The sequence below is a fragment of the Gammaproteobacteria bacterium genome, from assembly GCA_016199745.1.
Lineage (GTDB): Bacteria > Pseudomonadota > Gammaproteobacteria > Acidiferrobacterales > Sulfurifustaceae > JACQFZ01.
In genome coordinates this window covers 114,763-230,105 of sequence record JACQFZ010000022.1, presented here as the reverse complement: position 1 = coordinate 230,105, position 115,343 = coordinate 114,763, and the positions used below count along the sequence as shown (strand labels likewise).

The window sequence follows — 115,343 nt, the reverse complement described above, 5'->3', positions numbered from 1 at the left end:
ACCAACGACTCGAGCTTGGCGCGCGAGAGCTTGATGTTGAGATGCTTCGGACCGCTGGCGTCGGCGGTAATGTACGGCAGGTTTACCTCGGTCTGCTGGGTCGACGATAGCTCGATCTTGGCCTTCTCGGCCGCGTCCTTCAGACGCTGCAGCGCCAACGGATCGCGATTTAGATCGACACCGTTGTCTTTCTTAAATTCTTCGGCAAGGTAATCGATGATGCGTTTGTCGAAGTCTTCACCGCCGAGGAAGGTGTCACCATTGGTCGACAGCACTTCGAACTGATGCTCGCCGTCGACTTCGGCGATCTCGATGATGGAGATGTCGAAGGTGCCGCCGCCCAAGTCATAGACCGCGATCTTGGAGTCGCCCGGTTTCTTGTCCATACCGAACGCCAACGCCGCGGCGGTCGGCTCATTGATGATGCGCTTCACTTCCAAACCGGCGATGCGGCCGGCGTCTTTGGTCGCCTGGCGTTGCGAGTCGTTGAAGTACGCCGGCACGGTGATGACGGCTTCAGTGACTTCATGGCCGAGATAATCTTCGGCCGTCTTCTTCATCTTCTGCAGCACGCGCGCCGACACTTCCGGCGCCGCCATCTGCTTGCCGCGCGCCTCGACCCAGGCGTCGCCGTTCTTCGCCCGGACGATCTTGTACGGGACCATCTTGATGTCCCGCTGCACTATTTCCTCTTCGTATTTGCGGCCGATGAGGCGCTTCACGGCATAGAGGGTGTTTTGCGGATTAGTGATGGCCTGACGTTTGGCGGCCTGACCGACGATGACCTCGCCGTCTTCCGCGAACGCGACCACTGACGGCGTGGTGCGATCACCCTCGCTGTTTTCGATGACGCGAACCTTGCTGCCTTCCATGACGGAGACGCAGGAGTTCGTCGTACCGAGATCGATGCCGATTATTTTCGCCATTGCTGTGTCCTCAAAAAATTCCGAAATGTGTATTGGGGTGCCTTATGGGGCTAGGGCCCGCGTTTTCAAGAGGCCCTATCACCGTGTCGTTTGTTTGAGCGGGATCTACCAATCTATACCGGCTTCGCTCCGCCGCCTCACCTCCCCCGCGAGGGGAGAGGGGAAGTCGATTCGCTAACGCTCATTCAGTCGGCTGGGTCGCTGGTGCCCGCGCCACGACCACCATCGCCGGCCGGATAACCCGGTCATGCAGTAAGTACCCCTTCTGCATAACGGCGGCCACGTGATTCGGCGGGACTTCGTTGCTCTCTACCATACTAATGGCCTGATGCTTGGCGGGGTCGAATTTCTCGCCCTTGGGGTCGACGATAGTGACGGAAAACTTGCGCAACACGTCGTCCATCAGCTTTAACGTCAGATCTAGCCCCTGATGCATCTTTTGCAGGGCCGTGTCGCTCTCCTGACGAATATCGACGGTGCGTGCTAGCTCTAAACTATCCCGTACCGCGACCAGCTCGCTGGCGAAGCGCTCGATAGCATATTTATGAGCATTACTAACATCGATTTCGGCGCGCCGGCGGATATTTTCCATATCGGCCCGCGCCCGCAGGAATTTCTCAGAATTCTGTACAGCCTCTGCTTTCATCGTCTGCAGCTGTTGCTGCAAATCGGTTAGCTGTGGATCGGCTCCTGCTACGCCACCGTCGGTAACGGCAGATCCCTGGGCCGGCTGCGCTCGCCCCTGTTCTTCAGACATAACAACCCCTCATACGCTTTTTAGATGATGGACTGCCTAATGGGGTTAGGACCCCGAGCTTTCAAGGCGTGGCCCGGACGGTCCCGAGGTGCCGCTAAGGGCGGCGCTCAACAACCGGGCGGTAATATCGACAATCGGAATGATGTGCTCATACGACATACGCGTCGGGCCGATCACCCCGAGCGTACCGACGACCTGCTGATCGACCGTGTACGACGCGGTCACAACGCTGCAATCTTCCAACACTTCGTAACCGGATTCCGCACCGATAAATATTTTGACGCCGCTCACCCGCATACTCTGATCGAGTAGATGCAACAAATCGCGCTTCGCCTCGAAAGCGTCAAACAACTTACGTAACTTTTTGACGTCACCAAGGTCCGGAATATCCATCAAATTGGATTCGCCGCTAACAACTAGCTCATCGACCTCACTTTTCTCGCCCGCAAAGGCCTTTCCGGCCATTTCCATCGCCAAATTCATGAATCGCTGCATGTCGGTCGACGCCTGCTGCATCTCTTTCAGCAACGCCTGCTTTACGTCGGTCAGCAACATGCCGGCATAGCTCGCGTTGAAATAATTAGCGGCTTCGACCAATTCCGAGGGGGTGTAATCGCGGTCGGTGTTGATGAGACGGTTGTCGACGTGCCCATCCTGGGTGACCAGGATCACTAATAAACGCCGCCCGGACAGACCGACGAAATCGATATGCCGAAATGCCGGTTGCTCCTCGCGCCGCGGCATTAACACTAAACCGGCGAGCTTGCTGACTTCAGATAATAAGTGTGAGGCGTGCTCGATTAGCTGTTGCGGATCCTGTGTGGACGACAGCTCGCCCTTCAACTTACGCACCTCGCTAGCATCGAGCGGCTGCACCTTGAGCAAACTATCGACGAAGATCCGGTATCCACGCTGGGTAGGAACGCGCCCCGCCGAAGTATGCGGCGAGCGCACCAGGCCCATTTCTTCGAGGTCGGCGACGACGTTGCGAATGGTCGCTGGGCTCAGATCCAAGCCACCATGGCGGGCGAGCGAACGCGACCCCACCGGCTGGCCATCAGCGATGTAGCGCTCGATGAGCGTCTTTAATAGAAGTTCAGCGCGCGGATTGAGTGTCATAGAGAGGGTAAATTACAAAGCGCCTGTATACCCAGGGAATTTAGCACTCGAATGGACCGAGTGCCAAGCGATCGCACCCTATAAATGATTTTTCGATGCGGCTGGTCGCCCGCGCGCCGCGCGTGCTAGCTTATCGCGCTCCTATTTTGGGCATTAGCATGAAGCGCGCCTTCCAAACCGTTGGTTTGTTCGGTAAATACCAGGACGACGATGTGGTCGGCCCGCTGCTGCAGCTGGGTCGATTTCTGAAAACCCGCGGTCTACAGGTGCTTATCGACGAAAGTGCCGCGCGCAGGATGCCTGAGCCCATCGGCCAGGCCCTGCCCTTCGAGCGCCTCGGCCCGGCGATCGATCTCGCCATCGTCATCGGCGGCGACGGCACGCTACTGCACGTCGCCCGCCACCTGTCGGACTACGAAGTCCCGATCATAGGTGTCAACCAAGGCCGGCTCGGTTTCCTTACCGATATCGCCCTCGCCGACATGGAGCAGGAAGTCGGTCGCATCCTCGACGGCAAGAGCCAGATCGAACCGCGACTGCTATTGCACGCCGAGATCGAACGCAACGGCGAAATCCTCCATACGGCGCGTGCGTTCAACGATGTCATCATCAGCAAGGGCGAGCTCGCGCGTCTGATCGAGTACGAAACGTACATCGGCGACGAGTTCGTCAACAGCGCCCGTGGCGATGGCGTCATCGTCGCCAGCCCGACCGGCTCGACCGCTTATGCCATGTCCGCCGGCGGCCCGATCCTGCAGCCGACGTTGCCAGTATTGGCGCTGGTGCCGATCTGTCCGCACACGCTCAGCAATCGGCCGATTATGGTATCGGCTGACTCGCTCATTCAAATCGTCATTTTGGAATTATCGAGCAGTCATGCGCACGTCACCTTCGACGGCCAATCCAACTTTATGTTGGCGGCCGGCGATCGCGTCAATGTGCGGCGGGCGAAACGTTCGGTCAAACTGCTGCGGCCGATCGGTCGCAACCACTATGATGTGCTGCGTGAAAAATTGCATTGGGGTACGAAATACTGATGCCAACCGAAATGATCGCATTAGCGAACCCACTCGCCCTCTCCCGTAGATGCAGGAGAGGGCTAGCACAGTGAATCCAACTCACGTCATGACGGGCTGCAGACTCTAATGTTGACTTCGCTTTACGTCCGTGATTTCGCCATCGTTAAGAGCCTCACGCTCGAATTCTCGTCGGGGCTGACCGTGCTCACCGGCGAAACCGGTGCCGGCAAATCCATCTTGATCGATGCGCTGGCGCTCGTGCTCGGCGACCGCGCCGATGCCGGTGTCGTACGCCACGGTGTCGAGCGGGCCGATGTCTCTGCCGGCTTTACGCTCAAATCGACGGCGCCGGCGACGCGCTGGCTCAAAGAAAACGACCTCGACGCCGACGGCGAGTGCGTGCTGCGACGCGTGATCGAACGCGAACGCGGTTCGAAAGGTTTCATCAATGGCCGGCCGGTACCGATTCAGATGCTGCGCGAGCTCGGTGAGCACTTGGTCGATATTCACGGCCAACACGAGCACCAGTCGCTGTTGAAGCGCGACGCGCAACGCGACATCGTCGACGACTACGCCGGACACACGAACGCCGTCGCCGATGTCACTCGCCTCTACCAAGAGTTGCACACGCTCGAAAGCCGCATCGACGCCTTGCGTACACAGACAGCCGATCGCAGCGCCCGCTTGGAACTGCTGCAACATCAAGTGAAGGAGCTCGACGCGCTCAATCTCAAAGCCGAAGAGATCGCCGGCCTCGAGGACGAGTACGCGCGCCTCGCCAACGGCGCCGAACTGCTCGACGGTGCCCAAACCGCGGTACAAGCGTTGTACGACGACGATGAAACATCGGCCTCGCAGTTGCTCGCCCGCGTTGCCACCAAACTCGAAGGGTTGGCGCATCACGATCCGCAGTTGAGTGAAGTGACAGCGCTGGTCAGTGAAGCCGTCATTCATGTCGATGAAGCGGCCAACCGCTTGCATCGTTATCTCGACGGCTTGGATCTCGATCCCGAACGCCTGCAATGGCTCGAAGCACGCTTAGGCGCGATTCACGGCTTGGCACGCAAGTATCGCCTGCGCCCGGAAGAGCTGCCGGCGTTGCTCGAGCGGTTACGCGCCGAGCTCGGCGACATCGAGCATTTCGACGACAACCTCACGCGCTTGCTGGAAGATGCAACGCGCATTCGCGCGTCGTACCTCGAAGCGGCGCAAGCGGTCTCGCGCAAACGTCGCGACGCCGCTAAAAAGCTGAATCGCATCGTCAGCGAACGCATGCAAGAACTCGGCATGGCCGGCGGCCGCTTCGAGGTCGAAGTCACGCCGTTAGCCGATGGCGAAATCAGCGCGTATGGCCTCGATCGTATCGAGTTGCTCGTGACGGCCAACGCCGGCCAGCCGGCACGGCCATTGGCCAAGGTGGCATCCGGTGGCGAGCTGTCGCGTATCAGCTTGGCGCTGCAAGTCGTGACCGCAAAGATCGGTCGCGTGCCGACATTAATCTTCGACGAAGTCGACGTCGGTGTCGGCGGCCGTGTCGCCGAAATCGTCGGCCAGCAACTGCGCGAACTCGGTCAGTCGCGGCAAGTACTGTGCATCACTCACTTGCCGCAAGTCGCCGCTCAAGGCGAGCATCATTTGCAGGTGGCGAAACAGACAAAAGAAACTGCTACAGTCGTTGACGTGCGCCCGTTGACCGACGCCGATCGCGTACTCGAAATCGCCCGCATGCTGGGCGGTGTCGAGATCAACAAGAAAACGATTGCGCACGCCGAGGATATGCTCAGCCGTGCAACCGCCTAACGCAAAATCGAAAATGCCGTCGCCCATCGTGCGCCCCGCCGCCATCGGCGACGTTCCCGACATTCATCACCTGATCGAAGGCTACGCCACGCAAGGTAATTTGCTGCCGCGACCGATGAGCGAGATCTATCGACACCTGCGCGATTTCTTCGTCGTTGAAATCGACGGCAAGGTTGCCGGTTGCAGTGCGCTCGAGATCTTCACCGAAGACCTCGGTGAAGTCCGTTCGCTGGTGGTGGCCGACAATTACAAAGGCCGCGGCTACGGCCACTTATTGGTGGAACGTGTGATCGATGAAGCACGCCTCATCGGCCTGCGCCGATTGATGGCGCTGACGTATGTGCCGCCGTTCTTTCACAAGCTCGGTTTCACGACCGTGCCGAAAGAAACGCTGCCGGAAAAAGTCTGGGGTGTGTGCATCAAGTGTTATAAGTTCAACAACTGCGACGAGATCGCGGTGTTGAAAGAGCTGCACTGAAAGAATCTTCCGAAACCTGCACGAGAACGTTCGCTGGAACCAGCTAGCGTTCTACGGTAGTCAGTCACATCAACAAAAACTTAACAAATGTGATGGCGTGTTAACGATCGTCACGCGGTGCGACTAACTTGCGAAGCATCTAACGTGGCGCTAGTCTGCTCTCTCCTTAAGTTATCGACGCGTCATCGCTTCGCTCAACACTAATGGCCAAAACGAAAACCATCGGCCGATCGATCCTTCGCCGTGCACGAGCGCTCGTGCCGCTGCTGGCGGTGATGTTCGTCGCTGTGCAATTGGCGGCGTTGGTGCATGAATACGAGCATGTATTTCATCATCACGAAGGGCCGTGCGCGCAGCACTTCATGGCCGATAACTTGGCGAAGGCACCGGCACCGCCGTTGCTGCTGATGGTCGCGTCGGCCAGCGTCAGCGAAAACATTTCTCCGTCTCTATTGGTGCTGCTATCGCGCACCGTGCCCAGCGCCGTCGCGCGCGGCCCTCCCCGATTGCTAGCGATTGTTTGAAATCGCCCAGCGGCGCTATCCGTCGCTGGTAGTAACATTCGATTGAAATCGCACTCCGAAAAATTTATTCCCGGAGCTGCTGCTTTAGGAGAAAAACCATGCATAAGTTTTCTTTACTATTTCTCGTCACTGCAATTGCCGCGGCCCCGGCATTCGCTGCCACAAGTACCAGCAAGAGCACCGATAAAGAGGCCGGATTCGAGCAACACGCCGGCCACACCCACGGCATCGGTCAATTGCAAGTCACACTGGAAGGTAACGAGCTCGGCATCGGCCTCGATAGCCCCACCGACAGCTTCCTCGGCTTCGAACATGCCGCCAACACCGCGGCGCAGAAGAAGAAGGTGCAAGAGACCGAGCAACTGTTAAAACAGCCGGAAAAATTGTTTGAGCTGCCGGCGGCGGCGCAGTGCCAAGCGCAACCATCGACGGTAGACATCAAGCTGCCAACCGCGGGCAGCAAAGAAAAACATTCCGATCTCGAAACCCAATGGCGCTGGCAGTGCAAGACGCCGGCTGAGCTGAAGCAAATCGACGTGCGCATGTTCAAGGCGTTTCCCAAGCTCAAGCAGCTGAAGGTGCAAATGGTGACGCCGAACGGTCAAAACGAGAAAGTATTAAAGGCCGATAACACCCGACTCGCGTTGACGCCGTGACCGTGCCGGTCATCGATATCAACGATCTGGAATTCAGCTGGGCGAAGGACCGCCCACTGATTCAGATTGAGCGGTTGGCGATCAACGCCGGTGAGCGCGTGTTCGTGCACGGGCCGAGTGGCAGTGGTAAAAGCAGCCTACTCAGCTTGCTCGCCGGCGTCGTCGTACCGCAACAGGGCCGGATGAAAGTTTTGGATACCGAGCTAGCGAAATTGCCGGCGGCGGCGCGTGATCGCTTTCGCGCCGATCACATCGGCGTCATCTTTCAGATGTTCAATCTAGTGCCGTACTTATCCATCGTCGAGAACATTACGCTACCCTGCCGATTCTCGTCGCGCCGACGCGAGCGCGTAACGGCGCGCGGTGGCGCCGATGACGAGGCGCGGCGTTTGCTCGAGCATCTGGATCTTGCCGAAGCGGCGTCGTCGGAACGCGCGGTGACACGCTTGAGCGTCGGCCAGCAACAACGGGTGGCCGCCGCGCGCGCGTTGATCGGTGGGCCGGAAATTGTGCTGGCCGATGAACCGACGTCGGCGCTCGACAGCGACCGACGCGAGGCGTTTCTGAAATTGCTGTTCCGCGAATGCGGTGAGCAACGCACGACGCTACTGTTCGTCAGCCACGACATCAACTTGCAGCGATTATTCGACCGCACCGTCGCGCTGCACGACATCAACCGTGCGGCAGTGCAACGGGAGGACACGAATGATTAAGGCAGCTTTCTTCTCCGTCAGACCATCTTCATCGAATAACTCAGCGCTCCCCTCTCCCCCCTTGCGGGAGAGGGGAAGGGGGAGAGGGGTGATAATAAACCCCCTCTCTCCTGTCCTCTCCCCCGCGAGGGGGGAGAGGGACCCTGCGATTCGAACGAGTCACTGACATGGTTCTAACACTGGCATTCAAGAGTTTGCTCAACCGGCGCGTGACGGCGTTCTTGATGGTGCTGTCGATCGCGCTCAGCGTAACGTTACTGCTCGGTGTCGAACGCTTGCGCACGCAGGCACGCACCGGCTTCGCCAACACCATCTCCGGCACCGACCTGGTCGTCGGCGCCCGCACCGGCACCACCGCCCTGCTACTGCAATCAGTGTTCCGCATCGGCTACGCCAGTAACAACATGTCGTGGCGCAGTTACCTCGACGTTGCGCACCACCCGCGCGTCGCCTGGACCGTACCGATCTCGCTCGGCGATTCGCACCGCGGCTTCGTCGTGCTCGGCACGACCGCGGATTACTTCACGCACTATCATTTCGCGCGCAACCGCCGTCTCGAATTCGCCGAAGGTAAACCGTTCGCCGACGTGTACGATGCCGTGCTCGGCGCCGACGTCGCCCGCGAGCTCGGTTATCGCCTAAACCAGTCAATCGTTATCGCCCACGGCGCGGTCGAGAGCGAAGGCGCCATGCACGACGACAAACCGTTTCGTGTGGTCGGCATCCTGCAGCGCACCGGCACACCGGTGGATCGTACCGTGCACGTCGGTCTCGACGGCCTCGAAGCGATTCACGTCGATTGGCAAAGCGGCATGCGCGTGCCCGGCGCCAAGATCTCGGCCAAGGATGCACGCAAACAAGATCTCACGCCGCAAACCATCACCGCCGCTCTTGTCGGCCTCGACTCGCGCACCGCGGTCTTCCACGTGCAGCGCTTCGTCAACGAATACCGCCGCGAACCGCTGTTGGCGATATTGCCGGGCGTGGTGCTGCAAGAACTGTGGGACACGATCGGCATCGTCGAAAAAGTGCTGCTAGCGGTATCGTCGCTGGTCGCATTGGTCGGCTTATGCGGCATGGTCACGGCACTGCTCACCGGCTTAAACGAACGCCGGCGGGAAATGGCGGTCCTACGTTCTGTCGGCGCACGACCACGGCATATTTTGACGCTGATCGTCGGTGAAGCGACGGCGCTGACCGCGATCGGTGTCGTTCTCGGCGTGGTATTGTTGTACCTCGCGCTATTCTTCGTGCGGCCGCTGATCCAAAGTTATTTCGGTATTTATCTCGACATTGGTCTGCCGACGACCTATGAGCTTGGCTTGCTGGCCGCCGTGCTGCTGGCCGGCATGCTCGCCGGTCTTCTACCGGCGCTACGTGCCTATCGCCAATCGTTGGCAGACGGCATGATGATCCATATTTAGTTAGACGAAGGTATCTCTATGAACATCGCTCGCGCTTTTCTGATGACGGTCGGTCTTGCGATCGGCCTGTTCGCCGGCCCCGCCGCGCAGGCACTGCAGCCCACACCGGCGAAGCCGGCGACCAAAGCCGCACCGCAGAATGCCGGTGCGATAAAAGCGATCAGTTGGGAAGACCTCGTCCCGACGAGTTTCCGCCCGGACGAAATGATGCGACGCTACAGCAAGAAGATGGCCAAGCTGAGCGACAGCGATCCGCGCGCGCAGCAGTACGCCGACGAGCTGCGCGCCGCCTGGGAGAACGCACCGGTGGTCGACGCACTGAACAACAAGCAGGTGAAGCTGTCCGGCTTCCTGGTAACGCTCGAAGGCGACGGCAAGGCGGTCTCGGAATTTCTGCTGGTACCCTACTTCGGCGCCTGTATCCATGTGCCGCCGCCGCCGTCCAATCAAATCGTTCTCGTGCGCACCGGTACCAAACCTTTCAAGGTGCAACAAGTGTTCGACAAGGTGTCGGTCGTCGGCCGCCTGAAAACCGAGCACGCCCACAACGAGCTCGCGAACGCGAGCTATGTCATCGAGGCGAGCGACGTCGAACTCATGAACAGTCCGTAAAAATAAAACCAAACCTCGCATGAGCCCCCACCTCAAACGTATCGTGGCGCGCCACTACCGAAGCCAGCCAGCCTACTGACCTCGACGGACATTGTCAGCAACGAGGGACCAATCTCGTGCCCATGTACGTTCACGGTAAAACATATCCACGGCAACAACAGGCGGCATAGCGATATGAGCTATTGATTCATTGCGTGCTCGCTCAAAATGAAAAGCCGCCGACCCTAAACCGATTTGGGAGACCACATAGTCACGAGAGTTGTCAGAACCGCCTGGGCTATAATGCAACTGAGTTGCTCAAGCAATTTGATTGCATTATCCTAGCGCGCATGCCGAAACGGGAACCAATGGTGAACCGGGCCGACGCGATTACCGAACGTATTCGCAACGCGGGTGTCCGCGCGACACCCGCGCGGGTCGAGGTGTTGCGACTACTGTCCACGGCCGGGCACGCCTTGAGCCATCAAGAGGTCGAGGCACACTTTGGCGGGCGTGCGGATCGGGTAACGCTGTATCGCGTGCTCGATTCGTTGGTGCAAGCTGGGCTTGCGCACAAGCTGACCGACGACGCGCGCGTATTTCGCTTCAGCGCAACCGCCGCAGCGCACGTGCCGCATACCGAGCACGGCCATTTTCGCTGCGACGACTGCGGGCGCGTCTATTGCCTAGAGGCATTGCCGTCGGCGAAACCGCGTGTTCCGCAAGGATTCCGCGTTGCCCATGTGGATCTGAAAATTCGCGGCCGCTGTGCACAGTGCGTACGGGTTCGATAATCACTAATACTGATTGTGGCGGTGAATCTCATCATGAATAAGCTCGGATTTTCGCTGCTGCGCGTCAGCATATTCGTTCGCCTGACGATCGTTGCGGCGATATCAGCAGTTCTTTGGTTGGCGATCTTGTGGGCGCTCGCATGAACGTAGCACCCGTCCGACATCAAGCGAATTCTGCCGTCGTTTCGTTTGAAAACGTCACCTTCGGCTACGAGCAGCATCCAGCGGTGCATCATCTCTCCGGCGAAATCAAAACCGGCGACCTCCTCGGCTTGGTCGGGCCGAACGGCGCGGGTAAGTCGACGTTGCTCAAGGGCATCGCCGGACAACTGCGCCCGTTGGACGGCACGATGCGGCGCCATGGGCTGCGCGCCCGTGATATCGCTTATCTACCGCAGCAGGCTGAGCTCGATCGAAGTTTCCCAATCACTGTGTTCGATTGCGTGGCGATGGGCCTTTGGCCCCGCCTTGGAATTTGGCGCGGCATCAATGCTTATTGGAAAGGCACCGTTCTTGACGCGTTGGCGAAGGTCGGTCTCAAGGAATTTGAAACGCGCATGATCGGCACGCTTTCCGGCGGCCAATTCCAGCGCATGCTGTTCGCGCGTCTGTTGCTGCAGAACGCGCCCATCGTTCTGCTCGATGAACCGTTCCGGGCGGTCGATATCAAAACGGTCAGCGATCTGGTCGAGCTCGTTTTAACCTGGCACACCGAAGGTCGCACCATCATCGCCGCGCTGCATGACCTCGAGCAGGTGCGCGCCCATTTCCCGCGGACCTTGGTCCTTGCACGCGAGCTCGTCGCCTGGGGCGAAACCAACGCTGTCCTCACCCCCGACAATCTTTTCAAAGCCCGACAACTGTGCGAAGCGTGGGACGAGAACGCAGAGATTTGCGAACGCGGCACGCACGAAGCGCAACGGAAGACCGCATGATCGACGTTCTCACCCAGCCGTTTGTCGAATTTTCCTTCATGCGCCGAGCGCTCGTCGGTTGTTTGGCGCTATCGCTTGGCGCCCCGCCCATCGGGGTTTTCTTGATGCTGCGCCGCATGAGTCTGATGGGCGACGCAATGGCGCACGCGATTTTGCCCGGTGCCGCCATCGGCTATTTGATTGCCGGCCTATCGTTATTCGCAATGACGGTCGGCGGTCTGGTCGTTGGCATTACGGTCGTTTTACTCGCGGGCGTCGTCGCGCGCTCAACCGTACTGCGCGAAGACTCGAGCCTGGCGGCGTTTTACTTGATATCGCTCGCCTCAGGCGTGCTGATCATTTCGATGCGCGGCAGTAGTATCGATCTGCTGCACGTGCTCTTCGGCACGGTGCTCGCACTGGACAACAACGCCCTCATCCTCATCGGCGCTATCGCGACGGTGACGATGGCGGCGTTGGCGGTCATCTACCGGCCGCTGGTGCTGGAGTGCCTGGACCCGATGTTTCTTCGCTCAGTGAGTCGGGCAAGCTCGCCGACGCACTTCTTCTTCCTTGGGCTAGTCGTCCTCAATCTGGTCGCCGGGTTCCATGCCCTCGGAACCTTGCTGGCGGTCGGGCTCATGCTGTTGCCGGCGGTGACCGCACGGTTTTGGGTCGAAGACATCTCGAAACTTATTGTCGTCGCGGTGGCATCAGCACTGGGTGCCAGCGCCATCGGTTTACTGTTGTCCTATTACGGCAACCTGCCATCGGGTCCGGCGATCATTCTCGCCAGCGGCGTCTTTTACATCGTCTCGCTTCTCTTCGGCCCGCGAGGCAGCCTCATCGGGCGACTATTCCCGCACAAGCATCTCCAGGGTTAATTAACTAAAGGTAGAGAAACATGAACAAACGTTTGTTGCTGCGAGCGATCGCCCTTATCGCGCCGTTACTCGTTCTATCGAACAGTGTGCATGCTGCCAACAAGCTCAAGGTTGTCGCGTCGTTCAGTATTCTCGGCGACATGGCGCGCCAAGTGGGTGGCGACCGCGTTGAGGTCAGCACGCTGGTCGGAGCCAATGGTGATACCCATGTCTTTCAGCCTGCACCCGGCCACGTCAAAATCGTTGCTGCCGCTAATGTTCTCATCATCAATGGTCTTGGATTCGAGGGCTGGATCAGCCGGCTCGAAAAATCAGCCGGCTTCAAAGGCGCGGTGGTCGTAGCGACGACCGGCATTGCGCCGCATCAAATGGAGGAAGAAGAAAATGGCAAGCAACAGAAGGTCATCGATCCACACGCCTGGCAGAGCCTTGCCAACGGAAAAATCTACGTCCGCAATATTCGCGACGCATTGATCGCAGCCGATCCGTTCGGGAAAGCGACTTATGAAGCCAACGCCAACAAGTTCCTATCTGACATCGATCGGCTCGACGCGGAAGTAAAGGCCAACGTCGCCAAGCTACCGTCGGATCGACGCCGCGTCATTACCTCACACGATGCCTTTGGCTATTTTGCGACCAGCTATGGATTGGAGTTTATCGCCCCGCAAGGAGTGAATACTGAAAGCGAAGCGTCGGCAAAAGACGTTGCCAGCATCATTCGCCAGATCAAGACGCAGAAAATTCCGGCGATATTCTTAGAGAACATTTCGGACCACCGCCTGCTCGATCAGATCGCCCGAGAAACCAGCGCCAAGGTGGGCGGTACGCTGTATTCCGACGCATTGTCGGATTCGAGCGGACCGGCCGCTACCTACCTCGATATGTTCCGGCACAACACGCGAACGTTGATGGCAGCGCTGTCGTCCTAGCGCTGCCCCCGAACTATCGCAGACTACGCTACCGCTGACATGGACGGCGTTACTTCTTCGAACACTTGCCGTTTCGCTTCATCCCTTCGCATACGCCGAACAGGTAGAGCGCGTGATCGTCGATGGTAAAGCCAGCCTGCTCGGCAACGTGGCGCTGCCGTTCTTCGATGGCCTTGTCGTAGAACTCGAACACCTGACCGCAAGCGACGCATACCATGTGGTCGTGATGTCCACCCTGATTGATCTCGAACACCGACCGGCCGCCCTCGAAGTTGTGGCGAATGACGAGGCCGGCCTCTTGGAACTGAGTGAGCACGCGATAGACCGTGGCCAGGCCGACATCTTCGCCGCCTTGGTGCAGGCGCTGATAGACCTCCTCCGCCGTCAGGTGCGGATGCTCGGCTGATTCGAGGATTTCGAGAATCTTCCGGCGCGGGGTGGTGGCTTTCAGGCCGGCCTTCTTAAGATCGGCGTCGGTGTCTGGCATGGCAGGCGTATACCCAATTGCGGGGTTGCGGTTATGATGCAGGCAGTTTAAATGTACTTGCGGAGCAACGCCAAAAATTATGCGCGCCTATCGCCTCGGGATCTTATTCACCGCGCTCTTATTATTATCGAGCTGCTTGCATCCCTATAGCCCGGAAGTTCAACAGGGCAACATCGTCACACAAGAAATGCTCGATAAGCTCAAGCCAGGCATGACAAAAAATCAAGTGCGGTACGTGCTCGGTACACCGCTGATCAACGATCCGTTCCATCAAAACCGCTGGGACTACGTTTACCGGTTTCAAAAAGAAATGGGCGCGCCCGCCGAGCAACGCCGTCTGGCCGCCATCTTCGAGAACGACGCGCTATTACGCTGGGAAGGCGAGGCACTCAAGCCGGCCGATATCGCCGGCTCGGCGGAATCGTCGAATACGCAACAGCCGTCGTTATAAACGCGAACGGGCGCGACGGCGCCGTTGCTCCTTCGGGTCAATCAATAACGGTCGATAAATCTCGACCCGATCGCCGTCAGCCACCGAATCGCTCAGCTTCGCCCGCGTACCGTAAATCCCCACCGCTGCTTGCGTAAGATCGATCTCCGGGAAACGAGCGACTAATCCGGAGGCAATGATCGCTTGCTCGACGGTGGCGCCAGTGGGCAACTGCACCGTTGCAACCGCTTGTACGTCAGCGCGCGCGTAAGCGACTTCGATCCGCATCGCCGCGTTCACCGCTGTCCGTACAGCGTCTTCGCGCGCGCATGAAACGCCTCGACCATCTGACCGGCGATGGTGCTGAACACCGGTGTCAGCACGGCGCTGAGTAGTCGATTAGCGACTTCGAATTCGAGATCGAGCGCAATCTTGCTCGACGTTGCATCGAGCGCGGCGAAACGCCAAAAACCTTGCAGATAACGGAACGGTCCTTCCAGCAACCGAATTTCCATCATCTTGTCTTTCTGCAGCAGATTGCGCGTGACGAAAGTCTTGTGCACACCGTGATAGGCGATAGTGATAGCGGCTTCGACAATGTCTTCGCTTTGTTTGAGGACGCGCGTGTCACCGCACCACGGCAGAAATTTCGGATACGACAGAATGTCGGCAACCAGCTCGTACATCTCGTGATCGCTATAAGGCACCAACGCCGAACGATGGATGGCGGTCACGCGTAGATGATCGATAGGCTGACGAACAACAGCAGCAATAACGGCGGCACGACGAGGCGCAACAACCACAGCCAAGCATCAAACGCGCACGACGAGCGCAACGCTAAATCAGCACGGGCATTGTCGACCGGCAGAAACCAGCCGGCGAATAGCGCCAGCGCTAAACCGGCCAGCGGCAACATGCCTTGAGCGGTGAGGATTTGCAGCACGTCGAACGCGCCGATCTGTTTTTCCATGCCGAAAAATTTAAACGAGAACGCCCAATAGTTGAATGAAAATAGCGACACCAGCCCGAGCAACCAGGCGCACAAGCCAACCACGATCGCCGCGCGCCGGCGGGCGATACCAAACCGCTCGGTCATCCAGGCGATCACCGGCTCGATCAGCGCGATCGCCGTCGCCAACGCAATCATGACGATTAGCGCGAAGAACAAGCTGCCGAACCATCTGCCGTACGGCAAATGGTCGAACGCCAACGGCAACGCCTGGAACACCAAACTAGGGCCGGAAGTCGGCGCTACGCCGCCGCCCAACAAAACGGCAAAGACAATGACACTGCCGAACACCGCGATCAATGCATCCAGCCCGACGACCGTCAACGCCGCGCGCGCGATCGATGCCTCCCGATCGAGATAGGCGCCGTACATCATCGCCATACCCGTGCCGAGACCGAGACTGAAAAATACCTGCGCCAACGCCGCCAGCCAGGCGACCGGCGACAGCTTGGCGAAATCGGGCGTAAACAAAAACGTTGCGGCGTCGCGAAAATTACCGACGCTGAGCGCATAACCGGCGAGCGTCAGCAGCGCCACTAACAGTAACGGTACCAATACCCGAATCGTCGGCTCGAGCCGCCGGCGCAGGCCACCGGCGGTAATCGTCAGTGTCGTCGTAATGAACAGGCTGTACCAGAAAATCTGTTTTTCCGGATCGCGCACGAAGCCGGTGAACACGCTGGCGATACCGTCGGCGGTAAGCCCGGTCATCACGCCGAATACCGTGCGCACGAAGTAGCCGATGGCCCAACCGGCGACCACGCTTAAATAAGAGAAAACGATAAACCCACCGAGTACCGTCAACCACCCCAGCAGCGCCCAATGTCGACCGCCACGCGCGCCCCGGCCTAAATCGGCAAGCGCCGTGATCGGTGACGCATGTGCGCGCCGCCCCAGCATCACTTCCGCAATCAACAACGGCGCACCGACGAGAAATGCCAGCAACAAATAAATCAAGATGAACGCACCACCGCCGTTCTCGCTCACGAGATAGGGAAACTGCCAGAGGGTCTTGAAGGTAATGGCGGCGCCGGTCAATGCCAGCACGAACGTGAAGGTGTCGGACCAACGCTTGGAACCGACGGAACCAGCGATATCGGCGGAATGGGCAACGGGGGCAGCTGCGCTCTTGCGACTGCGACGACTCAACCCCGGCATGCGTTTACCCCCTAACGAATAGTTCTATATTTAAGAATAATAGCCGCTGCTTCCCGGGACACGGGCGGCGCAGAATCTGGCACGCGCTGGACCGCCTGTCCATAGGCCGAGCGAGAGTTTTCGATCACAATTTAAGAAACAAGGACACGGGGGCAGGCACACCTATAATATGGCGCCCGCGTTGATCTGATGTTGCACCCATGAGCCAAAAGAAAGAAAAGACCCCCGCCTCGATCGCCCAGAATCGCAAGGCGCGGCATGACTACTTTATCGAGCAGAAATACGAGGCCGGCCTGGTGCTGCAAGGCTGGGAGGTCAAGAGCCTGCGCGCCGGTCGCGCACAATTGAAGGAAGGCTACGTCACCGTCGAAGGCAGCGAGGTCTTTCTGATTGGCGCACACTTCTCGCCGTTAACGTCGGCCTCGACCCACATCCATCCGAACCCGACCCGCGCGCGCAAGTTGCTATTGCACCGCGAAGAGATCAGCAAGCTCATCGGTGCGGTCGAACGTCGCGGCTATACCATGGTACCTCTATCGTTGTATTGGAAACGCGGTCGCGCAAAGATCGAGGTCGGTCTTGCCCGCGGTAAACAACAGCACGACAAACGCGCCGACCTCAAGAGCCGTGAGGCGGAACGCGAAGTGGCGCGCGCCCTGAAGTCGCGTTGACGCTCGATAACCGGGTAATTGCCAGCATTAGCTAATTTCTTTGTATGAAGTGGCGAGCCAAATCAAACAAAATGCATCGAACCCACGTCCGCTGCTGGTCGCCGTCACCGGCTATGGCCATGCCAACGATGTGCAACAGGTGCAGCAGGCCGGGTTTGACCATCATTTGTTAAAGCCGGTGCGCTTGGAAGAATTGATCGACGTGCTGAAACAAGCAATGTCAGTTACCAAACCTCGTCGATAACACGACTACCCTAAGCCACTCGTTGTCATCGAGCGGCGGCAAGCGCTGTTTATCCGACGCCGGGAACGCCGCCGCCATTCCCCGGTCTATATACCTTGTATTACCGGGGGCCAGTCCCTAATATCCGTTCACAGGGGGTGACACGGCTTCGACGTGGGTTACGAAACCTCTGGAGCATGCCGAGGTGCAGATCTCCTCGTAAATCCAGCTGCAAACACATAGTTGCCAACGACGACAACTACGCTCTAGCGGCTTAATCCCCGCTAGCCTCTCGCCCGGTTTCTCCTATGGGTTGGGGTCGAGGGGTCAAATACATGGGATCGCGGTGGCTCGTGCCTGTTGAGTCAACGTTAAATCCAAGCAGGCTAAGCGCATCGACTACCCTGTCTGTCGGGGAGCGGTGTGTTAAATTCTAGACAGACTACGCATGTAGAACTGGCGATGTAGGACTTGCGGACGCGGGTTCAATTCCCGCCACCTCCACCAAGTAAAAATCCCCGATCGATGTTGGTCGGGGATTTTTTTTGGGCGGAGGCCGTACACCAGTTTGTAGCGCGGATGGAGGCGCGAAGCGCCTCCATCCGGGAAACGCAGCCCCGGATTGCGCTTCGCTTCGGGCTACGGTTTGATGTTAATCATCCAAAGAACTGAAACTTCGCTCCCGCCACTTCGATCACATCGCCTTTCTCCAGCAACTGACCGCCCGGCGGCACCGGTCTGTCATTTAATCGCGGCTCGCCCGGCCCAATTCCCGCTTGCAACACGTAACCTTCGGAGGTGCGAATGATGCGTGCCGGACCTTTACCCGGGTTGTCGATCACAACTTCTTCTTTGACCAGCGGCAAACGTTTACCCTTGTCCTTGCCGTCGATCACCAACAACTGACCGAACGACATCATGACCGTAGTTTTTTCCTGCGGCGCCGGCGGCGGTACAGCGGGCGCCGGTTGCTTGCCGAGCACCGGTACGTCGAGATTCAGGTCGTCGCGATATATTAAGGTGTGTCCGCCGATGATGACCGACTCGCCGTGCTTGAGCTCGTGCTGCTGCACACGTTTGTTCTCGATGAAGGTACCGTTGGTGCTGCCGAGATCCTGAATCGAGGATTTCATGCCCACCGTTTTGACCACGGCATGCTCGCCGCTGATGGCGTTGTCGTTGAGGACGATATCGCAGCCAACTTTGCGACCGATTTTCGTATCGCCCAGTTTCAGGTTCACTTCGCCGATCAACTTGCCTTGGAATTTGATGACTAGCTTACCCATACGTCGGTGCCCTTCCGTACCTGTCGGTTCATCTCTTAACTATAGGATTGCAACGTAGCTCCGGCGAGTACGTGTTTTTTGCGGCGATTTCCGCCGCTAACCCAGGCTCACCCCCGCCCTTTTCCTGCCAATACGTTCGAATATGCGGTTTAAAGACGGCTGGCAGAAGAAGTTGCCGCAAGCGAGCACGCCGTACACCTCCACCATCGTCTTCCTGGTGCGCAAGGGCAACCCGAAGGGCATCAAGGACTGGACTGATCTCGCGAAGCCCGGCATCGACGTCATCACACCGAACCCGAAGACGTCCGGCGGCGCGCGCTGGAACTATCTCGCCGCTTGGGATTATGCGTTAAAACAGCCTGGCGGTAACGAGACTAAGGCGCGTGATTTCGTTACGCAGGTCTACAAGAACGTGAAGGTGCTCGACTCCGGCGCGCGCGGCGCGACCACAACTTTCGTCGAGCGTGGCATCGGCGACGTGTTGATCGCTTGGGAAAACGAGGCTTACTTGTCGGTTAAGGAACTCGGCCCGGATAAGTTCGACATCATCACGCCGTCGCTGTCGATTCTGGCGGAACCGCCGGTGGCAATCGTTGATAAGGTTGTCGACAAGCGCGGCAAGCAATTCGTGCCGGTGAAGCTGTTCACGATCGACGAGGTTTTCGGCGGTTGGACCAAAGCGCAGAAGACGCACTTCGACGACAACGGCATCTTCGACCAAATCAGTACGCAACTCGGTAAGTCGTAATCGCCAGGAATCGCTAAGGAAAGCCGTCATGACGCCGCTACTCATCGATAGTCCAACCCAACCGCAATCTGCGAGCTTGCTCGAAGTTATCGGTGAGCGGCGGCGGTACGTTAGTCCCTCAACCGCTTCCGCCGTTGCCAAGATCGATTTGCTCTCACGAGCACGATGTTGCCCATCATCTAAATAAAGATTTTCACCGACTTCCCCTCCCCCTCAGGGGGAGGGAATGGTTCTGTTCGGCTATCTGCAATTAATTAAATAAGGAGTCCCACCATGAATCGTTCGAATACAGAGTTGCGCCAATGGACGCAACCGGTTGCCAGAGCCGTTGTCGCACTCGGCTTGATCCTTGCGCGCAGCGTCCAAGCCGCATGAGCAACTGCACATCGGCTATCAAAAATTCGGCACGCTAGTGCTGCTCAAGGCGCGCGGCACACTCGAGCAACGACTGGCGGCGCTTAACGTCGACGTTAAATGGACCGAGTTCCCGGCCGGTCCGCAACTCCTCGAAGGCCTCAACGTCGGCACAATCGACTTCGGCCTCGTCGGCGAAGCGCCGCCGATCTTCGCGCAAGCCGCCGGTGCCGATCTCGTGTACGTCGGTAACGTACCGCCGGCACCGACCAGCGAAGCGATCATCGTGCCGAAGGATTCAGCGCTCAAATCGGTCGCCGATCTCAAAGGCAAGCGGGTCGTGCTGAACAAAGGCTCGAATGTGCACTACCTGTTAGTGAAGGCGCTGGAGCAAGTCGGCATCGCTTACAACGACGTACAGGTTTCGTATCTCGCGCCGGCCGACGCACGTGCGGCGTTCGAACGTGGCGCGGTAGATGCGTGGGTCATCTGGGATCCGTTCCTCGCCGCGGCCCAGAAGCAACTCGGTGCGCGCGTGCTCGCTGACGGTACCGGCGTCGTATCGAACCACGTGTTCTTCCTAGCGGCGCGTCCATATGCCGATCGCCGACCGGACATCATCGCGGCGACGCTCGATAAGCTTGCCAAGCTCGATAAATGGGCAGCGGTGCATCCGCAAGAAGCGACCGATCTCCTGGTCGGTCAGACCGGATTGAACGCCGACATCATCGGCCTCGCCGTCTCGCGCCTGAGCTACGGCACCAAACCGGTAAGCCCAGTGGTGTTGGCTGAGCAACAGAAAATTGCCGAAAATTTTTTACGTGCCGATACGGCTAGAACTTTGCGAAGGGGCGCGCGAGGTCAACTATGACTACGTGAAACAGATCGCCGTCGCTGCCGACACGCTCGGCTACGACGGCGTGCTATTGCCGACCGGACGCTCGTGCGAAGACCCGTGGGTGGTCGCCTCCAGTCTGACCGGCGTTACGCGCCAGTTTAAATTTTTAGTGGCAGTACGCCCGGGCCTGACGCAGCCGAGCTTAGCGGCGCGCACGACCTTAAGATCATCTTCGCCGTATCCGGCATCGTGCTAGCGACGATCTTCGTCACCTTTCCATTCATCGCTCGCGAGCTGATTCCGTTGATGGAAGCGCAGGGATGGGAAGAGGAAGAAGCGGCGATGGTGCTGAGCGCGCCGGGCTTTAGCATCTTCTGGCACGTGACATTGCCGAATATTGCTCGATGCCAAAAATATTAAGCGCATCGCCGAGCAATTCTCACAGCGCGACCAAGGTCACTTGAGCATCGCCACAACACACACAAGCGCGCTATGCCCTGCCAAAGATAGTCAAAGCTTTCAAGACGCAATTTCCACGCGTGCATTTGGTGCTGCACCAAGCGAGTCCCAACGAAATCGTTTCGATGCTACTCAGTGGCGATGCCGATGTCATTAAAACCTACGTCGAGCTAGGACTCGGCATTGGCATCATCGCGTCAATGGCATTCGATCCCGCCCGCGATACTAATCTTCGCTTGCTCGACGGTGCCGATAATTTTCCGCAAAACACGACAAAAATCGCGGTGCGTAAAAATCACTATCTGCGCGACTTCGCCTACCGTTTTATTGAACGGTGCTCATCACAACTGTCCGAATCCCACATACGCAGCGCTGTTGCACCACTGGCCAAGGGGCCACTCGAATAGAAAAGCAGTACTACCGTTGAGCCTGCGGGAAGTGCCGTTTGTCGGACAAAAGGCAAACCGTCGTCTGAAGTTGGGGGAAACCCCTATGGTGGTTCCCTGATCGCTCGCATATTAAGATCATGATTTTCCCTTAGGATCCAGGGAATGACCTAGTTTGCTTTCTCTTTCCGGGGACATAGACATGAGACTGGAACACCGATGGGCCACCCGCCGATCAATCGACGGCGACGTAACGATTACCTGTCATCCAGGCGGTCTTTTCAGTGGACACTTATTGAATATCAGTAGTGGCGGTGCGCTCGTGCAGTGTCAGTGTTCTCTTAATGCAGACACTCCGGTCGAACTTATTCTGCAGATAAAAGATGGGGATACAACGAGATTACATCGTCTGACCGCCATCGTGATGCGAACTCAAGAGGCGCACATCGGTTTGAGATTCAAAAATGTCGAGGCGGCGACCCTCGCCGCGCTGTCGCGAAAGTTTGCCCACACGACTGCCCGTGACACGGTGCCGCGCATGCACACCATTAACCACCAACCGTCCTCCGCGCGCCGGCGCTCAAAGGAAGAAGCGCACGACCTCTAATGGCGCATACTGCGGAGCGCAACATCATCCTGCCGGGCGGAAACGCCATGCGTTGTTTCAGTAAACGTCTACTCATCACCCTTGGTCTGTGGCTCGTCACTTTCAGCGGCGCGTTTACCGATCACGATGTCGAGATAGGCGTACTGTCGACCGAAAACGACGCTGCGGCGATGCAGGCACAGTGGTCGGCTACCGCCGACTATCTCAATCGACTGATACCCGAGCATCACTTTGCCATCGTTACGCTCAACGAGGATCAGTTATATGCCGCCATGGAAGAGCAGAAACTTGATTTCGCGTTGACCGATCCAGGCCACTTTATCGATCTTGAGAGCTTGTTCGACGCCAGCGCAGTTGTCACTCGCGTTGTTCGCCATCAAGACGGTGCCTACGCCGACTTCGGCGCGACCATTTTAGTGCGCGCCGATCGCACGGATATCAATACGCTTTCCGACCTGAAACAAAAATCTTTCATGTCGACCAGTGAACCATTCAGCACGTATCACTTAGTCCGGCATGAATTGCGGGCGCAAGGTATCGTTCCGTCGCGCCACTTCTTTCAGGTCATACGCGAACGCGAGCCCGAGCAAATTGTTTTCGCCGTGCGCGACGGTCAAGTCGATGCCGGCGCCGTCCCGACCGGCACGCTCGAGCAGATGGTGAGCGAAGGACGCATCCAACGTTCGATGTTCCGCGTGCTCAACGAACAGCACTCGTTCCATTTTCCGCTGGTACATAGCACCGAGCTCTATCCTGAATGGCCGTTGGCCGCCGCCGAGCATACGCCCGAACATCTGGTACGCCGGGTCGCTAGCGCATTGCTTAAGATGTCAGACAACGACCCCGCCGCGCGTGTCGGCGGTTATGTCGGCTGGACCGTCGCCCGCTCTTATCGGCCGATGGAGACGCTGTACCAAGAACTGCAGCTCGGCCGCTACGAGCACCAACGACGAACCAACTTCAGCGCCTTTGCCAACGACAATCAGCTGACAGTGCTGATCGGACTGGTGGCGCTGGCAGCAATGCTGGCCGGCACGGTTTATGTGTCCTGGCTAAATCGTAAGCTGGCGCAGGAAATCAACTGGCGCCGGCAGACACAAGAAGAAATGCAGATGTTCTCGAGTGCCGTTCAGCAGACGGCGGACGCCGTCATGATTCTCGACCAGAACGGTCGAGTGGAGTATGTGAACCCCGCGTTCAGCCGCATCACCGGCTACGCGGCCACCGACATGCGTGAACAAACACCGGCAATGTTGCGCTGCGACGGTCACGACCTCAACCTCTATCAGCGGCTGTGGGAAACCGTGCAGCGCGGCGAGTCATTTCGCGACGAGGTTGTCAGCCGCCGCAAAGATGGGGCGCAGTTTCATGCCGAAATCGCCGTGGCGCCGCTAACCGACGCCAGCGGGCACATTACCCACTTCGTCGCCACTGGCCGCGACATCACTGAAAAGAAACGCGCCGAAGAAGAACTGCAATTACATAAAGAGCAGCTGGCGCATACGGCAAGGGTCAGCATCATCGGCGAAATGGTGTCGAGCTTAGCGCATGAAATCAGCCAACCATTGACCGCGATCGTCAACTACGCCAACGGTTGCGTGCGCCGCGTTCGTACCGCTGAAGTCGCACAACCAGCCCTGTTAGAATCGCTGCAACAGATCGTCGCGCAAGCGCAGCGGACAGCCGATGTGTTGCTGCATCTACGTCGTTTCCTGGCACGACGCGACGCCACACGCGTGACAACCAACATTAACGAGCTCGTTACTCAGGCAGCGGCGCTCGCTATCGGCGAGACACGCACGCGCGGCATCGCCATTGCCTTCGATCTATCGCGCGAGTTGCCGCCGGCATGCGTCGATAGTATCCAAATCGAACAAGTGATCCTAAATTTATTGCGCAATGGCGCCGAGGCCTTGGCCGATGCCGATGGCCCGGCGCGCGAACTCAAATTGCGTACCGCACTCGACCACGAAGGAGCCATTGAGGTATCTGTCAGCGATACCGGTCCTGGCCTACCGCCGCGATTACGCGCCAAGCTGTTCGAACCGTTCTTCACCACCAAACCGGATGGAATCGGTCTGGGGTTGGCGGTTAGCCGCAGTATTATTGAGACACACGGTGGCCGGCTGTGGGTCACGGCTAATCCCGACCGTGGAGTGACATTCCGTTTTACGGTCCCCACCGAGATGCCTGCACATGGATGATGAGATAACTGTTTACGTCGTTGACGACGACGCCGCCGTCCGCGATTCGTTGCGTTGGATGATTGAAGGCGCGGGCTTGCGGGTGGAAACATTCGCCAGTGCCGAGGACTTCTTGACGGCTTACGACTCTGGCCGCGGCGGATGTCTGGTGCTCGATATCCGCATGCCGGGCATGAACGGAATGGCCCTGCAAAAACAGCTAATTAGCCGCCGAATTCCCATTGGGATTATTTTCATCACGGCGCATGGCACGGTTCAAAACGCGGTCAGTGCCATGCGTTCCGGCGCGGTCGACTTTCTGACCAAACCGTTCAGTGAAGAAGCCCTGCTTGATCGGATCAATCAGTGCATCGGCGAAGCCCGGCGCCAAAAAGCCCACAACGCCGAGCGAGCTAATTTGGCCGCCCGCTTCGCCCTACTCACCCCGCGTGAGCAGGAGATTCTGCGCGACGTTATTTCAGGTAAGTCCAATAAGGTCATTGCCGCCGAACGCCATATCAGCCAAAAGACCGTTGAAGCACACCGGGCGAATATGATGCAAAAACTGCAGGCCCGGAGCCTTGCTGAACTTATGCGCATGGTGCTTCCTCGAGAAGACCTTAGGGGGAAACCCTGAATTCTCATGGTATATCTCCCAATGTCGGGGGCATTAGCCTTCGCGTATAAAACCCGCATTGTTACGTAACTTTAGGAACCCCTTCTAAGCCGTACGTGTAAGAAGCGCCTGGGGTGCTTCGGGGGAAATCATTTTTCAGGGTGACAAACACAGATTCATCCTGAGCCATTGGAGGGTCACATGGGAATGGAACGCCGTTGGGGCACTCGCAAGCCCGTTGAAGTCAATGTGGTCATCGACAATCAGCCGATGTCTCTTTTACCTGGACAAATAGGTGACGTCAGCATTGGCGGCCTATTCGTGAAGACCGAGGCAACTGCGCTGCGGATGAATGCGCCAGTCGAGCTGGTGTTATTGCTCGACACCGAAGGTAATACGCGGGTCTATCGTCTTCCTGCAATTGTGGTACGCCTGACCGGCGATGGTGCCGGACTCATGTTCGATCAATACGACGTCACTGCCTTTCGCACGCTCGTCATGTTGTTGCTGTCGCGGCAGAACACCGAACAGAAGGCGCATGAGATCGATGGGCGACCCCAATTATTTTCCGTTCGAACCGATTTTACCGAGGATGAGGCGCCACGCCTTGCCTCGCTCATGGAGGGTGCATAGCGCCGGCTTGTGAAAGCGAACGCTTATCGTGCCCATGTTGTAAACCATCGCCACTAGGCGATTTACCAATTAGAAAGGTGCCTTTATGAGAATGTCGACTAAAGCTCAGTCTGCAGTTACTGCCACGTTGAGTCTCGCACTGCATTATAAGGATGGTCCGTTGAACGTGGCTGATCTTTCCGAAGAACAAGGAATTTCCGTTTCGTATCTCGAACAACTCTTCGCTTACCTGCGTCGTGGCGGTCTCGTGCAAGGCGTGCGTGGACCGGGTGGCGGCTATATCCTGACTCGTCCGGCAAGCGACATCAGCCTCGCCGATATCGTTGAAGCCGTGGACGGTGCCGATGAAGCTGCGCCGCGCCGGAGCCTAGGCCAAGATCACAGCCCGACGGCCGAAATGTGGGGAGACCTAAGCAAAGTATTCCACGGTTTTCTGAAAGGCATCACCTTAGAAGATGTCGTTCGCCGCAGTAAGGGTGAAGACGGCGCCGCCAACGCTATCACTGCGACGATAAACGATGCGCGCAGCACCACCGACAATATGCGCCGTGACTAAGTACAGAGATAAAGCTCGCATGGATGATTAGGCAGCCAGGGACGGGCGACGGGAGTAGCTGCCGTCGCCCGGTTCGTTTGGCCCTATTTACGATAAATCAGACCGACTACGCCACCCGTGATGGTGGTGATAACAAGCCCACCGACAAACCAATAAATCACTAGCTCGCACGGTACCGGCAGCGAAAAATAGTGTCCGAGACTCTGCAAGCTCGCTATAAACAGGCCCATCAAAAAACCAAACCGCAGACCCTGACCTAAGCCGCTTTTGCCCGGCTCGTAGCCTTTGGTATAGATAAAAGCGAACGCCAGCGACGCAATTAAATACGACAGCCACAACACCCACATCAACCGCTGCATCTCCGTCTCGCTGCGCCAGACCGATGCGGTTTGCTGGTAGAGATCGCTCAACAGCATTCCATGTAATACCGTCTGCAATACGACATACATGACAAAAGCCCCTAAAGCGGCAAGCAGCCAACGTTTCATATTCGTTTTTGTGCTCATTTAAGTATCTCCCAGTTGTCACGCATCATGATGTGATCGGTACTCGAACTACGCTAACGCCGGCTCAGTGTATTCATTTGCCCGGTTGAAACCACCCTTACGATTGACGGCCGTTCCCCCACGCGTTAGCGTTGCGCCGCCCAATCTGCCGAAAACTCATGGCCAAAAAATCCCCCACGCCGCCGGCGCCCGACTTCGAGGCCGCGCTTGCCGAGCTCGAACGCATCGTCCACAAAATGGAATCGGGCGAGCAAACGCTGGAAGAGTCGCTGGCCGCGTTCCAGCGTGGCGTTGAGCTGACGCGCGCCTGCCAGCAAGGTCTCAAAGACGCCGAACAACGCGTCGAGAAGCTGATACGCGAAGGCGGCGAGCTGAAAGCGGAACCGCTGGTGGGCAATGACGAAACCCCTAGCTAAGTCCACCGAGCCGCGCTTGTCGCCATTGCACGATACTCTGAAACGCCTGCAACTGCGTGCCGAGCAGGCGTTAGCAATGCGCTTGCCGGCGGCCGAGCCGCCGGCGGCGCGCTTGTTGCAAGCGATGAGCTACGCCACGCTGAACGGCGGCAAACGTATCCGCGCCTGCTTGATTTACGTCACTGGTGAAGCGCTCGGCGCCGACAGCACGACGCTGGACGATGCCGCCTGTGCCGTCGAAATGATTCACAGTTATTCGCTGATTCACGACGATCTGCCGTGCATGGACAACGACGATCTACGCCGCGGTAAACCAACTTGTCATCGCGCCTTCGACGAAGCAACGGCACTGCTCGCCGGCGACGCGCTGCAGGGCCTGGCGTTCGAGATTTTGGCCGAGCGCGACGATCCGCGGCGATTGGTCATGACCCGATTGCTCGCACGCGCGATCGGCGCCCAAGGAATGGCCGGCGGCCAAGCCATCGACCTCGGTGCCGTCGGCCGCGTGCTTACGCCGACCGAACTTGAAGACATGCATCGCCGCAAGACCGGCGCGCTCATTCATGCCGCCGTTATGCTCGGCGCCTGGGCAGCAACGCCGGTCGAACCCGCCGTGTTGGCGGCACTCGATCGCTACGGCTGGGCCGTGGGCCTGGCATTTCAGATTGTCGATGATGTGCTCGACGAAGAAGAAGAAACCGCCACTTTAGGCAAAACCGCCGGCGCCGACCGCGCCCGCGGCAAACCGACCTACCCATCGGTTCTCGGCTTACCGGCGGCAAAAGCGCGGGCGCAGGAGCTTTTAACGCTCGCCCTCGAAAGCCTAAAGCCTTTGGGCGATAATGCGCGCTTATTGAGCGATCTTGCCCGCTATATTGTCGAACGCCGCCAATGACTAACGCGCCTAACCTAAACTACCCCCTACTCGAAGGCATCGATACGCCGAGCGAGCTGCGCAATCTCGACGAGGCGGATCTCGTCACGCTTGCCGACGAATTAAGGCGCTTCTTAATAGAGACGGTCTCGAAGACCGGCGGCCATCTGGCGGCGGGTCTTGGCACGGTCGAGCTGACGATCGCGCTGCACTACGTCTATAACACGCCGCACGATCGCCTGGTTTGGGACGTCGGCCATCAGGCCTACCCGCATAAAGTATTAACCGGTCGCCGCCAGCGCATGGGCACACTGCGACAAAAAGACGGTCTGTCCGGATTCTTGCGGCGCGATGAAAGTATTTACGACACCTTCGGCGCCGGCCATTCAAGCACCTCGATTAGCGCCGCTCTTGGTATGGCAGTCGCCGCCGCGCGTCAGGGGCTCGATCAACACGCCGTCGCTATCATCGGCGACGGTGCGTTGTCCGCCGGCATGGCCTACGAGGCGTTGAACAATGCCGGTGATATGGACGCCGATGTATTGGTCGTCCTAAACGACAATGACATGTCGATCTCGCCGAACGTCGGCGCCATGTCGAACTATCTCGCCCGTATTCTTTCCGGTCGTTTTTTTAGCAGCGTGCGCGAAGGCTCGAAGAGCGTGTTGTCGTCGGTGCCGCCGGTGCTCGAATTCGCCAAGCGCGCCGAGGAACACATGAAAGGCATGCTTATGCCGAGCACGCTGTTCGAAGAGCTGGGCTTCCACTACTTCGGGCCGATCGACGGCCACGACCTGCATACGCTCGTTACGACCCTACGGAATCTGCGCAAGTTGAAAGGCCCGCGTTTCCTGCATGTCGTTACGCGTAAAGGCAAAGGCTACGAACCGGCCGAGGCCGACCCGTGCCTCTACCACGGGATCACACCGTTCGACCCAGAAACTGGCAAGATCGAGAAGAAACCGTCCGGTAAAACTTATACGCAAGTCTTCAGCGACTGGCTGTGCGACATGGCCGCTCAGGATCAGCAGCTCGTCGGCGTCACACCGGCGATGTGCGAAGGCTCGGGCCTAGTGGAATTTTCTAAACGCTTTCCCGGGCGCTACTTCGACGTTGGCATTGCCGAGCAACATGCGCTGACATTTGCCGCCGGCCTCGCTTGTGACGGATTAAAACCGGTCGTCGCGATTTACTCGACGTTCCTACAACGCGCCTATGACCAACTGATCCACGACATCGCACTGCAAAATCTGCCGGTGCTGCTCGCTATCGACCGTGCCGGTCTCGTCGGCGCCGACGGTGCGACCCATGCCGGCGCGTTCGATTTATCGTTCCTGCGCTGCATCCCGAACATGGTCATCATGACGCCGGCCGATGAAGAAGAATGCCGGGCGATGCTAACCACCGGCTACCAATACAACGGCCCGACCGCGGTCCGTTATCCGCGCGGCACCGGCCCAGGCGTTAAACCGAGCCGCGCACTGACCACCCTACCGATCGGTCAGGCCGAGGTGCGACGCGAAGGGCGCGAGGTCGCCATTCTGGCCTTTGGCAGCCTAGTCCCAGCAGCGCTCGCTGTCGGCGAATTGCTCAACGCCACCGTGATCAATATGCGGTTTGTTAAGCCACTCGACGAAAAATTGATCGTCGAGGTCGCGCGCACGCATAAGCTCATCGTAACGGTCGAGGAGAATGTCATTGCCGGTGGGGCTGGCAGCGGCGTCAACGAATGTATCGCCGCCGCCGGTCTACAGCCGGAGCTGCTCAATCTCGGCCTGCCGGACACGTTCATTGAACACGGCGACCACAAGCAATTGCTGGCGGAATGCGGTCTGGATGCCGAGGGTATTCGCCGACAAATCCTGCGACGCCGACCGCGCGGTGTTGCCGGTATTGTCGAATCGGCCTAAACTTGACTGCGTAACTCAACTTTTCTAGCCGCGGTCGATCGTCCCCTATGAAGCTCAAAAGCCAAACCCAACCGGTTTCCATTGCCGACGTACAGAACAGCCCGGACACGCGCCGGCTGCAAATCGATCAGGTCGGCATTAAGGACATCCGTCACCCGGTGCGGGTCAAGGACAAGAGCCAGGGCGAGCAGCACACCATCGCCACCTTCAACATGTACGTCGAGCTGCCCCATAACTTCAAGGGCACGCACATGTCGCGCTTTGTCGAGATCCTGAACAACCACGACATGGAAATCTCCGTGGCGTCGTTCAAGGACATGCTGCGCGAAATGACCGAACGGCTCGATACCCAGGTCGGCCATATCGAGATGACGTTCCCCTACTTCATCAACAAGGCGGCGCCGATTTCCGGCGTGAAGAGCCTGATGGACTATCAGGTCACGTTCCTCGGTGAGATCCGCGACGGCAAGCATTGCACAACCACCAAAGTGGTCGTGCCGGTCACAAGCCTGTGCCCATGCTCGAAAGAAATTTCCGATCGCGGTGCGCACAACCAGCGCTCGCACGTCACCGTTACCGTGCGGGCGCCGGCGTTCGTCTGGATCGAAGAAATTATCGAGCTGGTCGAAAAGCAGGCGAGCTGCGAGCTTTACGGTCTACTGAAGCGCCCGGACGAAAAGTACGTCACCGAACGCGCCTACGACAATCCGAAGTTCGTTGAGGACATGGTGCGCGACGTCGCGGCGATGTTGAACGCCGACGAGCGTATTGAAGCTTACCGGGTCGAGTCGGAAAATTTCGAATCGATCCATAACCACTCGGCCTACGCCATGATTCACCGCGACAAGAGCACGGAGAAGAAGCCGTAACCGTCAGCGTTGCGTCAGTTCCATCTGGTTGCCGTCGCGCTTCATGCTAAGGCGGCTCAGAAACGACATCCCGAGCAGTATCTCCCGCGGAAAATTGCCCTCGACGACGCCGGCATCGACGTTGTAGAGGGTAATCGGACCCACCTGTACCGACTCCAGTGTTAAGCGATACGTTTTAACGACCCCGCCGGCAGTATTGGCGTAACCGCCGCTGCCGAACCGTTGGTAATCGATTCCCAAGCGCTTCGCGTCGGTGCCGCTCATCGCGATTGAGGTCGCACCGGTATCGACCATCATTTTGACTGGACGGCCGTTAATCATACCGTCGGCATAAAAATGACCGCTCGGCTCGGCCCACAACGTCACACTCGCCGCCGTTGTCGGGCTGAACCCGCCCATCACCATACCGAGCTTCACCACTTCATGGCGACCGTTGATGTCAATCTCCGCCTGCTCGGCAGCGGTATCGGTCGATAACAAACGCACCCCTTCCGGGCTGGCGTCACCGCCACGCGTCAACATACGGCGCGCACCGTCGATGACGAATATCGCCTTATCCTTGAACAATGCATGTAATGACACGGATTCAACCGCTGCCGCAGAGGCGGCGGCCAAACACAGCCATACCAACACAACGACACGCTTCATGAGTTAAAATTCCGGCATGCATCCGATCGTAATTTTCCGCCACGCCGCGCATGAAGGTCCCGGCTACTTTGCCGAGTTCTTGGACAGCCGACGCATTCCTTATCGGCTCGTGCGGGTGGATCGCAACGACCCCGTACCTGAAAGTCTAGCCGGGATTTCCGGCCTCGCTTTTATGGGCGGGTCGATGAGCGTGAACGATCCGCTACCGTGGATTGCTAAATCGATTCGTTTGATTCAACACGCCATCGCCGCCGATGTACCCGTGCTCGGCCATTGCCTCGGCGGTCAATTGTTGGCGAAGGCACTCGGCGCAAAGGTTGTGCGCAACCGCGTGCCAGAGATCGGCTGGTTACCGGTCGACCGCGTCGACTCGCCGACAGCCAACGCTTGGCTCAACGGTCTGCCGCCGCGCTTTGAGGTGTTTCACTGGCACGGCGAAACTTTCGAGATCCCGACAGGCGCAACACCGATTCTGCGAAGCCGCGCCTGCCAGCAGCAAGCATTCGTCATCGGCAAGCACCTCGGCTTCCAATGCCACATCGAAATGACGCCGGCACTCGTACGTTCCTGGACGCGTACCGGCGCAGCGGAAATTGCTAAAACGTCGGCCACGGTTCACAGCACCAGACGTATTCATTCCAACTTAGTAAGACGTGCGGCGAAATTGAACCGGGTGGCCGATCGGTTTTACGAGCGGTGGATACGGGGGTTGCGTTGAACAAGCAACGCTGGCGACTCCGCTCATCACCCTCTCCCCTTACCCGCTCCCGCTATCGCGAGAGCGGGGGAGTTGGTAAAAATTCATGCTAAGGCTTGGCATCGACCTCGGCGGCACTAAAACCGAAGGCGTCGTCATGGACCCCACCGGCCGAATACTGCAGCGCGAACGTCGATCGACACCCGCGGTTGAAGGTTACGACGCCATTCTCGCCAACATCGCCGCGCTGGTAATGCGGCTCGAGACCGAGGTCAAAACGAGTTGTAGCGTCGGCATCGGCACACCCGGCGCGATGTCGACACGCACCGGTCGTCTCAAAAATTCCAATACCGTTTGCTTGAACGACCAACCGATACATGCGGACCTCGAACGTTTGCTGGCACGTCCGATCCGTATCGCTAACGACGCCAACTGCTTCGCCTTAGCGGAGGCGCAAGACGGCGCCGGCCGCGGCCAGGCAGTCGTGTTCGGCGTCATCATGGGTACCGGCGTCGGCGGCGGTATCGTCGTCAACGGCCAACTGCTCGCGGGCCATCAACATATCGCCGGCGAATGGGGCCACAACCCGCTCGAGCCGAACGGTCCGCCGTGTTATTGCGGCCGACGCGGCTGCGTGGAAACATTGCTGTCAGGACCGGGGCTGGCGCGCGATTACCTGGCGCACGGCGGTGATGCCGGACTCACGGTGCCGATGATCGTCGACCGTGCCGCCAGCGGCGATGCGCTCGCCGAGGCAACGATGCAGCGCTTTGTCGCCCACTTCGGCCGTGCGCTCGCCGGCGTGATCAACATTCTCGATCCAGACGCCATCGTACTCGGCGGCGGTATGTCCCACATCGACCGACTGTATGTCGACGGTAAAGCCGCCGTTGCCGCGCACGTCTTCAACGACGAGCTACGCACCCCCATTCTGCGCAACGTGCACGGCGATTCCGCCGGCGTTCGCGGCGCCGCTCAGCTCTGGCCAGCGATCATGTGAAGCGTCGTTTAATGGGACGCCCGCCTCGCTTATACTGCACGGGCTTTTTCACCTGGAAATCCCATGCGTACGTCAAAATTACTCCTCGCCACCGTCAAAGAAACACCAGCCGACGCTGAAGTCATCTCGCATAAACTGATGCTGCGCGCCGGCATGATCCGCAAGCTCGCCGCCGGGTTGTACACCTGGCTGCCGCTGGGCCTGCGGGTGCTGCATAAAGTCGAGAACATCGTGCGCGAAGAAATGAACCGTGCCGGCGCGCAGGAAGTGCTGATGCCGGCGGTGCAGCCGGCCGAGCTGTGGCAGGAATCCGGTCGCTGGGAGAAGTACGGTCCCGAGCTATTGCGGCTGCAAGATCGTCATCATCGCGATTTTTGCTTCGGCCCGACGCATGAAGAAGTTATCACCGATCTCGCGCGCAACGAGTTGCGCAGCTATCGCCAATTACCGGCGAACTTCTACCAGATCCAAATGAAATTCCGCGACGAAATCCGGCCGCGTTTCGGCGTCATGCGCGCGCGCGAATTTCTGATGAAGGATGCGTACTCGTTTCATATCGACATGACGTCGCTACGCGAAACCTACGAGCTGATGTACCAGACCTACACGCGTACCTTCACCCGTCTAGGCTTACAGTTCCGCCCAGTCGAAGCCGACACCGGCTCGATCGGTGGCCGCGCCTCGCACGAATTTCATGTGCTCGCCGACTCCGGCGAAGACGCTATCGCGTTGTGCGACCGCTGCCACTACGCCGCCAACATCGAGCTCGCACAAGCGTTACCGCCGCTCGGTAAGCGCGCCGCGCCGAACGGAGCGCTGACGACGGTCGATACCCCCGGTTGTCACACGATCGATGCGCTCAGCCGTTTCTTAAAAATGAAACCGAGCCAAACGGTGAAGACGCTATTGGTACGCGGTACCGGCGGCGTGGTCGCGCTGATTCTGCGCGGCGATCACGAGCTCAACCCGATCAAAGCGGCCAAGCTGCCGCAAGTGGCGAAGCCGATCGAATTCGTCACGCCCGGTGAGGTGCAAGCCGCCACCGGTTGCGACCCGGGTTCGATCGGTCCGGTCGGCCTGACAATTCCGGTGATCGTCGACGAGAGCGCGGCGCGTCTCGCCGATTTCGTCTGCGGTGCCAACGTCAACGACAAGCACTCGATCAATGTGAATTGGGGTCGCGACCTGCCCGAGCCCGTCATCGCCGATCTGCGCAACGTAGTCGCCGGCGATCCCTGCCCGACGTCGAACAACGGCGGCTGCGAAGGCCAGCTGTCGATCCGCCGCGGCATCGAGGTCGGCCATATCTTTCAGCTCGACAAGCAATACAGCGAGACGCTGAATGCGACCGTGCTCGACGAAAGTGGTCAAGCGACAGTGATGGCCATGGGCTGTTACGGCATCGGCGTATCGCGCGTCGTCGCCGCCGCTATCGAACAGAACAACGACGACAAAGGCATCGTCTGGCCGGACACGATCGCGCCATTCCACGTTGCCCTGGTGCCGATCGGTTATCAGAAATCCGAACGCGTGAAAGCAGCGGTCGATCAGCTCTACAACGAGCTCACCGTTGCCGGCTACGACGTCCTGCTCGACGATCGCAACGAACGTCCGGGCGTGATGTTCGCCGACATCGACCTGATCGGAATTCCGCATCGCCTGGTGATCGGCGAAAAAGGATTGGATAAAGGCACCATTGAATACAAGCACCGACGCGATGCGGCGGCCCGCGAATTACCGGCGGAACGCGCCATCGACGAGCTGAAAACGCTGATCAAACGATAACACCCAGGACAGCCGACGCGCCGAATTGCCGATACGGACGAGAGTTGCCGTAGCGTATCGGCGAAACCGCGGCGGCCGCCCGCTACTGCCGCAATGACGTTGATCGCTTGCGAACGTTCGTCGGTTGGTCGATAGCGTTTGACCGAAGAATCCGCCAGAGCGCTTCAATCATCGGTCCCATTGCCTATAATTCGCGCCGCTGTAATTAGGCCGCCATGTAGTCCTGTCATGCTTCATGAAGAAGCAGACAACAACAACTCCTCACAAAAACCATCGACGATCTGGCATGGAGGCCAGTCAATGATTCGCAATTCCAGCGCACTAAAAAAACTGCAACCACCGTCGCTCGAACAAACCTGTCGCCGCTATCTCGAGATCGTGCGTCCGCTAGTCTCCGAAAACGCCTTTCTGCAAACCGAGCGACTGGTTCAAGATTTTCTCGCGCACGACGGTCCGCTGCTGCAGCAACAACTCGCTCAGCCAACGAGCGACACCACCGACAACTACGTCGCTAAATTTTGGCGGGATATGTATTTGCAGGCGCGCGAACCGCTTTCGCCCTATCACAACCCGGCATTGCTATGCCGGCTGCCCACTGCGATCAGCACACGCCGCTTTTCGCGGCGCGCCGCCGTCATCGCCGCAAGCGCGCTGGAGCTGGCACGGCAAATACAGAGCAAGTCCTTCGGCAGCGATTCCGAGCGTGGCAACCCGCTGTGCGACGCGCAGTACGAGTTTATGTTCGGATCCATTCGTCTTCCGGGGGAACGCCGCGATCGTATCGTCCGAACCAGCGGCAATAAACATTTTGTCGTCGCCCATGGCGGAAATCTTTTTAAAATTGCCGCGCCCGATAACGGTAGACATAGCGTCGGTGAAATCGAAACAGCGATCGCAGAAATTTTGCGCACGCCGTCGACCGAGTTAGGCCTCGGAATTCTGACAACGTTGCCACGCACCGAATGGGCCACGCTACGCCGCCGCCTGCGGCGCGCGCCATCGACGAGAGATACGCTCCGAACCATCGACACCGCCGCCTTCGTTCTTTGCTTGGAACCGGATACATCCGCCAACCCGGCGATATTGGCGAATCGGATCTTGCACGAGCACGCATCGAACCGTTGGTACGACAAGGTGCTTCAGCTCGTCGTGTTCGAGCAACCATTTTTCGGCATCAACATGGAGCACAGCGCCGTCGATGGACATGCCTGCGCGTTGCTCGCGCAAAAAATCTGCGATCGGCTGCCGTATATGGATTTGCTCACGCCGTCACCGCTGCCAAGGCTTATGCCGATAGCACCACTCGCTTGGGACCGCGAGGCCTGCGCGATCGACCTGCGCCGCGCGCAAACGGCGCGTGCAACATGCTGTCGTGGTCTACGCACCGTCGTCGTGAAGTGGCAATCGCCGGCCGATCTTTCCACACTGGATCATGCGATTCAGTTGGCCATTCAGCTCAGCTATCTAAAACTGACGGGGACGATCACCAGCGTATATAAGCCAGTCCATATGCGCCGATTCGTCGACGGACGAACCGAGGCGGTTCATCCGGTCACACCAAGCTCGCTGGCGTTTTGCCGGCGATTGTTAGCCGGCGCCGCAACCTCGGAGCTCAGCGGCCTCGCTTATCGAGCGATGGAAGAAATGACCACGCGCGCCGCGCACTCGCGCAAAGGCGAAGGAATTAACCGGCACTTGTTCGCGCTCCAACGTGTCGCCCAACAACTAGGTCGGATGCCGGCGCTATTTGCCGATGCCACCTACCAGGCAGTGCTCGGGCCGACGGTACTGTGCAGCTCGTCCGTGCGCGTCCATCCGCAAACCAACGGCGATATTCCCAATTTAGAGCTGCTGGCATTCGCACCGGTACGAGCCGACGGTTTTGGCATCGGCTACATACCGCAACGCGGTCATACGCTGGTGGCTATTACCGGCTATCGCGACGACACCGCGCACTTTGCCGCCCTGCTCGAAGAATCCATCGGTGTGGTTTTTGAAACGCTGATGCAACCCACCGACGCCGTGACACCGACGTTGACACGATCGGCCGACCGCCACGTTCGGCAAGGCCGCTGATCTAGTTATTATTTTTCAGACGAGGTTTTGGTAATGACTAAAAACAACAACGGCGCGCATTCGGATGCGCACGCCAGTCACCGCATGGGATTGTTGCTCGTCACCATTTCCGCGGTCGCCTGGAGCACCGCCGGTTTATTCACGCGCCTGATTCCGCTCGATGCCTGGACCACATTGTTTTGGCGCGGCGTGTTTGGCGGGCTGTTCGTCGCCGGCTATATCGTCTGGCACTATCGTCGCGGCACCTGGGCCGCGATCCGCTCCATCGGTTGGCCGGGCTGGATCGTCACACTGTTGTCGGCCTTGGGAATGACTGCCTTTATCTCGTCGCTCAAGCTGACGACGGTCGCCGATGTCGCCGTCATTTATGCCACGTTGCCGTTCTTGACAGCGCTGCTCGCCTGGCTCTGGTTACGCGAGCGGACATCGCTCAGCACATGGATGGCGAGCGTCTTAGCGTTCGCCGGCGTCGCCGTCATGCTCAACAGCGCCGGTCTGAATGGAAATATGCTCGGTAATTTATTGGCGCTGATCATGACATTGGCAACAGCCGCGATCACGGTCATGGTCCGACGTTATCGAACCATCGCCATGCTGCCGACGGCATGCTTATCGAATCTCGTCGTCGCAATCATCACGCTGCCGCTGGCGACGCCGCTCGCGGCCGCGCCGGTCGACATGATTTATTTGGTGCTGTTCGGCTTCGTGCAGATGACCATCGGCCTCACGTTCTTCATCATCGGCTCGCGCCTGATTCCCGCCGCGCAAACCGCCTTGATCGGCGCGCTCGATACGCCGTTGTCGCCGTTCTGGGTATGGCTGGTGTTTCTCGAAATACCGTCGACCAATACGGTCATCGGCGGTACCGTCGTCATGATCGCCGTCATTGGCGACATCGTCGTAAAAAATTATGCACGATTGCGACGACCGCGAGCCATCAGACCGACGCTGAAAAAGGCGAGCGCCTCATCTTAACCACGACTGCCGTTTATTGCACTTTCCGCCGAACTTCCATCACGTTCGGGATTCGATCGAGCAACGCCAGCACCCGCGCAAGCGCGTCGATATCAGGAACTTCCAACGTAAAGGTCATGTGCGCGACGTGCTGCGCCTTGTCGGTCAACGTGTTCACGGCAATCACATTGATAGGCTCGTTGGCCAACAGCGCGGTGATGTCGCGCAGTAGGCCGGAACGCTCGTAGGCGATGATTTCGATGTCGACCGGAAACGTGCGGCCGGCCTGCGCACCCCAGCTCACTTCGATCAGGCGTTCGTCGTGCTCGTCACGGTGACGCAACGTATTCTGGCAATCGCGGCGATGCACCGTGATACCGCGACCGCGAGTAATGAATCCCAAAATCGGATCGCCCGGCACCGGATTGCAACAACGGCCCATGCGCGTCAACAGATTACCGATCCCTTGGATCGTCAAACCGGTTGGCGCATTGGTGCGTGTCGGCGACGATGGAATCGACGCCGGCTTGGTCTCCTTCGGCCGCGGCTCGATGAGCTCTTGCACCGCCGTCATGATCTGCGACGGCTTTACATCGCCACGACCGATGGCGGCGAGAAAATCGTCGACCTTGGGAAAGCCGAAGTGGTTCGTCAGACGTTCGTAGTTGACGTCGGCAATGCCTAAACGGTGGAACTCGCGCTCGAGCAGTGCGCGGCCGTCGGTAACGCTGACGTCGTAGTTTTGTAACCGAAACCAGTGCTGCACCTTCGAGCGCGCACGCGACGAATGCAGATAACCGAGGTGCGGATTGAGCCAATCGCGCGATGGGCCGCCCTCTTTCACCGTCAGTACCTCGACGCGTTCGCCGGTCTTAACCGAATACGTCAGCGGCACGATGCGGCCGTTGACCTTGGCGCCGCGGCAGCGGTGACCGATATCGGTATGCACGTGATAGGCGAAGTCGAGCGGCGTCGCGCCCGCCGGCAGATCGATGATCTTGCCCTTCGGTGTAAACACGTACACGCGTTCGCTGAACACCTCCGATTTGAATTGATCGACGAACTCGGTCGCCTCGGCGACTTCGTCTTTCCACTCGAGCAGCGTGCGCAGCCAAGCGATCTTCTTGTCGAAGCTCTCGTCGGAGCGCGCACCTTCCTTGTAGCGCCAGTGCGCGGCGACGCCGAGCTCGGACTGCTGATGCATTTCGTGCGTGCGGATCTGCACTTCGACGGTCTTGCCTTCGGGGCCGATGATCGCGGTGTGAATCGAACGATAGTTGTTCTCTTTCGGCGTGGCGATGTAGTCGTCGAACTCGCCGGGAATGTGCTGCCACAACATGTGCACGACGCCGAGCGTGGCATAGCAATCGCGCACATTATCGACCAACATGCGCACCGCGCGCACGTCAGAGATCTGCCCGAAGTCTTTACCCTTGCGCCGCATCTTGCGCCAGATGCCGTAGATATGTTTGGGCCGGCCGTTGATATCGGCTTTGACGCTGGCCTTCTGTAGCTCTTGCCCGAGCCAATCGACGAAGCGTTCGATGTAATGCTCGCGATCGACGCGTTTCTCGGCCAACAGGCCGGCGATCTGCTTGTAGGCGATCGGTTCGAGATAACGGAACGCCAAATCTTCCAGCTCCCACTTGAGCTGCCAGATGCCGAGGCGATTGGCCAGCGGCGCGAAGATGTCCATGGTTTCGCGGGCGATGCGCTTTTGCTTCTCTTCGGTAAACGGCCCGAGCGTGCGCATGTTGTGCAGCCGATCGGCCAGCTTGATCAACACCACGCCGACGTCTTCCGCCATCGCCAGCAACATCTTGCGCAGGCTCTCCGCCTGGGCATGCTCGCGCCGGCCGATCGCGCTCAAGCCTTTGTATTCGTGGATCACGTCCATCTTGGTGACGCCGTCGACCAACGCCGCCACCCGCGGGCCGAACTGCTGCGATAGGTCGGCCAGGGTCGTGTCGGTGTCCTCGACGACGTCATGTAGAATCGCGGCAGCGATGGTCTCGTGATCGAGCCGCAGATCGGCGAGGATGCAGGCGACGGCGAACGCGTGTTGAAAGTACGGCTCGCCGGTCGCGCGCGTCTGGCCCTGATGGGCACGCTCGGCGAAGCGGCAGGCACGCGCAATGAGGTCGATTTCAGTAGGGCTGCGATCGGCTGCCAGCGCCTCGAGCCAGGCGTCGGGGCTGGCGGTGTTGATGGCCGAATAAGCGATAGAACGAGTGACAGTAACCATGGGCGCAATTATGGGGCGGATAGCAATTTGGCGCAAAAATTGCGCATCTTGTCGGCGATCTACCGCCCTCCAAACCGCCAAGGCTGGCACCGGCGGCGGTGAGCGCTATGCTTCCTCCTAAAACAAAGTCCATTTTTCGAATGCCGTCGCTATTTCGCCTTCCGGTCCTCGCTGGCCTCTATTTCATCGGCAACATCGCGTTAGCCGCGCCGCCGCGCGCCGCGGTCGACCCCGAGTTGCGGGCGACGCTGATACGCGCGGTCAACGAATCGGCGTCGTTTCCCGATCGGTTCGAAGCCGAGGTATGGCTCATGGATATGTCGCGGCGCTTGGAACCGAAGCTGCCGCAAACGCAATACCGCATCGATTTCTTGAAGCAGGTGCACCACGAAGCGACCCGCGCCGGTTTGAGCCCAGAGCTGGTGCTGGCAGTGATCGAGGTGGAAAGCAACTTCAATCCATTCGCCATCTCCAACGTCGGCGCGCGTGGGCTGATGCAGGTGATGCCATTCTGGCTGAAGGAAATCGGTAAACCGGGCGACAGTCTGTTCCGCACCCAAACCAACCTGCGCTATGGCTGCACCATCCTTAAATATTATTTGAACAAAGAGAACGGCAATCTGGCGAACGCGCTGGCACGTTATAACGGCAGCCGCGGGCGCTACACCTATCCGGCGTTGGTGAATCGTGCGTTAAAGACGCGCTGGTACCGACAGTAGCGAGTTACGATTCGCCCTAGGAATTTATTCTGGCGTCTCCCTCTCCCCTTGCGGGAGAGGGGTGGTAATAGGCCCCCTCTCTCCTGTCCTCTCTCCCGCAAGGGGAGAGAGGAACGCTGCGATTAAGCGGTATGGAAACCCCTGCTAACGAATTTCAAAATCGTCGAACAATATTGGCGCTGCTTCCGAAATCGCCACTTGTTCCACCCGCGCCGCCGACGGTCCCTTCCACAACCAGCGTTCGAATTCGGCCAACGTCGAGGCGTCACCACAGGCGAGCGCCTCGACGCGACCATCGTCCAAATTGCGCACCCAGCCGGTGAGCCCGAGTCGACGCGCCTCATCACAGGCACTAGCGCGGTAATAAACACCCTGCACACGTCCGGAAACATAGTAATGTCGACACACCGTCATCGCCGAATTCCCCGTAACGCATCGAGCAACTGCTCGATGCCCTTTTGATCCATCGCCCCTATGCGGATCGCCCTGAACGCGCCATTCGGCGCGAAGAAATAATAAGTCGGCGTGGCAATAAAGGGGCGACCGCTCAATCGCATCGGATCGCGCGTATCGCCGATGAGAATAGGAAAGTTGAGGGAATGCACGGCGATAAAATCTTCGACCCGCTGCCGCTGCCAATGACCGTCGATCGATAGACCGAGAACGCGCAGGCCGTCATGCTTGTGCGCCTCGTAAAAAGACGTCATATGATGGATCTCACGCTGACAAACCAGGCAATCCACCGACCACACCATTACCACCGTCCACCGTCCGTGACCGATAAATTCGCGGGCATCGCGGCGCTTGCCGTTCGGCTCTTGCAATACCAGCAACGACCCGGCGGCGCTCAGTAGCGGAATCAGTAACAATATCGTCAGCCACCAGCGACGACGTCCGACATGTTTCAATGCAGTCAACGGAGCACGACCTTATAATCCAAACCGATTGGAGCTTCCCATGACCCAAGCGACGCGTACCGAAAAAGACACGCTCGGCGAATTTCCGGTTCCAGCCGATGCGTGGTACGGCATCCAGACGGCGCGCGCCGTCGCCAACTTCCCTATCTCCGGCCGTTGCGCCGATCGCGATTTCATTATCGCCCATGCGCGCATCAAGCGCGCCGCTGCCGTCGCCAATCAGACGGCCGGCTGGCTGGAGCCGCGCCTAAGCAGCGTCATTGTCACGGCCGCCGATCAAATCGTCGACGGACAACATCACGATCAGTTCGTGGTCGATCGGTTCCAGGCCGGCGCCGGCACCAGTCACAACATGAACACCAACGAAGTGATCGCCAACCTGGCGAACGTTGCGCTCGGCGGCAAGCGCGGTCAGTACCAGCCGGTGCATCCGAACGACCACGTCAACATGAGTCAGAGCACCAACGACACGATCCCGACGGCGATCCGGTTGGCAGCACTGGCAAAGTTGCCGCGGCTGCTAGTGGCAATCGAAGCGATGGCGACCGAGTACGAACGCTTGGGCGCGCGCGAGGCGGCGACTGTTAAGAGCGGGCGCACGCACTTACAAGACGCCGTGCCGACGACGGTCGGGCGCGTGTTCGGTGCTTACGCGTGGACCTTGCGCCGTTGCGCCAGCGAGTTGGCCGCTAATCGGCCAACGCTCGCCGAGATCGGTCTCGGCGGTTCAGCGGTCGGCACCGGGCTCAATACAGCGCCGAATTACAGCGATCGGGCCGCTCAGGAACTGGCGCGCCTGACCCACGAGCCGATCAAACCGGCGGCGAATCTCACGGCGCAGATGCAATCGATGATGGACGTGCAGCGGCTATCGAACGGCGTGCGGCTGCTCGCCCTCGAGCTCACGCGTATCAGCAACGATATGCGGCTGCTCGCCTCCGGCCCGCGCACCGGTCTGGCCGAAATCGAATTGCCGCCGGTACAACCAGGCTCGTCGATCATGCCCGGCAAGGTCAACCCGGTCATGTTCGAGATGCTGAACCAGGTGTGTTATCAGGTGCTCGGCCAAGACGCCGCGGTCGCGTACATGACGCAGGCCGGTCAGCTCGAGCTTAACGTGCTGATGCCGGCGCTCGGCTCGGCGCTGTTCGACGCGCTCGATTGGCTGACGCATGCCATCGACGCCGCCACCGAGAAAGGTCTGAAAGGTCTAAAGGTCGACCGCGAACGTTGCCGATACTATGCTCACACCAGTGTCGGCTTGGCGACGTTGCTGAACACATCGATCGGCTATACCGCCGCGGCCGAAGTCGCCAAAGAATCGGCACGCACCGGCCGATCGGTGCGCGATATCGTCGCCGAAAGAGGGCTGATGACGACGGCCGAGTTCGAACGCTTGGTCGAACAAGCGGCACTCGCCGGGGTGGCGAAGTAGCCGCGATTCAGTTGCTGGCGCTGCTTTGGCCGCCAGACGAACACGGGGGCAGCATAATCTATGACGCTTCAACTCTCTGTTCCGAGCATCTCGACCCGGCTACTCACCGACGTCGAACAACGACCGGCCAAAGTCGAAAAATGGCTGGCGACGTTACCGTTACTGAACGTGACCGAGACCGGGCATAAGCTTCACTCCACGCTTAATACTTATAACCGAACCACGCTCGAACCGGCGTTGCGGCTAAAGCTGCTCGAGCTGTATCGCGCGCCGATCAAACAGATCGGGCTGGAATTGCAGAAACAATACGTCGGCTTGCCGCTGCCGCTGTCGGAGCGGCACAAGAGCATCGCCGAACAGAACCGCGAATTTCAGGTAGAGCTGGCGCACGGTTACAAACAAATCGTATTGGCGCATGCCAACGCGTTGACACCGAAAACCTTCAAGGAAGCGGTCGAATTAGCGCTGCCGGTACAACGAGCGATTCGTCATCTCACCGAGGTTGTGCTGACCTCGCATCTGTCGTACTCGCCGGTACCGCCGGGCGTCTGGCGCGAGATTCATCAGCTCTATCGTCACGCCGAGCAATTACATCTGACCATCGCGCAAATCGACGATCCGCTCAACGGCGCGCGCGGTAAAGGCACGATCGCCGACGCCTACAAGCATGCGTTGCTGATCGACCTCGGCGACCCGTATCACTTACCGTCGCGCATGATCGCCAAGATCGACCAGTATCTCGACAGTTACGCCGATCTGGCGGTGCTGCAAGCAGCGGCGGCACGACCGGAACCGAATTGCCAATTCCTGATCGATCTCGAAGACGACCGCGCCGGCATGATCGACAGCGCCGACATCGTGCTGCAGCAACCGGCGCGTTATCGCCTGCTCAATACGTTCGATCTCGCGCGCTCGATCCACGCGCAGATCACGCAGTTGCAAAGCGGGCGCACGCCGGAAGTCGCCGGACTGCCGGCGAATTATTTCAAAGACGGCGGGCAGGAAATGTTAGTCCGGCTCATCAACGTCTGGGGCATCAATCCGAAGCGCGCATTTCGCCGCAACGAACGCGGTGACGCCAAAGCCGATATCGCTATCGGCGTCGATGCGATTAATTTCTGGCTGCATGGTGGGCGCAAGCTCCTCCAAAGTTCGATCGATGTCGGACCGGTACGGGAACGCCATAGCGTCGGCACCTTCGGTGGACAAATCGGCGCCGGCACGGCGAACGTGCATGAATACTCCAACTGGGACGTCGACGACGAAAGCGCCGGCGGCATGTCGCTCAGCAAGGTGGGTACCATTCGCCGGCGCGTACGCGTCGGCGATGTCGTCGCTATTCGATTAGTCGGAACCGAAACCTGGACCATCGCCGTTGTACGCTGGTTGAAGAGCCCGAATCCGTCGAATGTGGAAATGGGCACGCAACGCTTAGCGCCGACCGCACGGCCGGTGTTGGTCAAAGCCGTCGCCGGCGAGAAAGAAGAATCGGATTTCCTGGCGGCACTGCTGCTGCCGGCAATTCCGGCACTGAAGGAGCCGGAGACGCTAGTGATCCCGCCGAATTTGTTTCGTCCCGACCGCGTAATTTTTTTGGACGACGGCGCCCTGCTCACTCGCATCGTCGCCAAGCAGGTGCTCGAATCGGCCAGCGGTTTCGACCGCGTCGCCTTCGCCACCGATTCCCCGTAAGATCGCGCCCGTGTCGGACATCCTCGTGCTGTACTACAGCCGCCATGGCGCCTTGCGCGACCTGGCCAATCACATCGCCCGCGGTATTGAACAAGAGGCGGTGACGGCGCGCGTGCGCACGGTACCGGAAGTGTCGCCGGTCAGCGAAGCGACCGCCGACGCAATTCCGGCCGATGGCCCGCCGTACGTCACGCTCGACGATCTGCGCGAATGCATCGGCCTCGCCCTCGGCAGCCCAACCCGCTTCGGCAACATGGCGGCGCCGCTCAAGCATTTTATCGATAGCACCAGCCCGATCTGGTTATCGGCAACATTGGTTGGCAAACCGGCGGCGGTGTTCACGTCGTCGACCAGCATGCACGGCGGCCAAGAATCGACGCTGCTGTCGATGATGCTGCCACTGTTGCATCACGGCATGGTGATTGTCGGCCTACCCTACTCCGAGCCGTCGCTCATGAGCACCCAGAGCGGCGGCACCCCCTACGGCGCCAGCCACGTCGCCGGCCGCGGCGATGCGCCGTTGACCGATGACGAGGCCCGCTTGTGCCGCGCGCTCGGCCGGCGGCTGGCACAAACCGCGCTCGCCCTGGCGACGGCGAAATCACAATGACACCGATGACCTTGCATCGGCGGCTGGCGTTCAGTAGCTATCTCGGATTGCTGGCGATCGTCATCGCCTGGGAATTATTGGCGGCGCCGGCGACGCCGCTGCCACGGCTGTTCTGGGTCGGCGTGAAGGCGCTGCCGCTGCTGTTGCCGCTTTATTGGCTGGCCCGCGCCAGCGCCTACGCGCACGTGTTGGCGGCGCTGCTGGTGCTGCTCTATTTCTGCGACGGAGTGGCGCTGCTGTACGGCGGGATAAAAGTGGGTGGTCCAGCGGCGCTCGGCTTCGGCGCCGCCGAAATCGCGGCGGCGCTGGCGTTCATCGCCAGCAGCAGCTTCTACGCCCGCTTCAGTCTGCGCGCTGCCGCTCGAGCTGCTGGATAAAGGGAATCGTCACACGCCGCTGGCTCGCGAGCGCCGCCCGGTCGACACGATCGAGCAACGCGAACAACGACGGCAAATCGCGCGGATGGCGGCTAAGGATATAGCGCGCGACATCCACTGGCATTTCCAATCCTTGGTTACGCGCGCGCAGGCGGAACGCCTCGATCTTGGCGTCGTCGTCCAACGGCTTGAGCTGATAGACCGGCCCCCAACCAAGGCGCGTTGCCAAATCCGGCAACTGCAATCCGAGGTGCGCCGGTCCGGCACTGGCGGCGGCAACGATGCGCGCACCGGTGCCGCGGGCGCGCTCGCATAACGCAAACAACGCCAACTCCCACGCGCGGTCGCCGCTGACGCGTTGCAGATCGTCGAGACAAACCAGATACGCGTGCTCCGCTTCTTCCAGTATCGCCGGCAATAAGCCCGGCACCGCCAACGGTAGATACAACGCCACTCTCGTCGCCGCTTGTACCTCGCGACAGGCAGCTTGCAACAAATGCGTCTTGCCGCTCGCGTTCTCTCCCCAGAGAAACAACAACCGCGGCCCGCTGACCGTCGGCGGATCAGCCAGCAACGCGCGCAGGCGCTCGACCACTTCGCGATTGTCACCGCCGCAGAAGTTGTCGAACGAGGCGCGGTCGTTGAGCCTGAGATTGAGCGATAGCTGCTGGTTTACCAAGTCGCGGGCACGCGTGAAAGACCGAGCTGCAGTATAAAAGTCGGCCCGCATGAAATCGACATCGGCGCTTATGCGCGCGCGGTCACGGCGAGCTGTTATTCAACCCCGCACCGCTATTGCCGACCAAGCCGGCCCCTGAATTGCCGACCAGCCCAGACGTCGTGCCGAGCTTCGCGCCCGAGAGATTCAACGGCGCCGTACCGGCCGCGGGGCGCATTGCCGCGACCGGATTGCCACCGGCGGTGTTCGACGCCCAGATCGGTTTGTTGCCTTCCTGGTAGATGACGAGATTACCGTCGTTTTGCATCACCAGCCGCGCCGGCTTGCCGCGATTGCTGCCGGATGACCATACCGGACGATTGCCGTCATAGATGACGAGGTTGCCGTCGCCTTGCATGACCAGCGTGTTACCGCGTTTGCCGTTGGTGCCGGATGCCCAAAGCGCCTGCTTCGGCCCATAGACGACGAAATTTCCGTCGCCTTGATATATCGCCCGGTACTGGCCGTCGCCGGAGACGAGCTGCTGATTCGGCGACAGCCGCGCATTGGTCGCGAGCGTATCGGCGGCGAATACCGCGCCGGTGACGATCGTGGACAGCAAACACATGACGCTGACAAATAGCTTACGCATAACGAAACCTCCTGGTTGAAGGCGCATCAACTCCCGCATGCTTGACAGAGCCACGTGACCACGTGGTGCCAACCGCGATAGTCGTACTCGAAACGGATCGAGCCATGCCCGAGGATCTTTCCTGGCCCCCACAACTTGGACTCGGACAGCACGAGCTTGCCGTCGGCAACGCGCCAGCGACCGCGGGTGGAAGAATATTGATAGCTGCCGTCGGCGTTCAGCGCAAGCCGCGGCATATTACGACACGAGCCGGCACCACCGGAGACGTTGTACGAGGCACAGCGATAAGTACCGGCCACGGCGGCCTCCGCCTCGAAGGCGGCGAAACCGACGACCGCGGCCAAAACGATTGCCGCCCGTTTCACCTTGCCCCGTCTCATTGGTTCCCGCAGCGCTGATTGGAATAAGTAAGTAAAAAATAGTCGCGGATTGCGCTTTCGCAAGAAGGTGTCGGAACACCGCGCGCGCGATGGCGGAACCGTGGGAACGACGGTCGCGGGTCAGCGCGTCTCGGCGTCGTTGCCGGCGCGGGTGCGCCTCGCACGCGGCGCTTTCGGCGGTGGCGCGATATAGCTGCGATGCAAATAGCCGAGCCACACCTTCAATGCCGCCGCTGCCGGCAATGCCAACAACACACCGAGAAAACCAAACAACTGACCGAAGGCCATCACGGAAAAGATCACAGCGACCGGATGCAGGCCGATGCGACTACCGACGAAGCGCGGCGTCAGCACGTAACCCTCGACCAGATGCGCGATAAAGAACACCAGGAATACCCAGAGCAACACCATCGGTTGCTGGAACTCGATATAAGCGGCGATGCCGGCGGAGAAAATGCCGACGGTGAAGCCCAAATACGGCACAAAGCTCACCAGCCCGGCGACGATGCCGATCGGTAATGCCAAGTCGAGACCGATGAACAACAAGCCAACCGAATACATGGCGGCGAGACCTAACATCACCAACAACTGCCCGCGCAAAAAACTGCCGAGCACTTCGTCGGTCTCGCGTGCCAAATGCGCGATCGTCGGCCGCGCCGACGGCGGAAACAATTCGAGCGCGAGTACCTGCAACCGTTCCCAATCGAGCAGCAAATAGAACGTCACGATCGGCACCAATGCCAAATTGACGAACCACAGCACGACGTGGAGACCGGAGGTCGTGAATTTGCTCAGCGCGAGCTTGAGAAAGTTGGCGATCTCCTGCCAATGCAACACCGCCATATCGCGCACATCATCGAAGTCCACCGGCATCGGTTGGCCGATCAAACTTTCTATGCGGGGAATCAGCGTGTCCTGCATCCAATCGAGGTGGTCCGGCAATTTCTGCGCGAACGCTGTCACTTGTCGCTGCAGCAACGGCACGATGAAGAACAGTAAGCCGGCGACGGCAACGATGAGCAATAAGAACACCAGCGCTACTGCTACACCACGCGGGATGCGCCGACGAGTTAAACGAAGCACCAATGGATTGGCGATGTAGGCGAACAACGCCGCCAGCAGAAACGGTGTCAGGATCGGCGCGAGCAAATACAGCAATACCCCGATGACGATGGCAAACACGAGCACAACGACCGCACGCGGACTATTCATGCATGTCAGGACTGCGATCTGACTCGATGTCTTTCATCACACCCCAGCGCCACAAATAATGCGCGCCACTGGCGACCGTCGATACGAGCACAGCAATCACCAACCATTGCATCGCTTGCGGATAGCTCTTGCCGGCAGCTTGTTCGGCCAACACGGCAACCACCAGCGTAATCTGCAACAACGTATTCACCTTACTCAACCAACTCGGCCGCATCTGCACCGGGCCGTACATCGACGTGTACAACAAATAACCACCGACGATCAGCAAATCGCGGAAGGCGACGACGATCACCAGCCACACCGGGAAGTGTCCGAGCACGGTCAACATCACATAGGCGCTGACCAGCAGGATCTTGTCGGCCGCCGGATCCAGGATCGCACCGAGCCGGCTGGCGTAGTGGAAACGTTTAGCGATAAACCCGTCGAGCCCATCGGACAGACCGGCGAGCGTGAATAGCAGCAAGGCGAAGGTATAGTTTCCGTCGTTCAGCAGCAGCACGAATGCCGGCGTGAGGGCGATACGCGACAGCGTGATGAGGTTCGGCAACTGCGACATGTTCATGCGGGAGTCCCCATGCTGCGACTTTCGGTGTTTTATGCGGCTGCCAGAGGAGACCGCACGCTAAAGGCGCTACCCCCTCCAAGTCAAGTTTGCGCCGCGCCGCGCTCGGCCCTACCATACGCACTCTCAAATTCCGGTCTTGCTCGCGTGAACCAGCCGCGCACTTCCCTGACTTATCGTGATGCCGGCGTCGATATCGATGCCGGTGATGCCCTCGTCGACGCTATCAAACCGATCGCCGCCCGCACCCAACGCCCTGGCGTTTTAGCGGGCATCGGCGGTTTCGGCGCGTTATTCCAGATTCCGCCGGGCACGTACCGCGAGCCGGTACTGGTGTCGAGCACCGATGGCGTCGGCACTAAGTTGAAACTGGCGATCGAGCTTAATCAACACGACACCATCGGCATCGATCTCGTCGCCATGTGTGTTAACGATGTCGTCGTCCAGGGCGGCGAGCCGCTGTTCTTCCTCGATTATTTCGCCACCGGCAAGCTCGACAACCGCGTCGCCAGCCGTGTTATCGCCGGTATCGGCGAAGGCTGCCGCCAGGCCGGTGCCGCACTGATTGGCGGCGAGACCGCAGAAATGCCGGGCATGTACACCGCTGCCGATTACGACCTGGCCGGCTTTTGTGTCGGTGTGGTCGAACGCGACAAGATCATCGACGGTTCGCTGGTAAAACCCGGCGACGTCATCATCGGTTTGGCCGCGACCGGCGCACATTCGAACGGCTATTCATTGGTGCGTCGCGTGGTCGAGCATTGCTATGCGCAGCTCGATCAACCGTTCGACGGCCGCACGCTCGGCGAAGCGCTGTTGACGCCGACACGCATCTACGTGAAGTCAGTGCTGGAATTGATCCGTGCAGTACCGGTACACGCTTGCGCCCACATCACCGGCGGCGGCATCCCAGGCAACCTGCCGCGCGTGTTGCCCAATGACACGCGCGCTGTTATCGATGCCCGTAATTGGCAACGACCGGCGATCTTCGATTGGCTGCAAAAAGGCGGCAACATCGACGACAACGAGATGTACCGCACGTTCAACTGCGGCCTCGGCATGATGATCGTGGTCGATGCCGCACACGCCGATATCGCCATCAAGGTGCTCACCAATGCCGGCGAAACGGTATTCCGTGTCGGCCACATCGAGCCCGGTACCGGCGAGCCTGAGGTCGTTATTCTCAAATAGCAGCATGGTCGGCACCCGCACACCACCCGCCTCCGCTCGCTGCCGGGTGGTGGTACTTATCTCTGGGCGCGGCAGTAATCTCGGTGCCATTGTCGACGCTGTCCAGCACGATGGCCTACCCATCGAGCTTTGCGCCGTCATCAGCAATCGTCCCGACGCCGGCGGCCTCGACATCGCACGGCAGGTTGGCATTACCGCCGAAGCACTCGACCACCGCCGTTATTCCGATCGCGACTCCTTCGACCGCGCGCTCATGGAACGCCTCGACAGTTATCGACCCGACCTGGTCGTGCTCGCTGGCTTCATGCGGGTCTTGGGTGCCGAATTCATCGACCACTACAGCGGCCGCCTGATCAATATTCACCCGTCGCTGTTGCCCGCCTTTCCCGGCCTACACACGCATCAACGCGCTCTTACCAGCGGGATGCAGCAACACGGGGCAACTGTGCACTTCGTCACACATGAGGTAGACAGTGGACCGATCATTGCGCAGGCGAGTGTGCCGATACTGGCCGACGATACCGCTGCCGAACTCGCGGCACGTGTACTGCAGGAAGAGCATCGACTTTACCCACTAGCGATTCGCTGGTTCGCCGAAGGTCGACTAAAAATTGCCGGCGACCATGTTTTACTCGACGGCCGCCGGCAGTCGATTCAAGGGTTGGTAACCTAAGATTCAAACCCGTAGCAGTGGCAACACACCATCGTGTCGGTAGGCCAAATAATCCGTGAGAATGGTGGCATGGTCGAATGCCAGCGGCGCCGGTAAATTCGTCGGATCGAATACGGCAACCGCGCGCGCATCATCCGCCGCCACTGGCTCCCCCTCTGCCTCGGCGATATAAACCAGCGACACTGTATGTCCGCGGGGGTCGCGCGTTGGATCCGAGTAACAACCGAGCAATCGAAGTAAACGAACTTGAAGACCGGTCTCTTCTTGAGCCTCACGAATCGCCGCGCGCTCGACTGTCTCACCGACATCAACAAAACCGCCCGGCAACGCCCAGCCATGAGGCGGATTGCGCCGTTCGATAAGGACAATCGGCCTGTTCGGGTGACCACTAAGCTCAATTACGATATCGGCAGTTAATCGCGGAGTAACCGGTGCGGCCATAATATTTCTCGGTAAAAAATGTAAGATACTGATCTTACAGCGGTTTAACAGGTGCCGTTTGACGCCTAAAAGATTTTCAGCAGCTAGGGCGACGGAAGTTTAGGTTATACTGTCCGAGACAGTCATCCTTCCTCTAAGGGCTCACAAATTCATGCTAGATGGACTCATTGATCTGCCGTGGTGGGGCTATATCGTCGTTGCTCTCGTTTCGACTCATATCACCATCTCTGCCGTCACTATCTTTCTTCATCGCCACCAGGCCCATCGGGCGCTGGATTTGCATCCGATAGTCAGCCATTTCTTTCGCTTTTGGCTCTGGCTCACTACCGGCATGGTGACGAAGGAATGGGCAGCGATTCACCGCAAACACCACGCAAAGGTCGAAACCCCGGAAGATCCCCATAGCCCGGTGACGCATGGCATTAAAAAGGTTCTGTGGGACGGCACCGCGCTTTACCGTCAGGAATCGAAGAATGCTGAAACCATGGCTAAATATGGCCATGGAACGCCGGATGATTGGGTGGAGCGGAACATCTATACCCGGCATAGCGCCCGCGGCATTGTCCTTTTAGTGATTATCGACCTCATTCTGTTTGGGCCAATAGGCCTTACGATCTGGGCGGTGCAGATGATCTGGATCCCGTTCTTCGCCGCCGGCGTTATTAACGGTATCGCTCACTACTGGGGTTATCGTAATTACGAGGTCCAGGATGCCAGCACAAACATCTCGCCCTGGGGCATCATCATTGGTGGTGAAGAGTTACACAACAATCACCATACCTTCCCGAGCTCGGCCAAACTGTCCTCCAAGTGGTGGGAGTTCGATATCGGCTGGTTTTATATCCGCACGATGGAAATTTTCGGCCTGGCGCGGGTCAAGAAGATTCCGCCGGAGCTACTCGTTGGCCAGGTGAAGCCACAAGTCGACCTCGAGACTGTGAAGGCCGTCATTGCCGGGCGCTTCCATCTCATGGCCGAATTTGCCCGTGAAGTCATGCACCGCGTACATCGCGAAGAGCTGAAAAAGGTCAGCCCCGCCGAGCGCACGCTGCTGAAACGCGCCAAACGGTTGTTGGTCCGCGAAGCCACCTTGCTCGACGAACCGAGCCGCACCGGTCTGAAAAAGGTGTTGGAAGCAAATACCCAACTCAACACGGTGTACTCGATGAAAGAGAAGCTCGCCGACATCTGGCAGCGCTCGGCAACGACGCAGGAGCATCTGCGCCACGCCATCGAGGAATGGTGCCGCCAAGCTGAGGCTACCGGCATTCAGTCGCTGCGCGACTTTTCCGTCAAGATTCGTGCATATCGGTTGGCATCGTCCCCTTCCAGCTGAAACAAGCGACATCTAGAACCAAAAAACCCGCCGATGGCGGGTTTTTTGTTATATCGCCCGAGGAATTAAATCAGCCGCGACAAGCGTTGATGCAGCGGACTCGTGTGCGGGAAGTGCGCCAGCAGAAACTCCATTTGATCTGCCAACACACGTTTTCCCTGCAGATAGATGTATTCCGCATGGGTCGGCACGAATGGCACTGCCAGGAGTTCCATGCCGGCCTGCTCCGGGGTCCGCCCCGCCTTACGATTGTTGCAACGCTTGCAGGCGGTGACCACGTTCTTCCAGGAGTCGTTGCCCCCCTTGCTGAGCGGATGGATGTGGTCGCGCGACAGGCCACGCGCTGAAAACTGCCCACCGCAATACATACACATGTGCGCATCACGCGCGAACAGCGCCTGGTTGTTGAGCGGTGGAATGTAGTGCGCGCGCGACCTTAGGGCCGCGTGGCTATCGCCATGCGTGGCAACGATCGAATTGACTTCGATGAGAGAGCGCTCGCCGGTGATGGCGTTGTAGCCGCCGTAAATCTGATAGAGCGGCACGCCCAGTGAAAAAACCACCTGGCCTAAATAATACGCCCGCACTGCCTCCTTAAAGTCGATCCATTCGAGCGGGATCCCGGAAGCATCGGTTCGAAGTACTTGTTGACTCAATGCGTACACAAGCCAACCCTTCTGAAGGGATAATGCTGCATTATTTATGTCAGAAAAATAGTAACTTGTATAGCCTTCGTGTTCGCTGACCTACGTTGAAGTTTAGCCCGCAAATGATGAAAAAGCGCGGATAAACGGCGGATGGCAACTCCCCAGGAGGAAATGACATCTGGAACTGCTATTTCTCGGGGTATTCGCGTTTCTCGCTGGGTTCGTTGACGCCGTCGTCGGCGGTGGCGGATTGATTCAAATCCCAGCGCTTTTTACCGCCTACCCTCAGGCAAGCCCGGGCACACTGTTCGGTACTAACAAAATGGCTAGCATCTGTGGGACGTCGGTAGCCACAGTTCGGTATGCCCGTGGCGTGAGATTCCGTTGGCCGATGCTACTTCCAGCGGCGCTCGGCGCTCTTATCTTTTCCTTCTTAGGGGCTCGTGCGGTCAGCCACCTGCCAGTAACGGCGGTTCGACCCTTGGTGCTCGCTCTGCTAGTTGTGGTAGCGGTTTATACCTTCAGAAAGAAAGATCTTGGCTCGATTCATGGACCCCGTCTCGAAGGAACGGCGGAGAAATGGGCCGGGCTAGCAACAGGCGCCGTGCTTGGCTTTTACGATGGCTTCTTCGGCCCAGGGACCGGTACTTTTTTAATCTTCGTGTTCGTGCGCTACTTTGGCTACGACTTTCTAAATGCTTCGGCAAGCGCCAAAGTTATCAACACAACGACAAATTTGGCGGCCCTCTTGTATTTCTTACCTACCGGCAACGTGCTGTGGCTAACCGTAGCAATCATGGCGGCCGCCAACATTACCGGATCGATCACCGGCAGCCATATGGCACTGACGCGCGGAACGCCCTTTATTCGTCGACTGTTCTTAGGCCTGCTGACGGTACTTACGCTGAAATTCGGCTACGACACCCTGGCCTTATTCACCCCCTAACCGTAAAAAAACAAAACCCGGCACACGGCCGGGTTTTGCGAGTAAACGACCGAGGGGCCGATTACTTGATCTTGGCTTCTTTGTACATAACGTGCTTACGAACCACCGGGTCGTACTTCTTGAGTTCAAGCTTGTCCGGCATCGTGCGCTTGTTCTTGGTGGTGGTGTAGAAATGTCCCGTATTGGCGCTCGAGACTAGCTTAATCTTTTCGCGAATTGCCTTGGCCATGATATGTGCTCCTTAAACCTTCACGCCTTGGGCGCGCATCTCGGCGAGCACGGCATCGATACCCTTCTTATCGATGGTCCGCAGTCCCTGGTGCGATAGCCGCAGGCTTACCCAACGCTTTTCGCTCTCCACCCAAAGACGGCGGTAATGCAGATTCGGCAGAAAGCGGCGTTTGGTTCTGTTGTTGGCGTGCGAGACATTGTTGCCAACGCGTACGCGCTTGCCGGTAACCTGACAGACTCTGGACATAACAAATGCTCCGGGTGCGGCCGAAAAAGGAGCGGTTTTATACCAGAATCCCGGAGCCGAGGATAGCCCCGGCGGGTATCTATAAGAGTCCGCGCTCACTGAAAGAGACCCACTCTCCATCCCCGACCACAATATGGTCCAGGACCCGCACGTCGATCAGGCCCAGGGCTTCGGTCAGGCGTTCGGTCAGGACCTCGTCCGCCCGGCTAGGCTCGGCCACCCCCGACGGGTGATTGTGGACCAGAATGGCAGCAGCGGCATTGAGCTTCAGTGCCCGCTGTACGACTTCGCGCGGATACACGGCGGTGCCGCTTAAGGATCCCCGGAACAGCTCTTCAAACGCCAGCACCCGATGACGGTTATCGAGAAATAGGCAGCAAAACACCTCGTAAGTCCGGTCACGCAAGCATGCCTGCAGAAAGTTGAGCGTCTCATTGGGCTGGGCGACTCCAACGCGGCGCCGCGGACCAATTTGGCTTCGAGGTGGCGCCGGCCGACTTCGAGCGCTGCCACCAGCTGCACATACTTCGCCTCCCCCAAGCCCACCGCTTCGCACAGGGACTCGCGGCTGGCGGTGAGAAGATTGCGCAATCCGCCGAAGCGCGTCAGCAGCTCACGCGCTAGGTCGACCGCGGTCTTGCCGCGCACGCCGGTGCGCAAAAAGATGGCGAGCAGCTCGGCGTCGGACAACGCCTCGGCGCCGCGCGCCAATAACTTTTCGCGCGGGCGCTCGGCCTCGGGCCAGTCGGTGATTGCCACGGTAATATCCTGTGCGTTTCTGGTTTTTATCCGTAAGATTGAGACTCTAGTCGATGCGCAATCTGCCCACAAACAGATCGGCACCTTCGGGCAACCGCTACACCGTTAGGTCTGCAAGCGCTTGGGCGATACTCGGGGTGGAATACGGAAACTAGGAAGTTAACCGAACGTGATACTTTTATGGGAGCGTATTACATGAGCAACTTCGGCGAACCTATTCTTAGAATTACACGGACAATCCATCCGACTTTCAAAACGGTGGATGCGAATGCTACGGCGCTCGTCGTAGACGATCACCCGCTATATCGCGACGCCCTTGTACAACTGCTGGAAGCGATTCTCGGCGATTCTGGCGCCGTCGCTGCCGACTCGGCCGAGCAAGGTCTGCGCATCGCGACGACGCTACCGGAATTACGTTTAGTAGTGCTTGATATCGGTCTACCCGGATTGAGCGGAACCGATGCCATCGTCGCGTTCCGGCGCGCCTGCCCGAAAACAGCGATGATGGTGATCTCCGCATCGGACGATCGCCGCGATGTCGACGCCGCCTTTAGCGCCGGCGCAAAAATTTTTGTCTCGAAGACGGTTCCAACGCAAGATTTGGCTGAAATCGTCTGCCGCGTGTTGACCAGCGAACCGGCGAACCCGGAATGGATCGTGTCGCCAGGCAAAACGGCTTTTTTGCGAAAGTCGTTGCCTGTGCTGACGGCACGACAACATGAAATTCTCAGTCTTCTGTCGAATGGTTATTCGAATAAAGAAATTGGATTGCGCGCCGGCCTCGCCGAAGTAACGGTAAAAATGCATGTCTCGTCGATCTTCCGCCTGCTCGGCGTCACTAACCGCACCCAAGCGGTGCTGGTAGCGCGCCGATTAGGGCTAGGTACGCAACAGCCGCTCACGAGTCACACCGAATAACGATTCCGCTGCTCTCGCTGACGACCTGGCGCTTGATCGAACTCGACAAGATCTGGATCAGTTCGGTTTGCTCAACCGGCTTGTGCAAAACGGGTAAGCCGCTTGCGGTAATCTCCTGAATACGCTCCGCCGCCGTATCACCCGTAATGAGCAACGCCGGAATGTCTTCGTTGAATTCCATCCGCAGTGCCGCGACCGCATCGACCCCACTTTCTTCACCTCGTAGTCGGTAATCGCAAATGAGCGCATCCGGCACGCGCGCGCTTGTCGCCAGCCGCGCGATCGCCGCCGCCGCGGACGCCGCGGTGACGACCTGGCAGCTCCATTGCTCGAGTAATGTACGCGTGGCGTCAAGAATCAGTTCTTCATCATCGATCACGACGATCAGCGCACCGGCTAGTCGATCGACGCCCAGCGTGCTCGTGATGCTCGGCTCTGTCGCTGGCTGTTCTTCCGGCGCTGCCCGCAACACGTCGACGGCGAACATCGATCCTCGTCCGGGTGACGATATCAGCGTAATCGGAGTGGCCAGCAATCTCGCCAGGCGCTGCACGATCGCAAGCCCAAGCCCCAAGCCTTTCGTGCGATCGCGCTCGGGATTGCCCAGCTGGTAGAACTCCTCGAACACCGCGTGCCGCTTGTCCGACGGAATACCCGGGCCGGTATCGTAGACTGCCAACCGCAGCAACGCGCCACGGCGACGGTAGCCGACGAGTATTCTCCCGTGCTCGGTATAACCCACGGCGTTGGCCACCAAGTTGCAAAGAATGCGCTCGACCATCGCCGCGTCGCAACGCACGAATGCCGAGCTCCGGGCAAAACGTAACTCAAGTCCCTTCGCTCGCGCTTGCGGTTCAAACTGGACCCGGAGATGTTCGAAGATCGGCGCAATGGGAAACACACGAATCTGCTGCTGCACGGCACTGGCATCGAGACGCGACATGTCGAGCAACGCCCGGAACATCTCGTCCATGGTTTGCGCGCACTGGTGGGTCTTGGCGAGCAACGCATGCGCCTTAGCAGATAGCTGGAATGCCGCGAGCGTGCCGAGATATAAGTTAATCGCGTGCATCGGTTGCCGCAGATCGTGACTGGCGGCGGCGAGGAAACGCGATTTCGCCAAATTGGCCCCCTCAGCGGCGTCCTTTTCCGTTCGCAGCTCGTTAATCAGATCGATGTTTTCGAAACGCAAACGCAGCGATTCGACAATGGTGCGATTGAAGCGCCGCGCCGCCAACAGGATCAAGATGACAAAAATCAAAAGTAAACCGGCATCGGCCGCCGGCAAGTTCACATGACCGACGGCGATCATGATAAGAACGGGAACGCACAGCGGTAGATACGCTGACAGGAACACCGGATAGTAGGCGCCGTAGCTGAACATCGCGACCACGCCGAACAGCGCAATGCCGAATCCGAGAAAGAGTTGCTGCAGCTGCTCGGGTCCACGCGACAGAATCACGAAAACCGCGGCGCCCCAAAGACCAGACGTGATCGCCGAACCCAACCACATGCGCCGCAACCAACGACGCGCGACGCCGGGCGTGAACTCTACGCCGCGAAACCGGCGCCACTCGTAAAAGCGGTAAAACGATTGCACCGACGCCAATCCCAGCCAGGCGATCAGGCGCTCGTGCGCGGCGCTCGGCCAATACACCAACACGGAGAAGCAGACGGCGGCGAAACTGCCGCCGACGCCGATGCGCAATCCCCGATGGAGATAGCGCGCCTGCTCCGCCATGACCGCTTCGTCGATATTCATCGATGGCCTTCTCTTGTCATGCGATCCGATAGTTTTCTTTCTCGCCAACGCTACGTCGTTCTACCCTCCACGAATCAATTTAAAATCTACGCCTGCGAGTTGGGATACGCTTTCGTATAGACGATTGCATACTTCTGTACAGATGTAACGCGATGGGCCTATGCACGACGATTACGACCGAATCATACCTTCCAAATGAAGGGTTTTATACTTCTATCCCCATCGTCATCTATGGAGACATCACCATGACCTATGCCGTCAAACCCAAGCAACGCGCAGCGCGCATGCCTCGCGCACTATTGACAAGCACCGCATTTACGTTCGCGACGCTTGCCTGTGCAACTGCCCTGGCCGACTTCCCGATCGCCACCGTCTACGGCACCGGCTCGTCCCTCAATGTGCGCGCATCGGCGTACAACAGCGCCACGCCCGGCACCACCGACATCATCGGCCAGCTCTACGACGGCGACAACGTGCTGATTTATTGCCAAACCGAAGGCCGCTGGATCTACGGCGCCTGGGGGTGGACGAACATATGGGACCACATGTCGTACGCGATCTACGACGCATCGTCTGGCATGTGGGCCGGCGTGCAAGCGCCGGCGGATCGCGGCGGCTGGAACAACGGTGATGTCACCGACGGTTATATCTACACCGGCAGCAACGGCTTCGTCGCCGGGCACTGCTGACTCGAGCGTCGAGCGAGGATTTAGAATGAAGCGTTACGCCTCCGCGGTTTTCTCTGTCATCACCCTCGCCGCCGGATTTGCCGCCGGCGTCGGGACCGTGCTATGGCGCGAGGGCGCGCAGTCCTCGCGCCGCGCCGATGCCGCGGTGACGATACCATCGGCGGCGACCGCGAACTGCAATGCGCGGCCGTCTTCCACAAGCTCTCTCTCGAGCGCCACCGCGACCAAATCGAAAGTTTCCGCCGCGGAGCTGCTCGAGCGGCTGACCGCGGCCTTGAATACCAACGCCATCGATGCCGCGACGTTTTTGCAGTTACACCGACTCGCGCAAACCGACCCGTCAGTGTTGCGCGAGCTCATGGGGCGCTACGAGTCGCAACCGGATAAGCGCAGCATACTCAAATCGCTGCTCGCTGGCGTCGCATCTCCGGAGCTGGTCGAATTCTCACTCAAGCTAGCAAGCTCTGCCGACACGGCGTCGCGCCAAAAAGGATTCGCGCTGCTGCGCAATTTGCCGATCGAGAACCGCGTGTCGGACCTGGTCGCCGCAGCGCTGCAAAGCGAAAAAGATCCTGCCGTGCTAAGCCAGGTGGTCGCAGCGCTCAAGCGCCCAGGCGAGGTCGAACCGGACCAGGCGCAAGCGGTCGTGACGCGACTCGCAGAATTGGCGCAAGCCGACGATCCAACGTTGCGCGGCGAAAGTCTGCGCGCGCTGGCCGCATGGGACCGCAGCGGCAACCTCGCCGAACAACGCCTGTACGAGGCGTTGTCGGACTCTGCCGGCGAAGTACGCAATGCGGCCTTCGCCGCCATCCATGAAACTTCGACCAGCTCGTCGCGGCTGAAAAGCGCGCTGCTTGGCATCGCCCGCAACGACAACGAGCCCCTCGAAACCAAGGCCGGTGCATTAGCGGCGCTGCAACGCTGCTCGCTCAGCCGCGAAGAATACACCGTGTACAGCAGGATAAGCGCCGACGTCGTCGGCCGACTGGAACGCTGAATGCGATCGGCGTTGACTACGCGTGCCCGATGGCAAACGCATTAGTGTCGGCGCAACCGTGATCGAGCGCGAACACCACGCACATGGATGAAACGCCGGAAATAAAAATCGGCGCGCTAGATGCCTTAAAACATTTCTCGCTCAACAAGGAAGAGCACGCGAGCTATAATCAAGCAAACGCACAGACCTCGAGTTTCCGACAAAAAACATCGAGATAGACCCCCTAACCGACATCGATAGCAATCTGTTAGCCGACCAACCGACCAGCGTCGACGAACGATCGCGCAAAGAAAGATGGTAATTTGCGGAGAAATCGCTACCCGCGCACTCGCATTGCGTACGGGTTGTCGACCTCTCGCACAACCGCCGCCGCGCCATTACACTCTGGCGCATGAGCAGGCTCATCAACAAACGCATCCTAGTCGGCGTCACCGGCGGCATCGCCGCTTACAAGAGCGCCGACCTGGTGCGGCGACTGCGCGGCGCCGGCGCCGAGGTGCGGGTGGTGATGACGTTGGCGGCCAACGAGTTCATCACGCCGCTGACGCTGCAAGCCGTCAGCGGCCACCCGGTTTACCAGAAGCTGCTCGACACCGATGCCGAGGCCGGCATGGGCCATATCGAGATCGCGCGCTGGGCCGACGCGGTCTTGATCGCGCCGGCGAGCGCGGATTTTTTGGCGCGGCTGGTGCACGGGCGCGCCGACGATTTGTTGAGCGCGATCTGCCTCGCCACCGCGGCACCGGTCGCGGTCGCGCCGGCGATGAATCAGCAGATGTGGAGCAACGCCGCGACCCAGGAGAACCTGAAGCAGCTGCGCGCGCGCAAGCTGCGCGTGTTCGGCCCAGCGGCCGGCGAGCAGGCGTGCGGCGAGATCGGTCTCGGGCGCATGCTCGAACCGGTGGACCTGGTCGAGCAGGTCGCCGACCTGTTCGCCACCGGCGAGCTCGACGGCCTCAAGGTCGTCGTCACCGCCGGCCCCACCTGGGAAGCGATCGATCCGGTACGCGCTATCACGAATAAGAGCTCGGGCAAGATGGGCTACGCCGTCGCTACCGCCGCCGCCGAGGCCGGCGCACAGGTGGTGCTGATCTCCGGCCCGACCAACCTGCCCGATCCAGCACGGGTGCAGACGGTGCGTGTAATCAGTGCTGAAGAGATGTACCAAGCAGTGCAGGCGCAGCTAAACGACGTTCAAGTTTTTATTGGCGTCGCTGCGGTCGCCGATTACCGTCCGGTCAAGACCACCGCCCATAAAATCAAGAAAACTTCCGAACAGCTGACGATCGAGCTCGTACGCAACCCAGACATCTTAGCGGCCGTCGCCAAACACCAGCCGCGGATCTATACCGTCGGCTTCGCCGCCGAAACCGACGACCTTGAAACATACGCTCGTGCGAAACTGCAAACCAAAAATATCGACCTGGTCGCTGCCAACCTAGTCGGGGCCCAAGGTCTGGGCTTCGAGGCCGATGACAACGAGTTGCTGCTGGTTGATCGAACCGGCAGCACACCATTAACGCGCGCGCCCAAAGGCGCGCTCGCTCGCGCTCTCATCCACGAAATTGCCCTGAGGTACCATGCAGAAAGTAGAACTCAAGATTCTCGACAAGCGCGTCGGTAACGAATTCCCGCTGCCGCGATATGCCACCGATGGCGCCGCCGGCATGGATTTGTGCGCGTGTATCGACGAACACATTCATATCGCCCCGGGCGAGACGCATCTGATACCGACCGGTCTCGCTATCCATATTAAGGAAAAGCACATCGCCGCCGTGCTGCTACCGCGCTCAGGCCTCGGCCATAAGCACGGTATCGTACTTGGCAACTTAGTCGGCCTGATCGACGCCGACTATCAAGGGCAAGTTTTCGTGTCGCTGTGGAACCGCGGCGATCAACCGTTCACGCTCGAACCGGGCGATCGTATCGCGCAAATGGTGTTCGTCCCGGTGGTGCCGGTGCAGTTCGAGGTGGTCGACGAATTTGTGGCGACCCCCCGCGGTGCCGGCGGTTTCGGCCATACTGGCAAGAAATAGACACTTCCGACCAAGTATCCGCAAAGCTGCACCGTCGATACACCCCCCGCTGGCAGAGAGGTTCGGCCCTCTATACTGAGACGTAGAGAGTCAGGACGGCTTCTACGCCACAGGGGGCGGAACATGACGACCCAGTCGATCGGGCGACTATTTATAAAAGCGGGGGTACAGGTAGCGCTATGTCTCGCGCTCGCCGGTCTCACCGGCTACTTACTGATGATGGAACTAGCGGCAAACACCACACCGCTTTCCGCGCTCGCGCTATTTTATTCTGGACTCGCCGGTCTCACCGCCATCGGCATCGGCGTCGCTGTCTTCCGGCTCTATCGCGCGGTCCGCGCTGCCCTCGACAACGATATTCAATCGCTCGCGCGTATGTTTCAGGACGTGCGCGCTGAAGAAGTGCGCGAGCACTATCCCCTCGAGCTGCGCGAATTCAACGAAATTTTTCTATACCTGCGCGACTCCAGCAGTAAGCTGGTGCAAGAGAAAGCGGAACTCAAAGATCTCGGCCTCATCGATCATCTGTCGCAGCTCAGCAACCGTCGCCACTTCGAACGTCGTCTGCGTCGATTGTTCGATGCTAATAAATCACGCGGTACATCGTCGGTCCTGATTATCGACGTCGACTATTTCAAATCGGTAAACGACCAGCATGGGCACGACGCCGGCGATGCGTTGATCGTCAACTTTTCGAAAGCGCTACGTGCGTGCGTGCGCGAAAGCGATTTTCTCGCGCGGCTCGGCGGCGACGAGTTTTGCATCGTCTATCCCTACATGCCGGTGGAAAAGGCCGCGCAATTCGTGGAGCGACTGCGCCAACAATTGCCGCGCGAGGTCATGCTAACCCATGGCGTGGTTCATTCCCTGCGCTGGACCGGGGGCTTGAGCGCGATCTCGGATGACGACACGCAGTTCGACGAAGTTTTATGGCGCGCCGACAAAGCGTTGCTGTACGCGAAGGAAGCGGGTCGCAACAACACTAAGGTTTATCATCCTGCAAAAGGTTTGGAACGACACTCGCTGATGCTGGCGAGCTAACGCGCGGTAGCCGTCACCAGAGCCATTGTTTTACACTTGGACCTTGTATAAAAGAGAGGTCCAACATGTCCACCCCCGTTTCCACCGCGCGTCCGCAAGCAGTTTTACCGCCGCCCGAAATCTTCAAGGCTTATGACATCCGCGGTGTCGTCGGTCGCCAACTGACGGCGGAGATCGTCGAACGTATCGGCCATGCCATCGGCTCGGAAGCGCGCGCTCGCAACAGTCGTCGTTTTGCCGTCGGCCGCGACGGTCGTTTATCCGGACCAGAGCTCGTGCGCGCGCTCGCGCGCGGTTTGAACGCCGCCGGCTGCGACGTCGTCGACATCGGCCAAGTACCGACGCCGGTGCTCTACTTCGCCACGCATCATCTCGGCACCGGTTCCGGCATCAGCGTTACCGGTAGCCACAACCCGCCCGACTACAACGGCCTAAAAATCATGATCGCCGGCGAAACGTTGTCCGGCGATGCCATCCAAGCGTTACGCACGCGCCTCGAACACAACGACCTTACCCATGGCAGCGGCACAGTCAGCGCCATCGACGTGCGCAGCGCCTATCTCGAGCACATCGTCGATGACGTCAAACTCACCCGCAAGATGCGTATCGCTATCGATTGCGGCAATGGTGTCGCCGGCGCGGTCGCACCCGAGCTGTTTCGTCGACTCGGCTGTGAGCTGACAGAGCTTTATTGCGATGTCGATGGCAACTTCCCGAACCATCATCCCGATCCGAGCAAACCGGAAAATCTCGTCGATCTCATCAAGACCGTACGCCAAGGCGGCTACGACGTCGGTCTTGCATTCGACGGCGACGGTGATCGTCTCGGCGTCATCTCGCCGGACGGGAATATTATTTGGGCCGATCGGCAAATGATTTTGTATGCCCGCGACGTGCTCAAGCGCAATCCGGGCGGCAGCATTATTTTCGACGTCAAATGCTCGCGCACGCTCGCACAGGAAATTACTAAAGCCGGCGGCAAACCGCTGATGTGGAAAACCGGTCACTCGTTGATCAAAGCCAAGCTCAAGGAAACTGGCGCGCTACTCGCCGGCGAAATGAGCGGTCATATCTTTTTCAAAGAGCGCTGGTACGGCTTCGACGACGGCCTGTACGCCGGTGCCCGCCTGCTCGAGTTGTTGTCGCACGACCCGCGGCCGGTCGCGGAGATCTTCGCGTCGTTACCGAACACGGTGAACACACCTGAGCTCAATATCAAATTCGCCGAAGGCGAGCACCACGCTGCCATCAAGGAACTGGTCAAGCATGCCGATTTTGCCGATGCCCAGGTAACTACCATCGACGGCCTGCGTGTCGACTTCCCCGATGGCTTCGGTCTGGTACGCGCGTCGAACACAACGCCGATGCTGGTGTTGCGATTCGAAGGCGATACCGCAGAAGCCCTGAAACGCATTCAAGATCGCTTCCGCGATTTTCTTCGGCGCGTACGCCCCGACATTTCGTTGCCGTTTTAGCAGCCTACTAACGACGGTCGATTGACGATTGCTGCGCCCGTTCCCGGCGCAGCAATTGGAGGACTCCTACCAACCAATAGCGCCGATCAAATACCCATGCGCCTCTGAACCCTACATCCGCGCTATCTCGACACGCGCGGGCTAGTCGCCGCCTGGCGCGAAGCCCTGCTCGCGCGCGAGGTACTACGCGGCAACACTCGTGGTTATCGTCACCATCCGCAACTAGAGCGATTCCGCGCGCATCCGGCACCACGCTCCGCCATCAATGCCTACCTACGACAACGGCGAAACGTCGACGCTCGATCCCCAAAGCTGGGCGATAACACGGTTGGCGGTTGCGACCGACCCGCTCGTCCAAAACCGTTCACCGCCGTTGGCAACATCGGCCGACAACAAGTCGCTCAGTTGCAACCGCCGCCGTACCTCGCGCGCGACGGCGGAGCTCGGATCGAGGATCGCGATATCGGCGCCGACGATCTCACGCAATAGCGGCGCCAAAAACGGATAGTGCGTGCAACCCAGCACCATGGTATCGGCACCGCGCGCCAACAGCGGTGCCACATAACGCTGTAACAACGCGCGCGTCTTGGCGGTCGCGAGCTCACCGATCTCGACTTGCTCCACTAACCCCGAGCACGGCTGCACCAGAATCTGCGCGTGCTGATTGAATCGTGCGAGCAAACCAGAGAATTTTTCGCTGGACGCGGTGCCAACCGTTGCCAGTACGCCGACGATGCCGGAACTGGTCTTAGCGACTGCCGGTTTGATCGCCGGCTCCATTCCCACAATCGGCACCGTGAAACGCGCACGCAACGCGGCAATAGCCGCACTGGTGGCGGTATTACAAGCGACGACGATCGCCTTGGCATTGTGCGCCAGCAAAAATTCGCTAATGGCGATCGAGCGCTGCTCGATAAAGGCGTTGGATTTATCGCCGTACGGTGCATGCGCCGAATCGGCGACGTACAACACGTCTTCCTGCGGTAACTCGCGCCGAATCTCGCGCAGCACCGACAAGCCGCCGACGCCGGAATCGAATACACCGATGGGTTGGGTGAAGTGCATCGTTAATGGATCGCCAAAACGTCAGATCGTGGTTGCAGATTTCAAACGCGCCAAAATGGCGGAGGCCGCCGCCGACAAGCACGCGCCCTCCATAACGCCTTGCCATTCATAAAACGAGTTTGCGCCATCCGTCCCCTCCCCCGTGTAACGGGGGAGGGTTAGGGTAGGGGTCAAACAGCCTTCTCTTCTTACTTTAATACCCGCTCGCCGCCGCCTCTTGGCCAATGAGCGTGCCATTACGATAGGTATTCACGCACAGCGGATGCGTAAACACGCTGGCGCCGTCGACCGAGGAATACGTAATGTCGTCCACCAACGGACCACCCGGCGGATTGAGGCCGGCAAGAGTCCGCACGCGCTTGGCGATCTCATGATCGGCGCAGGCGGTATCGCCACTGACGCCGAGGCCACCGATGATTTTGCCGTTGCGATAAATCGGTACACCGCCGCCGAAGAAAATCAGACCGCCGGCAATCTGCTGTCTACCGTTCTGACCATTCGGTGCTGCCAGGAATTCCGGATTAAACAGATTCGATTGGCCGAGGCTCGCCAACGAATGTCCCGGCTGCGTCAACGTATAAAGACGCGCGGTCGACAACATGAACGTATCGAGACTAAAAGCGTTGGCGGTATACGCCTTGGCCTTGGCGATCGCTTGACTGCCGGGCCACACCTGCGCCGGATCGCTAGTCGATGTTGCGAAGGCGCAAACCACGCCGGCACGATTCACCACCGCCGCCCACATCAACTTGCCTTCGAACAAGCCGCCGGCTTTACCACCTTCGGAGGGCGCGGTGATCAAATACCCTTTCAATTGCGATGCCGTCGGCAATGCTTGGCAATTGGTATTTCCGCTGGCAGCAAAACCAGGCGCGGCAACAAATGCAAACCATGCGGCAACGACTCTCCGGCGAAGAAACATGCTTATCTCCTAATTGTTGGTCGTAAAAAAAGAACTCGAGTCTTATTCGGGGTAAACGTCTTCATAACTGCAATACGACATGCCCGCCGACCACGGCAGCAATAACAGCCAACCGAGCCCAAACGGCAACGTCGCCGCCAGTGCCAATATGGAATACGCCAGACTAAAAACCAACAGCGGCAATAGGTTCTGGAGACATGCCCGCACGCTGTTGCCCATTGCGGCAGCGGCGCCAAGGCCACGCAATACTACCAGGGGGATTGCGAAGTAAAGCAGAACAATTGCGACAAGATGCACCACGCTCGCCAGCAATAAAACCATCAGTCCATTACGCAGTTGCACCAAGTTGTGTGCCGCCCCGCTATCCATCATTCCCATGATCGATGCACCCATAAATAACGCGACGATGCCAAGACCCACCGCCACTGCAGTTATCTCGACCACACCTAACAGCAGCAACTGCCTTAATACTGCCGAATTAGAAAACCCCCGAAATAAATGTGCCACACGTAATGGCCGACCGCACCGCACTTCATGCGCGCCATACAGCATGCCGGCCCAGAGCACGGGGAAAAATAATGCACCGATGAACAGACCAACGACCGGTAATAACGAGAGGCCGACCAAAATGAGGAGCAGGAGAATGCTGAGCACGATCCATGCGCCGGCATGTGCCGCGACAATTCGCCAACCATAGAAAAGCCAAGCGATAGCACGACTCACCGCGACAGCCCTCGGAATCATTATCGTCTCCTTGATGTCGCGCCTGCTGGCGGCGGATACCCCACGTATAATGCGGCGAGCCGCGGCAATCAACATGCAGGAAGCAGCCACGGCGGCAACAATATACTCGAGGACGCCTAACGACATGCAACCGCTATCACTCGCTGTTCGCCCCCTACCCCGCACCGTCGTCGTACTCGCTTTCGTCAGTTTGTTAAATGATATGGCGAGCGAGATGGTAACGCCGCTGATGCCGTTGCTGCTCGCGAGCGTGCTCGGCGCCGGGCCGCTGGCGCTCGGGTTGATCGAAGGCGTGGCCGATGCGGTATCGAATTTGCTGAAACTTTGGGCCGGACGCCATTCCGATCGTGCGGGGCAACGACGCAAGCCGTACGTGATGCTCGGTTACCTGCTGTCGAATAGCGTACGTCCGCTCATTAGTCTTTCCGGCAGTTGGTTGACCGTGCTGACCCTCCGCGCCAGCGACCGTATCGGCAAAGGTGTACGGACGGCGCCGCGCGATGCATTGATTGCCGACGCGATCGACGACGATCAGGTCGGACGTGCCTACGGTTTTGCCCGCGCCCTCGACCATACGGGTGCGGTGCTCGGTGCACTGTTGGCGGCTGCCGTCGTTTATTGGGGCACCGCTCGGCTCGACGTCGTTATCGCCCTATCGGCTATTCCCGGAGTATTGACCGTGGCACTCATCGCCCTCGGCGTAAAAGAACCGGCGCGATCAACCACCCCACCGACGCCACTCACTCCGCTCAAGTGGTCGATGCTCAGCACACCGGCGCGGCGTTACTTAGCGATCATGGCGCTGTTCACGCTCGGAAAAATTCCCGAGACATTCTTGTTGTTGCGGGGTCATCAGCTCGGCATGAGCGTCGTTGAGTTACTGCTATTGTGGGCAGCGATGCACGTCATCAAGGCGGTTATTTCGGAACAGGCCGGGCGTCACACCGACCGTGTCGGCCGCCGGCCGTTGATCCTCACCGGCTGGCTCGTGTACACCGTTACCTTGTTCGCGCTCAGCTTTGTGCATCAACCAATGATGTTGTGGGCGTGGAGCTTGATGCTCGGTTTTTACTTCGGCCTTACCGAAGGTGCCGAACGCGCCTTGGTCCGCGATCTCGCGCCACCGGCCGAACGCGGCACCGCGTTTGGCTGGTTTCATATGCTGGTTGGTTTGGCGACGATTCCGGGGGGCTTGCTGCTTGGCGGCTTGTGGGCAATGTTCAGTGCCAACGTTGCGTTTCTCACCTCTAGCGCGCTAGCGCTGCTCGCTTGCGCCGGCTTCTGGCGTTGGGTGCGCTAATACCAGCGCGTGCCGATCGCACGCGCTGACACCAGTCCGCCGGACTATTCGACGATTTCGAAGATGAGATATTGCAGGATTCGCTCTTGCGCCAGAAAGTGCGTGTGCGGCGAGCCAGAGGTGTGATACGACGAAAACAGCACTTTGCCGGCACCGACGGTAAAGTTGAGCGTCAATGGCTTAACCCCCGATGTGGTCTCGGTAAGCGTCGGGCCGGAGTACCAAGAAACGTTGCCTTCCGTCCAAAACTTGACGTTCGCACCGGCATGCGCGCCATTGATAACCGCCCAACCACCGAGAAAGTCCTCGACGTGCACTGTGCCATCGCCATTTACGCAATTGCTAGCGTTCGGTCCACACGTTACTGACAATCCTAACCAGCCACTCAGCGAGACATCGAGCACGCTGGCATTGGTCGTAATGCCCTCCTTCCCCAACTCGGCCGCCGACAAATGTTCCGGCGCACCCGCCGCCACCTCGTCGCTGCCAGCGAAGTCGACAAACTCCGGAAACGGCTGTTCGATAAAATCGTAGGAAAGATCGGTGGCATAGATTCGCCCGCCGTCGATCACGTACTGACGCAGACGGGCACGCACATCGGCGCTAGCCAACGAGTCTTCGTAGTCGGTACCACAATTGATAACGATCAGATCGTATTTCTTCAGCTCGCCGATGTCGGCTAGCAATACATCGAATTTCCGATAGCTCGTGGGCAACAGATCGCCGGTACCGCTGTACAGCGTGAACCGTTCGGTGCCGAGCATGAGTCGACCATTCGCATCGACGGTACCCAGTCCCAGCTTGGCAAAGACGTCCTCCATACGATCATAAGCACCGGTGACGATGGCGATCCGTGGAACTTGTGCGCCGTCGGTCTCGGCATTCGGCAACGTCGACTGCTCCTTCGATAACGCTACCGTTCCGTCGGTCGCGACCGTCACTACGATGGTTTTCTTGAATAACCCCTTGGCGATAACCAGCGTGGTACTGCCGGACACTAGCCCTGACAACTGGAACGTGCCGTCCGGTCCGGTACACGTTTTGACCACATAAGCGACACCCGGCTCTTCGCAATTGGACGCCGCCCGAGAAAACGGCCGCAACGCCTTGTCCGCTTGCGGCTGGTAGACCAAGGCATTGGCGATCGGGTCAGTGCCGTTAGGGGCATAAACCGTCCCGCTGACTGTGCCATGCGGCGTCGATTCGTCGCCGCCGCCGTTACCGCCGCCGCCGCAACCGGCCAGCATCGCGAACAACGACAAACAAAAACTCCGGACCAGCGTGGAGCTAGAAAAAGTAATAGGCATTGTTATCCTCCCCTTCGCGCAATGTTCTGTGACAAATTTGGTTTTGGTATCGACAGCGGACGCATAATACATAAGTACTTTCGTATTAGGCGTAGGTTCTAACGCATTTCGGCACCAAAGTGCCTATCGACAACGAGATTTGAAAACAGCGAGCGACTATAGTTGGCGCCCGACGGGTCGTTCCTTCGGCAACTTGTTTTCCAGTTAATTTCAGGCGACAGTGGCGCGCATTCGTAGGTAGCATCCACGCGCCTCGCAAAGGACGGCGATGATACTTTTGGTAGGGAAAGCGACAACAGCCACGGGTCCGGCGGATCGCTGTCGCCGATGGCACTGCTGGATTTTGTACTCTCGATGAAAATCCTCGTTGTTGACGATCATCCGCTCGTGCGCGATGCCTTGCGGGACCACTTGCAAGAGCTCGAGCGCGGCGCCGAAGTATTCGAGGCGCGTAGCACTGCCGACGCCTTGAGCATCGCCGACCAGCATCCCGACATGGAGCTGGTACTGTTGGATCTGAATTTGCCCGACGCCAACGGCTTCTCGGCGCTGACAACCCTGCGCGAGCGGCACCCGGCTATCCCGGTCGTTGTGCTGTCGGCCCACGATCAGCGGCAGACAGTGCTCGACGCACTCGACAAAGGCGCGATGGGATTCGTTCCGAAGACGGCGACCACCCAGGTGATGTTGAGCGCCTTGCGACTGGTGTTGTCGGGCGGTATCTACTTACCGACCGAGGTGCTGAACTCGGCGTCGACGTCGACCGAACCGTTAATGTCGATTAATACATTCGCGCGCGAACGCACCAAGACCGCATCCGATCTCGGACTAACGCAGCGACAGGCGCAGATCCTGGCGCTGCTCGTGCAAGGTAAACCGAACAAGATCATCTCGCGCGAGCTCGGGCTCGCGGAAAGCACCGTCAAGATTCACATCACTGCCATCTTGCGGGCACTTAACGTAACCAATCGCGTACAGGCGGTCATCGCCGTCGGCCGCCTTGGCCTGCAACTCGACACTATCGGCGCAGCCAAAAGCATCAATACGCATTAAAACGCCATGCATGTCGGCGGTCGGCTGCGTATTGATCCGTTCGCCCGCAGGTAGCGGGCAATAAGGGTGAGTAAGAAAATTAAGAATGGAACCACAGCAAACAGCGCTAACCCGTCGCCGGCGGCAAATTCTCTGTTCGTTAGCTCCCGTAGTACTTTTACTGTCGCTGTTGGTACAAGCAGCGGATGCGGAGACATCGGCAACACCGGAATTATCGGAAGATGCATTCATCGGCGAATTGCCGATCGTCCTCACAGCGACGCGCCTCGCGCAACCAAAATCGGAAACGCCGGCGGCGATAACGGTCATCGATCGCGACATGATCCGGGCATCCGGTGCTCGTCAGATCCCAGAGCTGTTCCGATTCGTCCCAGGTTTTCAAATCGGCTATTCCAACGGCCATCTGCCGACCGTGACGTATCACGGATTGAGCGACGAGAATTCGCGCCGCATGCAAGTCTTGATCGACGGCCGCTCGATCTACAGCCCGCTGTTCGGCGGTGTATTCTGGTACGAGCTGCCGTTGGCAGTCGACGACATCGAACGTATCGAAGTCATCCGCGGCCCCAACGCCGCGACTTACGGCGCCAACGCGGTGCACGGCGTCATCAACATCATTACCCGCCATCCATCGCAAGACGTGGGCTCGTTCGTCAAGATCAACGATGGCGGCCACGACATTTTCGACGGCACTGTCCGCTATGGCACGTCCGGCCCGAACCACCATACGCGCGTGACCGCCGGCTACCGCGCCGACGACGGCATCGACGGGCGCCCGGATACCAGTCGGGTACCGTTCGTGAACGCGCGTTCCGATCTACTACTCGACAACCACGACAGCCTGGAGCTGCAATTCGGCGCCAGCGAGGCGCGTGCTGAGAACGGCATCTCTAACGATACCGTCAGTACGCCGCGCGACACCGAGGCGAATACGAGTTACCAATTGCTGCGCTGGAGCCGCCGACTCGCGGCCGACCAAGAGCTCGCGATCCAGCTGTTTCACAACTACCGCAAATACGACGACAACTTTTTAGCGCAACCGCTGAATCTCGGGCCGCCAATCGGCATCGTCCGCGTGCCGGTGTCGTTCGATTCATTCGAAGAACGATACGACCTCGAGCTGCAACACACCCTGCAACCGTTCGACGATTGGCGCTTGGTCTGGGGCGCCGGTACGCGCCTCGATCGCGTACGTTCGCAAACGTGGTTCAACACCGGCGACACCATCGAAAATCACTTGCATCGTTTCTTCGCTAACGCCGAGTGGCATGCACTCCCGCAAACTTTCATCAACGCCGGCGCCATGGTCGAGAAAACGGATTTGACCGATACCGAAGTTTCGCCGCGGTTGGCGTTGAATCACCACCTGACACCACAACATACGCTGCGACTCGCGGCGTCCAAGGCGGCGCGTACGCCGGTATTGCTTGAAGTGCGCGGCGATGAGAAATTTTTCTACAACGGTCTGCTGTTGGAACACAATATCGACGGCAATGAAAACTTAGCGTCCGAGTCGATGGAATCGTACGAAGCGGGTTACCTCGGGCAGCTACTGGCCAATCGATTGCTGATCGACGTGCGCATTTACCGCGACCGGTTGCATCACATGATCACCGAGTACGTCGTACCCGCCGCCGACCCGGAAGGTCAAGCCTTCAGTTTTCGCAACGAAGGCGATGTCATCGTCGACGGCATCGACACCCAAATCGATTGGCATGTCGACACGAAGACGCGCCTATCCGTCGGCCTCGCCTACATGGACGCCGACAGTAGCGTCATCGGCGCTGACGCCGTGCGCAATCAGACAAATCGCGCCTCGTCCGTACCGCGGCATACCATCAGCCTACTGGCATCGCACCAGCTAGCCGACGCCTGGTCCGGCAGTGTTGCGTATTATCGAGTCGACGACATGCTGTGGATGGGCGACGGCGACCAAATCGAAGACTACGCGCGCGTGGATCTACGGCTGGCACATCAACTGCGCTGTAACGAATTGCGTGGCGAACTGGCGCTGGTCGTACAAAACGCACTGGACAACGAATATGTCGATTTCCGGGAGGAGAACATCATTGGCCGGCGCGTGTTCGTCTCGTTCAGCGCGCAGCTGCATTGATTGCAATTAGGCCGGCGCGCGCGCCAGCAAGTGCAACGTCAACGCCCGCAACTTCGCCGGCCGCAACGGCTTATATAGCAACGGATAACCGCTCTCCTGCGCGGCGCGCAACACCTCAGCCGAGGTATCGGCACTGACGAGGATGGTGCAGATGTCGGCTGAGACGCTCTGGCGAATATGATCGAGCACGTGAATTCCGGTCTCGGCGCTCGATAGCCGGTAGTCGCAAATCACCAGTTGCGGCAACCGTTCGCGTGCCGCCGACAAATACCACTTGGCCTCGGCGCCGGAACGAGCGGCAAACACGCTGCAACCCCAGCTTTCCAACAACGCTTTCGTCGCAAGCAGCGCCGACGCATCGTCATCGACCACCAACACTAACAGTCCTTCCAATTCGCGGCCGACCGCCGTCGCCGCCACCGGCGTCGTACGGTCGTCCGCCTTGCCGAGCGTGAGCGGAACTTCGACGACGAATACCGAACCCTGTCCGGGAGCCGAATGCAGACTAATACTGTGTCCGAGTAACCGCGCCAAGCGATCGACAATAGCGAGGCCGAGGCCGAGACCTCGCTCCGCCGATAGCTGGCTGCCGGCGACTTGGTAGAACTCGTCGAAGATGTGCTGTTGTTGATTCTCCGGGATGCCGATACCGGTATCCCATACTTCGATACGCAACTTATCGCCGCGGCGTCGACAGCCGAGCAAGATTTTTCCCTGAACGGTATAACGCACCGCATTAGCGACCAGATTAAGCAGAATACGCTCGAGTAATACCGAATCGCTACGCACCACCGCGCTACACGGCACCGTGCGAAAATCGATTCCTTTATTATCCGCCGCGGCGGCGTAGTGCATCTCCATCGCCGCGATCAGCTTGTACACCGGAACGTCGGTCACGTTCGGGGTGATCGCGCCGGCGTCCAGTTTGGAAATATTCAGCAAGGCATCGAGCAGGTCTTGCATCGCTACCACCGAACGCTCGATTTGTTGCACCGTGCGCCGCGTCGATTCCGCCAGCGGTTTCTCCGACAGGCTGGCAACAAATAGGCCGAGCGCATGCAGTGGTTGCCGCAAATCGTGGCTGGCAGCGGCGAGGAATCGCGACTTGGCGCGATTGGCGCGCTCCGCTTCTTCCTTCTTCTGCTCCAATTGCGCGGTCGCGTCGGCGATGCGGCGCTCGAGATCGGCGTGCGCCGACTTGAGCGCCGCCGCCATAGCATTGACGCCGTCTTCGAGCCCCCGGACAACACCGCCGGAATCGGGCGTCACGCGCGCGTCGAGGTCACCGTCGGCGATTTTTTGTACCGCGCGTGTGAGCTTGTCCATCGGCCGCGACACGTTGCGACCCATGCGCACCGCCAACAAGACATTCGCGACCAGTATCAAAAACGTAATCACTAACGTATCGAACACGACTTGCGCGCGTTGCGCCGCCAACACCGAGCGCGACATGGCCACGTATACGCGACCGATCACTTTCGGCTCGGTCGCACTCGGGGCCGATGCGGCTTCGCTGAAGAAATCCTCCAGCTCGATCCGGCTTTGCTGAATCGGTGCGCTCGATACGAATCGATTGCCGTCGTCGGCGTCGCTCTGCATGGGGACAGTGGCGTCATGGTGCATCGGTGGAATGACGGAATCACTGCTACTGGCGAGCACCTTGTCATCGGCATCGCGGATTGTCACCGCGGTAACATCCGGTTCTTTGGCGACCGCTGCCACCAAGCGGTCGAGCACTTCACGGTTACCGGTAAAGACACCGAATTCAGCCGCCGGCGCCAACTGCCGAGCGATGGCGAGACTACGGTCGGCCAGCGCACCTTCGAGATCAGCGAAGCGCGACCGCGCAAAATAGATACTCAACAACAATGCGATCGACAACGACGGCACGACGGCGACCATTAGCACACGCATATTGATGTTCCAGCGCTTCACGGTTTCGCCCTCGCCTTGAGCTTAGCGGCGATCGCATCGCTGGTGCCCACGTCGATCTCGAGCGAATGCGCCACCCGCTGGTTAACGTCGACTTGAAAGTAATCCGGATATTGCGGCGGCGGTAACACCACCGACGATGGCGTGGAACGCCGGAGGATGTCGGTCACTTGCTGGGCGATCTGAACCGGCGTGCTGTGGACCGCCGCCAGTGCCCCGGCGCGTACATACGCAGGCGAGAAACCGATGACCGGCACGCGATAACGATACGCCGTGAACAGCACGCTCTGAATCGTGTGCGGTGAAGACACCAGTGAGTCCGGCAGCGACAACAATACATCGGACTGACTCAGCACGTTCTCTAACGCCGGAAACAATTCAGCCTCGCTATTGATGCGTACCGCATTGAGTTCGAGACCCCGGAGCCGTGCCTCTATCTGTAACGGCTCCAACAAGCTTTGCGAGTCGGCACCGACGATGACGCCGATACGCTTTTTCGTCGGCATCACCGAACGAATCAGGTCGAGCTGGCGCGCAATCGGTTGATCGAGATAAACGGCGGAGAACGCCGACGGTTCGCTTTTGCCCTTTTGGACACGAGCGATCTTGTCGAAACTGGCCTTGGGAATTAACGCCGCTAACACCGGCGCATGTACGTCCATGGCGGCGGCGGTATTGACCGCCTTCAGACCGACAGCGACGACGACATCCGAATTTGCGCCTTCGAGCTGGGTCGCTGCCGATAGCGGTAGCACGCGCACGTGGCCGCCGGCCTGACCGAGACCGGCGGCGATGCCGTCGGCAAGCTCAGTATAAGGAGCCGAATCGTTACTGAGGATGACGATGACATCCAGCGGGGCCGAAAAAGCCGGCGCGGCAGCCACCAATCCCAGCAGCAACCACCAAGCTCGGGCGAACTTAGCCTTCATGCGTTCTTAGCCGGCCTCGGCCTGCTCGTCTATCAGTGCGTTTAGTCATGGGAGTGGAGCGGACGCACGAGAGTCCCTGCGCCAGCCAGGCAAATAATGGTCGTTGGTAAGGCGGGAAACAATCGTACTGCGGTACTAGACCGCGTTTTTCGCCGACTCGACGCTGGAATACCTAGATTCGTGTGTGATTAAACAAGCTATGGATGGACTTTTCGAACAAAGTCTTAATACTACGACTTCTTTTTGCATCGTCGAATCGAAAAATTATGTCGCTTGCCCCACTACGCCTTAACAAAAACGAAGATCGCCGTCTGCGCGCCGGACATGTATGGGTTTTTAGCAACGAAGTCGATAACCGCGCAACGCCGATCAATCAGTTTGAACCGGGCCAACCGGTGGTGATCGAGGACAGCCATGGTCGCCCGCTCGGCACCGGCTACGTCAATCCGCACGCGCTGATCTGCGCGCGCCTGATCGCCCGCGATGATCATGTACTCGACCAATCGCTGCTGGTGCACCGCCTCAACATTGCCTTGTCGCTGCGCAGCCGGCTATACGACCAACCGTACTATCGCCTCGCCTTCGGCGACAGCGATGCCCTGCCGGGACTCGTGGTCGACCGCTATGACGACGTGCTGGTAGCGCAAATCACCACCGCCGGCATGGAACGGGTGAAAGACGAGATCGCCGCGGCATTGCAGAAAGTGCTGCGGCCGAAGGCGCTGCTGTTTCGTAACGATACCTCGACGCGCGAGCTTGAAGGCCTGCCGTCGTATGTCGAAACCGCCTTCGGCGAAGTTCCGGAGCTCGTCACCGTCGAAGAAAACGGCGTGCGCTTCGAGGCCGGGCCGACAACCGGACAAAAGACCGGCTGGTTCTACGACCAACGTCCCAATCGCACGCGACTGCGCTCGTACGTACGCGGCTTGCGCGTGCTCGATCTGTTCAGTTATCTCGGCGGCTGGGGCGTGCAGGCGGCGGTCGCCGGCGCCGAGTCGGTGGTGTGTATCGACAGCTCGGCCAGGGCGATCGACGGCATCAGCCGCAACGCCGCACTGAACGGCGTCAGCGAACGTGTCAGCGCGCAACGCGCCGATGTGTTCGAGGCATTAAAAAATTTACGCGCCGAACGCGAACGCTTCGACGTGGTCGTACTCGACCCGCCGGCGTTCATTAAACGTAAAAAGGATATTAAGGAAGGGATGCTGGCGTATCAGCGCGTCAATCAGATGGCGATGCAAGTGCTCGCCAAAGACGGCGTCCTGGTGTCGTGCTCGTGCTCGTATCACATGGCGCGCGAGTCGTTGCTCGATGTGCTGCTCAAAACCAGCCGCCACGTCGATCGTTTTCTCGAAATCGTTGAGCAGGGACATCAGGGCCCGGATCATCCGATGCATCCGGCGATCGCCGAAACCGCCTATCTCAAGGCGTTCTTCGCCCGCGTGCTACCGAACTAGACCGTCGCAACGACGTCAACGGCACTTCCCTCCCCCGCCCTAGCGGGGTGAGTTAAAACAAGGCTTACTTAAAGACTTTTCAAATTGATACAAAGCCCCGAATAAATCACCGCACCGGTGGGAACCGTCGACGCCACCTCAATCGGCTCGGCGGTAGCGATCAATGACTCGGCGCCCTTTACGAATTGCCAACCTGCTTGCGTCAGTGCTGTCTGTTGCGCATCAGCTGACGTCAGCCGCGCCAGCCGTCGTACAACCCCCGTGCCGCGCTCGACCGCCCAAATCTGCAGCACTCGCCCGGGCGGTATCGTCACCGACGCTAACGGTTCAACGGTCAGTCGCCACGGATTCACATGCGCCATAACAACGACTGCCGGCTGCTCGGCCTGGTCGGCCAACACCGCGACATACCGTGGACCAAGCGGCGCCGATACTCGCTCGATCGGCATGCCGAAATAAATCGTCAACGCGATTAACAAGGCTGCAGCGGTCGCGCCGAATGGCCGCCAAAAGTCGAGCCGCTCCCACCAGCGGAGTTCCGTCGCACCCGCCCGCAAGCGTGCCCGCAGTTGCCGCAACACTCGGCGCGGCGGCGGTACCTCAGTGATTTCTTGCGCCAATGGCGCCAACCGTTCTTGCCACTGCGTTACCCGCCGGCGCAGTGCCGGATCACGCCGCAACAACGTTTCGAACCGCGCCCGCGCGGCGCCGCGCAATGCACCGAGCACATACTCGCCGGCCAACAATTCCTGCAATGCCGGATCGTCGTATTTCATGCGCCGAGACACTCGCGTAACCGCAACAACCCGCGCCGCACCCAGGTCTTCACCGTGCCAAGCGGCAAGCCTTGCCGCTGCGCGACTTCGATCGGACTAAACCCCTCGTGATGAACTAACAACAAGCAACGCCGTTGGGCCTCCGCCAGTCCGTCTAGACAACGGTGCAACCGTTCCAGCTCGGCGCTGAGGACTTGCGCGGGTTGATCGGATTCGTCCAGTAATTCTTGCTCGACCAGATGCTCGTGACGAAGAGCGCGGTATTCAGAACGGCGCAGAAAATCGAGCGCCTGATTGCGGGCAATGTTGATCATCCAAGTCATCGGCGCGCCGCGGCTTAGGTTGTAGCTGCCGGCATGGCGCCAAATATTCATATACCCCTCTTGCAGCACTTCTTCCGCCCAATGGCGTGTCTTCAATATACGCAGGACGACGCCAAAGAGTTTCGCCGACGTGGCTCGATAGAGCGCGACAAACGCCGCTTCGTCGCCGAGCGCGCATCGGCCGATCCATTCGGCCAAACGGGCGGAGCCATCGGTGGAATTAGTGTTGTTATTCACACGCCCTCACGTGCGGGCTGGGGAAACCCACCGAGGATGATAGCGCAATCACTCATTAACGATGCATAAACGCCACCGCGGCACGTTTCCGTAAACAACACTAAATTTTTCCGCGGCTTCTCCCGCCCGGAACCCGTCACGCCGTTGTCGGGTTTCCGCCTTGGTGCGCCCGATTTTCTACCGTTCGTACTCTCATAAAACACCGTCCATCCTTTCCTGAGCCTAGGGCACACGTATTGCACATTGGAGACGTCGATGTGCTTTGGGTGATTTCTTTTTTTCAATCGTTTAAGCGAAGGAGGAGTAAATGAATCGAGTACCTAAGCAATGGTGGCTATACCCCGTGCTTGCAGCCGGGTTGGCCGCCTGTAACCACAGCGGCAGCAGCAGCAGCGAATCGAGCGATTCCGTTAGCGGCCTGCAGATCGCCAGCACGATGAGCGTCGTCACAGCGCAGGACGAAGACAGCTCATCGCATTTGCGCGGCATGCGCAGCACGACCGCGCGGGCGGTGCAGGATCCGCTGCCGAGCGGCGAGTACGCGAGCGACGAGCAGCACGTCTACGTCTGGGACGAATCGATGGACTCGCTGTCGACGGTCAACGAAATCCTGTGCTATTTCGGCCAGCTCAAGACTGATGAGATGGTGAACCAAGGCGCCTACATCGCACTGGTCGACGAGAACAAGTGCCGGCAAGGCCAGAACCAAAGCAGCTCCGGCTCGACCGGACAGTCAAGCACCGGCACGACGACCAGCTACGAAACGTGGACTGTGTTATCGACACGTGCGAGTGCTGATGCACCGCAAATCGTGAAAGTCTGGGTGCCTGGCGCTGACAGCGCCAACCCTGAAGACGCCTCGACGATCCTCGCCCAAATCACCATCACCGAAGGCACCAGCGCGACCAAGCCGTACGGTAGCTTCGTGCTGAACTTCAAAGGGGTGATCGACAGCGGCGTGCTGCAAGGCGGCGCCGAAAGCGGAACGCTCGTCGAGATGATGAACGGAACGCTGCAAACCGTCGACAACGCCGACGACAAGCCGCAGTTTAAATTCATCATGCTCAACGGCGGCGAGTTGTTACCGGGCCAGAATCTGGCGTTTGGCTCGAAGGAAGCGGCGAACGTCATCCTCGATGACGCTTCCGGCACTTCCGGCCACGCCCGCGCGATGCGCAGCGAGACCGGCGACTTCGACGGACCGGGACCGATGGGCGTCGTGACCGAGACCAAGAACTTCGCGGTCGACTTCAACGCATCGTTAATGATGCGCGCGAAGGACACCAACAACGACAACAGCCCGGAGGCGCAACGTTGCTTGAGCCGCACCGACTTCAACACCCAGGTGTGGCGCTACAACGTGTACAACGCGGCGACGGGTGCAAGCGTGACACTCAACTCGGGCTTTCCGTTCACGTATAACGGCAAGTTCGGTCACGTCGGCTATTGGGGCGTGTGGTACGAAGGCGGGACACTGCCGGATGGCACGACCATCTCGCAGATGGACTTCAGCAGCGACACCACCACGAACTACACGGTGAACGTTGCGCCGGGCAAGCTCGTCAAGCGTACCGCTAACACCTTGACCTTGGCCGAGATGGCGGGTGAGGAGATGTTCTACTGGGGATCGCTCGACAACTACGCCACGTTCGGTCAGTACGTCGTCGTCGTCGATACCACCAACGCCTACGGCTTCGGCGCCAACAAGTTCGTTGCGACGGGTAGCGTTACCTTCGGCGACACCGGTCCGAGCAGCGAGGATCTGGGCACGCCGGTGGATGTCACGCCCGCGAGCCACATGATGATCGGGCTCTGGTCCGATGCGTTGGGTGGATCGGTGAACTACCTCGGCGGCGACTCGACGGTGACGTTCTACGCGCAGGAGTTCGTGTCGCCGAGCGATTCGATCTTCGGCTCCGATAGCTCGACGCAAGTCACGCTCTACTGCTATCAACGTTGCTTAAAGGGCGGCTTGACGACGATCGCCGGACTGACCAGCGAAAATGATCTGTATTACGCTGACATAACCAACCCGGGCGATTCGTATGCCTACAAGGCATATGTGAGCAGCGGCAAGCTGCTGGTGAAGGATCATCTCGGCAACGTCGTCGACTTCAGCGCGCTCGACATCAGCTCACTTGGGCATAGCTGGGGCATCAACACCAACGAGATGGTGACCACGGCCGTGTCGAATCCGTGGGAAGTGTACGGCGCCAGCTCGTCGTATCACTGGGAAACCGGCTCCAACAACTGGAACCAGATGGTGACGGTGCAGAAGGTATCAGACGGCACGTTCGCGACCTTCGACAAGCCACTGCACTTCACCTACACCTTCGCGACCGGCGACAACCGCAATCCGAGCGATGCCACGGCGGTCGCGTACGAGGGCAAGAAGTTCTTGCTGCAGTACGAAGGCGAGGGTCAGCTGTTCGGCTTCCCGTGGATCCAGGATTCGAACAATGCGAACCGCTGGCACACGGCGATCACCCTCAAGGACGGCGTGATCATCAACGACGGCACCAGGGACTACATCGTGAAGGCCATCGAGATGGAGCAGAGCATGCTGCTGTCGAACACGAGCAATAGCGCTGACGTCTCCGCCTGCAGCAACGCGGGTCTCGCCGCCGGCGATCTGTTCACCGACAGCACACTCACGCTGCCGACATCGGCGGATATCGGTACCGTAAGCCACACCTTAGCTCAAAAGCCCGATGTGACCGATGCTCCGGCGGTCATCGGCGGTGTATTGCAGTAGTTAAAGAGTTGTTCCTCCCCTGAGCGATTTGCCCCGTCCGCAAGGACGGGGCTTTTTTTTGTCGCATCTGCCGTTAGTAAGCGTCGTGACAATTTTGCTACAGCGAATTCTACCGGGATGCCATCACAAATTAGTTCTGCTTGGTTGCTCGGCGTTAAGCAAAGCTGGGCCAAAAGCAAGTGCGGGATAACGCGCACCACGCTACCTAGGGAGGGAGAGCAAGGGCACGCTTGTATCGATCGAATGCGGCCCTATCAATTCATGGGAAGAACTCAGCGTGAAAGCATCGACCGGCGCGGAACTTCCTGGCGGGTATTTATTGTGCGGCTATTTGGGTTTGGTTGGTTTAATTGGTGACACGCCCTAGCTACTACTCCCGCCGACCTTGCAACTCGACTTTTTGGCTAGTCCTCAGACTTATTGCGGGGGCTAATTTTTTCTAATACATTCACCGCGGACATTGGACGTCCATACTCACAGGACCCAGGACGTACGGATTCGAACTCATCGCGAACAGGGAGGGACCATGAAGCCTGCCTATTACACTGCCGTCTTAGGCGCTGCGTTATCCATCTTCGCCGCCATCATCGCCCCCTCCGCTAACGCCGACTCAATCACCGCCAACGGCGCCGGCTCCGCCGCCGGTTATGACGAGCGTGGCTTTTATGCCGGTGCTAATGGTCTGAACGATTCCGAACGCGTCGGCCGCGAAATCTGGTACAAAGCGACCGCCGGCAATGCCCGCTTTCATTCGTACACGATGCCGCAGCGACTCGGCGTTTATATCGATTGGTATCGTGTGCTGAATGCCGGCGAGCGCGATGATCGCTTCCGCGCCTGGGGCACGATGAATGATCCGTCGTGCTGTATACCCGGCAAACCCGGCTGTCCGGCGAAGAGCCTCGACCAGACCTACGGTCTCGAATGGTGTCCGGGCGACGAAGAGCTGCTGAAGTTCGTCGGCAAAGAAGGCTATCGCGATCCGGCGTGCAGCCTGACCGACACCGCCGTCGATCTAAGCGATACCCATGGGCCGAAAGATCAACGGCAATCGGCGTGCGATCTCGCTTTCGGCACCTCGACCGGCGTTCTCGGCCTGCGCAAATTCCCGAACCCGCGCTTCAACGCCGCGACCTGGAAGAAACTGAACGGCAGCTTCGCCAGTTGGAACGGCTGGCGCCAGCGCTTACCGCGGCAAAGCCCCGGCGGGAAACTGAGTCAGACAAGCGACGACTCGGTCGAGCCGCCGTTCTTAATAGGTCAAGCATGCGGCCTGTGTCACATCTCGTTCGATCCGCTCAATCCGCCCAAAAACCCGTCCCAGCCGAAGTGGGAAAATTTGAAGGGCGGCATCGGCAATCAATATATCCGTGTGTCGGAGTTGCTCGGCTCCGGCATGCCGACCAACAGTCTCGAATGGCAAATGTTCGCGCACGCGCGTCCGGGCACGACCGACACCTCGGCGATCCCCAGCGACCAAACGAACAACCCGGGCACGATCAACGCCATTATCAATCTCAAACAACGGCCGATCTTCGCCAACGAGAAAGTTATTAAGTGGCGCAAAGTGCAGTTATGCGCCAAGGATGCGCCGGCCGGCAGCTGCTGGTGCGAACCCGGCCGCGACAACAAGTGCTGGCAACGTGGCGAAAGAGAAGAAGCGGTAAACCACATCCTCAAAGGCGGCGAAGACAGCATCGGTGCGCCGGAAGCGGTGCAACGCGTCTACTTTAATATTGGCTCGTGCTCCGAGCAGTGCTGGGTGAACCATCTCACCGATCTGCGTCAGCTCGACCCGCAGGCGCGCAACTTCGGCCAAACGCCGTTCAACATTGGTCAGTGCCGCCGTGATTGCCCGAACTTTCGCGCGATCGAAGATCGGCTGCCCAACATCGTCAGCTTCCTGATGTCAAAGGAGAACAACGCCACCGACTTGTTCGTCGCCCGCAAAAACGAACGCAAGCAACGCAACGCCGGCGCCAACTACGGTTACGACGACCTGGTCGCCGATCTCGAAAAAGAATTCGGCAAAGGTGCCGTCGGCCGCGGCCACGACGTGTTCGCGCAGAACTGTGCGCGTTGCCATTCGAGCATTCCGGAAAATGTCGGCGGTCCGTTCAAGAATCGCGATTTCCGCGCGCTCGATCCGCAAACCGGTCTGCGCGCCGATTGGATGGGTAACGACGGCGCCACCAAAGTCAGCGAAGTCGGCACTTACCGTTGCCGCGCGCTGCATGCGAACCACATGACCGGCCACATTTATCAAGAGTACGGCTCGGAAACATTGCGGGCGCGACCATCTGATCCGAACGTGCGCGAGGACGCCAGCGGCGGTCGCGGCTACTACCGCAACATCTCGTTACTGAGTGTTTGGGCACACGCGCCATTGATGCACAACAACGCCATGGGTCCGGAAATCTGTGGCAAGCCGGCGAACAAGGCGAACGATTTCGATCGGCCGCGTTATATCGACGCCGACGGCAAGATGCTGCCGCCAAATCAACAGCCGGCATGCTGGGCCTACGATCCGAGCGTCGACGGCCGTTTCAAGCTATATAAGGAATCGATGCATCAATTGCTGAACCCGCAAGCACGCAAAACCAAGGCGACGCTATTCAACGAAGAAGTAAACATCGCCTTCGGACCGAAACTGTGGGACGGCGACGCCGAGCGCGAGCTGCTCGGCCTGACGCTGACGATTCCGGCCGGCACTAAGGCCAGCGGCCTCGGCAACTTCCTACACAAACGTTTCATCGGCGATCTCGTGATCGCGCGGTTGCGCCCAGCGGAGCTGCAGACACAGTTGGTACAACAATACGGCGACAAGGAAGGCAAAGAGCTAACCGCGTTGCTACAGCGTACCGCCAACGAAGTAATGAAGAATCCAACTAAGTTGGTCGACATCATTAAGCGCGAGCACAAGTTGCTGGAGATTTACAGCAGTTGCACCGACACCATCGAGAACGGCGGCCACACCTTCGGGCAAGATCTGCCCGACGCCGATAAGAAGGCGCTGACCGCCTTTCTCGCAACTCTATAAAAATGATTTTCCTCCGACGTCCCCTCCCCCTCAGGGGGAGGGTAAAGGGTGGGGATGGGTTCAAACGAAGGGGGCCGAGCCTAAGCAAAGCCCCAACCCACCCCCACCCTCGGTCCCTCCCCCTGAAGGGGAGGGATGTATTGCCCAGCTATTTAGGAGATCCATCGTGAAAACACGCATGGCTGTATTGACCGTCACCCTCGCCGTTGCCGCTGTCGGCGCCTGCAACCGCCATGAGAAACTCGATATCGCCTTTGCGCCCTACGGCGACGGTTACTCCGCAAAACCCGACTTCGCCGAAATCGAACATCAATACCCGCTGTCGCTGAAAGATCTCGAGAAGATCACCCCCGAGAATCTCGCCGTGCTCGATCAAGAACAGGTTGATCAAATCTACGCGCGCCTAACCGCCGGACCGATTCCGGACGGCGCGTTCGACGGTAACTTGTTCTTTCCGAAAGGTACCAGCGGCGAGCGCCGCTTGACCGAAATCATCGGCGGCATCGCCGGTCGGGTCGTTGAATTCAAAGCGAGCAAACTCGAAACCATCGGCCGCACGCTATGGAAGGGCAAGGTGTTCTACCGCAACGATCGCTTGCTGCGTAACCGCATCGACGATCTGACGCTAATCAAACCGCTGATTCAGGGCGATACCAGTACGCTCGACACGATCACAGTCAACGGTAAGACCGCGTGGCTGTTGTTCCCGGCCAAGCTTTACTGCGGTCAAAGCCTGCTCGACGCACGCCGCGAGTCGATCATCATCGACTACGCCTACAGTGAAGAGTTACCCGGCTACCGCGAGCGCCCGGATTTTCTCGCCGGTCGTCACGGCCTCATGATCCGCGACGAGATCCGCATGATCCATCCCGGTTTCTATCTCGGCCGCGCTTACGCCGGCAAAGTGTTCTTGTTGAACTTCACGCTGTATAACAAAGAAATCGCCGATCGCGACGGTCCGGCGTTCGCGAAATCCGGACAAGTGGCGGAGGATTGCTGGCGCGGCACGCAGCGGGCGACCGTCGCCGCGAAGTAACGTCGATTTGTGCCGCCCTCCTCATCGAGGATTGGGTGAGCGGCGAATGACCAACGTCATCCCCATCTGCGTGGGGATGACGCCAGATCGGTGCAGCGGAGCTTCCGCTAAATGAAAGGAAGCATCCAACGAACGTACTGGATCGGCATTATTGCCGTCGCCGCGATCGCCATTGGAGCGACTATTGTCGTGCGCTATTTCGCCAAACCAGTGCCACCAGCATCCGCTACCGATAGCACACCGTTACCGACGTGGGCCGTTGTACCGCACATCGCCGGCACCGATCTGCCGCCGGCCGGGCGCTCGCTGTTCGATGTTATCGCCAGCAACAACGTCGATCGCCAATCGGCCTACGACATTCCGTTCCCGCTCAGCGCTCTGCTCAAGCGCATCGAAAATAAAACCGGCTGTCGGCCGGCGGCGATTTCGAGCGCCTCGTCTTGTCTCAAAGCCGTATTGATCCCGCTCGGGCGATCGCTGCAGCGCACTACCGCTGCACCGGACTTCTTTACCTATCCGCGAGTCGTGGTGGCGGTAACCGGCGAGCCGTTGAACAGCGATCTACTGCGACCGCTGCTGAAAGACCGGCTCTATCTTGGCTATCACGAACACGCCGAGCTGATCGAAGTCATTAGCTATAACGAAACGGCCGGCCGCTTCGAATTCCAATTGGTGAAAGATTACCGCGCCGGCGGCAGGCCGCGCCTGGTCTACGCCAACCGCCGCATCTGCACCAGCTGTCATCAAAATCAGGCGCCAATCTTCTCGCGGCCGCTGTGGGACGAGACCAATGCCAACACCGCTGTCGCCGCGCGTTTGCACGAGCAACATCGAGATTTCTACGGCATCGATATCGATCGCGGCGTCGACATACCGAACGCCATCGACGACGCCACCGACCGCGCCAATCGCTACGCCGCCGCGCAAAAACTTTGGAGCGAGGGCTGTGACGCCGAACCAACGCGGGCGATTCGTTGCCGCGCGGCGCTGTTGCAAGCGGCGTTGCAGTACCGCCTAAACGACGGGCGCGGATTCGATGCCGATACCGACCGCTGGCGCGCGGCGGCACCGCTGATACGCCAGAACGCCGCTTTGCGCTGGACCTACGGCCTTGCCATCGCCGACCCCGACATCCCCAACCGCGATCCGTTGCAACGGCCGTATCGCGACGCCGAGTTGCCGGCGGGCCTGCCGCTGGCACATGTAGCGGCGCGGTTTGAGCCGTTGTTGCCGCGCCCGCCGATCGCCATATGGCGACCGGCGCAAATCGATTTCGCCAAACAGGCAGTGATTGAGCTGGCGGCGTTTCTCGCCGAAGCCGACGTGCGTCGGTTGCGGCGACGGCTAAACGGTTTACGCATACAATGGCAGGCGCTCGACGACAACCCGTTTAGCGATGCCACGGCGATCGCGCAAGCGATCGATCAGCTCATCACCGCCACGGAGAACGACGCCACGGACGCGCTCACCGAAAAACCCTTCCGACGCCTAATCGTTGTGCCGGCATTGCTCGCTCGCTTAGGCGTCGATTATCGCCCGTGCTGCCAGAGTGACTTGGCGTTGCCTACCGCTCAAACCGACGACGTCGGTATCGACGCCGCGGCGGACATCGCGCAGATGAGTCGCGAAGTGAAACGGTTCTATCCGTATTGCGCCAGTTGCCATCAAACCCACGAGCGCTCGCCACCGAACTTTCTCTACGGCAACGCCGAGCAAGTGGCGGCCAACATCCGCCACTGCGCCGCGCGTATTTATTTTCGCCTGAACATGTGGCAACTCGCTGCATCGACCCGGCCGAAAACGCCGATGCCGCCGCGCACGGCGTTGGATCGTTTGCGACTGGCGCCGGAACATTGGAGCGCGAGCGAAGACTTTGCGGCAATCAACAACTATGTCGCTCAGCTGCTGCGCGCCGATCAAGGTGCGGTGCCCAGTGTCGAACAAATGACGCTAACCGATTACGAAACGCTTAGGCCATGCACCACCAATGAAACGTTGCACTGAGTCCCCTCCCCCTCAGGGGGAGGGCTAGGGTGGGGGTAGGTTTGGTAACAGCAGCGTAACCCACCCCCACCCTCAGTCCCTCCCCTTGAGGGGGAGGACGGGAGTGGCACGTGCTGTGCACAAATTGTTTACCTGGAGAAAAAGCATGAACAAGCGCATCAAGTTTCCCTCCGACCGCCCGATCGCACCGTGGCGGCGGCGTTTTCTGACTCTGCTCGCGCTTGTGCTCATCATCGTTCTCGTACCGCTGATCTATCTCGCCGCTCGTTTCCTGCCTGACCGACCAGTCACATACGCCAATATCGAAGACCATTTCAAATACGGCTCAACCGGCGGCGAACGCGAATCCGGTTTTCCCTACTGGATCTGGCGGGCGTTGCCGCAAGTGTGCGCCTCGCACCTGCCCGATAACGGCGCACCGCGCAGCTACGAAGCGTTCGGCCTGGTGTACGAGCCGGGCAAAGATTTGCCGATCGGTGTCATGCAACGCCGCCACTTGGGCATCGACCGCGTATTTCTCAACTGTGCCGTATGCCATCACAGCACCGTGCGTGACAAACCCGACGCCGAGCCGCGCGTGTACCTCGGTATGCCGGCCGCGCGGCTCGACCTCATGGCGTTCGAACGGTTCATGTTCAACTGCGCCGCCGACGAACGCTTCCGTGCCGAATACATCGTACCGGAGGTCGAGCGACTGGCCGGTGGGCTCAATGCGTTCGATCGTTACGTCGTTTATCCGGTCGCCATCGGCCTGATGCGCGAACGCTTGTTGATGCTGAAAGGCCGACTCAACATCACGCTCAACGGCGTCGAGTGGGGCCCAGGACGGGTCGACACGTTCAACGCTGCCAAGATCCTGTTCAACATTCCGCTCGATCGGTTACCGGAGCACGAGCTGCACGGTGCCGCGGATTTCCCATCGGTTTGGAATCAGCGATCGCGCCAAGGCATGCAGTTACATTGGGACGGCAACAACACCAAAGTTGAAGAGCGTAACAAAAGCGCTGCCTTCGGCACCGGTACGACGCCGGCGACGCTCGACATCGATGCCATCGGCCGTCTGGAAGAATGGATGCGCGATGTCAAAGCGCCGCCGTATCCGTATCCCATTAATAAAGATCTCGCCGGCCGCGGCGCGGCGCTGTACAAGCAATATTGCGTAAGTTGCCACGGCGCAAACGGTCAGGACTTCACCGGCGATAAGGTCGGCCAGGTGACGCCGATCGCCGAGATCGGCACCGATCGCGGCCGTTTGGATTCGTATACCTACGAGCTCGCGGTCAACCAGGGCACGCTCTACGCCGGTTACCCGTGGCGTTTCCAAAACTTCCGCAAGACCTACGGCTACACCAACATGCCGCTCGACGGCATTTGGCTGCGTGGGCCGTACCTGCACAACGGCTCGGTGCCGACACTGCGCGATCTACTCGAAGTGTCGTGGCGACGACCGCGCGTGTTCTATCGCGGCAACGATCTGTACGATCCGATCAAAGTCGGCTTCGTCAGCACGCTCGCCGAAGAGAAAGGCCGCAAATATTTCCGTTACGACACGAGTCTGCCGAGCAACGGCAATCTAGGCCATGAAGGCAAAGCCTACGGCACGTCGCTGCCGCCGGCCGACAAAGACGCGATCGTCGAATACATGAAGACGTTCTAACAAATCGCATCAGCGAACCTACTCCCCCTCTCCCTCCGGGAGAGGGATGGGGTGAGGGATGTAACGGATCGGTACGTCCCTCACCCCTTCCCCTCTCCCGGAGGGAGAGGGGAAATAGAAAGTGGAAGGAGAAAAACATGAACACGAAAAAATCATCAAACAAACGAAAATTTGTCGCTGCCTTGACCGTGCTGCTGATCCTCGGCGCCATCGGCGGCTACGTCGGCTGGTACAAGTTCTTCCGCGCCGAACCACAGCCGGACTGGGTGACGGCAACGTCGGAGATGCGCTTTAAGTACGGTTCCATCGGCGCCGAGTACGACGCCGGCATTCCGTACTGGATTTTCTACGTATTGCCGCGCATGTTCCCGGACAAGTTGCCCGGCCCCGGCGGTTACGCCTCGTTTGGCGTTGCCTGGGAGCAAGGTCAGGAGTTGCCGGTCGGCTTCACCAAAAAAGTCATCGGCTTCCCGCGCGTCGCCAATAACTGCGCCGCTTGCCATACCACGAGCTATCGCAAGAATGCCGACGAGAACCCAACTTTCGTCGTCGCCGGTCCGAATCACACGCTCAACCTCGAAGCATTCTTCCGCTTCTTGGTCGATTGCGCCAAGGATCCGCGCTTCAACGCCGACTCGCTGATGCGCGAAATCAATTTAGTCACCGAGTTATCGTGGCTCGACAAAACGATTTACCGTTTTGTCCTCATTCCGATCACGAAAAAGCAATTGCTCGAACGCGAAAAGCAATTCGCTTGGATCTACCGTAAAGACTTTCCCGAATGGGGTCGTGGGCGCGACGACGCCTTCAATCTCACCAAGTACTTCATGATCAACGTGCCGATGGATAACTCCATCGGCCCGACCGACATGCCGTCGGTGTGGAACCTGAAGAAGTACCGGCCGGAGCAAGGCAATCTCATGAATTTCGGCGGCGACAGCCACGATGCGCGCTCGGTCATCATCGATTCGGCACTCGGCCTGCTCGGTGCCAAACCGCATGACACGGACGATTTCCTCGGTCATGTCGCCTGGCTGGAAAAATATCTCGGCGAGATCAAAGCACCGCCGTATCCGTTTCCGATCGATCAAGCCAAGCTGAAGGCCGGCCGCGCCGTGTACGAAGGGTATTGCGTCCGCTGCCACGAGAGCGACCGCACCGGCACGCGCATTCCGGTTGAAGAAGTCGGCACCGATCGTGAGCGTCTCGCCACATGGAGCAAGGCCGCCGCGATTGAAGCCAATCGTGTCGTCAGCAACTTCGGCATCCAACGCAAAGGCCTGGTCGAGAACGAGCCGAGCGGCTACGTCGCCGCCTTCCTCGACGGCATCTGGCTGCGGGCACCGTACCTGCACAACGGCTCGGTGCCGACGTTACGCGACTTACTGAAGCCGGTCGCCGAACGGCCCAAGATCTTTTATCGCGGCTACGATCTGTACGATCCGGCGAACGTCGGTTTCGTTATCGACAGTGTCGAAGCACAACGCGTCGGCAGCAAGTTCGACGTACACGAGCGCGCCAGCGGCAATCAGGGGCACGAGTATGGTGTGTTCTTACCGACGAAGGAAAAGGACGCGCTGCTCGAATATTTGAAAACGCTGTAGTTAGCGGCGCGGGTGGGCAACTATGGGTTGCCCACCCGCGCCGACCAAATCAACGGCTTGCCCGGCGGATTGAATGCGATTAAAACCGTGGCGCACTCAATGAAAGTACTAAGTCACTGCTGGGGCCAATCCATGAAACCGCTTCTGACATTCATAGCGCTATGCAGCATCGTTTCCTGCGTCGCCGTCGCCGATGCGCCGGCACCCGCGCCTATCGTGCCGGATCAGCTAACGTGGGCCGGCCCGCCCGACAATCCCGCACTGAAGGGCGCATGGGTACAAGGCGCTGAGCAAAAAACTGGACCGTATCTACTGCGAGTGAAACTCGCCGCTGGTGGGAAGATTCCGCCGCACACGCATCCCGATGAACGTAGCAGCACAGTGCTGGCGGGTACGATTTACGTCGGCTTCGGTGACACGTTCGACGAAACGAAGGTCGTCGCCGTTCCGACCGGTGCAGTGTATGTCGCACCGGCAAATGTGCCGCACTACGTTTGGGCGAAGCAAGGTGCTGCGGTATATCAGGAAGCCGGCACGGGACCGACGGGTACGGCGTTCATTAGACACTGATCGAAGGGCTCCCCTCCCCCCTTGCGGGGGAGGGGGACACGTGGTTTAAATCTTCGGCAACGTGACACCTTGCTGACCTTGGTACTTGCCGCCGCGATCTTTATAAGAGACGTCGCACACCTCATCACCGCCGATGAACAATACCTGTGCCACACCCTCGTTCGCATAAATCTTCGCCGGCAACGGCGTCGTATTCGAAAACTCGAGCGTCACATGCCCTTCCCATTCCGGCTCGAGCGGTGTGACATTGACGATGATGCCGCAGCGCGCATACGTGCTCTTGCCTAAGCAAATCGTCAGCACATCGCGCGGAATTCGGAAATACTCGACAGTGCGCGCCAACGCGAACGAGTTCGGCGGAATGATGCAGACATCGCCCTTGAAATCGACGAACGACTTGGCGTCGAACGCTTTCGGATCGACGATAGTGCAATTGATGTTGGTGAAAATTTTGAATTCGTTCGAACAGCGGATATCGTAACCGTAGCTCGATGTGCCGTAGGACACGACCGGGCCGCTGCCGTTGCGCTTGACCTGACCGGCCTCGAACGGCTCGATCATCTTGTGCTGCTCCGCCATACGGCGGATCCACTTATCGGATTTGATGCCCATTAGAAGTGCCAAGTCACCGTAATTTGGGAGCGCCCGGAGTTTAAAGGGACTGCTCGATACCCGCAACGCTGCCAGCCTTTCTTGTCCATTTATTGGGCGGTAACAGCTAATATTCGGATATGCATAGCTTGCGAAAAACACTCGATCTCGCCCGCCAGGCGAGTGGCAAACCATCGAAAAGATGAAAACGACTTATGGACTTTGAAGAATATCTCGAATTCTTAGAAGAATATTGGTCGATCTTTCCGCTGCCGACAGAATTGGAGCGGGAATACCCAATCTACACCGACGTGAAGTTATAACCCCGGCAAAACTAGACGGCAATCCCGCTAGCGCGGAATTGCCGTTGTCGATTGAATCGCGCGTGGATAGCGAACGCGTCGCTACGTATTCTGAATAACGATGTTCGGAAACTTGTTGCTGAAGTCTTTCTTTTGCAGCGCTAAGCGCGCACCGACGCGACGGGCAATATCGCGATACAGCAGCGCAATCTTGCTGTCCGGCTCGGCCACGACGGTCGGCTTGCCGCTGTCGGTCTCGGCGCGGATGCGGATGTCGAGCGGTAGTTGGCCAAGCAACGACACTTGGTTCTCGTCGGCCATGCGTTGACCGCCGCCTTCACCGAAGATGTGTTCCTCATGACCGCACTTCGAGCAGATGTGTGTGCTCATGTTCTCGACCACACCGAGCACCGGCACGTTCACCTTCTCGAACATCTTGAGACCCTTGCGCGCATCAAGCAGAGCGATATCTTGCGGCGTGGTGACGATAACGGCGCCGGACACCGGCACCTTCTGCGCCAACGTCAGCTGCGTATCGCCGGTGCCGGGCGGAAGATCGATAATGAGGTAATCGAGCTCGCCCCAATTCGTTTCCTTCAGCAATTGCTCGAGCGCCTGCGTCACCATCGGACCGCGCCAAATCATCGGCGTCTCGTCATCGATCAAATAACCGATCGACATCGACTTCAAGCCATAAGCTTCGATCGGCTCGAGCGATTTGCCGTCTTTGGACTCGGGCTTGCGCTTCACGCCCAGCATGCGTGGCTGACTCGGACCGTAAATATCGGCGTCGAGAATACCGACCTTGGCACCTTCGATGACGAGCGCGAGCGCGAGATTGACCGACACGGTGGATTTGCCGACACCACCCTTACCGGAGGCGACAGCAATGATGTTCTTGATACCCGGCAACGGCTTCACACCGCGCTGCACGGAATGTTGATCGACCCGCCAGTCGACGTTGACCGCGACATCGACGACGCCGGGCAATGCCGCGACCTGCGTGCGCACGGTTGCCGCCAGCGCATCCTTCGAACCCTGCGCCGGATAACCGAGCAAGAGATCGACCGTCACCTTGTCGCCGGCAACGGTGATCTTCTTCACCACCTTGGCCGTCACTAAATCCTGATCGAGGTAAGGGTCAAGCACCTGCTTGAGCGCCGTCTCTACGTCGCGCTCCACCACTTGGGTCATCGGAAAGCCTCACTGCATGACATTTTGAAGGGCAGACATGCTACACCGGGCACCCCCAAAAGTCATGAATCGCTGGGACTTGAGCGTGTATTTCCCTTATCATCGCCGCATTCAACGAAACCCATTTTGACCCATCGCATGCCTGATAAACGCCGCATTCTCGTCACCGCCGCCCTGCCCTACGCCAACGGCGCGATCCATCTCGGCCATTTGGTCGAATACATCCAGACCGATATTTGGGTGCGCTTTCAGAAAATGCAGGGGCACGAGATCTACTACGTTTGCGCCGACGACACCCACGGCACGCCGATCATGCTGCGCGCCGAGAAAGAAGGAATCACGCCCGAGCAATTAATCGCCCGTTTCTGGCGAGAGCACACCCGCGACCTCGCCGGCTTTCACGTCGACTTCGACAACTACTACTCGACACACTCCGACGAAACGCGCGCGTATAGCGAAGCCATCTATAAAAGCCTCGACGCTGCCGACTTGATCGCGCGCCGCTCGGTCGAAAACTTTTACGACCCGATCAAACAGATGTTCCTGCCGGACCGCTATATCAAAGGCGAATGCCCGAAGTGCGGCGCCAAAGATCAGTACGGCGACAACTGCGAAGTCTGCGGCGCGACCTACTCGCCGACCGATCTGAAAAATCCGTATTCGGTCGTCTCCGGCGCCAAACCGGAACGACGCCAATCCGAGCACTTCTTCTTCAAGCTGTCCGATCCGCGCTGCGGCGAATTCCTGCGTCAGTGGACCCGCTCCGGCACGTTGCAGCCGGAAGCCGCTAACAAAATGGATGAATGGTTGAAGTCGGGCTTGCAAGACTGGGATATCTCGCGCGATCCGCCCTACTTCGGGTTCGAGATCCCGGGTCACCCCGGTAAGTACTTCTACGTCTGGCTCGATGCGCCGGTCGGTTACATGGCGTCGTTCAAGAATCTGTGCGCTAAACGTGACCTCGACTTCGATGCGTTCTGGCAGAAGGACGCGACGACCGAGCTCTATCACTTCATCGGCAAAGATATTCTTAACTTCCACGCGTTGTTTTGGCCGGCAATGTTGCAGCACGCCGGTTACCGCACGCCGACCAAGCTATGCGTACACGGCTATCTCACGGTCAACGGCGAAAAGATGTCGAAGAGCCGCGGCACTTTTATCAATGCCGAGAGCTACCTGACGCTCGGCCTCAATCCGGAATGGCTGCGCTACTACTACGCCGCTAAGTTGAACGGCACGGTGGAGGACATCGATTTAAGTTTCGACGACTTCGTCGCGCGCGTGAACAGCGATCTAGTTGGCAAGTACATCAACATCGCCAGTCGCTGCGCCGGCTTCGTATCGAAGCGTTTTAACGGGGTACTGAAACTCCCGCCAAGAATTTTCGCATTTGGCTCGGAAATATTTGGGACTGGCGACGACTCCATCATCGCCGAGTTTCAGGATAGGGGCAGCGCCATCGCCAACTACTACGACTCTCGCGATTACGGCAAAGCGCTCCGTGAAGTAATGGCCTTGACCGACGTGGCTAACCAGTTCGTCGACAAACACAAACCGTGGGAACTGGCGAAACAACCTGGGCAAGAAGAAAAGCTACACCTCGTTTGCTCGGTTGCGCTCAATCTCTTCCGATTGCTTACGCTTTATCTAAAACCCGTACTACCAATAACCGCAGAACGAGTCGAAAAATTCCTCAATATCGCTCCACTGAAGTGGGACGACGCAAAATCGCTGCTTGCGACTGGACATTCGATTCGCGACTATCAACACCTGCTGACTCGTGTCGACGCCAAACAAATCGAAGCGTTGATTTCTGCAAATAGGGAAAGCCTCCAACCCCCCTCTCCCTCCGGGAGAGGGGCTGGGGGTGAGGGAAAGCAGGCACGGAAAAAGCCGCTGCCCGCCGACCTGCTGGAAGTTGCCCGCAAACTACGTGATCAACAACCCGACGCCGAAACGTTTCTTTGGTTGTTGCTGCGCGATCGGCGATTACACGATGCAAAGTTCAGAAGACAGCATCCGATCGAAGTTGACGGGCAACGATTTGTTGTCGACTTCTATTGCAGCGAGGCGAAGCTCGCGATTGAAGCCGACGGCGGACAACACCAAGAGCAGACGCAACATGACGAAACCCGCACGAGCGCGCTCGAAGGCGTCGGAATATATGTTTTGCGTTTTTGGAACAACGACGTACTTGGAAACACACAAGCCGTGCTTGAATCTATCTGGAACAAACTTGAGGAACGCTTACCTATGCAGCAATCTCCCTCACCCCCTACCCCTCTCCCGGAGGGAGCGGGGAGTAAAAATATTTCCATTGACGACTTCGCCAAAATCGATCTGCGCATCGCCAAGATCGCCAACGCCGAGCACGTCGAAGGCGCCGAGAAATTATTGAAGCTCACACTCGATATCGGCGAAGCGACACCGCGCACGGTGTTCGCCGGCATCAAGTCGGCCTATGACCCGGCAACGCTGATCGGCCGGCTGACGGTCATGGTCGCCAATCTCGCACCACGCAAAATGAAGTTTGGATTGTCGGAAGGCATGGTACTGGCCGCCTCCGACGCCGACGGCAAAACACCCGGCTTATTCATTCTTTCGCCGGATAGCGGCGCGCAGCCGGGCATGCGCGTGAAATAAAAAGGGATCACTAATGGGCGGGCAGGGCGAACTTGTGCGCCCTGCCTAATTACAACCAATCGGTAATAAGCACGCCGATGCCGATGCGGCGCATGCGCACGTTGTAATCGACCAGGCTCTCGCCGTAACCGTTGTAGTACTGCACTAACCACTTCAACCGATCGTGGTACGGGAAACTCCAACTCAGCTCGACGCCGCTGCGGTTGTCGTGGCGATCGAAGTTGTTGCGCAGCATCGCCGAGAAGACCCGATTTTCGTCTTTGTGGATCAAGCGAATCTCGCCGCGGCCGACGTAGTTCTCGATATCGGGGTTATCGTCGTCGCCTTCCGGCAAACGCAACCACGGCGTAATCGTCGTCACGAACTTGCCATGTTCGAAGGTCGCGCTGGCCCACAATCGATTCCAACTGCGCGATAGCGGCTTGGAGCGACCGTTCGATTGATGCACGACACCCACGCTAACCAGATTCAATCCGAACGGTTTCGAATCGATGTCGAATGAGACATCTAATTCCGGTTGGTAATTGGTCTCGCGAAACGGCGATGACAGACCTTTGTTGTACGCCTGCCAGAACGACATTTGGGTGTAACCGAACCACAGATCGCCGCCGCTACCCAACCAATTTCTGTCGATCGTTAGACGAAAGCTCAGCTGATACTGCAGCTCCTGGCGCTTCAAGGTGGCGTCCGGCTCGGCCAATCGATACGTATCTTGGTTCGGCGAGCTGCTGTAGGTGTGCAGGATATAACTGGGCCGCAGCGGCGAGATCGAGAAATCCCGCCATAACTGCCTGCGCTCGGTCATCGCCGAATCGGCCGGCGGCGGTGCGGCGGTGGTGTCGGTATCGTCGAGCGCTTCGGCAAACACGCTGGCATTCAGCATGAGCCCAACGATAAAAAAACATCCGCGCCCGCGGCGCGACATCGCCTGCTGATTCCCCCTTATTTTATTTGCGTGTGACATAACCACAGGATCAGTCAATCATCGTCGAAAAACAAGAAATGTAGGGCTGGCGAATCCGCCATTCCTCTGGACGTCGCAAATGGGTCGACGGCGAACCACTCCCGCCCTACATTTATTGCTCACTTTGATACGCCCGGCGATACTTCGCCTATGCCCGCTTCAACTCCATCGCTGGCCGATCGTATCGACGCTTGGCTGCCACAAACACAATGCACTCAGTGCGGTTATCCCCGCTGCCGACAATATGCGGAAGCGTTGGCGCGCGGCGACGCCGACATCAATCAATGCCCACCGGGCGGCGAAGTGACGCTGCAAGCGCTGGCGCGCCTGCTCGATACCCCTCCGAAACCGCTCGACCCAAAATACGGCGAGCATAAACCGCGCGCGGTCGCGGTCATCGACGAAAATAGTTGTATCGGCTGCCGCAAGTGCATCGACGCCTGCCCAGTCGACGCCATCATCGGCGCGCGCCGGCTCATGCATACCGTGCTGGCGATCGAGTGCACCGGCTGTGAGCTGTGCTTGGCGCCGTGCCCGGTCGATTGCATCGATATGCAACCGGCACAACCCGCCGGCTGCGGGCCGTGGCCGGAATACGGTGCGGCCGAAGCGCGCCGCTGGCGCGAACGCACCGAGCGCCGGCTGCTACGGTTGGCCCAGCGCAAGACCAAACCGAAAGCGGCAAGCACCGTGTTTCCCGACAGCGCCACGATTCGCGCCGATCTACAAGCTGCCGTTGCCCGCGCCCGCGCGCGGCGCAAACCAGCGCAATAATTCTGCATGAACGCCGCCCACCGCGCCGAATTGTTCGCTCGCCTGCAACGCACGAACCCGAAACCGACCACCGAGCTCGAATACGATTCGCCGTACGAGCTACTGGTCGCCGTCATCCTATCGGCGCAGGCGACCGATAAAAGCGTTAACCTCGCCACCGCCGAGCTGTTCAAGACGGTCAAGACGCCGGCGCAAATGGTCGAGCTCGGTGTGCGCGGGCTCAAGCGTTATATAAAGTCGATCGGGTTATTCAACACCAAAGCCGCCAACATCCTGCAAACGTCGAAGATGCTGGTCGAAAAATATAACGGCGAGGTTCCGCACACGCGCGAGGAACTGGAAGCACTAGCGGGCGTTGGGCGCAAAACCGCCAATGTCGTGCTCAACACCGCGTTCGGCGAACCGACTATCGCTGTCGACACGCATATCTTCCGCGTCGCCAACCGCACCGGCCTTGCACCGGGGCGCAACGTGCGCGAAGTCGAAGACAAGCTGATGCAAGCAGTCCCTCGGCAATACCGGCACGATGCGCACCACTGGTTGATCCTGCACGGACGTTATATTTGCGTCGCTAGAACGCCGCGCTGCTTTAGCTGCCCGATTCACGACTTGTGCGAGTATCCGGATAAGACACCGGTGCCGCTTGCCACTTCGTCAACAGCGGCAAAACCAGCCGGCAAAAAAACAAACCGACGCCACCCCACAGCGTGATAAACCACACCGGCGGATTGCCGAGCGTTCTGTTCGGGTAAGACCACAGACCGCCGTAAACACCGGTGTACTCGATGCTCGCGCCTAGAACGATCAGGTAAGCCGTGTCAGCGATATCGAGCGGCTCATGAAATAAAATTAGCCCGACCATCAGCAACCCCGACGTTACCGCCAACAACCAACGCGGATCGGCGATCACACCGGCAAACAACAACGTCAACACCAAAGCGGCTTGCCAGCGGCGCACGGCCGGCGCGCCGCCAACCATGCGTTTGACATGCAGCAGGCAAAATCCCCACATCATGGATCGACGGTTTTTATAATGACGGTAACACTAAGGAATCGACCGTTCGCCAATGCGCTACTTTAACGGGGTATTCTGCCGGCCAGCCACGGACAAGGCGCTAAATTTCTAGCTGGTACCAGCGATCGTCGCTACGCCGCCCTATTATTTAGATAGACGTCGATATAAAGTAAAAAAATGAGCGCGAAGGTAGCGAGCACAGGATTGAGCTATGGCGGCCGCGCCGAAATCGATCATGCCGAACGGGCGGTAAAGCGGGCGCTCGAGCGCGGCGGCCTAGCCAACGCCCGCGGCGTCATCCTCTTTTTAACCCCGCACTATGCCGCCAATCCCGAGCCCGCCATTCGGGCGGCGGCCCGAGCCGCCGGCTGCTTACAAGTGATCGGCGCAACCGCGGCCGGCATCCTTACCGAAGAGGAATGGGTGCTGGACGCACCAGGCGCGGCGGCAATGGTATTGACCGATCCGGTCATGCTGGCGCCGGCTGGCGGCGATACCGGTGACGACGAAGCGCTGCTCTTGAGCCTTTGTACCCCGTCCGGCCTCACCGCCGATTGGCTCGACATTCCAGCGCGTCGACTCGGCGCAATTTCCGGCGACCTATTCGGCCACGGCCCGTTCAAAGTCTGGTCCACCGGCCGCGTCGCCGATAGCGGCCATACCGACATCCACATCCGCGGTGCCCGCGGCGTCATCACCGCCTCGCAGGGCGTGCGCGCCCTAACTTCACCGATCGAAGTCGCCGAGGTCCACGGCTACGACATCAAACGTCTCGGTAACTATCCGGCGTTGAACGTGCTGGTGAAATCGCTGCCGTCAGGCATCCGCGAGATGGAACGCATCCCGCTGCATCTCATCATGGGCGGCGTCACCTTCGGCGATCCGATGACCGCGATCCGCGACGGCCGTTACCGCTTGAACCATATCGTCTCGGCCAACGTGCGCGATCAATCGATCACGCTGTCGCACCCGCTCAATCGCGGCGAGCGCTTGTTCTGGGCGATGCGCGATTCGTTGACCGCCGAGCGCGACATGCGCCACATCATCGATCAGGCGGCGACGACACTGCGCGCGGCGCCCAGCTTCGCGATCCTGTTTCCGTGCATGGGCCGCGGCCCGCATTTCTACGGCAATCGCGACCGCGACCTCGAAGCGCTCAGCACTCGCTTCCCGCAGCTACCGGTGATCGGCATGTACGGCAACGGCGAGATCGGACCGCTCGACGGCGCCAATCACCTTTATCAATATTCGACGGTGCTAGGCTTGTTCAGCGCCAAGTCATAAATTTTTTACCAACTCCCCCCTCTGCCGTTTATCGGAGAGGGCCAGGGGTGAGGAAATAATCGTTAGATGTACTCGAACGACCGCGGTGAAATCCGCCAAGTTTTTTTTCGCGCCTGGCGCAACTACCGCGCACAACGTCCCCTCGAAGGCGTTGAACGCGTCATCGTCGACGTCGCCCAGCGGCATCCGGAATACCACGCGCTGCTAGAAGCGCCCGACACCGCCGCGCAGCGCGACTATCTCGCCGGCCTCGGTGAAACCAATCCGTTTATGCACCTCGGCTTGCATATCGCCATCGAGGAGCAACTGGCGATCGATCAACCGGCCGGGGTACGACAGATTTACCGGCAATTACTCGCGCGCCATGCCGACGCACACACCGTCGAACATGCGATGATGGAATGTCTGGCGGAAACACTGTGGCAGGCCGAGCGCAACGGCCAAACACCGGATCAAAATGCTTATATCGATTGCTTACGACGGTTAGCGCAAAAGTCTTGATACCGGCTCGCGGCTAAAACCGGCATCCGCTCTCCCGCTGGGAGAAAAAAAATGAGGGAGATTGTTAGCAATGGCGAAAACAACTCGTAAAATCCCCACACCGCTGACCGCTACTAGCTACACTCGCCGATACGCCTAGAAAATGACGAAGGTACCCACTAACCCGGAGCTCGCCTCCCCCGAGCGCTGGCTCGATGAGCACGGCGACGCGCTCTACAGCTACGCTTATTTGCGACTGCGCGATCGTGACGCCGCCGAAGACCTGGTCCAGGAAACGCTACTCGGTGCGCTACGGACGCAGCAAGGCTTTGCCGGCCAGTCGTCCGAGCGCACGTGGTTGATCGGTATCCTCAAGCACAAACTCATCGACTATTGGCGTCGGCTGGCACGGCAGCCGGCCGAGACGCCCGTGGGCGACGATACCGACGACGATCTGTTGGAGCGCGTGTTCGACGCACGCGATCGCGACCATTGGCGTACCGACCCGTCGCCGTGGCGCGACCCCGACGCCGCCCTGCAACAGCAGCAGTTCTGGCAAGTACTGACCGACTGCATCGCCGCTTTGCCGGCGGCGCAGGCACGCGCCTTCAGCCTGTGCGAAATCGAAGGTACCGACGGCGGCGAGGCGTGTAAGGTTCTGGGCGTGGCGTCGACCAATCTGTGGGTCATGCTTCACCGCGCCCGGTTGCGCCTGAGGCAATGCCTGGAAAATCACTGGTTTGAACGCGAGCCGACGAGATGATGCCGGCATGTTGAGTTGCAAAGAGGCAAGTAGGCTGGTGTCGCTATCGATCGACCAACGTCTGTCGTGGCGCCAACGCGGGGCATTACGCCTGCATTTATTCCTATGCGCCGCTTGCACGCGCTTCAAACAGCAAGCGAAGTTCCTGCACAAAGCGGCGGAAGAATTCGGCCGCCGCAGCGTGCAACTAGGGCAACACCTGCGGTTAACACCGAACGCGCGCGAACGTATTAAAGAGGCGCTCGCGCGTGCTCGGAAGTAATCGCACCATAAATTTAACTAAACCTTCCTTGGAGCACGCACTATGAGAAAAACTGACGCACTGATTGCCGGCGCCATCGCCGGTGTACTGAGCTTGGCAATATCGTTGCCCAGTCTCGCCGACGAAGCCAAGCCGGAAAAATGTTACAGCATCGCCAAGGCCGGCAAGAACGATTGCCAAACCGCCAGCAGCGCTTGCGCCGGCACCACCAAGAAAGACGGCCAGAAGGACGCCTGGCTGTATATGCCGAAGGGCACTTGCGAGAAGATCGTCGGCGCGTCGTTGACGCCGATGAAGAGCTGATTAACACCTGCTCTAACCCTCCCCCGCCGCGCGGGGGAGGAATAGGATCTCGCTGCACATGACTTCGAATGCAATTCCCATTTCCGCCGGTATCGGCCTGCGCGCGCCGCATTATCGCGAGGTACTCGCAACGCGACCGGCGATCGGATGGTGGGAAGTACACAGCGAAAACTATTTCGGCGCCGGCGGCCCGCCGCATTACTACCTCGAACGCGTACGGCGCGACTACCCGCTGAGCTTGCACGGCGTCAGCCTATCGCTCGGTTCTAGCGATCGTCTGAACCGCGAACATCTTGCACGACTGAAGGCGTTGATCGAGCGCTATCAGCCCGGGCTCGTGTCCGAGCATCTTTCTTGGAGCTCGATCGACGGACGTTATTTGAACGATTTGTTACCGTTGCCGTATACCGACGAGTCGTTGCAACACGTCGTCGCCCGCATCAGCGAGGCGCAAGATACGCTCGGTCGGCAACTGCTGATCGAGAATCCGTCGAGTTATCTGCAATACACGACGTCGACCTGGCACGAATGCGACTTTCTGCGCGAGATCGTCATGCGCTCCGGCTGCGGGCTGCTACTCGACGTTAACAATGTCTACGTGAGCGCGGTCAATCACGGTTTCGCCGCGCACGACTACCTGCGCGCGCTGCCGGCCGATTGCGTTCAAGAAATTCATTTAGCCGGTCATCGCATCAATCGCTACGACGATGGTGAAATTCTGATCGACACGCACGATGCACCGATCGACGACGAGGTATGGCGACTTTACAAAGAAACATTACAGCTCACTGGACCGCAACCGACGCTGATCGAATGGGACACTAATCTGCCGCCGTTGGCGATACTGCTGACCGAAGCTAACCGCGCGACTGCGCTGCTGGAGGCCGAACGTGCCGTCGCTGCCTGAACTGCAACGCAGCTTTGCCGACTGCGTCTACGCCGATACCTCGGCGGCGTTCAGCCGGCATATCAAGTCCGGGCGATTTAATGCCGAGCAGCATCTGCAGATTTATCGCAACAACGTTTACGCCAGCCTAACCGAGGCGCTGCGCGCGGTGTTTCCGGTGATCGCGCGTTTGGTCGGCGATGACTGTTTCAGCGGTTGCGCTTATCACTACATCCGCCGCTCGCCGCCGCACAGCGGCAACTTGCATGACTTCGGCGTCGACTTCGCCGATTTTCTGTCGGCCTTCGAACCGGTAAGCATGCTCGTCTATTTGGCCGACGTCGCCCGTCTGGAATGGCACTGGCATTGCGCGTTTCATGCGGCCGACGCCGACACGCTGGCGCTCGACACGCTGGCGCACATCGCTCGCGAACGTTATGGCGCAGTGCACTTCGCCTTGCACCCGTCGGCGCGACTGCTAACATCGTCTTATCCGCTGTTGCAGATCTGGCAAACCAATCAGCCGGAGGCAACGCCGGCGCCGATCGATCTCGATCGAGGCGGCAGACCGCTGCTGATCATCAGACGTGGGTTATCGGTCGAAATCGAAACGCTGAGCAATGGCGAGCACGCCTTGCTGCAGGCATTCGCCGACGATCTCGCATTCGCACCGGCCGCCGAAATGGCGCTGGCGATACAACCGGACCTCGCTCTGGCGCAAACGCTGCGACTACGCGTCGCCGATCAAACCATTGTCCGCTTCAACACCTACAACGATTCCTCGGAGGAAATTGCATGACCGTCATGACCCGTATTGCCGACGTTGCCCGCCCGGCTATTCGCGGCCTCGAATTCTTGAGCCCATTGCTCGATCTCGCGCTGCGTTTATGGGTGGCGAAGTTTTTTTGGGACTCCGGGCTCACCAAGATCGCCAGCTGGGACACGACGGTGATGCTGTTCACTTACGAATATCACGTGCCGTTGCTGGCGCCGGCGGCAGCGGCGGCACTCGGCACCTTTGTCGAACTGACGTTCCCAGTATTGCTGGTGTTCGGCATCGGCACGCGCTTGAGCGCGCTCATACTGTTCTGCTTCAATTTCATCGCCGTCATCTCCTACCCGGATTTGTCGGAGGTCGGCCTCAAAGACCATACGTTCTACGGTATCTTACTGCTCGTGATCTTTTTCCACGGGCCCGGCAAACTATCGATCGATCATTGGCTGCGCCGTAAGTGGATGTAAGTTAAGCGCATGCATTCAGCACCCTCGTTCCGCACCACCCTTGCCCACCACGGCGTCACCGAGTTGCGGCGCGCGCCGCTGCGCGAGCTGCAGATCAACGTCGGCCGGCTGTGCAACCAAGCGTGCTCGCACTGTCACGTCGACGCCGGACCGAAGCGCACAGAGATCATGACATGGGCGACGATGCAGAAAATATTGGCGTGGACCGAGCGTACGCCGATTCGCCGCGCCGATATTACCGGCGGTGCACCGGAGCTCAATCCTAACTTCCGGCGCTTGGTCGATGGTTTGATTGCACTCGGCGCCGGCATCACGTCCCGCTGCAATCTGACCGTACTGCTGGAACCCGGACAAGAAGACTTGGCCGAGTGGTACGCCGAGCGCCGCGTGCGTTTAGTCGCGTCGCTACCGTGCTACACGAAAAAGAACGTCGACGCGCAGCGCGGCGACGGCGTGTTCGATAAAAGCCTGACGGCGCTGCAACGCCTGAATAACGTCGGCTACGGTGTGCAACCCGGCTTAACGCTCGATCTGGTTTACAACCCCGGCGGTCCGTTCTTGCCGGGCGCGCAGGCGAAGCTCGAAGCCGATTACAAACAACGGCTAGGCGATGACGTCGGCATCGTCTTCAATCGACTGCTGACACTGACCAATCTGCCGATCAACCGGTTCGCGCATTATCTCGAACGCACCGGCCAATACGCGTCGTATCTGCAACTGCTGGAGCAGAACTTTAATTCAGCGACCGTGCCCGGGCTCATGTGCCGCGAATTGCTGAGCGTCGACTGGACCGGCCGAGTTTACGACTGCGATTTTAATCAGATGCTCGATCTGCCGCTGCCCGATCGGGCACTGCAATATTTATGGGACATCGAGCCGGAGGCACTGGCAGATAAACCGATCGCCACCGGCACACATTGCTTCGGCTGCACCGCCGGCGCCGGCAGCAGCTGTGGCGGCGCATTAACGTAAACGAAGCGCTCCCCTCTCCCCTTGCGGGAGAGGGGTGGAAAAACTTGCCGACCGTTCGCGACATCACCAATACTTAAAAATACCTCGCCAACTCCAACTGCACATAATCATCACGACGTATCGGAAATACCGGATCGTCCGCCGGTGCAGCGGCAACCGCGCGCGCTTCGACGCTGAGCTTCCACTGATCGCCCAATCGCCGGCTCGCTTCCAAGTTAAACATGCGCGCCTGGCTGGTAAGGTCCTGCACGATTCCGAACAGCAGCTCGCTGCTGGCGGCATCGTTGAACGCCAAACGCACGCCGGCGAACGCATCGTCTTGAAACGGCGACGGCGAATCATCGCCGCGATCGTCGTACAAATATTCCGCCAGTAAGCCGAGATCGACGCCGGAATCGAAAGCACCGGACAACGTGTACTCGAAACCGGCAGTACTCGCGAAGTAAGCCGGATCTATTCCCGAACGATAAATTGCTTCGAGCTTCCACAACCACGCGCCCTGAACGGCGGCTAGGTCCAGCCCAGCTTGATGAATGAGCTCGTAATGCGGAACCAACACCAAGTTCCCACCGGCGTCGCTGCCCAACGTCAAGCGCGGATCGCGACTCGTGCCGGAAAAATAGGAAAGACCGAGATCGATACCGGACCACGATTTGGCCCAACGCGCCGCATAATCGACATGGTCGCGCCCGCGCGACGATTCGTACACCGCCTGCTCGGTGTCGACCCGCGGCTGCCAGCGCAGCCGCCCTTCGGCACCGGCAAAGGTACGCTCGCGAAAGTACGGCAATACAAATAGATCAACGGTACCCCAATCGCGAATCAGCGCCAGGTTGACCATCGGCTGACCCAGCTTGTCTTCGCCGTCGCTGTTCTCGACTAGATCGGTCTGATTGACGATATCGACCAAGTGCTGCGACTCGGTCACGCCCCAGAAAACCTTGCCGATGCCGATGCGCCACTCATGGCTGTCGCCGACTTGGGTCCAAGAGAGCTCGCGGATGTCGGCGTGACTACGCTCGCTATCGTATTGATCGACCCGTACGAACGGCACGAACCGCAACTGGTCCTTGGAATCCGGTAGCGCGTACACGTACTCCGGTTGCGCCGCGACCGAAAAATAGTGCCGATGCTGCTCGTCATCGAGCGGCGTCTGCGTGAAGCCGCGATACTCGAGCGCCACCGATCCCGACCAATCCGCCGCTGCCGTACCGGCCACGATCAACGTCGATAACGTTACGCCGATATACAGCGCGCGCTTAACGTTGGCGCTTGAGGCTAGCTTCATTGAAATCGGCATCCTTCAGCCCGACACGAAATTTATAATCGCTCCACTTGAGCAGCGTGCTTTTTCCGCTCTGATGGTTTTGCATGAACAGCTCGGCGGCGCGCCAGTGCTTGCCGAGATACTGCTGATAGCCATTGAACGTCAGCGTCTTCAACAGGCTCTGCTTACGATCGTAGTACTCGACCTTCCAAGTGCGATAGTGCGCTTGGTCGAGCCACACTACTTGGCGGGTGTACCCGGAATTTGGGCTTACCGGATAGCGCTCGATCACGAAACACGGTTTGCCATCGCACGGCTCGTCGCGCAGATATTTGTAGCGGTACTTGTCGATTTCTTGCGAGCCGATGTCTTCATAGGAAAATTCGCTGCCCATAAACGAACCCGACTTATTGGCCGAGCTGATGCGCTTGACCCGTTTCAACGCCGGCAAGTACAGCCACTGGTCGTCGTCGTTAACCTTATGACTGAACGTCAACAACGCCGTGCCTTTAACGTCGGCCGGCTCGTCGAACAGCGTCAGACCCTTGTCGCCGTCGGCCGGTACTTCCCGTTCCAACACGCGCAGCTTGCGCCGACTCTCTTCGGCGTGCCGGTTTTTCAGAATCATTTCCATGTTCGCGGTGAAATCGCCGAAGCCGTCGTCGCGCCGCTCCGCGGCGGTGGCGATGGCCAACCCCTTTTCTTCCGGCGTTTGCGCGGCGGCGCTACACGCGCCGAGGCTCAGCAATAGCAGTAACAGGCGACGCAACATACTCCCTCCGATCAAATTTCATGAGTAATGGTGGCAACAAAAAGAAATCCCCAGCGAGCGCCAGCGCAATCGTCAACGCCGTCATGATGCCCATGCTCGAGTTCAGCTCGAACGACGAGAATGCCAACACCGAGAAACCGAGCACCAGAATCACGCTCATGGCCCACGCCGCCGAACCGATGGTCGAAAAGATATGACGCACCGCGTTCTCCGGGCTCATGCCCTGCCGACGCAACTCCATATACTTGGTCATGCTGTGAATAGTGTCGTCGACGACGATGCCGTAAGTCATAACCGACACCACCGCCAACGCCAACCCAACTTGGCCGACGAAGATGCCCCAGACGCCAAACGCCATGGCGGCCGGTGCCAGATTCGGAATCAGGCTTAACAGTCCCACCCGTATATTGCGTAACACCAACATCAATACCGCCGAAATCAGTATCAACGCGACGATGTTGCCGTTGATCATGCTGGAGATATTGCGCTGGCCGATGTAGGCGAACATGACGCTCGGCCCAGTGCCAGTCGTCTTCATAGTTGGCGGCGCGTGCGCCGCCAACCATTGTTGGGCGCGCGCTTCGAGTCCCAAGATCTGCTTGGACGTCGAACTCTTCATAATCACGATCATGAGGCTCGCCGATTTATCGACGTTAATCTGATTATTGAGATCGAGTCCGAACGGCAGCGACATTTCATAGAGCAACAGATACTGCGCCGCCAGCTGGCGCGAATCCGGCAAGCGATACCACGTCGGATCGTCGCCGTGCATGTTGCGGTTGAGGCGCTTCATGACGTCGACGATGCTGGTCACATGCATTACATTCGGCTGGGTGCGGTACCAAGCGGCGAACTCTTCGAGCTTGGCGAGGTAAGTCGGATCGCTGACGGCGCCGCTGCCGCCGGCGGGGACCGAGTACAGCATGGCATCGAGCCCGGCGAGCTTGCCGTCGATGAAATCGCTGTCGCGCCGGAATTCGACACTGTGGTCGAAATATTTGACGAAATTGTCGTTCAGTTCGTTGCGCGGGATCATCGCCACCAAGCCAAGCACCAGCAAGCTCATCCCTACCAACAACGGCCGCCGCCGGCGAATCACGAACTCGCACAAACGATCCATGGTCGTGACCGCATCGTCCTCGCGGCGCTGTACCTTGAGCGGCAATATCGCCAATAGCGCCGGCAGAAACACGATCGACAACGCGTAGGCCGCGACCACACCGAAGGTAACGATGTTGCCGAGATCGCGGAACGGCGGCACGTCGCTGTAGTTCATCGTCAAAAAGCCGATGACGTCCGTCAGCGCGGCGATGCTGATCGGATAAATATTCAGTCGCAAGCTCTCGACAATCGCAGCGTTCTTGCTGAGACCATGACGCATGCCGTGCACCACCGCCATCAAGATGTGGATGCAGTGGGCAACCGCCAGCGTCAGGATCACTGTCGGTGCACCGGCGGACGGCGGACTTAGCTGAATACCGAACCACCCAGTCGCACCCAGGGCGAGGACGGTGGAAAAGCTGATGATGAATATCGCCGCCAATACACCGGCCAATGAACGCAAGATGAAGAACGTTACGATGAGAATGACGCCGTACATGATCGGCGTGAGCGTGCGCAGATCCTTGAGGGACTGCTCGCTGAAGGCGTTGTCGATCGGTACCGCACCGCTTACGTAAACGTTAATGTCGGCATCGCGGGCACGCAACTGATCGACCAGCTGGTGCAACGCCGTCATGACATACGGCACTTCGTCCAGCTTTTTGCCGGGCAACCCGATAACCACATTGACGGCGGTGACGTCGGCAGCGGCCGACAACAACCGTTTCGCCAGCAGCGGTTCAGCCAAGGCGAGACGCTTGATGTGTTCGAGTTGCGCCGGGGTCAACGTTTCTGGATCGACGACCAGGTCGCGTACGACCAGGTCGTCGCCGTGCGCCTCGGTGTGTTGAAAGTTGGTAATCGAATCGACCCGCACGGCGTACGGCAAGCGCCATGCCTGTTGCGTCAACCAACGCACGCTCGCTAGCGTTTTGGCGGTAAATACCTTGCCGTTCTTCGGCGCAACGGCGATCTGGATGTTGTCGGTCTTGCTGTACATATCCTGCAGCGCTTCGAATGCCTGCAGCTGCGGATTGGTCTCATCGAAGTACACACGGTAGTCGTTGCTGAATTCGAGCCGGCGCAGCCCGAACGCCGCCAGCAATACCAGCAACACCGTTCCGGCCAATATCCAAGCGCGCCGGCGAATAACCCAATTCGCAAAAACTTCGTTCATACAGCCTCCCTTTCTCTTATTTACGTTTTCGTCAATCCCTGCAACATCACATCGATCATCAACGCCACGCGCTTCTTCAGCGGGCGCCAATCCAACCAATGATCTTTGGCTTTCGTTATTTCCAACGCGACAACACCGTGACCCGCCGCCCACAAGGTTTGAGCGATGAGATCGACATCTTTGAAGCCGGCGCGATAGCGTTTAGCGCGAACGCCGTCGGCAATCGTGTTCTTGAGAAAGGCGTAGGCGTCTTCGTCCGGATTACCGCGGCGGACACCCGCCGGGTCGGATTCCATCGGCGGACACGGTGTCATGAACATAAGGCGATAGTGGTTGGGATAACGCCGACCAAAGTCGACATACGCTACGCAAACTTGGCGCAGCCGCTCGATCGGATCGGCGATACGCGCAATACGCTGAAAAACTTTCGCCAACGTTAGAAAATCGGCGGCGCACAATTCCTGAATGAGATGTTCTTTATCTTTGAAGTGCAGATAAATCGTCGTCGGCGAGTATTCGATTTCCTTGGCGATCGCTCGCATCGTTACAGCGTCATAGCCGTGCTCGATGAACAACGCGCGGGCAGCGTTCAGAATTTTCGTATGCAATCGCGCGTAGTCGCGTTGCCGCCGATCGTTGCTAGCCACGGGCCTCCCGTCGTAACGAAGTTATTTTAGTTAACGCTGTTAAGTATGCGAGCGCAGTTACGTCAGCGTCAAGCAATGAAATCGAAAACGACAAATAGCCCTGAGCGGGGAGACGTTAATCGAGGAAACGATGCAGTGGTGCAAACTGCCTCGCCACCAACCAAAGATCGGCAGCGGTATCGATATCGCGCAACGACGGCAATAACTTGAAATCGATGCTTGCCGCCGTCGCGCGGCGCAACGTTTCTGCCAACACACTACCGGCGCCCCACGCCATATCGGTGAACAGCTCGCGACCGGGCCGAGTCAGACCGATGAAGTAGTAGCCGCCGTCCGCGGCCGGCCCGAGTACGTTGTGCCCGCGCGCCATCAGGTCATTGGCATCGTCCAAAATCGTCCACGGGCAATGCGGTACATCGCTGCCAATTACCGCAGCGGCGCCATGTATGGCAATGCCGTTTGCCAACGCCCGCTGCATGCGCGCACCGAGATCGCCATCGCCTTGATCGAGCAATTTCACACTGAATTGATCCGCCAGCGTCGCGAATAACGGATGCTCAGAATCCGGCGCACCGCACAAGTAGACCGAGCCCGGCCAATTCCGTACTGCCAGCGTAACGGTTTCGCAAATCAATACGGCGGCGATCTCCGCCGCCTGTGCCGGCGTGAAATCCGGCTGCAGGCGTGTCTTAACGCGCCCGGCGATCGGTTGCTTGGCAAAGATAAAAAGCGCCGGCTGTGGCATTCGCTACTTATACCACTGCGCTAAACGAGCCGGCGACACGCCACACGCGTACAACGCTCGCAGTGCCCACATTTTCAACACGGTACGGAGGATACCGTTTTGCTGCCAACGGCGACTGGAGGTCACAACCGGCGAGCGCAATCGATAAGGCCAATCGATCCCCTTGAGCCGCGCCGACAGCTCGATGTCCTCCATAAGCGCGATGGGCGCAAACCCGCCGAGCATGACGAACGCATCCCGGCGCACGAACAACGCTTGATCGCCGGTGACGATGCCGGTCCAAGCCGAACGACTATTCATGCAGCGTTCGATCCATCGAAAGCCGAGATGCGTACCCGATAACCGCACATCGAACCGCCCCCAAATCGCGCCGTCGACAATCGCCGCTCTTACCTGTGCCAGCGCGGCGTCCGGCAGGATCGTATCCGCATGCAGAAACAGCAGCACGTCGGCCTGCGTGGCCGCGGCACCCGCATTCATTTGCAGTGCTCGACCGCGCGGCGCTTGCAGGATGCGGATACGCGGTGCGGTGTTGGCATTGGTTTGTTGCCAGTTATGCAATTGCTCCGTGGTTGCGGTATCGCCGGCATGAACAACGATTATCTCGTTGGCGGATTGGGCACATGTGCGGTTGAGTTGTGCGCCGATATCGGGCTCATGGAGCACGGGTACGATGACAGCTAGCGATGGTTCGCGGTTGGTGTGTGTGGGCGTTGTCATACTTAAGTTAGCCGCCAAAAGTGAGAAGCACAGGAAGGTTTTGCGCCACCCCGGGGGGGCTTCTCTTTGGTGACTTTCTCTTGCACCAGCAAGAGAAAGTCACCCTGGGCGGCGGGGCGGAGCATCCCGCTGATTATATTTTATTACCTCGACCCGCATCGCCCCACCGGGGCGATTCAACTAACCCACCCCACTCCCCCGACCCATCAAATAACGCCGCACAAGTTTCAACATCAACAACACCGGCAAGCTCGCATGCATGACAACGTCGGCAACCTCCAACGACGACAACGGCCTCCCCGCCATAAACCATTCGAGTTTCTGCCACAAATGTGGCTCCGTTATCGACGGCGCCAAACCGAGTAAAGCGGCAGCGATCGCCAGCGGTAATAGCGGAATGTGATCAAGCCAAGCAAGCATCGTAACCGCTCAAAATAGGATAAAACGCCAAGAGATTAACTCAACGGACACCCTCGGCGACCACAATCCCAAGTTATGACCAAGGGATGATGGAGCACGGGTGCTACAGGAAGTGACAAATGTAGTCGAACAACTCGATCACCTCGATCTCGAAATATGAATTCGCCGGGACATCGAAGTGCTGCCCCGCCCGATAATCGCACCAGCCCTGCTCGCCGGCGAGCTTGACACGGCAGTGGCCCTGGGTAACGTCCATGCGCTCGGCGGCATCGGTGTTGAACCGGTAGCTGCCGGGCAACATGATGCCCAGCGTCTTCTTCTCGCCGGTCGATGTGACAATAGTGCGGCTGGTCACGTGCCCACCATGGTAAACGTTCGCCTTCTTTTTAACTTCAACGTTTTGAAAACTCATGACATCCTCCTCTGTAATTCCGCCCTACGTGCTAAAAAAATACCGGCCAGCACCAGTACACCACCCAATGCCTGCAGAACACCGATCGATTCGCGCAACACCAGCCAGGCGAACAAAGTTGCCGCGACCGGCTGCCACAATAGGCTGACCGAGCCGAATGCGGCCGACAAGTGCGCCAACGCCCAAGCAATCAAACCTTGCCCGCCGACATGCGAGACGATGGCGAGCCCAAGCAACACCGCCCAACCCTGCCACAGCTCCGGCCATATATCCTCGCCGGAGGCGAGCGCGAACGGCAACAACACCGCTGCTGTTATTAAACCACTGACGAACATGACCGTGGCGGTCGATACGCTACTGCGCAGCCGGACAACCGATACGATGTAACCGGCGTAAAAAACCGCCGTGCACAATCCCAATGCATCGCCGAGCAACCGCGTCCGATCGAACGCCAAGCTCTGCCCCATCAACAGCGCTGCTCCCGCCAACGCCACGATCAGCGCCAACAGCAATCGACCGCTAACGCGCTCGCGAAAAAACCACAGGCTAATGGCAGCAACGAATACCGGTGCAAGATTGGTGAGCAACGTAGCGTTGGCAACGCTGGTCAACATGAGCGACCAATGCCATACACCGAGATCGCCGGCAAAACACACGCCGGCGGCAATAAGCCAACGCCGCGTCTGTCGATCCAACTTCGGCCGCGGCGTCGGCTGGGCGCGCCGTTCCCATGCCCACCACAACCCGAGCAACGGCAACGCCAGTAACAACCGGTAAAACGCGGTAGCAACCGGCCCAACTTCGCTCAGCCGCACAAAAATCGGCGCCATGCCGATGGCGGTGGCGCCGAGCAATAGCGCGGGCAAAGCAAGCGAGTGAACCTTAGCGGGCTTTGCAGAATTCGAATTTGCCATCGTTTGCGATTTGATCCGCCTCTAGCGTCCTGAGTCACTCATTTGTTACAGCATCCCGCCAGCTTATTCGAGCGTCTCCCTCTCCCTTTGCGGGAGGTGAGGCGGAGTTTTCGCGAACACACTTAACGTGTGTTCGCGCCGCCGAACGGGTGCAGGTGATTTTCCTACACCCAGGTGGGAATACAACAAGGGAGAGGGGAATAGCTCGCGGATAGAGAAGGAACGAAGCTCTAGGGTTACGATGCAACAAACCTCTACTTCTTCTTCCGCCGCCGCGCCGCAATGCGCATGCGCAACGCGTTCAGGCGAATGAATCCCTCGGCATCTTTCTGATTGTAGGCACCGCGGTCGTCCTCGAAGGTGGCGATGGTCGAATCGAACAAGCTGTCGCTGTCGGATTTGCGGCCGATGACCATGACGTTGCCTTTGTACAGCTTCAAACGGACAACGCCGTTTACCGTCGCCTGCGATGCATCGATCATCTCTTGCAACATCTGCCGCTCGGGGCTGAACCAGTAGCCGTTATAGATCAAGCTGGCATAGCGCGCCATCAAATCGTCTTTGAGATGCGCCACTTCGCGATCGAGCGTGATCGACTCGATCGCCCGGTGTGCCTTCAACATAATCGTGCCGCCCGGCGTCTCGTAGGCGCCACGCGACTTCATACCGACGTAACGATTCTCGACGATGTCGGCGCGGCCGATGCCGTTGGCACCGCCGATCTTGTTCAGCGTCGCTAATACCGTCGCCGGCGACAACGCTTTGCCGTCGATGGCAACGATGTCGCCCTTCTTATAAGTCAGCTCGATCACGGTCGCTTTGTTCGGCGCCTTTTCCGGCGACACGCTCCAACGCCACATGTCGGCTTCGGGCTCGAGCCACGGATCTTCCAGCTCGCCGCCTTCATAGGAAATGTGCAGCAAGTTTGCGTCCATCGAGTACGGCGACTTTTTACCCTTCTTTTTAAAGTCGACCGGGATGCGATGCTTTTCGGCGTAGCCGATCAACTTCTCGCGCGAGCTCAGGTCCCATTCACGCCACGGCGCGATCACTTTGATGTCGGGCTTCAGCGCGTAATAACCGAGCTCGAAACGCACTTGGTCGTTGCCCTTGCCGGTGGCGCCATGAGCGACGGCGTCGGCGCCGACCTTCTTGGCGATTTCGATCTGGCGCTTGGCGATCAGCGGCCGCGCGATCGAGGTGCCGAGCAAATACTCGCCTTCATAAATCGTGTTGGCGCGGAACATCGGGAATACGAAGTCGCGCACAAATTCTTCTTTGAGATCGTCGATGAAAATCTGCTTCACGCCCATCTTCTGCGCCTTGGCGCGCGCCGGCTCGAGCTCTTCGCCCTGGCCGATGTCGGCGGTGAAGGTGACGATTTCGCAGTCGTACTTCTCTTGCAGCCATTTGAGAATGACCGACGTATCGAGGCCACCGGAATAGGCCAATACTACTTTCTTTATCTTCTGTGCCATGTGTCGTCTGTGAGGTTATGCAAGGAAAGAGCCGCGGCTCCGAAGTCGCGCATTTTATACGGTCGGACGCGCCTCGGCGACGTACCGTATACGTGGTCCCGACGATCTAGGTACCCGGTCGATTGGCAAAAATGCCGGGCCGCCCGACTGCCCCGGCATGGTCAAAACGCGCGACGCCCTATCAGGGTGCTCACACCGCCAAATCACAACACCGTCGAAAACCGTATGGCAGCGAAGTATCTTGCAATTGCCCTATCGACAGCATAATTTTGCCGAAACGACACGGACATTCGGTCTGTCGAGCAGGAGCGCTTGCATGCACACAAGAGGGTGGATTGTTTTATGCGGCACGTTGTTGCTTTGGCTAACGACGACAGCAGCGGCACAAACCGTGCGGTTAGTAACGCTGGAATGGCCGCCGTATGTGGGGAAA

General features: G+C 58.9%; 114 protein-coding genes, 1 other RNA gene and 5 pseudogenes (2 of these 120 only partly in view). 75 read left to right on the top strand and 45 right to left on the bottom strand.

What is annotated here, in order from left to right:
- The 3 genes from dnaK to hrcA form a co-directional block, all read right to left on the bottom strand.
- A protein-coding gene (gene dnaK, locus HY308_06065; protein ID MBI3897846.1) for a molecular chaperone DnaK crosses the window boundary here: on the bottom strand, positions 1-926 show its start. 1,006 nt of this gene lie to the left of the window's left edge; only the first 926 of its 1,932 coding nucleotides appear in the window; its start codon is at positions 924-926; the stop codon falls past the left edge of the window.
- A 181-nt stretch (positions 927-1,107) separates the two neighbouring features.
- Positions 1,108-1,683 carry a nucleotide exchange factor GrpE gene (gene grpE / locus HY308_06060; GenBank protein MBI3897845.1) on the bottom strand — a complete coding sequence of 192 codons (576 nt, stop codon included), beginning with the start codon at positions 1,681-1,683 and terminating at the stop codon, positions 1,108-1,110.
- A gap of 45 nt (positions 1,684-1,728) precedes the next feature.
- The gene (gene hrcA / locus HY308_06055) at positions 1,729-2,802 is read right to left on the bottom strand and encodes a heat-inducible transcriptional repressor HrcA (GenBank protein MBI3897844.1); all 1,074 of its coding nucleotides are present in this window, start codon (positions 2,800-2,802) and stop codon (positions 1,729-1,731) included.
- A gap of 158 nt (positions 2,803-2,960) precedes the next feature.
- On the opposite strand from hrcA, the gene HY308_06050 reads away from it, so the two are divergent.
- The 12 genes from HY308_06050 to HY308_05995 all read left to right on the top strand — a co-directional run bounded on the left by HY308_06050 (position 2,961) and on the right by HY308_05995 (position 13,528).
- The gene (locus HY308_06050) at positions 2,961-3,839 is read left to right on the top strand and encodes an NAD(+) kinase (protein ID MBI3897843.1); all 879 of its coding nucleotides are present in this window, start codon (positions 2,961-2,963) and stop codon (positions 3,837-3,839) included.
- A gap of 108 nt (positions 3,840-3,947) precedes the next feature.
- A complete protein-coding gene (gene recN / locus HY308_06045; GenBank protein ID MBI3897842.1) occupies positions 3,948-5,621 on the top strand; it encodes a DNA repair protein RecN in 1,674 nt (557 codons plus the stop codon).
- A 25-nt stretch (positions 5,622-5,646) separates the two neighbouring features.
- The gene (locus tag HY308_06040) at positions 5,647-6,099 is read left to right on the top strand and encodes an N-acetyltransferase (protein MBI3897841.1); all 453 of its coding nucleotides are present in this window, start codon (positions 5,647-5,649) and stop codon (positions 6,097-6,099) included.
- 203 nt (positions 6,100-6,302) lie between these two features.
- Positions 6,303-6,623, top strand: coding sequence for a hypothetical protein (locus HY308_06035; protein ID MBI3897840.1), 321 nt, complete (start codon positions 6,303-6,305; stop codon positions 6,621-6,623).
- A 98-nt stretch (positions 6,624-6,721) separates the two neighbouring features.
- A complete protein-coding gene (locus tag HY308_06030) occupies positions 6,722-7,279 on the top strand; it encodes a DUF2796 domain-containing protein (protein ID MBI3897839.1) in 558 nt (185 codons plus the stop codon).
- Entirely contained in the window at positions 7,276-7,992 is a 717-nt protein-coding gene (locus tag HY308_06025) for an ATP-binding cassette domain-containing protein (GenBank protein MBI3897838.1), read from the top strand. The genes HY308_06030 and HY308_06025 overlap by 4 nt, the downstream gene beginning before the upstream one ends.
- A gap of 167 nt (positions 7,993-8,159) precedes the next feature.
- A complete protein-coding gene (locus HY308_06020; GenBank protein MBI3897837.1) occupies positions 8,160-9,416 on the top strand; it encodes an ABC transporter permease in 1,257 nt (418 codons plus the stop codon).
- Positions 9,417-9,434: 18 nt separating this feature from the next.
- Positions 9,435-10,028, top strand: a complete 594-nt coding sequence (locus HY308_06015) for a DUF3299 domain-containing protein (GenBank protein MBI3897836.1) — start codon at positions 9,435-9,437, stop codon at positions 10,026-10,028.
- Positions 10,029-10,357: 329 nt separating this feature from the next.
- Positions 10,358-10,801, top strand: a complete 444-nt coding sequence (locus tag HY308_06010) for a transcriptional repressor (protein MBI3897835.1) — start codon at positions 10,358-10,360, stop codon at positions 10,799-10,801.
- A gap of 140 nt (positions 10,802-10,941) precedes the next feature.
- Positions 10,942-11,736, top strand: coding sequence for an ABC transporter ATP-binding protein (locus HY308_06005; GenBank protein ID MBI3897834.1), 795 nt, complete (start codon positions 10,942-10,944; stop codon positions 11,734-11,736).
- Positions 11,733-12,599, top strand: coding sequence for a metal ABC transporter permease (locus tag HY308_06000; GenBank protein ID MBI3897833.1), 867 nt, complete (start codon positions 11,733-11,735; stop codon positions 12,597-12,599). Before HY308_06005 ends, HY308_06000 begins: the two co-directional genes overlap by 4 nt.
- Before the next feature lie 20 nt (positions 12,600-12,619).
- A complete protein-coding gene (locus HY308_05995) occupies positions 12,620-13,528 on the top strand; it encodes a metal ABC transporter substrate-binding protein (protein MBI3897832.1) in 909 nt (302 codons plus the stop codon).
- A gap of 49 nt (positions 13,529-13,577) precedes the next feature.
- On the opposite strand, the gene fur is transcribed toward HY308_05995, so the two are convergent.
- Complete coding sequence (gene fur, locus HY308_05990) at positions 13,578-14,015, bottom strand: ferric iron uptake transcriptional regulator (protein ID MBI3897831.1); 438 nt, start codon at positions 14,013-14,015, stop codon at positions 13,578-13,580.
- Between the two features lie 79 nt (positions 14,016-14,094).
- Between fur and HY308_05985 the strand changes: the two genes are divergently transcribed.
- On the top strand, positions 14,095-14,466 hold the full coding sequence (locus HY308_05985) for an outer membrane protein assembly factor BamE (protein ID MBI3897830.1): 372 nt from the start codon (positions 14,095-14,097) through the stop codon (positions 14,464-14,466).
- Here the strand turns inward: HY308_05985 and HY308_05980 are convergent.
- The 3 genes from HY308_05980 to HY308_05970 are packed head-to-tail and all read right to left on the bottom strand — an operon-like array spanning position 14,461 to position 16,612.
- Positions 14,461-14,733 carry an RnfH family protein gene (locus HY308_05980; protein MBI3897829.1) on the bottom strand — a complete coding sequence of 91 codons (273 nt, stop codon included), beginning with the start codon at positions 14,731-14,733 and terminating at the stop codon, positions 14,461-14,463. The genes HY308_05985 and HY308_05980 overlap by 6 nt on opposite strands.
- Before the next feature lie 8 nt (positions 14,734-14,741).
- Complete coding sequence (locus tag HY308_05975; protein MBI3897828.1) at positions 14,742-15,179, bottom strand: type II toxin-antitoxin system RatA family toxin; 438 nt, start codon at positions 15,177-15,179, stop codon at positions 14,742-14,744.
- Positions 15,176-16,612 (bottom strand): sodium-dependent transporter, encoded by a 1,437-nt coding sequence (locus HY308_05970; protein ID MBI3897827.1) that lies wholly within the window; start codon positions 16,610-16,612, stop codon positions 15,176-15,178. The genes HY308_05975 and HY308_05970 overlap by 4 nt, the downstream gene beginning before the upstream one ends.
- Before the next feature lie 200 nt (positions 16,613-16,812).
- On the opposite strand from HY308_05970, the gene smpB reads away from it, so the two are divergent.
- The 3 genes from smpB to ssrA all read left to right on the top strand — a co-directional run bounded on the left by smpB (position 16,813) and on the right by ssrA (position 18,013).
- Positions 16,813-17,283, top strand: a complete 471-nt coding sequence (gene smpB, locus HY308_05965) for an SsrA-binding protein SmpB (GenBank protein MBI3897826.1) — start codon at positions 16,813-16,815, stop codon at positions 17,281-17,283.
- Between the two features lie 40 nt (positions 17,284-17,323).
- A complete protein-coding gene (locus HY308_05960) occupies positions 17,324-17,527 on the top strand; it encodes a hypothetical protein (protein ID MBI3897825.1) in 204 nt (67 codons plus the stop codon).
- Between the two features lie 133 nt (positions 17,528-17,660).
- Positions 17,661-18,013, top strand: a transfer-messenger RNA (tmRNA) gene (gene ssrA, locus HY308_05955).
- 149 nt (positions 18,014-18,162) lie between these two features.
- Here the strand turns inward: ssrA and HY308_05950 are convergent.
- On the bottom strand, positions 18,163-18,792 hold the full coding sequence (locus HY308_05950) for an FHA domain-containing protein (GenBank protein ID MBI3897824.1): 630 nt from the start codon (positions 18,790-18,792) through the stop codon (positions 18,163-18,165).
- A 160-nt stretch (positions 18,793-18,952) separates the two neighbouring features.
- Here HY308_05950 and HY308_05945 point away from each other — a divergent pair.
- The 10 genes and pseudogenes from HY308_05945 to HY308_05900 all read left to right on the top strand — a co-directional run bounded on the left by HY308_05945 (position 18,953) and on the right by HY308_05900 (position 26,172).
- Positions 18,953-19,540: pseudogene (locus tag HY308_05945) on the top strand (sulfate ABC transporter substrate-binding protein).
- Positions 19,541-19,889: 349 nt separating this feature from the next.
- Positions 19,890-20,765 (top strand): sulfonate ABC transporter substrate-binding protein, encoded by an 876-nt coding sequence (locus HY308_05940; GenBank protein MBI3897823.1) that lies wholly within the window; start codon positions 19,890-19,892, stop codon positions 20,763-20,765.
- Positions 20,683-20,949, top strand: a pseudogene (locus tag HY308_05935) (LLM class flavin-dependent oxidoreductase). The gene HY308_05940 and the pseudogene HY308_05935 overlap by 83 nt, the downstream one beginning before the upstream one ends.
- A pseudogene (cysW, locus tag HY308_05930) lies at positions 20,943-21,131 on the top strand (sulfate/thiosulfate ABC transporter permease CysW). The pseudogenes HY308_05935 and cysW overlap by 7 nt, the downstream one beginning before the upstream one ends.
- Positions 21,127-21,598: pseudogene (locus HY308_05925) on the top strand (hypothetical protein). Before cysW ends, HY308_05925 begins: the two co-directional pseudogenes overlap by 5 nt.
- Before the next feature lie 181 nt (positions 21,599-21,779).
- Positions 21,780-22,184 carry a PilZ domain-containing protein gene (locus HY308_05920; protein ID MBI3897822.1) on the top strand — a complete coding sequence of 135 codons (405 nt, stop codon included), beginning with the start codon at positions 21,780-21,782 and terminating at the stop codon, positions 22,182-22,184.
- Positions 22,184-24,388 carry a PhnD/SsuA/transferrin family substrate-binding protein gene (locus tag HY308_05915; GenBank protein MBI3897821.1) on the top strand — a complete coding sequence of 735 codons (2,205 nt, stop codon included), beginning with the start codon at positions 22,184-22,186 and terminating at the stop codon, positions 24,386-24,388. The genes HY308_05920 and HY308_05915 overlap by 1 nt, the downstream gene beginning before the upstream one ends.
- Entirely contained in the window at positions 24,381-25,004 is a 624-nt protein-coding gene (locus HY308_05910; GenBank protein MBI3897820.1) for a response regulator transcription factor, read from the top strand. The genes HY308_05915 and HY308_05910 overlap by 8 nt, the downstream gene beginning before the upstream one ends.
- 180 nt (positions 25,005-25,184) lie before the next feature.
- The gene (locus tag HY308_05905) at positions 25,185-25,616 is read left to right on the top strand and encodes a PilZ domain-containing protein (GenBank protein ID MBI3897819.1); all 432 of its coding nucleotides are present in this window, start codon (positions 25,185-25,187) and stop codon (positions 25,614-25,616) included.
- 85 nt (positions 25,617-25,701) lie between these two features.
- Positions 25,702-26,172, top strand: a complete 471-nt coding sequence (locus tag HY308_05900; GenBank protein ID MBI3897818.1) for an Rrf2 family transcriptional regulator — start codon at positions 25,702-25,704, stop codon at positions 26,170-26,172.
- Positions 26,173-26,255: 83 nt separating this feature from the next.
- Here the strand turns inward: HY308_05900 and HY308_05895 are convergent, their stop codons facing one another.
- The gene (locus HY308_05895; GenBank protein ID MBI3897817.1) at positions 26,256-26,678 is read right to left on the bottom strand and encodes a hypothetical protein; all 423 of its coding nucleotides are present in this window, start codon (positions 26,676-26,678) and stop codon (positions 26,256-26,258) included.
- 158 nt (positions 26,679-26,836) lie between these two features.
- Between HY308_05895 and HY308_05890 the strand changes: the two genes are divergently transcribed.
- The 4 genes from HY308_05890 to HY308_05875 are packed head-to-tail and all read left to right on the top strand — an operon-like array spanning position 26,837 to position 30,747.
- Positions 26,837-27,094, top strand: a complete 258-nt coding sequence (locus HY308_05890) for an exodeoxyribonuclease VII small subunit (protein ID MBI3897816.1) — start codon at positions 26,837-26,839, stop codon at positions 27,092-27,094.
- Complete coding sequence (locus tag HY308_05885) at positions 27,075-27,989, top strand: polyprenyl synthetase family protein (GenBank protein MBI3897815.1); 915 nt, start codon at positions 27,075-27,077, stop codon at positions 27,987-27,989. The genes HY308_05890 and HY308_05885 overlap by 20 nt, the downstream gene beginning before the upstream one ends.
- Positions 27,986-29,878 (top strand): 1-deoxy-D-xylulose-5-phosphate synthase, encoded by a 1,893-nt coding sequence (dxs, locus tag HY308_05880; protein MBI3897814.1) that lies wholly within the window; start codon positions 27,986-27,988, stop codon positions 29,876-29,878. Before HY308_05885 ends, dxs begins: the two co-directional genes overlap by 4 nt.
- Before the next feature lie 47 nt (positions 29,879-29,925).
- The gene (locus HY308_05875; GenBank protein MBI3897813.1) at positions 29,926-30,747 is read left to right on the top strand and encodes a GTP cyclohydrolase I FolE2; all 822 of its coding nucleotides are present in this window, start codon (positions 29,926-29,928) and stop codon (positions 30,745-30,747) included.
- 3 nt (positions 30,748-30,750) lie between these two features.
- Here the strand turns inward: HY308_05875 and HY308_05870 are convergent, their stop codons facing one another.
- Positions 30,751-31,395, bottom strand: a complete 645-nt coding sequence (locus tag HY308_05870; GenBank protein ID MBI3897812.1) for a TIGR02281 family clan AA aspartic protease — start codon at positions 31,393-31,395, stop codon at positions 30,751-30,753.
- Between the two features lie 16 nt (positions 31,396-31,411).
- On the opposite strand from HY308_05870, the gene HY308_05865 reads away from it, so the two are divergent.
- From HY308_05865 to HY308_05845, 5 genes are all read left to right on the top strand, one after another.
- The gene (locus HY308_05865; protein ID MBI3897811.1) at positions 31,412-32,113 is read left to right on the top strand and encodes a type 1 glutamine amidotransferase; all 702 of its coding nucleotides are present in this window, start codon (positions 31,412-31,414) and stop codon (positions 32,111-32,113) included.
- An 85-nt stretch (positions 32,114-32,198) separates the two neighbouring features.
- A complete protein-coding gene (locus HY308_05860) occupies positions 32,199-33,092 on the top strand; it encodes an ROK family protein (protein MBI3897810.1) in 894 nt (297 codons plus the stop codon).
- Positions 33,093-33,155: 63 nt separating this feature from the next.
- Complete coding sequence (locus HY308_05855) at positions 33,156-34,877, top strand: proline--tRNA ligase (GenBank protein MBI3897809.1); 1,722 nt, start codon at positions 33,156-33,158, stop codon at positions 34,875-34,877.
- Positions 34,878-35,177: 300 nt separating this feature from the next.
- Positions 35,178-36,953, top strand: coding sequence for a choline/carnitine O-acyltransferase (locus HY308_05850; GenBank protein ID MBI3897808.1), 1,776 nt, complete (start codon positions 35,178-35,180; stop codon positions 36,951-36,953).
- Positions 36,954-36,986: 33 nt separating this feature from the next.
- Positions 36,987-37,928, top strand: coding sequence for a DMT family transporter (locus HY308_05845; GenBank protein MBI3897807.1), 942 nt, complete (start codon positions 36,987-36,989; stop codon positions 37,926-37,928).
- 13 nt (positions 37,929-37,941) lie between these two features.
- Here the strand turns inward: HY308_05845 and relA are convergent, their stop codons facing one another.
- Positions 37,942-40,152, bottom strand: coding sequence for a GTP diphosphokinase (relA, locus tag HY308_05840; GenBank protein ID MBI3897806.1), 2,211 nt, complete (start codon positions 40,150-40,152; stop codon positions 37,942-37,944).
- Positions 40,153-40,292: 140 nt separating this feature from the next.
- On the opposite strand from relA, the gene HY308_05835 reads away from it, so the two are divergent.
- A complete protein-coding gene (locus HY308_05835) occupies positions 40,293-40,871 on the top strand; it encodes a lytic transglycosylase domain-containing protein (protein MBI3897805.1) in 579 nt (192 codons plus the stop codon).
- 144 nt (positions 40,872-41,015) lie between these two features.
- Here the strand turns inward: HY308_05835 and HY308_05830 are convergent, their stop codons facing one another.
- Positions 41,016-41,285 carry an acylphosphatase gene (locus HY308_05830; protein ID MBI3897804.1) on the bottom strand — a complete coding sequence of 90 codons (270 nt, stop codon included), beginning with the start codon at positions 41,283-41,285 and terminating at the stop codon, positions 41,016-41,018.
- Positions 41,282-41,788, bottom strand: a complete 507-nt coding sequence (locus tag HY308_05825) for a TlpA family protein disulfide reductase (protein MBI3897803.1) — start codon at positions 41,786-41,788, stop codon at positions 41,282-41,284. Before HY308_05825 ends, HY308_05830 begins: the two co-directional genes overlap by 4 nt.
- Positions 41,789-41,828: 40 nt before the next feature.
- Here HY308_05825 and HY308_05820 point away from each other — a divergent pair, with 40 nt between their 5' ends.
- Genes HY308_05820 through HY308_05805 form a run of 4 tightly spaced genes read left to right on the top strand, consistent with a single transcriptional unit; the run spans position 41,829 to position 45,902 of the window.
- Positions 41,829-43,223, top strand: coding sequence for an aspartate ammonia-lyase (locus HY308_05820; protein ID MBI3897802.1), 1,395 nt, complete (start codon positions 41,829-41,831; stop codon positions 43,221-43,223).
- 60 nt (positions 43,224-43,283) lie between these two features.
- Positions 43,284-44,915: a hypothetical protein gene (locus HY308_05815; protein ID MBI3897801.1), complete on the top strand. Its 1,632-nt coding sequence runs from the start codon at positions 43,284-43,286 to the stop codon at positions 44,913-44,915.
- 10 nt (positions 44,916-44,925) lie between these two features.
- Positions 44,926-45,525, top strand: coding sequence for an NAD(P)H:quinone oxidoreductase (gene wrbA / locus HY308_05810; protein ID MBI3897800.1), 600 nt, complete (start codon positions 44,926-44,928; stop codon positions 45,523-45,525).
- On the top strand, positions 45,522-45,902 hold the full coding sequence (locus HY308_05805) for a DUF2069 domain-containing protein (GenBank protein ID MBI3897799.1): 381 nt from the start codon (positions 45,522-45,524) through the stop codon (positions 45,900-45,902). The genes wrbA and HY308_05805 overlap by 4 nt, the downstream gene beginning before the upstream one ends.
- Here the strand turns inward: HY308_05805 and hda are convergent.
- The 5 genes from hda to HY308_05780 form a co-directional block, all read right to left on the bottom strand.
- A complete protein-coding gene (gene hda / locus HY308_05800) occupies positions 45,868-46,632 on the bottom strand; it encodes a DnaA regulatory inactivator Hda (protein ID MBI3897798.1) in 765 nt (254 codons plus the stop codon). The two genes, HY308_05805 and hda, sit on opposite strands and share 35 nt — an antisense overlap.
- Before the next feature lie 31 nt (positions 46,633-46,663).
- Positions 46,664-47,212: a hypothetical protein gene (locus HY308_05795; GenBank protein ID MBI3897797.1), complete on the bottom strand. Its 549-nt coding sequence runs from the start codon at positions 47,210-47,212 to the stop codon at positions 46,664-46,666.
- A gap of 26 nt (positions 47,213-47,238) precedes the next feature.
- Complete coding sequence (locus tag HY308_05790; protein ID MBI3897796.1) at positions 47,239-47,577, bottom strand: hypothetical protein; 339 nt, start codon at positions 47,575-47,577, stop codon at positions 47,239-47,241.
- A gap of 135 nt (positions 47,578-47,712) precedes the next feature.
- Complete coding sequence (locus tag HY308_05785) at positions 47,713-48,804, bottom strand: AI-2E family transporter (GenBank protein ID MBI3897795.1); 1,092 nt, start codon at positions 48,802-48,804, stop codon at positions 47,713-47,715.
- Positions 48,797-49,366, bottom strand: a complete 570-nt coding sequence (locus HY308_05780; protein MBI3897794.1) for a CDP-alcohol phosphatidyltransferase family protein — start codon at positions 49,364-49,366, stop codon at positions 48,797-48,799. Before HY308_05780 ends, HY308_05785 begins: the two co-directional genes overlap by 8 nt.
- 12 nt (positions 49,367-49,378) lie before the next feature.
- Here HY308_05780 and purM point away from each other — a divergent pair, with 12 nt between their 5' ends.
- Both purM and HY308_05770 read left to right on the top strand, forming a co-directional pair.
- A complete protein-coding gene (gene purM, locus HY308_05775) occupies positions 49,379-50,557 on the top strand; it encodes a phosphoribosylformylglycinamidine cyclo-ligase (protein ID MBI3897793.1) in 1,179 nt (392 codons plus the stop codon).
- Between the two features lie 4 nt (positions 50,558-50,561).
- Complete coding sequence (locus tag HY308_05770; GenBank protein ID MBI3897792.1) at positions 50,562-51,230, top strand: phosphoribosylglycinamide formyltransferase; 669 nt, start codon at positions 50,562-50,564, stop codon at positions 51,228-51,230.
- Positions 51,231-51,233: 3 nt separating this feature from the next.
- Here HY308_05770 and HY308_05765 read toward each other — a convergent pair whose 3' ends face one another.
- The gene (locus HY308_05765) at positions 51,234-51,671 is read right to left on the bottom strand and encodes an NUDIX hydrolase (GenBank protein MBI3897791.1); all 438 of its coding nucleotides are present in this window, start codon (positions 51,669-51,671) and stop codon (positions 51,234-51,236) included.
- Positions 51,672-51,822: 151 nt separating this feature from the next.
- On the opposite strand from HY308_05765, the gene HY308_05760 reads away from it, so the two are divergent.
- Positions 51,823-53,007: a transposase gene (locus tag HY308_05760; protein ID MBI3897790.1), complete on the top strand. Its 1,185-nt coding sequence runs from the start codon at positions 51,823-51,825 to the stop codon at positions 53,005-53,007.
- Positions 53,008-53,072: 65 nt separating this feature from the next.
- Here the strand turns inward: HY308_05760 and HY308_05755 are convergent, their stop codons facing one another.
- Complete coding sequence (locus HY308_05755; protein ID MBI3897789.1) at positions 53,073-53,672, bottom strand: HNH endonuclease; 600 nt, start codon at positions 53,670-53,672, stop codon at positions 53,073-53,075.
- Positions 53,673-53,838: 166 nt separating this feature from the next.
- Between HY308_05755 and HY308_05750 the strand changes: the two genes are divergently transcribed.
- The gene (locus HY308_05750; protein MBI3897788.1) at positions 53,839-54,600 is read left to right on the top strand and encodes a TSUP family transporter; all 762 of its coding nucleotides are present in this window, start codon (positions 53,839-53,841) and stop codon (positions 54,598-54,600) included.
- Between the two features lie 61 nt (positions 54,601-54,661).
- Here the strand turns inward: HY308_05750 and rpmG are convergent, their stop codons facing one another.
- The 3 genes and pseudogenes from rpmG to radC form a co-directional block, all read right to left on the bottom strand.
- Positions 54,662-54,829, bottom strand: coding sequence for a 50S ribosomal protein L33 (rpmG, locus tag HY308_05745; GenBank protein ID MBI3897787.1), 168 nt, complete (start codon positions 54,827-54,829; stop codon positions 54,662-54,664).
- A gap of 12 nt (positions 54,830-54,841) precedes the next feature.
- Positions 54,842-55,078, bottom strand: a complete 237-nt coding sequence (rpmB, locus tag HY308_05740; GenBank protein MBI3897786.1) for a 50S ribosomal protein L28 — start codon at positions 55,076-55,078, stop codon at positions 54,842-54,844.
- Between the two features lie 79 nt (positions 55,079-55,157).
- Positions 55,158-55,837 (bottom strand): annotated as a pseudogene (gene radC / locus HY308_05735) (DNA repair protein RadC).
- A gap of 195 nt (positions 55,838-56,032) precedes the next feature.
- On the opposite strand from radC, the gene HY308_05730 reads away from it, so the two are divergent.
- Complete coding sequence (locus HY308_05730) at positions 56,033-56,755, top strand: response regulator transcription factor (protein MBI3897785.1); 723 nt, start codon at positions 56,033-56,035, stop codon at positions 56,753-56,755.
- On the opposite strand, the gene HY308_05725 is transcribed toward HY308_05730, so the two are convergent.
- Positions 56,736-58,517 (bottom strand): response regulator, encoded by a 1,782-nt coding sequence (locus HY308_05725; protein MBI3897784.1) that lies wholly within the window; start codon positions 58,515-58,517, stop codon positions 56,736-56,738. The two genes, HY308_05730 and HY308_05725, sit on opposite strands and share 20 nt — an antisense overlap.
- Before the next feature lie 245 nt (positions 58,518-58,762).
- On the opposite strand from HY308_05725, the gene HY308_05720 reads away from it, so the two are divergent.
- The 6 genes from HY308_05720 to HY308_05695 all read left to right on the top strand — a co-directional run bounded on the left by HY308_05720 (position 58,763) and on the right by HY308_05695 (position 64,758).
- The gene (locus HY308_05720; protein ID MBI3897783.1) at positions 58,763-59,206 is read left to right on the top strand and encodes a hypothetical protein; all 444 of its coding nucleotides are present in this window, start codon (positions 58,763-58,765) and stop codon (positions 59,204-59,206) included.
- A 25-nt stretch (positions 59,207-59,231) separates the two neighbouring features.
- On the top strand, positions 59,232-60,206 hold the full coding sequence (locus HY308_05715; protein MBI3897782.1) for a hypothetical protein: 975 nt from the start codon (positions 59,232-59,234) through the stop codon (positions 60,204-60,206).
- Positions 60,207-60,597: 391 nt separating this feature from the next.
- The gene (gene coaBC, locus HY308_05710) at positions 60,598-61,830 is read left to right on the top strand and encodes a bifunctional phosphopantothenoylcysteine decarboxylase/phosphopantothenate--cysteine ligase CoaBC (GenBank protein ID MBI3897781.1); all 1,233 of its coding nucleotides are present in this window, start codon (positions 60,598-60,600) and stop codon (positions 61,828-61,830) included.
- Positions 61,787-62,242, top strand: coding sequence for a dUTP diphosphatase (dut, locus tag HY308_05705; GenBank protein MBI3897780.1), 456 nt, complete (start codon positions 61,787-61,789; stop codon positions 62,240-62,242). Before coaBC ends, dut begins: the two co-directional genes overlap by 44 nt.
- A 123-nt stretch (positions 62,243-62,365) precedes the next feature.
- A complete protein-coding gene (locus tag HY308_05700) occupies positions 62,366-63,283 on the top strand; it encodes a GGDEF domain-containing protein (protein ID MBI3897779.1) in 918 nt (305 codons plus the stop codon).
- Positions 63,284-63,348: 65 nt separating this feature from the next.
- Entirely contained in the window at positions 63,349-64,758 is a 1,410-nt protein-coding gene (locus HY308_05695; protein MBI3897778.1) for a phosphomannomutase/phosphoglucomutase, read from the top strand.
- Between the two features lie 273 nt (positions 64,759-65,031).
- Here HY308_05695 and HY308_05690 read toward each other — a convergent pair whose 3' ends face one another.
- The 3 genes from HY308_05690 to HY308_05680 form a co-directional block, all read right to left on the bottom strand.
- Positions 65,032-65,823 carry a glutamate racemase gene (locus tag HY308_05690; GenBank protein ID MBI3897777.1) on the bottom strand — a complete coding sequence of 264 codons (792 nt, stop codon included), beginning with the start codon at positions 65,821-65,823 and terminating at the stop codon, positions 65,032-65,034.
- A gap of 193 nt (positions 65,824-66,016) precedes the next feature.
- Positions 66,017-66,745, bottom strand: a complete 729-nt coding sequence (locus tag HY308_05685) for a heme-binding protein (GenBank protein MBI3897776.1) — start codon at positions 66,743-66,745, stop codon at positions 66,017-66,019.
- A 42-nt stretch (positions 66,746-66,787) separates the two neighbouring features.
- Positions 66,788-67,489 (bottom strand): hypothetical protein, encoded by a 702-nt coding sequence (locus HY308_05680; GenBank protein MBI3897775.1) that lies wholly within the window; start codon positions 67,487-67,489, stop codon positions 66,788-66,790.
- 124 nt (positions 67,490-67,613) lie between these two features.
- Between HY308_05680 and HY308_05675 the strand changes: the two genes are divergently transcribed.
- The gene (locus HY308_05675; protein ID MBI3897774.1) at positions 67,614-68,789 is read left to right on the top strand and encodes an MFS transporter; all 1,176 of its coding nucleotides are present in this window, start codon (positions 67,614-67,616) and stop codon (positions 68,787-68,789) included.
- A gap of 44 nt (positions 68,790-68,833) precedes the next feature.
- Here the strand turns inward: HY308_05675 and HY308_05670 are convergent, their stop codons facing one another.
- Positions 68,834-70,096 (bottom strand): carboxypeptidase regulatory-like domain-containing protein, encoded by a 1,263-nt coding sequence (locus HY308_05670; GenBank protein ID MBI3897773.1) that lies wholly within the window; start codon positions 70,094-70,096, stop codon positions 68,834-68,836.
- Between the two features lie 354 nt (positions 70,097-70,450).
- Here HY308_05670 and HY308_05665 point away from each other — a divergent pair, with 354 nt between their 5' ends.
- Both HY308_05665 and HY308_05660 read left to right on the top strand, forming a co-directional pair.
- Positions 70,451-71,149, top strand: a complete 699-nt coding sequence (locus HY308_05665; GenBank protein ID MBI3897772.1) for a response regulator transcription factor — start codon at positions 70,451-70,453, stop codon at positions 71,147-71,149.
- A gap of 85 nt (positions 71,150-71,234) precedes the next feature.
- Positions 71,235-73,262, top strand: coding sequence for a TonB-dependent receptor (locus tag HY308_05660; protein MBI3897771.1), 2,028 nt, complete (start codon positions 71,235-71,237; stop codon positions 73,260-73,262).
- Between the two features lie 6 nt (positions 73,263-73,268).
- Here the strand turns inward: HY308_05660 and HY308_05655 are convergent, their stop codons facing one another.
- Positions 73,269-75,197, bottom strand: a complete 1,929-nt coding sequence (locus tag HY308_05655) for a response regulator (protein ID MBI3897770.1) — start codon at positions 75,195-75,197, stop codon at positions 73,269-73,271.
- Positions 75,194-76,123: a hypothetical protein gene (locus HY308_05650; GenBank protein MBI3897769.1), complete on the bottom strand. Its 930-nt coding sequence runs from the start codon at positions 76,121-76,123 to the stop codon at positions 75,194-75,196. Before HY308_05650 ends, HY308_05655 begins: the two co-directional genes overlap by 4 nt.
- Before the next feature lie 266 nt (positions 76,124-76,389).
- Here HY308_05650 and HY308_05645 point away from each other — a divergent pair, with 266 nt between their 5' ends.
- Positions 76,390-77,580 carry a class I SAM-dependent rRNA methyltransferase gene (locus tag HY308_05645; GenBank protein ID MBI3897768.1) on the top strand — a complete coding sequence of 397 codons (1,191 nt, stop codon included), beginning with the start codon at positions 76,390-76,392 and terminating at the stop codon, positions 77,578-77,580.
- Positions 77,581-77,648: 68 nt separating this feature from the next.
- On the opposite strand, the gene HY308_05640 is transcribed toward HY308_05645, so the two are convergent.
- Both HY308_05640 and HY308_05635 read right to left on the bottom strand, forming a co-directional pair.
- Positions 77,649-78,356 (bottom strand): hypothetical protein, encoded by a 708-nt coding sequence (locus HY308_05640; protein MBI3897767.1) that lies wholly within the window; start codon positions 78,354-78,356, stop codon positions 77,649-77,651.
- The gene (locus HY308_05635; protein ID MBI3897766.1) at positions 78,353-78,916 is read right to left on the bottom strand and encodes a sigma-70 family RNA polymerase sigma factor; all 564 of its coding nucleotides are present in this window, start codon (positions 78,914-78,916) and stop codon (positions 78,353-78,355) included. Before HY308_05635 ends, HY308_05640 begins: the two co-directional genes overlap by 4 nt.
- A 307-nt stretch (positions 78,917-79,223) precedes the next feature.
- Here HY308_05635 and HY308_05630 point away from each other — a divergent pair, with 307 nt between their 5' ends.
- From HY308_05630 to HY308_05600, 7 genes are all read left to right on the top strand, one after another.
- A complete protein-coding gene (locus HY308_05630; GenBank protein ID MBI3897765.1) occupies positions 79,224-81,671 on the top strand; it encodes a hypothetical protein in 2,448 nt (815 codons plus the stop codon).
- Positions 81,672-82,353: 682 nt separating this feature from the next.
- The gene (locus HY308_05625) at positions 82,354-84,711 is read left to right on the top strand and encodes a cytochrome c (protein ID MBI3897764.1); all 2,358 of its coding nucleotides are present in this window, start codon (positions 82,354-82,356) and stop codon (positions 84,709-84,711) included.
- 178 nt (positions 84,712-84,889) lie between these two features.
- Positions 84,890-85,747: a hypothetical protein gene (locus tag HY308_05620; GenBank protein ID MBI3897763.1), complete on the top strand. Its 858-nt coding sequence runs from the start codon at positions 84,890-84,892 to the stop codon at positions 85,745-85,747.
- 111 nt (positions 85,748-85,858) lie between these two features.
- Positions 85,859-87,751 carry a hypothetical protein gene (locus HY308_05615; GenBank protein ID MBI3897762.1) on the top strand — a complete coding sequence of 631 codons (1,893 nt, stop codon included), beginning with the start codon at positions 85,859-85,861 and terminating at the stop codon, positions 87,749-87,751.
- Positions 87,752-87,896: 145 nt separating this feature from the next.
- Complete coding sequence (locus HY308_05610; protein ID MBI3897761.1) at positions 87,897-89,408, top strand: c-type cytochrome; 1,512 nt, start codon at positions 87,897-87,899, stop codon at positions 89,406-89,408.
- A gap of 137 nt (positions 89,409-89,545) precedes the next feature.
- Entirely contained in the window at positions 89,546-91,012 is a 1,467-nt protein-coding gene (locus tag HY308_05605; protein MBI3897760.1) for a hypothetical protein, read from the top strand.
- Between the two features lie 132 nt (positions 91,013-91,144).
- Positions 91,145-91,582 (top strand): cupin domain-containing protein, encoded by a 438-nt coding sequence (locus HY308_05600; GenBank protein ID MBI3897759.1) that lies wholly within the window; start codon positions 91,145-91,147, stop codon positions 91,580-91,582.
- A 45-nt stretch (positions 91,583-91,627) separates the two neighbouring features.
- Here the strand turns inward: HY308_05600 and HY308_05595 are convergent, their stop codons facing one another.
- Both HY308_05595 and apbC read right to left on the bottom strand, forming a co-directional pair.
- The gene (locus HY308_05595; GenBank protein MBI3897758.1) at positions 91,628-92,194 is read right to left on the bottom strand and encodes a dCTP deaminase; all 567 of its coding nucleotides are present in this window, start codon (positions 92,192-92,194) and stop codon (positions 91,628-91,630) included.
- 383 nt (positions 92,195-92,577) lie between these two features.
- Complete coding sequence (gene apbC / locus HY308_05590; GenBank protein MBI3897757.1) at positions 92,578-93,669, bottom strand: iron-sulfur cluster carrier protein ApbC; 1,092 nt, start codon at positions 93,667-93,669, stop codon at positions 92,578-92,580.
- 138 nt (positions 93,670-93,807) lie between these two features.
- Between apbC and metG the strand changes: the two genes are divergently transcribed.
- Positions 93,808-96,312 carry a methionine--tRNA ligase gene (metG, locus tag HY308_05585; GenBank protein MBI3897756.1) on the top strand — a complete coding sequence of 835 codons (2,505 nt, stop codon included), beginning with the start codon at positions 93,808-93,810 and terminating at the stop codon, positions 96,310-96,312.
- Positions 96,313-96,361: 49 nt separating this feature from the next.
- Here metG and HY308_05580 read toward each other — a convergent pair whose 3' ends face one another.
- The gene (locus HY308_05580) at positions 96,362-97,276 is read right to left on the bottom strand and encodes a phospholipase A (GenBank protein ID MBI3897755.1); all 915 of its coding nucleotides are present in this window, start codon (positions 97,274-97,276) and stop codon (positions 96,362-96,364) included.
- 150 nt (positions 97,277-97,426) lie between these two features.
- Here HY308_05580 and HY308_05575 point away from each other — a divergent pair, with 150 nt between their 5' ends.
- From HY308_05575 to arsS, 11 genes are all read left to right on the top strand, one after another.
- Positions 97,427-98,050: an RnfABCDGE type electron transport complex subunit B gene (locus HY308_05575; protein MBI3897754.1), complete on the top strand. Its 624-nt coding sequence runs from the start codon at positions 97,427-97,429 to the stop codon at positions 98,048-98,050.
- 6 nt (positions 98,051-98,056) lie between these two features.
- Positions 98,057-98,761 (top strand): endonuclease III, encoded by a 705-nt coding sequence (nth, locus tag HY308_05570; protein ID MBI3897753.1) that lies wholly within the window; start codon positions 98,057-98,059, stop codon positions 98,759-98,761.
- 481 nt (positions 98,762-99,242) lie between these two features.
- The gene (locus HY308_05565; GenBank protein ID MBI3897752.1) at positions 99,243-100,349 is read left to right on the top strand and encodes an FIST C-terminal domain-containing protein; all 1,107 of its coding nucleotides are present in this window, start codon (positions 99,243-99,245) and stop codon (positions 100,347-100,349) included.
- 66 nt (positions 100,350-100,415) lie between these two features.
- Positions 100,416-100,850, top strand: coding sequence for a DUF1841 family protein (locus tag HY308_05560; GenBank protein MBI3897751.1), 435 nt, complete (start codon positions 100,416-100,418; stop codon positions 100,848-100,850).
- 142 nt (positions 100,851-100,992) lie between these two features.
- The gene (locus HY308_05555) at positions 100,993-101,592 is read left to right on the top strand and encodes a sigma-70 family RNA polymerase sigma factor (GenBank protein MBI3897750.1); all 600 of its coding nucleotides are present in this window, start codon (positions 100,993-100,995) and stop codon (positions 101,590-101,592) included.
- Positions 101,593-101,599: 7 nt separating this feature from the next.
- A complete protein-coding gene (locus HY308_05550; protein ID MBI3897749.1) occupies positions 101,600-101,854 on the top strand; it encodes a zf-HC2 domain-containing protein in 255 nt (84 codons plus the stop codon).
- 42 nt (positions 101,855-101,896) lie between these two features.
- A complete protein-coding gene (locus tag HY308_05545; GenBank protein ID MBI3897748.1) occupies positions 101,897-102,157 on the top strand; it encodes a DUF2282 domain-containing protein in 261 nt (86 codons plus the stop codon).
- A 58-nt stretch (positions 102,158-102,215) separates the two neighbouring features.
- A complete protein-coding gene (locus HY308_05540; protein ID MBI3897747.1) occupies positions 102,216-103,064 on the top strand; it encodes a DUF692 domain-containing protein in 849 nt (282 codons plus the stop codon).
- Positions 103,048-103,842, top strand: a complete 795-nt coding sequence (locus HY308_05535; protein MBI3897746.1) for a putative DNA-binding domain-containing protein — start codon at positions 103,048-103,050, stop codon at positions 103,840-103,842. Before HY308_05540 ends, HY308_05535 begins: the two co-directional genes overlap by 17 nt.
- Complete coding sequence (locus tag HY308_05530; protein ID MBI3897745.1) at positions 103,839-104,285, top strand: DoxX family protein; 447 nt, start codon at positions 103,839-103,841, stop codon at positions 104,283-104,285. Before HY308_05535 ends, HY308_05530 begins: the two co-directional genes overlap by 4 nt.
- Before the next feature lie 9 nt (positions 104,286-104,294).
- Positions 104,295-105,257 (top strand): arsenosugar biosynthesis radical SAM protein ArsS, encoded by a 963-nt coding sequence (gene arsS / locus HY308_05525; protein ID MBI3897744.1) that lies wholly within the window; start codon positions 104,295-104,297, stop codon positions 105,255-105,257.
- Positions 105,258-105,330: 73 nt separating this feature from the next.
- On the opposite strand, the gene HY308_05520 is transcribed toward arsS, so the two are convergent.
- The 10 genes from HY308_05520 to HY308_05475 all read right to left on the bottom strand — a co-directional run bounded on the left by HY308_05520 (position 105,331) and on the right by HY308_05475 (position 114,910).
- Positions 105,331-106,509 carry a hypothetical protein gene (locus HY308_05520; protein ID MBI3897743.1) on the bottom strand — a complete coding sequence of 393 codons (1,179 nt, stop codon included), beginning with the start codon at positions 106,507-106,509 and terminating at the stop codon, positions 105,331-105,333.
- A 7-nt stretch (positions 106,510-106,516) separates the two neighbouring features.
- Complete coding sequence (locus tag HY308_05515; GenBank protein ID MBI3897742.1) at positions 106,517-107,296, bottom strand: outer membrane lipoprotein-sorting protein; 780 nt, start codon at positions 107,294-107,296, stop codon at positions 106,517-106,519.
- Positions 107,250-109,574: an MMPL family transporter gene (locus tag HY308_05510; protein ID MBI3897741.1), complete on the bottom strand. Its 2,325-nt coding sequence runs from the start codon at positions 109,572-109,574 to the stop codon at positions 107,250-107,252. Before HY308_05510 ends, HY308_05515 begins: the two co-directional genes overlap by 47 nt.
- A 20-nt stretch (positions 109,575-109,594) precedes the next feature.
- On the bottom strand, positions 109,595-110,221 hold the full coding sequence (locus HY308_05505) for a TetR/AcrR family transcriptional regulator (protein ID MBI3897740.1): 627 nt from the start codon (positions 110,219-110,221) through the stop codon (positions 109,595-109,597).
- 115 nt (positions 110,222-110,336) lie between these two features.
- Entirely contained in the window at positions 110,337-110,966 is a 630-nt protein-coding gene (locus HY308_05500; protein ID MBI3897739.1) for a TIGR04282 family arsenosugar biosynthesis glycosyltransferase, read from the bottom strand.
- Positions 110,967-110,969: 3 nt separating this feature from the next.
- Positions 110,970-111,686, bottom strand: a complete 717-nt coding sequence (locus tag HY308_05495) for a TIGR04283 family arsenosugar biosynthesis glycosyltransferase (GenBank protein MBI3897738.1) — start codon at positions 111,684-111,686, stop codon at positions 110,970-110,972.
- A gap of 180 nt (positions 111,687-111,866) precedes the next feature.
- Positions 111,867-112,106, bottom strand: coding sequence for an RND transporter (locus HY308_05490; GenBank protein ID MBI3897737.1), 240 nt, complete (start codon positions 112,104-112,106; stop codon positions 111,867-111,869).
- 103 nt (positions 112,107-112,209) lie between these two features.
- Positions 112,210-112,518, bottom strand: a complete 309-nt coding sequence (locus HY308_05485) for a pyrimidine/purine nucleoside phosphorylase (GenBank protein ID MBI3897736.1) — start codon at positions 112,516-112,518, stop codon at positions 112,210-112,212.
- Positions 112,515-113,432 carry a DMT family transporter gene (locus HY308_05480; GenBank protein MBI3897735.1) on the bottom strand — a complete coding sequence of 306 codons (918 nt, stop codon included), beginning with the start codon at positions 113,430-113,432 and terminating at the stop codon, positions 112,515-112,517. The genes HY308_05485 and HY308_05480 overlap by 4 nt, the downstream gene beginning before the upstream one ends.
- 254 nt (positions 113,433-113,686) lie before the next feature.
- Positions 113,687-114,910: an argininosuccinate synthase gene (locus tag HY308_05475; protein ID MBI3897734.1), complete on the bottom strand. Its 1,224-nt coding sequence runs from the start codon at positions 114,908-114,910 to the stop codon at positions 113,687-113,689.
- Positions 114,911-115,226: 316 nt separating this feature from the next.
- Here HY308_05475 and HY308_05470 point away from each other — a divergent pair, with 316 nt between their 5' ends.
- Positions 115,227-115,343, top strand: the start of a protein-coding gene (locus HY308_05470; GenBank protein ID MBI3897733.1) for a transporter substrate-binding domain-containing protein. 636 nt of this gene lie beyond the right edge of the window; only the first 117 of its 753 coding nucleotides appear in the window; the start codon lies at positions 115,227-115,229; the stop codon falls past the right edge of the window.

Excerpts from the sequence above, each read along its gene's own strand:
- HY308_05770 (MBI3897792.1), top strand. The coding sequence starts at position 50,562 with ATGGTCGGCACCCGCACACCACCCGCCTCCGCTCGCTGCCGGGTGGTG.
- HY308_06010 (MBI3897835.1), top strand. The coding sequence starts at position 10,358 with ATGCCGAAACGGGAACCAATGGTGAACCGGGCCGACGCGATTACCGAA.
- HY308_06005 (MBI3897834.1), top strand. The coding sequence starts at position 10,942 with ATGAACGTAGCACCCGTCCGACATCAAGCGAATTCTGCCGTCGTTTCG.
- HY308_05665 (MBI3897772.1), top strand. The coding sequence starts at position 70,451 with ATGAAAATCCTCGTTGTTGACGATCATCCGCTCGTGCGCGATGCCTTG.
- HY308_05860 (MBI3897810.1), top strand. The coding sequence starts at position 32,199 with ATGCTAAGGCTTGGCATCGACCTCGGCGGCACTAAAACCGAAGGCGTC.
- HY308_05850 (MBI3897808.1), top strand. The coding sequence starts at position 35,178 with ATGATTCGCAATTCCAGCGCACTAAAAAAACTGCAACCACCGTCGCTC.
- relA (MBI3897806.1), bottom strand. The coding sequence starts at position 40,152 with ATGGTTACTGTCACTCGTTCTATCGCTTATTCGGCCATCAACACCGCC.
- nth (MBI3897753.1), top strand. The coding sequence starts at position 98,057 with ATGAACGCCGCCCACCGCGCCGAATTGTTCGCTCGCCTGCAACGCACG.
- HY308_05995 (MBI3897832.1), top strand. The coding sequence starts at position 12,620 with ATGAACAAACGTTTGTTGCTGCGAGCGATCGCCCTTATCGCGCCGTTA.
- HY308_05615 (MBI3897762.1), top strand. The coding sequence starts at position 85,859 with ATGAAAGGAAGCATCCAACGAACGTACTGGATCGGCATTATTGCCGTC.
- HY308_05650 (MBI3897769.1), bottom strand. The coding sequence starts at position 76,123 with ATGAAGGCTAAGTTCGCCCGAGCTTGGTGGTTGCTGCTGGGATTGGTG.
- purM (MBI3897793.1), top strand. The coding sequence starts at position 49,379 with ATGCTGCGACTTTCGGTGTTTTATGCGGCTGCCAGAGGAGACCGCACG.
- HY308_05815 (MBI3897801.1), top strand. The coding sequence starts at position 43,284 with ATGACGCTTCAACTCTCTGTTCCGAGCATCTCGACCCGGCTACTCACC.
- HY308_05575 (MBI3897754.1), top strand. The coding sequence starts at position 97,427 with ATGCCCGCTTCAACTCCATCGCTGGCCGATCGTATCGACGCTTGGCTG.
- HY308_05540 (MBI3897747.1), top strand. The coding sequence starts at position 102,216 with ATGACTTCGAATGCAATTCCCATTTCCGCCGGTATCGGCCTGCGCGCG.
- HY308_05640 (MBI3897767.1), bottom strand. The coding sequence starts at position 78,356 with ATGAAATACGACGATCCGGCATTGCAGGAATTGTTGGCCGGCGAGTAT.
- HY308_06030 (MBI3897839.1), top strand. The coding sequence starts at position 6,722 with ATGCATAAGTTTTCTTTACTATTTCTCGTCACTGCAATTGCCGCGGCC.
- fur (MBI3897831.1), bottom strand. The coding sequence starts at position 14,015 with ATGCCAGACACCGACGCCGATCTTAAGAAGGCCGGCCTGAAAGCCACC.
- HY308_05610 (MBI3897761.1), top strand. The coding sequence starts at position 87,897 with ATGAACAAGCGCATCAAGTTTCCCTCCGACCGCCCGATCGCACCGTGG.
- HY308_05895 (MBI3897817.1), bottom strand. The coding sequence starts at position 26,678 with ATGAGCACAAAAACGAATATGAAACGTTGGCTGCTTGCCGCTTTAGGG.
- HY308_05725 (MBI3897784.1), bottom strand. The coding sequence starts at position 58,517 with ATGAATATCGACGAAGCGGTCATGGCGGAGCAGGCGCGCTATCTCCAT.
- grpE (MBI3897845.1), bottom strand. The coding sequence starts at position 1,683 with ATGTCTGAAGAACAGGGGCGAGCGCAGCCGGCCCAGGGATCTGCCGTT.
- HY308_05555 (MBI3897750.1), top strand. The coding sequence starts at position 100,993 with ATGACGAAGGTACCCACTAACCCGGAGCTCGCCTCCCCCGAGCGCTGG.
- HY308_05760 (MBI3897790.1), top strand. The coding sequence starts at position 51,823 with ATGCTAGATGGACTCATTGATCTGCCGTGGTGGGGCTATATCGTCGTT.
- HY308_05820 (MBI3897802.1), top strand. The coding sequence starts at position 41,829 with ATGACCCAAGCGACGCGTACCGAAAAAGACACGCTCGGCGAATTTCCG.
- HY308_05865 (MBI3897811.1), top strand. The coding sequence starts at position 31,412 with ATGCATCCGATCGTAATTTTCCGCCACGCCGCGCATGAAGGTCCCGGC.
- HY308_05950 (MBI3897824.1), bottom strand. The coding sequence starts at position 18,792 with ATGGGTAAGCTAGTCATCAAATTCCAAGGCAAGTTGATCGGCGAAGTG.
- HY308_05605 (MBI3897760.1), top strand. The coding sequence starts at position 89,546 with ATGAACACGAAAAAATCATCAAACAAACGAAAATTTGTCGCTGCCTTG.
- HY308_05675 (MBI3897774.1), top strand. The coding sequence starts at position 67,614 with ATGCAACCGCTATCACTCGCTGTTCGCCCCCTACCCCGCACCGTCGTC.
- HY308_06035 (MBI3897840.1), top strand. The coding sequence starts at position 6,303 with ATGGCCAAAACGAAAACCATCGGCCGATCGATCCTTCGCCGTGCACGA.
- arsS (MBI3897744.1), top strand. The coding sequence starts at position 104,295 with ATGCATTCAGCACCCTCGTTCCGCACCACCCTTGCCCACCACGGCGTC.
- dxs (MBI3897814.1), top strand. The coding sequence starts at position 27,986 with ATGACTAACGCGCCTAACCTAAACTACCCCCTACTCGAAGGCATCGAT.
- HY308_05545 (MBI3897748.1), top strand. The coding sequence starts at position 101,897 with ATGAGAAAAACTGACGCACTGATTGCCGGCGCCATCGCCGGTGTACTG.
- metG (MBI3897756.1), top strand. The coding sequence starts at position 93,808 with ATGCCTGATAAACGCCGCATTCTCGTCACCGCCGCCCTGCCCTACGCC.
- HY308_05620 (MBI3897763.1), top strand. The coding sequence starts at position 84,890 with ATGGCTGTATTGACCGTCACCCTCGCCGTTGCCGCTGTCGGCGCCTGC.
- HY308_05515 (MBI3897742.1), bottom strand. The coding sequence starts at position 107,296 with ATGTTGCGTCGCCTGTTACTGCTATTGCTGAGCCTCGGCGCGTGTAGC.
- HY308_05490 (MBI3897737.1), bottom strand. The coding sequence starts at position 112,106 with ATGCTTGCTTGGCTTGATCACATTCCGCTATTACCGCTGGCGATCGCT.
- HY308_06050 (MBI3897843.1), top strand. The coding sequence starts at position 2,961 with ATGAAGCGCGCCTTCCAAACCGTTGGTTTGTTCGGTAAATACCAGGAC.
- HY308_05480 (MBI3897735.1), bottom strand. The coding sequence starts at position 113,432 with ATGGCAAATTCGAATTCTGCAAAGCCCGCTAAGGTTCACTCGCTTGCT.
- apbC (MBI3897757.1), bottom strand. The coding sequence starts at position 93,669 with ATGACCCAAGTGGTGGAGCGCGACGTAGAGACGGCGCTCAAGCAGGTG.
- HY308_06015 (MBI3897836.1), top strand. The coding sequence starts at position 9,435 with ATGAACATCGCTCGCGCTTTTCTGATGACGGTCGGTCTTGCGATCGGC.
- coaBC (MBI3897781.1), top strand. The coding sequence starts at position 60,598 with ATGAGCAGGCTCATCAACAAACGCATCCTAGTCGGCGTCACCGGCGGC.
- HY308_05980 (MBI3897829.1), bottom strand. The coding sequence starts at position 14,733 with ATGCGGATCGAAGTCGCTTACGCGCGCGCTGACGTACAAGCGGTTGCA.
- HY308_05530 (MBI3897745.1), top strand. The coding sequence starts at position 103,839 with ATGACCGTCATGACCCGTATTGCCGACGTTGCCCGCCCGGCTATTCGC.
- HY308_05680 (MBI3897775.1), bottom strand. The coding sequence starts at position 67,489 with ATGATTCCGAGGGCTGTCGCGGTGAGTCGTGCTATCGCTTGGCTTTTC.
- rpmB (MBI3897786.1), bottom strand. The coding sequence starts at position 55,078 with ATGTCCAGAGTCTGTCAGGTTACCGGCAAGCGCGTACGCGTTGGCAAC.
- HY308_05915 (MBI3897821.1), top strand. The coding sequence starts at position 22,184 with ATGGCGCATACTGCGGAGCGCAACATCATCCTGCCGGGCGGAAACGCC.
- HY308_05910 (MBI3897820.1), top strand. The coding sequence starts at position 24,381 with ATGGATGATGAGATAACTGTTTACGTCGTTGACGACGACGCCGCCGTC.
- HY308_05670 (MBI3897773.1), bottom strand. The coding sequence starts at position 70,096 with ATGCCTATTACTTTTTCTAGCTCCACGCTGGTCCGGAGTTTTTGTTTG.
- HY308_05700 (MBI3897779.1), top strand. The coding sequence starts at position 62,366 with ATGACGACCCAGTCGATCGGGCGACTATTTATAAAAGCGGGGGTACAG.
- HY308_05730 (MBI3897785.1), top strand. The coding sequence starts at position 56,033 with ATGAGCAACTTCGGCGAACCTATTCTTAGAATTACACGGACAATCCAT.
- HY308_05690 (MBI3897777.1), bottom strand. The coding sequence starts at position 65,823 with ATGCACTTCACCCAACCCATCGGTGTATTCGATTCCGGCGTCGGCGGC.
- HY308_05785 (MBI3897795.1), bottom strand. The coding sequence starts at position 48,804 with ATGAATAGTCCGCGTGCGGTCGTTGTGCTCGTGTTTGCCATCGTCATC.
- HY308_05720 (MBI3897783.1), top strand. The coding sequence starts at position 58,763 with ATGACCTATGCCGTCAAACCCAAGCAACGCGCAGCGCGCATGCCTCGC.
- HY308_05475 (MBI3897734.1), bottom strand. The coding sequence starts at position 114,910 with ATGGCACAGAAGATAAAGAAAGTAGTATTGGCCTATTCCGGTGGCCTC.
- HY308_05970 (MBI3897827.1), bottom strand. The coding sequence starts at position 16,612 with ATGCCGGGGTTGAGTCGTCGCAGTCGCAAGAGCGCAGCTGCCCCCGTT.
- hrcA (MBI3897844.1), bottom strand. The coding sequence starts at position 2,802 with ATGACACTCAATCCGCGCGCTGAACTTCTATTAAAGACGCTCATCGAG.
- HY308_05645 (MBI3897768.1), top strand. The coding sequence starts at position 76,390 with ATGTCGCTTGCCCCACTACGCCTTAACAAAAACGAAGATCGCCGTCTG.
- HY308_05920 (MBI3897822.1), top strand. The coding sequence starts at position 21,780 with ATGAGACTGGAACACCGATGGGCCACCCGCCGATCAATCGACGGCGAC.
- HY308_05660 (MBI3897771.1), top strand. The coding sequence starts at position 71,235 with ATGGAACCACAGCAAACAGCGCTAACCCGTCGCCGGCGGCAAATTCTC.
- HY308_05905 (MBI3897819.1), top strand. The coding sequence starts at position 25,185 with ATGGGAATGGAACGCCGTTGGGGCACTCGCAAGCCCGTTGAAGTCAAT.
- HY308_05500 (MBI3897739.1), bottom strand. The coding sequence starts at position 110,966 with ATGCCACAGCCGGCGCTTTTTATCTTTGCCAAGCAACCGATCGCCGGG.
- HY308_05805 (MBI3897799.1), top strand. The coding sequence starts at position 45,522 with ATGACACCGATGACCTTGCATCGGCGGCTGGCGTTCAGTAGCTATCTC.
- HY308_05845 (MBI3897807.1), top strand. The coding sequence starts at position 36,987 with ATGACTAAAAACAACAACGGCGCGCATTCGGATGCGCACGCCAGTCAC.
- HY308_05795 (MBI3897797.1), bottom strand. The coding sequence starts at position 47,212 with ATGCGTAAGCTATTTGTCAGCGTCATGTGTTTGCTGTCCACGATCGTC.
- HY308_05765 (MBI3897791.1), bottom strand. The coding sequence starts at position 51,671 with ATGGCCGCACCGGTTACTCCGCGATTAACTGCCGATATCGTAATTGAG.
- HY308_05595 (MBI3897758.1), bottom strand. The coding sequence starts at position 92,194 with ATGGGCATCAAATCCGATAAGTGGATCCGCCGTATGGCGGAGCAGCAC.
- recN (MBI3897842.1), top strand. The coding sequence starts at position 3,948 with ATGTTGACTTCGCTTTACGTCCGTGATTTCGCCATCGTTAAGAGCCTC.
- HY308_05885 (MBI3897815.1), top strand. The coding sequence starts at position 27,075 with ATGACGAAACCCCTAGCTAAGTCCACCGAGCCGCGCTTGTCGCCATTG.
- smpB (MBI3897826.1), top strand. The coding sequence starts at position 16,813 with ATGAGCCAAAAGAAAGAAAAGACCCCCGCCTCGATCGCCCAGAATCGC.
- HY308_05890 (MBI3897816.1), top strand. The coding sequence starts at position 26,837 with ATGGCCAAAAAATCCCCCACGCCGCCGGCGCCCGACTTCGAGGCCGCG.
- HY308_05835 (MBI3897805.1), top strand. The coding sequence starts at position 40,293 with ATGCCGTCGCTATTTCGCCTTCCGGTCCTCGCTGGCCTCTATTTCATC.
- HY308_05900 (MBI3897818.1), top strand. The coding sequence starts at position 25,702 with ATGAGAATGTCGACTAAAGCTCAGTCTGCAGTTACTGCCACGTTGAGT.
- HY308_05565 (MBI3897752.1), top strand. The coding sequence starts at position 99,243 with ATGAGCGCGAAGGTAGCGAGCACAGGATTGAGCTATGGCGGCCGCGCC.
- HY308_05560 (MBI3897751.1), top strand. The coding sequence starts at position 100,416 with ATGTACTCGAACGACCGCGGTGAAATCCGCCAAGTTTTTTTTCGCGCC.
- HY308_06020 (MBI3897837.1), top strand. The coding sequence starts at position 8,160 with ATGGTTCTAACACTGGCATTCAAGAGTTTGCTCAACCGGCGCGTGACG.
- HY308_05875 (MBI3897813.1), top strand. The coding sequence starts at position 29,926 with ATGAAGCTCAAAAGCCAAACCCAACCGGTTTCCATTGCCGACGTACAG.
- HY308_05695 (MBI3897778.1), top strand. The coding sequence starts at position 63,349 with ATGTCCACCCCCGTTTCCACCGCGCGTCCGCAAGCAGTTTTACCGCCG.
- HY308_05485 (MBI3897736.1), bottom strand. The coding sequence starts at position 112,518 with ATGAGTTTTCAAAACGTTGAAGTTAAAAAGAAGGCGAACGTTTACCAT.
- HY308_05830 (MBI3897804.1), bottom strand. The coding sequence starts at position 41,285 with ATGACGGTGTGTCGACATTACTATGTTTCCGGACGTGTGCAGGGTGTT.
- HY308_05495 (MBI3897738.1), bottom strand. The coding sequence starts at position 111,686 with ATGACAACGCCCACACACACCAACCGCGAACCATCGCTAGCTGTCATC.
- HY308_05630 (MBI3897765.1), top strand. The coding sequence starts at position 79,224 with ATGAATCGAGTACCTAAGCAATGGTGGCTATACCCCGTGCTTGCAGCC.
- rpmG (MBI3897787.1), bottom strand. The coding sequence starts at position 54,829 with ATGGCCAAGGCAATTCGCGAAAAGATTAAGCTAGTCTCGAGCGCCAAT.
- HY308_05510 (MBI3897741.1), bottom strand. The coding sequence starts at position 109,574 with ATGAACGAAGTTTTTGCGAATTGGGTTATTCGCCGGCGCGCTTGGATA.
- hda (MBI3897798.1), bottom strand. The coding sequence starts at position 46,632 with ATGCGGGCCGACTTTTATACTGCAGCTCGGTCTTTCACGCGTGCCCGC.
- HY308_05600 (MBI3897759.1), top strand. The coding sequence starts at position 91,145 with ATGAAACCGCTTCTGACATTCATAGCGCTATGCAGCATCGTTTCCTGC.
- HY308_05985 (MBI3897830.1), top strand. The coding sequence starts at position 14,095 with ATGCGCGCCTATCGCCTCGGGATCTTATTCACCGCGCTCTTATTATTA.
- HY308_05550 (MBI3897749.1), top strand. The coding sequence starts at position 101,600 with ATGTTGAGTTGCAAAGAGGCAAGTAGGCTGGTGTCGCTATCGATCGAC.
- HY308_06000 (MBI3897833.1), top strand. The coding sequence starts at position 11,733 with ATGATCGACGTTCTCACCCAGCCGTTTGTCGAATTTTCCTTCATGCGC.
- HY308_05715 (MBI3897782.1), top strand. The coding sequence starts at position 59,232 with ATGAAGCGTTACGCCTCCGCGGTTTTCTCTGTCATCACCCTCGCCGCC.
- HY308_05780 (MBI3897794.1), bottom strand. The coding sequence starts at position 49,366 with ATGAACATGTCGCAGTTGCCGAACCTCATCACGCTGTCGCGTATCGCC.
- HY308_05685 (MBI3897776.1), bottom strand. The coding sequence starts at position 66,745 with ATGTTTCTTCGCCGGAGAGTCGTTGCCGCATGGTTTGCATTTGTTGCC.
- HY308_05870 (MBI3897812.1), bottom strand. The coding sequence starts at position 31,395 with ATGAAGCGTGTCGTTGTGTTGGTATGGCTGTGTTTGGCCGCCGCCTCT.
- HY308_05855 (MBI3897809.1), top strand. The coding sequence starts at position 33,156 with ATGCGTACGTCAAAATTACTCCTCGCCACCGTCAAAGAAACACCAGCC.
- HY308_05580 (MBI3897755.1), bottom strand. The coding sequence starts at position 97,276 with ATGTCACACGCAAATAAAATAAGGGGGAATCAGCAGGCGATGTCGCGC.
- dut (MBI3897780.1), top strand. The coding sequence starts at position 61,787 with ATGCAGAAAGTAGAACTCAAGATTCTCGACAAGCGCGTCGGTAACGAA.